A 115,343-nucleotide genomic window follows, 5' to 3' on the forward strand; every position below is an offset into this window, starting at 1 on the left:
TAGGTAACCTAGATAGGTCAACCTCCTTTTGAATAACTTTTTGGCAAGGTGGCTTCTCGCATTTCACGGGTTCAATAGGATTCTGAACAGCATCAAGCAAGAACTCCGCAATATAATGTTCTTTCGCTCCCAGGAGCATAGCACACCGTTTGCGTGTTCCAAATATCCCAACAAGTGCCGGTTTTTTCATAGGCATAACTTGTTCAAATAGTATCGGTACTCCCGGTCCGGTAGGGGAAGCGACAGGAACCCCACCTCCCTGGGCTGCGTAAATAGCTGCTAACTCATATCTGGCCTGCACAGGTAACGTAAAACGTTGGGGGCCTTCATCATTTGCATCCAAATATAAAAGGGCCGATTTCAGTGAATGGATCCCGTATTCAGTAATAAAGTCATCTGAGGCTCTCAAACTGCAGACTCGTCTGATTGTTGTCGACTATGTAAATACTCAAGCTGCATATCAGTTAGAACAGTAATAAGTGTCTGGTAAGTAGGAACTGCAATCTGTGGTTCAAGACCTATTTCTTCCGCAAGTTTAGCCACCTTATCCAGTACCTGTTGAACCCGATCACAAGAGCGAACGGACTCTTCATCCGTTTTTAATACCATAATTTTCTTTACGACTTGAGTTCTTTCAGCGAGCAGTGCCACAATCTGCCGATCAATACGATCTATTTCTTGACGATGAATCGTAAGATTCTCTTTAATCATTGAATATGCCCCCTATACAATTTGAGATTTAAATGATGAATGAACATACGTCGAAATAAAATTCTGAAAGATCTGAAATCCACCATCTGTATACACACTTTCAGGATGAAATTGTATGGATTCAATTGGAAATTCCTTGTGTCGCACTCCCATGATATAACCATCATCCATTGATTCCGCTGTGACTTCAAGACAATCGGGCAAACCAGCTTTGCTCACAATTAAAGAATGATACCGAGTAGCACGAAATGGATTATTGAGGCCTGCAAAACAACCTTTACTGTCATGAATAATCTCGCTTGTTTTACCATGCATAAGGTGGTCTGCACGTACAATACCACTTCCAAAGGCAAGTCCAATAGCCTGATGTCCCAAACAGACGCCAAGGATAGGAAGCTGTGCACCGTATTGATGGATCAGTTCAATATATCGAGCATCAGCTGGATGGCCCGGACCGGGACCGAGTACTACAAAATTTGGAGCAACCTGTTCCACCAAGCCGAGGTTCAAATGATCATTACGCACCACTTCTAACTCCACTCCAGCTTTCATAAGATACTGGCAAATAATATATACAAAACTATCATAAGCATCAATGACTAACGCTCTCATTCAGCACCTCCTTACCTGTTATTGCCCAGAACAAAGCGCCCATTTTATGAAATGTTTCACTCCATTCATTCTCCGGTATGGAATCAGCGACCACTCCTGCAGAAGCCCGAATGGAATAAAGATTTGGTTCGTGGTGAACCGCCGTTCGAATACAAAGGGCCATATTTACATATCCATTAAAATCAATAAATCCCACTGCTCCTGCATAAACACCACGGCGTGTTGTTTCAAGTTCTTCTATAATTTCCATGGCCCGAATCTTAGGCGCTCCCGTCATTGTTCCTGCCGGAAAAGTTGCAGCAATAATGTCGTACATGTCTTTGGAGACTTCTTGCTTCCCTCCTACATTTGATACTAAATGATTCACGTGCGAATACTTTTCTATAGCCATAAGTTCCTGCACTTCCAAAGACCCTTTACTACAGACTCGACCAATATCATTGCGGCATAAATCCACTAACATGATGTGTTCGGCTACTTCCTTTTCATCCAACTTTAGCTTTTCAATGAATCGCTCATCTTCTTCTTGGGTAGAGCCTCTGCGGCAAGTACCCGCAATGGGCCTCATGATAATGTATTGTCCCTGGATTTTAATATAGAGCTCCGGACTGGCACCTATTAGTGTCATCCCTCCAAAAGAGGCCAAATACATGTAAGGCGATGGATTACGTATTCGCAACCTCTGATAGACGTCAACAGGAGTAATGTTGCTTTCAATATTTATTTGATTCCCTAACTGCACTTGATAAATATCTCCGTTTGAGATATAAGAAAGGGCTTTTTTCACATTACTTTCATACAAATGACGATCTATAGTATATTCTACGGATGACGGCTCTATAATATCATCTGAAGTCTGGCTTTCTTGTAAAACGCCCTCGTGAAACACATTACAAATCTCCGCTTTTGATAGGTCATCCCATACTCCACTGGATTGGTTGAGAATTAACCTGGCAGTCTTGTCGATTAAATCATATTCAATTAATCCTTGGTAAATAGACAAGACAATATCCGGTACAGTTCCGTCATTTGGAATATGACTAGGTAGATTTTCAACAGACCACGCCGTATCATATCCTAAATATCCAAAAAATCCGAAATAGAATGCTTCTCCCCGGTTGGGGACTGAAACAGAGAACTGAGACTGAACGAATCGAAAAAAATCCCACAATCCCTTACGGTCATTTAGATGCAAAGCATGATCCTGTGTAATTAGTAAACCTGCCTTCAAAGCACCCTTCATCACTCGTTCAACAATTGACTTTACACCATTCAGTTGTACCTCAGTCCCCAACGCAGTAATTGTAAAAATAGGTTTAAACCCTACTAAAGTACTCTGTGCATTCTTGGAAGGTCCGGATAATGTTTCAAGTAAGTAGACTTCCTGCTGCCCTAGATGTTCCAGTAAAGCCAAATATGTCTGAAAAGAATCATGAAACTCTATTTCATGTACTTCAGTGTTTACTTGAATTGGATGCAAGATCGTTCACACTCCAATCTAATTTTATTCTATTCCATTTCATCGATGACAAACACTAAAGTAGGGCTGCCTTCCATTCCCTGTGACCGATGAGGATCTCCGTCAGGAATCACGAATCCCATGCCGGGTCTACAAGACACCTTTCTGTCTTCGTAATGTATCGTAAATTCTCCTTGCAAAACATAACCAACATGCCCTTTTAGACACCAGTGCTCTTCATTGAATCCTGGTGGAAGTTCCAACAAACGAATTCGCTTATTTCCTATATAACTAATTTTAACGCGTCCGTTAGCCCCAGGCTTTTCCCACCCACTCCACTCCATATTAGGAAAATCAATACCTTCAAGAGCTTCCAGTTCATTATTCGTCATAGCCATCAACCTCCATTTTTATTATATGGATAACCCAATATGTTGGGTTAATCTCTTAAACTAGTGGTTCTTTTAGACGAAAAAGCTCGTTCTCACATATTTTTCGCTCATTATCTTCCTCACACTGTAAGAAAGAGTTATTAGTAATTTGAGAATAATGCTTCATTGCAGATATCATATCGATCATCCGATTGACCATTCTCCGAACAGAATCCATACCTTCCAGATCACTAAATGCCTCCCTTGTTTGTCCAGCATGCAATAGAGCCGGGAAACCACTTCCTACCATAATCATTCGATTCAATAGAATATTGTTTACGATCTGGGAATGTACATGTTGATGATTATAGCGCCGGCCTGTAACAATAACTCCCCCGATTTTGTTAGTAAGAGGTCTTTCAAACCGAAGATAACATACACCTGATCGCTCTATAAAAATCTGCATTTGATGACCCATGCCAAATCCATGAACAGGAACTGCGTAAATAATACCCTCAGCCTTGCGCATCATTTGTATAATATACGGCATATCATCAGTCAACTCACAAGGGTTCTCCCGATTGTTACAATCCCCACAAGTACTGCAAGCAGAGATGTTGAAGTCTCGTAAATTTAATACAGAAAGATTAGCTCCTCTTTGGATGGCTACTTCATTACTATACTGTAGGATTTGATCTGTATTCCCTCCGACACGGGTTGATCCACATATAGCTAGTAATTCTACTGGCACAATATCCATAGTTTCATAATCCTCCCACTATATTTCCAATCTCAAATTGTTGCTGTATCCGAAAAGTACGGCTTACTGGGGGAAGCCAAGGCGCTAACCGTTGCCGGAGACGGCACACCGGTCGTCACTTCTGCCTATCCCGCAGTAAACTGCGTGTGATTGTCATGCCCGCGGTATAGCGAAATGCCGCCACCCTCGCCTGTACTCTCAACCCGATTGCAACTCGGGATGGGGACAGTGCGCGGGAGAGATACTTCAGTGGATACCACCTGTACATGCTGACCGCCGCGAACAGTCCGAATGATCTGCCGCTGTATCCCAGGCTCCAGCCCGCCTCGCGTCACGACGCGGTGAGTTTGGTCATCAGTACCGTGGAATTTTCGCAACGCTTCACGTTGGGCATGATAGATAAGATGCTACTTGATGCTGCTCACGATGCCGGTGCCATTTATGATCTGATTGCCCACCAGAATATTCAATCTTTTATTGACCTGAACATACGGAAAAAGAAGAATCTTGAGACGGACAGTGACATTCTTATTTCGCCCAAAGGTATTCCTATTTCCCCGGCTGGCTCCTTAGCTACCTGCTCCCTTTTTTCTAAATTTGGCTCTCTCAGGCATCTTTGGCATGTCATTTTATGAAAGAGGATTTGATATCCATTTTCCCCTGTCTATTTTTAACTCTAGTGGTTCATTTTAGCTCTGAACGCCTCCTTTATTCCGAGAACCTATACTAATCATAGAATTTTAACAATAACAGCTACGGTAACAGATGCAATAATTACCCCAAATAGAGGTACTTTCTTTACAAATACGAGTAACACAGCGACTAAACCCGCTGCAATCCCTACCATCGGTGTCTCTTCATCCACTTGAAATATACCGGGAATGGTTAATGCACTAAGTACGGCCAATGGAAGATTCTCCAGAAACCAGTTTTTTCTCTCTTCAACCTCTGCCTTCCGAATAAGTAACAACGGTGTAAATCGAAATAAGAAGGTAGTAATGCCCATTCCTAGGATCAATAGTATAGTCATGTTACTTCACTCCTGATCTTATCCTCTTTTGCAGGGAATCTACCGCCTACGCATGCCCCGATTATCATGGCTACCACCACAGTAGCCGTTCCTAAGAATGGCTGTAACAACCAAGAGGAGGCAGCGGCTGAGATACTGATCGCCAAGTTTCTTTTGCTTCCCCGTAACTGAGGGATAACCAGTGCAATAAGCATGGCGTATAATGAAGTATTAAGTGCAGGCAGGATATTAGTTGGAATATAACCCGCGAGCATTATTCCTGCATATGTTGAGATTAAAGTCACGGCGTAAGGTGGGAACTCTAACCCCAGCAAATAGGGAAGAGAATGATTTCCTGCTTCCCCGCGATTTTTTTCTGACATCATGCTTACCGCATAGACTTCTTCCGTTAGCCCGAATCCAATGAGTCCTTTGAAGAACGAGCGAGAATCACGATTCAGCCTTGGAGAGAATGACATACTGATAAAAAAGTATCTTAAATTTATTATCAAGGTAAGAAGTAGAATAATCGGTGCAGCGGTTCCCACTGCTAACAATTTGGCAGCTATAAACTGACTTGCTCCAGCGTAAACTAATGCTGATAAAAGAAATACTTCCCAGTTCCCTAAGGAGAGAGCTTTACCGACGAGGCCGAAGGTGACACATGCTGGGATATATCCAATAACGATGGGAACCGAATCAATGATTCCTTTCTTTACTTGCCCCATTGTATTCGTCACGATCTGTAAGAACCTCCCCACTATGTAATTGAAATGTATGTACAGGAGAATCCCTATGAATAAAAGCCCATTCACATGTTCCCACTCCGGTAAAAGGCTGTAGCAATTCATTTAGAAGAAACGTAGTTGCCTCTACAAGTACTTTAGCTTCTTTATGAACAGCTTCGATCGTAAACAGCATTTGTGAAGATTCGGATGTGGTTTTAATGTTATCACTCTGTCTCCAATTCCAACGCCGGGAGTGGGCTTTCCCTGAATGATCCGCATAAATAATCTCACCGGGTGAAGGAGACTCATATTCATCTACCTTTCCAATCGGCAAGAATCGTTCATTCCCCGCTGCTCTTCTAATGACCAGTTCTTGTACGTCAGAGATGTCACATGAAGCAATTGGTGTGCGACACTTCAAAGATATTGCATTGCATAAATTCACCAACGTATTAATTCGAGCTAATGAGCCTTGTTCGATCACTCGCCTGATCAGAGATTCTGCAGCGCAAGGGTACCTTGCGGGCTTGACACCAAATTGACTATAAATCTTTCGCCAAGCTGCAATTGTAGGTAGTTCACTAACCGAATCTTTTTGCAGTCCTGAGTTCATTATTTCTTGCTCCATATGTGTGAGTAACGCATCAACCTCAGTATCTTTGTCTAAGTTTGTAACATAAGAACTGGCGATCAGCCCAACATGTAAGTGTGGTGCAATGGTAAAGACGTCCTCTGAAAATTCGACCTTAAACTCTCTACTGCTCCCAGCTTGCTTATTACGCAGTTGCTTCATACTGAGTCCTCCTTCACTCCGCTATATAGCATATTATGCCTTATATGTTTTTTTTTATAAAATACCAATTTAGAACCAATGCACCATACCAATTTCAATTGACATGCCCAAGACAGCTATCTGCTTCGGGAGTATTACAAGGCTACATGAACAATAGCAAAAAAAGCTGCCGGCAAATTCGGCCGTTTTGGGTAATCTTCTTTCCGTGGAACAATTTAAATAATCGGCCTCTGTCCGCATCCGTTGCGACAGGGCCGATTTTTGTTTTTAGCCGGTGATGTACACTATTATGGTATAGGGCTAGAGATGTGATTTAATAGATAGGAATAATATCCAGAAGTCCAAACGGGAATAAACAGGCTACTCCTGCTCCCTTCCGCAAAGACCATAGAAGAAAAGATGGACAATTTCCTCCAGAAAGGCATCGGGGTTGTCCTGATTCCGGGCCGCCTCCAGCATTTCTCCGGAGCTTTGGACATACATTCTCATAAGCATTAGAACAGCGCTCACAGAGACCTTCTCAGAGATTTCTCCACGCTTTCTCCCATCCTCTACCATCCTCGCAATTAGCGGAATGACCTGGCTCTCATAATGCTCCTGTATATAACGGAACATCTCCGGATCATCTATCATCAGTTCCTTCACAATGGCGGGCGGTATTGCGGAATAAGATTCTTTTTCTTTAATAAGTGTATATTCAATAATCTCCTTCAAGGAGCGCTTCTCGCTGATGTATTCCTCAAATTCCCGGATAGACCTCTGAATGTAATCCTTAAAGGTTTCCTTCAACAGCGCTTCCTTACTGCCAAAATAATTGTAGATGGTGACCTGCGAGACGCCTGCGGTTTTGGCGATATCCGCGATCCGCATCCGTTTGGGTTCCCAGGTATTCAGCATCTCCAGGGTAGTCTTCATGATTTTTTCCTTGATCAGAGCCGCTCTTTTCTCGAAGCCGTTCATTTAATTCACCCTATCTTGACAGTTTAGTGTATAGTTTCGAAATTAATGAAATATTTTATACAAATAATTTCATAACTCTGTTGACTTCGCTCTTGCTCGGGTCTATTATAACATATGAAATATCAAGTTAATAATATTTCATTATTTTCGTTGGGGGTGCAGTGCAGCATGCTGAAAGTAGAAGGCTTGACGAAACTATTTTCGAATGGCAAAGGAATTAATGATGTCTCGTTCACTGTCAATAAGGGAGAGGTGTTCGGATTTCTGGGGCCGAATGGCGCAGGCAAATCAACGACAATCAGGCATATCATGGGATTCATGAAACCGGATAAGGGATCAGCGACAATTAACGGACTTGATGTCTGGAAAGCGCAGGGGACGGTTCAGAAGCATATTGGGTATCTGCCCGGGGAGATTGCCTTCATTGACGAAATGACGGGCAAATCCTTCCTTGACTTCATGTCAGGGATGCAGGGTGTAAAAGATACGGCAAGACGCAACCGGCTGATCGAGCGCCTGCAGTTCGACGTTGAAACGCCGATCCGGAAAATGTCGAAGGGAATGAAGCAGAAAGTTGGAATTGTTGCCGCATTTATGCATAAGCCCGACGTAATTATCCTGGATGAGCCAACATCGGGACTGGACCCGCTCATGCAGAGGGTATTTATTGATTTGGTGCTGGAAGAAAAGGCAGCCGGAACAACATTCCTGATGTCGTCTCACAGCTTTCAGGAAATTGAACGAACCTGTGACCGCGCAGCGATTATTAAAGACGGCAGCCTCATCACCGTAAAAAACATTCATGAGCTGCAATCCATGCAGCGGAAGCTGTTTGAGGTTATTTTCGAAGAAAAAATGGATGCCGAACATTTTGCCGCCTCCGGTTTGCAGGTTGAGGCCCGTGAAGGGAACATGGTAAGGATAGCTGTTCAGGGAAATTACAACCAGTTCATTCTGGAGACGGGAAAATACAACATCCGCAGCATCGATGTGTTCACCCAGAACCTGGAGGATATTTTCATGAACTATTATGACCGTGAGGGGGCTTCGAAATGAATCTGACACTTTATAAGGAAATGCTGAGAGTGAATATGAAGGGAATTATGAATTACGCCTGCGGTTCTGCCTTCTATATCCTTTTTATGATTTGGCTGTATCCTGGCTTGGCGAACAATACGAAGGCAATTGATGACCTGGTCAGCGCCATGCCGGAGGGTGTTGGAAATGCGTTTGGTCTAAACAGCGGATTTGCCAGTGCTGAAGCTTTTATATCCGGGGAGTATTACGGGTTAATTCTGGTGCTCATTCTATCCATTGTTTGTGTTCAAATGTCAACACAGCTTATGGCCCGGCTGGTCGACCGCGGCTCGATGGCCTATCTGCTTGCTACGCCGACGACGCGGAGAAAAGTGGCTTTTACGCAAGCCCTCGTCCTAACGACAGCCTTGTTTGTGATTATGGCTACAACTACGTTGGCGGGATTTATTGGCGATGCCTGGTTTCTCGGTGGGGAGTATGAATTCAACAGCAGCCGATTTGTCCAGCTGAATGGAGTCGCCTTTCTGCTTTTCTTTGCCATAGGGGCGCTCTCCTTCCTGGTCTCCTCCATATCCAATGATGAGAAAAAGGCGTTCGGTATTTCCGGTGCTATCACGTTTGGATTTTTCACTTTGGATATACTGGGCAAAATAAGCGAAAAAATGGAAGTGCTGCGATACCTGACTCTCTTCACCCTGTATCAGCCCGGCAAGATCGTTAACGGAACCGTAGAGGTGGCTCTGGTCTCCCTCGCCCTGCTGCTGGTCGGAGTATTCGCGTTCGCCCTGGGCATAGAACTGTTCAGACGACGTGATCTGCCGTTATAATTGCAACCTGAAATTTTTGCAACATTTTTATCGCGAATACGTTAATAGTGTTACAAAACCCGTTTGAGATCTTTCACATAGGGTAAAGAATCTTATACTGTGCTTTTTCATTTGCCAAGGGGGAAATTAGTGATGACTAAGAAAAAATCCGTATATGTATTTCCTATTGCAGTTCTGCTGTTCCTTTCCCTAATTACTACGGCAAGCACAGTTGGGACACAGGTCGTTGCGGAGAGCAGCGGCAAGAGTCAGACCCTCACTGTGTATATCCATTCCTTATCATCCGTGAACGGCAATGGCACTATTGCAACCGATGAGATAGACTGGTATCAGGGAGCCGATGCCACGCAAATCTTCACAGAGAGAGAACCGGAGGCTGCTGCAGAAATTGGCGGGCCGCCGGACGATTACTATATTGTGAACGACAGTGACACACTGACAACCTATTCGCTGGCGGATAACGCTGCAGTAATCATGCAGATTTACGACCATACCGGCAACCTGGAGGATCTGGACATTCAATGGAATGAAAAGATTACCCTGCAGCAATTTATAGATGAATTTAACAAAACAGACATATTGGATCTGAGCCAATTACCATACCATATCACGATTCAGGATGGTGTAGTTACTTCTATCGTGCAGCAATACATCCCGTAAACTTATTGCAAAAGAGACCCTGTCAACAGCAACAAAAAGGCAGCCCTTGGAATTTACCAAGGGCTGCCTTTTTGCATTCTAAGTCAATTCGGAATAGCTCTTCCTTTTCCGGCCCCTATGTATAATTTCCTACCCAAAGGTAAACGTTATTGGGTAATCAAGGAAAGGGGGATGATACTCGTGCCATTCAAGTGGATTAAAGATGTTTTTACGCCAGCAAGCCCCAGTAAGCTAGATAGCGTAAAGTTAAAACAAAAGGCGAATGACAAACCTCTTAATCCTTCGTTGTCCCAAACATTAGCCTGGCTCCAATCCAAGCTCGGGAGTAGTCCTGACTTTATCGTTCGTGATTTCAACGAGAATCCGGCTCATGACAGCCTAGTCGTATGCTATATCGAAGGTCTAATTGAGCAAAGTCTGCTAACCGATTTAATAGAAGCCTTGATTACAGAGATGGGATCGGAAGCATCACTTGCGCCTGACGTTCAAGCTGCTGCTGCTTCATTAAAGAAAAAACTCCCTTTGGGAAATATCCAGATCATCCATACCGAAATGAAGCTGGTTCAGGCAATCCTTGCCGGAAGCGCAGCTATTGTTATAGACGGTGTTTCATATGCCCTTGCTGCCTCTATCTCGGGCGGGAGCAGGCGGTCTGTGGAGGAACCCACTTCCCAAACCGTAATAAGGGGACCTAAAGAAGGATTCACTGAAGATATCTCCCTCAATCTAACCCTCCTCAGACGAAAACTGCCGACACCTGAGCTTAAGCTCGAGAGTCACACTATAGGGAATTATACGCAAACCAAAGTTGTATTGGCCTATCTTGAAGGGATTGCCCGGCAGGACGTGATTATGGAAGTGAATAAGCGCCTCCAGGCTATTGATACGGACAGCATTCTTGAAAGTGGTTATATTGAAGAATTTATCCAGGATAAACCGATTACCCCATTTCCGACCATGTTAAATACGGAGCGCCCGGACACCATCGCCGGAAGCCTTTTGGACGGACAGGTAGCCATTTTTGTGGATGGAACCCCCTTTGTTCTGATTGCACCGGTTACCTTTTTTAATTTCTTCCAGTCGAGCGAGGATTATTACCAGCGGTACGATATTTCAACTTTTCTCCGCTTTATCCGCTTGACGTCATTTTTGGTCGCCATGCTGCTTCCGTCCCTGTATATTGCCATAACAACCTTTCAACAGGAAATGCTGCCTACTACCCTTTTAATTTCTCTGTCCGCACAACGTGAAGGAATACCTTTGCCTGCTTTAATGGAGGCGCTGATGATGGAGTTAATGTTCGAGGTGATACGCGAGGCCGGGGTTAGGATGCCCCGGGTCATCGGACCGGCCATATCGATCGTAGGAGCCCTGGTTATCGGTCAAGCAGCGGTGCAAGCCGGTCTGGTCTCGGGTGCAATGGTTATCGTAGTATCCTTTACAGCCATAGCCAATTTTGTAATTCCATACTTTAATATGGCGTCGGCAGTCCGGCTGATCCGCTTTGCGCTCATGCTCCTGGCGGGTACGCTTGGTTTATTCGGGATTCTGGCCGGAGTTATCCCCCTTTTGAATCATCTCGTCTCGCTTAAGTCTTTCGGGGTTAACTATTTGATACCCTATGCTCCTTTCGATAAATCTAATATGAAGGATTTAATCATCAGAGCGCCGTGGTGGGCGATGAAGACCAGACCGAGCGAAATATCAGGACGAAACAAGTACAGACAGGCACCTCACCAATTTCCCGAACATTCAGATTTTAAAGGGAGTAAAGATAAGCCCGATACTCAGGAATAAGGAGAGATAACAGTGCGCAGATTAGGGGTTATTTCCGTTCTACTTCTTATAGGGTTATGGCTCTCAGGATGCGGTAACCAAACCGAATTGAACGAGCTGGGGATCATATCGGCAACCGGAGTGGATGGAACAGAAGGAAATTGGACTGTTACATATCAGATTATCATCCCTTCGGCGATGTCCTCCGGTGCTGGCGGGTCCGGTGGAGGAGGCGGTTCCCAATCGGCCGTGCACACATTCTCTACAGAAGGAAAAACTATAAGAGAGGCCATAGATGTAAGTAATCTGGAAAATCCGCGCAAGCTGTATTTTGCCCATAACAACGTGCTCCTCATAGGAAAAGAGACCGCAAATGCAGGAATTAATGAAATTGTGGATTCCTATTTACGTAATTTCGATTCGAGGGAAACCGTAAAAGTAATGGTTGCCGATCAGGAAGCCCGTGATCTCTTGAAGCAGCTCGTGCCGCCGGAAAGACTTCCAGGCGTAGCTCTGGCGAAAATTCTGAAAAAGGATAGCCAAATGGGATCATTTTTCCCGACAATAACCATGTACGAAATAGCCCAGAGAATCAGTTCCGAGACCGGTGCAGTCGGCATTCCGGAGGTGTCCATGGTTGGCTCTGGAGATGAAAAACTGGATTCCATCGAGGTTTTCCAAAAAACATCTTCCAAGGTTAAGCTGAAGTTATCGGGATTAAGTGTGTTTAAAGGATCGAAGAGGATCGCTACACTGAATCGAATGGAGAGTCAGGGCATTTCCTGGCTAGACAACAAGATGAATAGCAGCACCCTGTCCTTTGAAGATCCGAATACAAAGGATGGTGTAAAATCATTCACCGCTTTTCAGGTCCATATTGCTAAAGTTAAAACTACGCCGGTAAAGGGTCCCCTGCATTACACCTTAAACGTGAAGGTTAGAGTGAATGGGGAGATCGTGGAATCCGCCTCACAGGAAGATATTTCAAAAACAGAGGGGATCAATAAAATGCAGCAGCTGGTGAATAAACAGATAGAGGCGCAAATTCAGGACAGCTGGAAAACCATTCAGAAGCTCAACGTTGACCTTTTAGGCATCGCAAATAAAGTTCATCGTAAATACCCCAAGGATTGGAACAAGATCAAAGGGTCATGGTCTGATGAGCTGGCAAGAATGGATATTAAAATAGATGTACAAACCATAATCAGCCGGCCTGGATTATTTCAAAAGTCGTTTACAAAGCAGGTCGAGCCTGAAACGGATAATTGATTAAATTAAGGGACATTATGCGAAAGGGGATGTATATAATCACATGAGCCAAACTAAACTCCGGGTTTCCGAGCTGGTCGTCGTACTTTCAATATTTGAAGTTGGAAGCACCACCTTATTTTTAATGGGGGCAGAAGCCAAGCAGGATGCATGGATAGCCATGCTGATAGGGGCTGCAATCGGACTTCTCCTTCTTCTCCTTCAGCTGGCCATTCACCGACGGGACCCCGAACTGGATCTCTTCCGATTGTTCCGCCGTTACATGGGCAAATATCTGGGTACATTCATGAATCTTTTATTTGTTGGCTACTTCACTTATGAAGCTTCCCGGAATTTACGCGATTTCGGTGAACTCACAGTAATGTCCTTGCTGAATCGGACACCCTTGTGGATTATTATCTTGATCACGATCCTGTTCATATCAAATATGGTCCGGTATGAGCCTCGAGTATTCTTCCTAACCATTATGGTTCTATTCCCCATTATCGCGGTAGGCTATGCGGTAATCATTGTTCTAATTCCGGCTACAGGTCTCTTTCATTTCGAATACATGCTTCCAGTGTTGGAGTATGGAATCGTACCGATTATAACATCGGCGGTTCCCGAGATCGTCTCCTTTCCGTTCGGACAGACGGTGTTATTTCTTGTTTTTTACCCGCTGGCCGTTAAAGGGCGGAATCTCCCTAGAGCGGTTATCATTACTTATATTATATCTGCGCTTTTTTTGACTATTTTTAATCAGTTGAATATATTTGTTCTCGGAACTGAGCTGGCGGCTAACATGACTTTGCCTCTTCTTGAAACTGTACAATTAATTCAATTGATAGAGGTGTTTGAACGGACAGATGCACTCTTCACCCTGATTCTCTTTTTAGGCCTGGGAACCAAGATGACTGCCTTTTACATTGGTGCGGTAATAGGACTCGAAAGAATGACCGGAGTTAGTTATAAAAGATGGGTTCTTCCTCTCGGTGCTCTACTTTATGGGCTCGCCTTTCTATCTCCCAACTACACCCATCACATTGAGATTGGCCGCGGCATCGCGGTTAATAAATGGTGGCCCATTTTTCAGATTTATCTGCCCATTTTTCTCTTTGTGGTTATGTTAATTCGAAAACAGAAACGAAAAAAAGCATAACTTATACCTTTAATGCACGCTCAATTGCAAAAAAAGACCGTATCGGCAAAAACGCCATTGTACTGTCTTCTGTGTGTTTGATACTTTTGCCACATCCTCGGTGGGTGCGCTCTATTCTTCTACCCGCTCATCCCAAAAAATAACAATTTTAGTTTAGATTTATTTAAATTAAATCTAAAACGATATAATTTAAGAAATCTGAAAACAACAGCGGACGAAAGTCCAAACATTCCCCATTACGGCCGACTCCTTGAAGGTGAAATCTTCAGTTCATTCTTAAGTATCTTTTCATTAGTCAGCTTTTTATTATAATTATGCTGGGAGGTACGCGCAAAACGTGCCTTCCGGCTATTTTTACGAGGAAAAACAAGGGAATAAAAAAGCGACCCTGCCCCTTTACCGGGCTTGGACCGCTTAACTCTCCCACTTCATTTTACAGCAACATAAAAGAGCCGCTGAGCTTTACCGTCCGCCTCAATCCACTTGAAATCGGCATAGGTTTTGACATCCGTAAAACCAGCCTTTAACAGCTCTTCAGTCAGCCATTCGGGCTCATAAGCACGCTGCACATGGGTCTCTTCAAAACGCCGGTACAGATCACTCCGGCCTTCTTCACGTGCAAATATCGAAAGGTGGTGCTCGATCTCGCGGCGCGGAACGTCCAGCTCACAGGTCCAGATATAGGATACGGAATCCTCGTCCAAAATAAACGGCTGCTCTTCCTCATATCGAATCAGTGTGTTGGGATGATGCACATCAAACAGAAAGGTGCCTCCAGGCTTAAGCCCTTCATAGGTACGGGCGAAAACGGCCTGAATCTCTCGCTCTTCCAGCAAATAATTAAGGCAATCACAGAATGAAATCACGGAGTCCACCGGCTCCGGAAGCTCCCATTCCTTCATATTCTGCCTGATCCACCGGACACTGCCCTCCCGCAAAAATCGGCGTCCCTGAGGATGCTCCTCCATTTTTCGCATAGCTACAGAAAGCATATCTGAGGATAAATCTATCCCGCTCATGTGATATCCTGCACCCGCCAGAGGGATCGTAATACTGCCTGTTCCGCACCCAAGCTCAGCCACAGTTACCGGTTTGCCGTGTTTCTTCCAGGCGGTCTCAGCAAAGGCAATCCAGTCAGGATAAGGCATATCCGCCATGAGCTCATCGTAAACATAAGCAAATTTCCCATAGGAAGACACCATGATTCACCGCGCTTTCTAGTAAAAATGATTAAACTCACTTATTGGGAATCCTCTTTACCTTCTACCGGTACATCCTCTTCCTCGCGGGCCAGATAGGTCCAGTTCTCCTTCTGGGTAACGATTCCTTCTTTCATCAGCTTGCCAAGCGCTCTCTTAAAGGCTGACTTGCTGATGCCAAAGCGCTGCTTGATAATATCAGCCGGTGTAGCATCCGAATAAGGCATGGCTCCGCCTGGGCGGGCGTTCAGAAATTCCAAAAGATTAGCGGAGTCAATATCCCTTCCCACTTCTTTGCGATGGGTCATCGAGAGGTTGACCCGTCCATCTTCACGAATATGCGAGACACGCGCTTCAAACTGCTCACCCAGACGGAGCAGACGGCTGCGTTCCGAGGAGTGGACCATACCAATGACTCCAAAACCAAGAACCCCGGCCTCCACAAGCACAAAAGTCCCCATTTGCAGCGGCTTGTACACTCTTGCGGTTACGGTTTGTCCCATCCAGGAGGATGGCGCAGCGATTGCTTGCTCGGCAAGCTCGTACTCTCCAGCCAATTTGGCACGAAGGCGGCCCTGCTTATCATGCTCCATCATTACATACACATAATCACCGACCTGCGGATGCAGTTCCTTAAGCTCGGGGAGCTCGCGGATGGGCAGCAGCAGCTGCCGCCCCAGTCCCATTTCCAGGAAGCAGCCCAGACGCGGATGAATATCCGCCACTTCCAGCAGCGCCATTTCTCCCAGTGTAAGGAACGGTTTCTTCATCGTAGCCGCGAAGCGGTCCTCCGTATCGAAGAACAGGAAAACTTCTACCGAATCACCCGGCTTGATTTTATCCGTCAGCTCCGTATAATGCAGCATTACATCCTGATCGCCCGCACTCAGAAAGTAACCGTAAGGTGAAACTTCCCGCGCTACTTTCAGGGTAACTATCGTTCCAGCGATCAAGCTCATATAGTCGTCACAACCTTGGCATCCGACCACAAACGCTCAATATTGTAATATTCACGTTCATCGCGGTGGAAAATGTGCACAACGACATCTCCCAGATCCATAAGCACCCAGCGTGCTGAATCAACACCCTCAATACCGCGAATATTTCCGCCGGCTTCATGAACTACCTTGCGTACTTCCGTTGCAATGGCTTGCACCTGAGTGTCTGAATTACCATGGCAAATCACAAAGTAATCACTGATAGGCGAAACCGTACGCAGATCCAGCACAACAACGTTGAGCGCTTTCTTATCTTCAACAGCCTCAACCGTTAACTGTAATAATTTTTCTGAATGTAATTTCATCCTTTTTCCTCCAATACTCTAACTAAATCATTTCGTGCCAGTACGGTCAGCGGAAACACAATTCGCCGCTTCTCCAGCAGCAGCCGGATTGTAGAGTCAAATCCCGCTATAAGCCCTTCCTCAAGGCTGGCCTTGGCCAGCTTCCGGATCTGATCCACACCGGGGAAATCCCGGCCGGGCTCAATATAATCGGCAAGACATACAATCTTCTCAAGGAGACCCATGCCCTCCCGTCCCGAGGTGTGGTATCGTATGGCATCCAGCACCTCACGGTCGACGATCCCGTACTCCCTCTCAGCAACAAAAGCGCCTACCTCCGCATGCCACAGCTGTTTATCATGAAGCAGCAATTCCTGCGATAGACCGTTGTCTTCGATAATCTTCCGCATCCTGTCCACGGCCCAATATTTGGCCAAATCATGCAGAATAGCAGCCGTCTCTGCCCGCTGCGGGTCCGCGCCATAGCGGTCTGCCAGCTTGACTGATGACTCCATCACGCCGAGTGTATGCTTCCAGCGCTTGTCGGGCATTTGCGCAGAGACCGCTTCAATCAGCGCTTCGCGGCTGTACTCCATACAATCCACTCCTATGAACATAATTAAAAACAGCCTCAGGCACCATATAACGAATCGATTTCCCTTCGGCGGCCCGTTCTCTGAGCATGGTGGAAGAGATATCGACCAGCGGCATATCTGCAAGCACAACCTTATCGGCGATCTCCGAAGGCAGTTCTTCAAGATCAAGCGGCGTTCCGGGACGCCCTACACCGATAAAGGTAAGCCGCTGCACAATCTCCTCAATCCCTTGCCATTTCGGAAGGTACTGAACCATATCCGCCCCGATAATGAAATAAAGGTCTATGTCCGGATAATGTTCCTGCAGCATTCTTACCGTCTCTATGGTGTAGGATACACCCCCGCGGTTCACTTCCCAGTCCAAGGTTCGAAAACATTCATGACCCTTAACCGTTTCCTTCACCATGGCCAGTCTGTCCTCACTTGAAACCCCTGCCGCATGCTTGTGCGGAGGGATATGCGAGGGCATGAACCATACTTCATCCAGTTCATAGCTGTCTCTGGCAGCTTCCGCTGCCAGCATATGGCCGATATGAAGAGGATCGAAGGTACCTCCCATGATTCCGACTTTCAAGAGGACACCTCCCTAAAGTTTTCGTGCATGAAAGAGATCATTTTAACGGGGCAGCTCGATGGTCTTGTTATCGCGGGATTCTTTGTACAGGATAATCGTCTTACCGATTACCTGAACGAGTTCGGAGCCTGATTGTTCGGCCAGCACGCTGCCGATTTCCTTGGGGTCCTCGATATTATTGTTCAGCACACTGATCTTCATAAGCTCGCGCTTCTCAATAGCTTCCTCAATGTGACGGACAAGATGCTCGTTCACGCCGCCCTTGCCGACCTGAAATACCGGATCGAGATGATGAGCCATAGAACGAAGATAGCGTTTTTGTTTTCCTGTTAACATAAATGAACAAAACTCCTTAATTAACATATATTATTACCCGAATTCCCTGAAACCATATCCTATGCACTACCGCCCAGGCAATCCAGAATGGTCTGCCGCATGATTTCAGTTGGAGCAGGCTGTCCCGTCCAGTACTCCAGTGCATAGGCACCCTGATACACGAACATGCCAAGGCCTCCATGAATCCGGCAGCCGCGTTCCTGACTCTCCTGAAGCAGGCGGGTCTGCAGCGGGTTGTAGATCAGATCGCTGATGATCATTCCCTCGTGAAAAAGAGAAACATCTACCGGTGTCTCATCCATATGAGGATACATGCCAACAGAGGTAGTATTGATAATCACGTCTATTCCATCCAGCATACCCTCTGCTTGATCCAGACTGATTCCCGTAATGTTTCCCTTCCTGCTCCATTCCGCTGCCAGCTCCTGTGCTTTGCCGGCTGTGCGGTTGGCTACAATAATGGAAGAAGGTTCTTCCTGAAGCAGTGCAGCTGTAATGCCCCGGGCTGCGCCACCGGCCCCGATAACCATAATCCTTGCGCCGGACAGGTCTGGAATGACCTCCGTCTTGAGTGAACGCACATAACCGATACCATCCGTATTATATCCGGTCAACAATCCGTTGGTATTTACGATGGTATTCACTGCGCCTATATCTATCGCGCTTTCATCCAGCACATCCAGATAGGCCATTACCGCCACTTTATGCGGTATCGTCACATTGACGCCGCGGAAGCCGAGTGTCCGGATGGCCTGCACGGCTTCACCCAATTTATCAGGAGTCACATGCAGCGGTACGTATGCCCCGGGAATACCCATAGCCCTCAGAGCAGCAGTGTGCATGATTGGAGATCTGGATTGCGCAATAGGATCTCCCATAACGCCCAGCAGAATGTCCCCGCTGCCGGGGGACCAGGTTGCAGTTGCCATAGACACGCCGTAAACCTCCTCGTTAGATCAGCGAAGGCCGGGTAAGCACCTTGACCCCGCGCGGGACGTGTACAGCCACGACCGCCCCTTCCGTTCCGTTCACCTTAATCCAGCCAAGGCCGGATATGAATATATCGCTGTGGCTGCCCCGGGTAATGCGGACCTCATGCCGTTGCCATTGCGGTAACTTGTCCATGACGTCCGTTCCTGGCGGAGACAGCAGTTCCCCGCGATGCTCTTGATACAAGGAATCTGCCCGCTCCAGCTTCGTCCGGTGAATGTTGAGCGTGCCGCTTATGAAGCAGGTAAAGGATTGACGATCCCCCTGGATAAAATCAAATCTGCCTAAACCGCCGAAAAAGAGACTTTGGCCCGCATTCAGCTGATACACCGCAGGCTTCAATGGCTGTGCCGGCATAACCGCATCCAGATCCTGACGTTCTACCAGCTCACTGTATCGCCAAGGATACACAATACCGGGAGTATCAATAATAAAGTGGCCGTCATCGAGCGGAATTTTGACAGTATCCAGAGTAGTTCCCGGATAACGCGAGGTCGTAAGCTCCTGCTCCAGATCACTGTAGTCCGAAATCAGACGGTTTATCAGCGTTGACTTGCCCACATTGGTTGCCCCTACTACGTATACATCACGCTGCCCGCGCAGTGCAGTCACTGATTCCAGCAGACGGTCGAAGCCCTGATTACGCTTGGCACTGCAAAGTACGATTTCCTCCGTCTTCATTCCATGCTCTTTACACCGCTGCTGTACCCAGTTCCGCAGCTTGTTCCAGTTCGTTACCTTGGGCAGCAAATCACATTTGTTGACCGCAAGAATAACGGGATTATTGCCTACGAAACGCTGCAGGCCGGAAATCAGGCTTCCTTCAAAATCGAAAAGATCGACGATATGAATAACGAGCGCGTTCTTCTCGCCGATGCCTCCGAGCAGACGGAGGAACTCGTCCTGATTTACCGATACGGATGAAGCTTCATTGTAATTTTTAATCCGGAAACAGCGCTGACAAATAACAGGCTCCCGTTCAAAGGCGACCTGGGGAATATACCCCGGAACGTCCTTTTGCTCGGACTGCAGCTTAATCCCGCAGCCGCTGCATTTTACGGGAAGCTGTGTTTCATGCTCTTGACTCATTAAGATTTTTCCTCCTCGTGCTCTAGCCACAATCCTTGTTTGCGCAGCCGGGTCAGAGCAATCTGCTCTACCCTGCGGTTAATTCTCGTGCCAATGCCTTCATCATGTACGGAAATAGGCAGCACCAGCACGGTATGAAGACCCAGCCGGTTTCCTCCATAGACATCCGTCAGCATCTGGTCACCGACTACAATGGTTTGCTCCGGGGGCAGCTCCATCCGCTTCATTGCCTTACGGAAAGGCGCATTACTCGGCTTGCGTGCCTGATGAACAAATTCAATATTAAGCGGGGTGGCAAAACGCGACACCCGTTCCATGTTATTATTTGATACAATGATCAGCTTGAAGCCGAACTGTTTCACTTTCTCAAACCACAACAGCAATTCAGGAGTAGCCAAAGGCGCCTTGGCCCCGACCAGCGTGTTATCCAGATCGGTAATAATGCCGCGATAACCTTTGATATATAGCTCCTCCAGCGGAATATCAAATACAGTATTCACGCGAAGCTTGGGAACCAACATTTCAAACAATACGTTCACCTCGATTTCATACAAAAAACTATATCATACTCTCTGCACTTCGCAAATGACTGAGGGTGGTGCTATTGTTACCGCCGGAAGCCTCAATGGCCGGACCTCAAGCTTTTCCGCAGCCGCAAAGCTTCAGTATACACGCTGTGCCAATCTTTGTCTTCTATAACATCCGGACTATATTGCGATTTTTCGAATATTCCCAGCAAAATAGAGAGATTGCCCGAAACGGACGGGCGCTTGCGGCTCCAATGCTCCACCGATTCGCGAAGCGTCTCATGTTCTTCCTTGGTAAAGCCTTTTCGCCTCAAGTACCTCACCCACCGCCCGGTTTCCGCTGCTACCTTTTGGGCCGGTGTTAAAGGGCGCCCGTTCCGCAGCTGCTGAATCAGAAAACGAAGTCTTAAGCGCCGGTGCCAGAGCTGATACCCCGCCCATGCCAGCAATACTGCGCCTGAAGCCAGTACAGCCCAGGTACCTAATGGAAAGCCATCCTGTGCAGCGCCCGCGTTCCCCGTTTTCTCTTCCGGCTGTGGAATTGTATCTTCTTGATCCAGTGGGTTTGCCGCGGAGTCGGTCTCCTCCTTGGTCAGTAGAGGAACATTAAAGCCCGGGGTCGCTTCAACCGGAACCCAGCCATACTCCCCGAAGTATACCTCAGCCCAGGAATGGGCATCCGCGTTTGTAATTGTATAGTTATTATTAACCGTCCTGCCCTGCTGTATTGCAATATTGTCAGGCAGCGTTGCCTGTTCGCCGGGTGCATAGCCTTTGACCCACCGGGCTGGAATATCAAGGGACCGGGCCATGGTCACCACCGCAGTGGAATAATAATCGCAGTAGCCCTCTTTGATCTCGAACAGAAAGCTGTCTACAAAATCAGAACTTCTGCCGCGCGACACGTCCGGCGTATTGGTGTAGGGAAAGGTTTGTTGTAAGTATTGTTGCAAAAGCGCCGTTTTTTCATACGGAGTTTGTGCTCCGGCAGTAATCTCCCGGGCCAGCTCCCTTACCCGTTCCGGAAAATCAGCGGGAAGCTGGAGAAATTGCTCTTCCCAATCATTCCCGTCATACAACTCTTCGAAGGTTTTTGCACTCAGCTCTTGAACCGGAATAATAGGAACCTCTGAGGTTAGCACATAGTTCTGCGGATACTTGCGGCCTCTTTCATCGGTATCCCACAGCAGCTCACTGTCCCGGCTTCTCCAGAATAAACCGCTGCTATTCACCTCGCCGTTAATCGTATCTACCCTGGAAACAGAATAAGCCCCGAAAAGCACCGGATAGTCGTTATTCCCCAGCATCTTAACCGTTTGCTGAAGAGTCTGGGTCTTAACCTTGGAAGTGTAGCCGTTCTCCAGAAGCTGGGCCACCTCCGCCCCGGCAATAGGTCCCCGGGTGAAGCGGTCATCATCCGTCCAGCCGCTCCCGGAATAGTTACTGCGGGTTTCTCCCCTCATATACGAGCGTAAATCCGAGGTTACAGTCATGACGGGTGTGTAGTCAAAAGCAAAGCCCCCGCCAAGATTCCCGTCATTCAGGCTGTACCCTGACGTGGTACCTCCTGCCGACGCCGTACCTGCACCTGTTCCTGATACGGTTCGGGCAGTACCGGTGCCAGACGAAACTCCGGTCCCCCGCAATTCCATCCATGCCGTATACGGATCGGTCAAGCTTGGCTTCACTTCAGGCATATTAACGCCGGTAATAATGATAAGAGAAAAAATGATAGCGATGTTAACGGCTACTTTGAAAGGATAATCCAATAAGTAAGACCAGCCACGCGGATATCGCTCCTGGAAGCTCCGTAAATGCTGAGTGACCAGCCAGCCCATACCGGCGAATACTGTCCAAGCGACTTCCTCCCATAATCTAGAGGAGGTAAAAGAATCCAGTGCGGCGAACGCTGCAATGTTCATACCCAAGAACATTAGAATACGTGCCTTATTGGATATCAGCCAGGATGACAGCAGCAGCAGAACCCAAGCCCCAAGCGCAAACCATAAATAGGGCAGCATCTGAACCGCTAGACCTGGAAGCCTTTCGCGCAGTGTCAACAAGGGGTCAGGAATATAATGCCCGTAATGTTTAATTGTCCAGTATACAATATAGATGACTGCCGCAGCTTCTACAATCATGCGGTACAGGAAACGGGCAGGAAATATAATCTCAATTAAAACGGCGGCTGCAAGCACCATCAATACAGCTGCAGTCGTCTCCCGGAACCAGAGCGGCTCCGTATAGGAGAGCCACTGCAGCGCGATAATCATAATCCACAGCAGCCTTAAAGAACGGTGCCAGGACGATTTCAGTAAAGTCCACCAGTTTTCCATATCAATTCTCTCCTCCCAGTACAGCTGGAAGCTCTTGAAGGGAACTTACGCCGTAGCCTGTTACACCTCGGGATGTCAGCACATTCTTCCAATCATCACTGCGGCGTACTCCTGCCGGATTAAGCACATGGATATGAGAGGGGGTCATTCCCCGGTTCTCGGCCCAGCGGAGTGTGTCCAGCACAGGTTGGCCGCTCTGGGGACTGATCAGCACAAAATAGGAACCTTTCGGGAACATTCGGTGCACCTTTTCCAGTCTGGAGACCAGGGTACCTCTGCCTTCCCCATTAATATCTATTAAGTATTGAATCATCTTTTGTCGTTCCGCACCGCTTTCTGCAGGAGAGAACAGCTTCGTGTTCTTGTCGAGACAGCAAAGGCCGATACCGATCCTCTCACGGATACCGTAGCCAAGCAAGGATGCAGCCGTAGAAACGGCCAGTTCAAAGGTATTTGAGGAAGTGTAGGCCTGTGTACTCCCGTCCAGCACAATCATCGTTTTGGGTATGGATTCATGCTCAAATTCCTTCGACTTCCAGGAGCCGGTCTTCGCCGTTGCATTCCAATGAATGCGTGTTAGGCGGTCGCCGTATACATAATCCCGCACACCATTGATTTGCGTAGTTTCACGCCGCGACTGAACCCGTGAGACCTGCGGCCCGGCGAGCCTCGAATTACGTTCATAAAGCTGCCAGCGCGGGATGAATACGGCACGGGGCAACACCCGGAACTGCCCTTGCGCCAGAAATCTGCCTTTATGCTGGGTCAGACCAAAGATATCCTCACAAATGATATCCGTCTCTGCAAAGGTATAGCTGCCGCGTTCCAAAGCCGGTGTCTGGAACCGCAGCTCTCCCTGTCCCCGAAAACTCGGTACGAGACTCTCCTCAAAAATCCATGATTCCCCATTATGCCGTTTTAATATTTCCCGCACGACCACATAAGGCAGCGGCAAAAAACCGGGAATCGAAATGTTAAGCTGCACCCGAAGATTTCCCCCCGCATAGAGCAAATCGGGTCTATCCTGTTCAGCATAAAGATTACGGATGCCTTTCGAACGGCGTACACCACCCAATCCTCCGACGATTAAATAAATAATAAGCAATGACACCATAATAAAGAGCATGAAAGAGGTTTTTCCGCCTTGAAATAGCACATACAGCAAAGTGATACCCCACACCGCGAGTATACCCGCCAGCTTGGCCGGCTGTATGGCAGCTGCCGCCGCAGATAAATGGCGTCTCATCTTATTGCCTCATCGTTACAGGAACATGAATGCTCTGCAGGAGCTTTTGCAGCAAAGAATCAATACTAACATTGTCCAGACGCGACTCCGGACGCAGCAGAATACGGTGGCTAAGCGCATAGGGGGTCAGGATCTTCACATCATCAGGAAGGACATAATCCCGTCCCTGTAAAAAAGCATAAGCTTTGCACGCCATCATGAAGGATAACGATGCCCTCGGGCTTGCCCCAAGCAAAACCAGCGGATGCTCTCTGGTCAGACGTACGATTTCCAGCAGGTAATTCAACACAGGGTCACTTATATAAACCTCGCGAATTTCCTTCTGAATACCTGCGATTTGCTCCATATCCGTAATCGGCTGGAGCCTGTCCACCGGCTGCCCATCTTGATGGTTCAGGAGCAGGTTCTTCTCCGTAATTGCATCCGGATAACCAAGGGTGATCCGCAGCATGAAGCGGTCAAGCTGTGCTTCAGGCAGTGTGTAGGTCCCTTCGAAATCAATGGGATTCTGTGTAGCACACAGCATGAACGGGTGCGGCAGTGTATAGGTCTCGCCGTCAACGGTGACATTCCGTTCCTCCATGACTTCCAGGAGAGCGGACTGCGTCTTGGTTGTTGCTCTGTTAATCTCATCGGCCAGCAAAATATTAGTCATCACCGGGCCCGGACGAAAGTGAAACATCTCATCGCGTGGATGATAGACGGAAACCCCGGTAATATCGCTCGGCAGAATATCAGGATTACACTGAATTCGCCGGTATTCCCCTGACATGGATCTTGATAGTGCGCGAATGAGTTGGGTTTTGCCGGTCCCCGGCACATCCTCAATCAGGACATGCCCGCCAGCTAGCAGCGCTGTTAGAAGCAATTGAATTTCGAAAGATTTTCCGAGGATGCAGGATTCCAGATTGCTGCGCACAGCATGGATTATTTGCATTGATTCTTGACGTACGGGCATTATATAGTCAACCTCCTATGTCAGAATTAGCAGTATAATGTTTATTTTACATGATTGAGGGACCCAAAGTACATTAGCCGGGCTGCTGAAAGTGAAAATAGGCCTGAGTAGGATGTAGGTTGATGTTCTGGGCGGACGCTCCGCGGGAATCGTTTCTACAATACGTACCGCTCATAACCGGCTGGAACAGGCCGTTACAGATCAAAAACAAAAACTAGCCAGTCTCCAATAACCCGAGAACTGGCTAGTCTTTTGCCGTTTTATATCATCCTTATCCCTTGGGCCGAACCATCAGCGCTGCAAGGAATGAAAAAACGATGGCTGATGAAATCCCGGCGCTGGTGATGTCAAAAATTCCGGTTACGACACCGATCCAGCCATCCCGTTCCAGCTCAGTCAGTGCACCGTGCACAAGAGAATTACCAAAGCTCGTGATCGGCACCGAAGCACCGGCCCCGGCGAATTTGACCAGGGGGTCGTACACTCCGATGGCATCCGCAACCGCACCTAACACAACTAAAGTACTCATGGTATGGGCAGGCGTCATTTTTACCACATCAAACATCAATTGACCGATTACACAAATGGCTCCCCCGATTAGAAAGGCCCATAAATAAATCATGCTCCCTCACCTCCGCTCTCCAGAGCAACTGCATGCGCAACACACGGTATACTTTCTCCCTGCTGATAAGACAGCGGCGAGAGCAGCGCTCCGGTGGCCACGATAAGCACACGCTTTAATTCACCCTTCTTCATTCGTTTCAGAATATGGCCGTACGTTACAACCGCTGAACAACCGCAGCCGCTTCCTCCGGCGATTACATACTTCTGCTGGTCCAGATTGTAAATAAGAAGTCCGCAGTCATCAAACCTTGTCTCCTCCATCGGAATTCCCTCATCGGCCAACAATGTTTTGACTATGGGGAAGCCTACTGAAGCAAGGTCGCCGGTCACAATCAAATCATAATACCCTGGAGAAAGACCCGTATCCCGAAAATGCGCCGCTATGGTGTCCGCTGCCGCCGGTGCCATGGCTTGTCCCATATTGAAAGGATCTGAAAGCCCGAGATCGACAATGCGCCCGATGGTGGCATAGACTACTTGCGGACCTTTTCCGGAACCGTCATTTTGACCGACAATGGCGCAGCCTGAGCCTGAGACCGTATATTGCGCCGTTGGCGGCTTTTGGGAGCCGTATTCTGTAGGATAGCGAAATTGTTTCTCAACCGTGCAGTTGTGGCTGGATGTTCCTGCGAGTGCGTATTTGCTTCCGCCGGAATCTACAATCATCGATGCAATCGCCAGGCTTTCCATTGAAGTGGAGCAGGCGCCGAACACCCCCAAATAAGGGACTCCAAGCTTTCTGGCGGCAAAAGAACTGCTAATAATCTGATTCATCAGATCGCCGCCCACGAAAAACTCCAATTGCTCCTGCACGATCCCTGCGTTTTCCAAAGCCAGAACGGAAGCCTTCGTAAAAAGGGCTCTTTCCGCCTTTTCCCATGTCTTCTCGCCCATCTCGAGAGAATCATATATGAAATCAAAATCAGACGCTAAAGGTCCTTCTCCCTCTTCCGGTCCCACTACAGCGGATGAGCCAAGAATGACGGGACGGTTCTCATACTGCCAGGTCTGGCTGCCAAGCTGCTTCATATTTTAGTTAACCTCCCCAGCCCAAAAGAGCATAGACTATGCCGACCAAAAAGGCAGCCACCGTACCAAAGACAATGACTGAACCGGCCAGCTTGAACATGTTGCCGCCAACACCGAGTACAAGACCTTCAGAGCGGTGTTCCAGAGCGGCAGAGCACATACTGTTGGCAAATCCGGTAACGGGAACCGCTGAACCTGCTCCGGCCCATTGAGATAATTTGTCGTATACGCCAAAACTGGTCAATATAACAGAAATCAGAATCAGCAAGGCAACTGTGGGGCTGGCGGCTTCTTTGGAGGTCATTCCGAAGATGGCCATAAATGCTTCCTGAATGCCTTGTCCAATCACACAGATCAGTCCACCCGACAGAAAAGCCCGGATACAGTTTTTCATCACTGGCCTGGAAGGTACATGAGGCTTGGATAATTTTTCATAATCCTCCTTAGTCATAGAGTCAAGCCGCTGCTTAACCCCGGGACTTTTCGTTTTCGCCGACAAAGAGCCCACCTCCTGGGTTTTAGCGAAGGGAGCCCGCCTTTTTTTAATGTACTGCTGGCAAAGGCTCCTGCAACTCTCTTCGCTTTAAGGTTTTTCCTTATTGTTTGCTGGCAGCCGCCCCGTTATGTCACACCCGCTCAGGTAAAATAAAGCAGCACAATGATCAACAGCATAAACAGCACCAGTATTAGAATAGTGTCCCTATCCCTCCTGCAGCGATATTCAGACTTATTGAAATTTCTTCTGACGGTTACGAATTTTGACGATCCTGGTCCCCTTGCTCTATGGACAGCTTTTGTATGACTCATCCTCTCAGCTTCCTTTCCCGGCCCCTGCGTGAAGAGCCCCTCCAGCAATATATTCAGGCTCAGTCCGCCCGGTGTACGGATGTCTTCTGCAGGAAATGGACAAGAGGGATAACAATGTTCATACTAGACCGTAGTAAAGGAGCGATTAACCTATGAATCAGGAAACCATGGATTTGTTCAAAACGCTGACCGAATTCCCATCAGCTCCCGGATTCGAGCGCGAACTGCGAGCCTATGTGAAAGAAGCAATGACACCGTATACAGATGAATTCGTGCAGGATCGTCTCGGAAGTTTGTTCGGCGTACTGCATGGGGAAGTGAACGGCCCGAGGATTATGGTTGCGGGACATTTTGATGAGGTTGGCTTTATGGTTACCGGCATTACCGATAACGGGATGATCCGATTCCAGCCGCTGGGCGGATGGCTTGCTTCAGCCGTTGCTTCACAGCGGCTTCAGATCATTACACCGGGCGGAGTCTTGATGGGTGTTGTCGGAAGCACTCCAATACATCTGGTCAGTGTTGAAGAACGGGGAAAGACAGGCGATGTCAACAAAATGTACATCGATATCGGCGCAGACAGCCGCGAAGAAGCACAAAGCTTTGGTGTGGCTCCGGGACAGCAGATTGTGCCGATCTGTCCATTCACACCGCTTGCCAATCCCAAGAAAATTATGGCTAAAGCCTGGGACAATCGGTATGGTGTAGGTCTTGCCATTGAGCTGGTAAAGGCCTTGCATGGAAAAAAACTGCCGAATACAGTCTATGCGGGAGCCACTGTGCAGGAGGAAGTCGGCCTGCGGGGAGCCCGTACAGCGGCTAATCTGCTGTCACCCGATATTTTCTTCGGCCTGGATGCCAGTGCTGCTGCGGATATGACCGGAGACCGGCAAGCTTTTGGACAGCTGGGTCAAGGTGCTCTGCTGCGTATCTACGATCCGACTATGATCACCCACCGCGGCTTGATCGAATATGTACAGGATACAGCGGATACGCACCGTATCAAGTATCAGTACTTTGTTGCCCAGGGCGGAACAGATGCGGGACAGGTACATATCAGCGGAATCGGTGTTCCGTCAGCGGTAATCGGAATCTGCTCACGTTATATCCATACGGCCTCGTCTGTGATCCATAGCGATGACTATGCAGCCGCCAAAGAACTGCTGATCAAGCTCGTAGAAGGCTTGGACGCTACAACGCTCCGCACCATTATTGAGCGCAGCTAAACACTGCTAAGCGAGCTAACCTTAGCAGACTATGGGTGAGTGGGTTGGTGGGTGGGTGGGTGGATGGATGGATGGATGGATGGGTGGATGGATGAATGGCCATTTCCAAGTTTTTCTGTGAGGTTTACTGCCTCGCCTGAGAGCTTTAGCAGGAAAAAATCCATATATTTTCCTGAAATTAACTGTTTTTGCTGGAATTATAGGGAAAATATACCTCTAATCCAGTAAAACCACAAAAATACGTCAGATTAGATGGAGAAACTCCCGTTAATTCATCTCAGTAGGCCGTTTGCTATCCATTAGGAGGAGAAACTCCCTTTAATTCATCTCAATAGGCCCTTTGCTGATCCATTAGGAGGAGAAACTCCCTTTAATTCATCTCAGTAGGCCCTTTGCTGATCCATTAGGAGGAGAAATTCCCGTTAATTCTTCTCAGTAGGCCGTTTGCTATCCATTAGGAGGAGAAACTCCCTTTAATTCATCTCAATAGGCCCTTTGCTGATCCATTAGAAGGAGAAAATCCCGTTAATTCTTCTCAGTAGGCCGTTTGCTGATCCATTAGCAGGAGAAATTCCTGTTATTTTATACCCTTAGGGTATGGGGGAATATTCGCTAGAATATCGTTACTAACTTGTGTTCTCAATGCAATTAGTATCCATATTTATACAAAAAGCCGCAGGGGCATCTTACGCCCTGCGGATTTTTCATATCATTGACCATCCTCGGAAGAAGAAGGTAATTATTTAAGCTTGTTATACTCAACCATTACAGACTTATGCACCTCATGGTCTGCTGCAAGGCCAGTGTACTTTGTAACGGTTGCCTCTACACCGATGTCGGCAATGGACGCTTGAAGCTCTACCGCTTCAGGATCATCCTGCACATTGAACAGCAGCGCAGCGGCCATTGAACGTGTCAAGGCGCTATAGCTGAGGCCTAGGTCATACGCCTGAAGCGCCGGCGATACCAGACGGTCATTTGGAGAGAGCTTGCGAATCGGCGAACGGCCCACACGGGACACTTCATCTGTCAGGGACGGATTGCGGAAACGCTCCAGGTTCTTTTCGATATACTTGGTGTGCTCGGCTTGATCAAAGCCGTGCTTGCTCACTAGAACGGCACCGGTTTCCATCAGCACTTCTCTTACCAGAGAGGTTAGTTCTTCATCGGCCATGGCCTGCTGAATGGTTTCATATCCGCGCAGAAATCCAAGGTAAGCGGCTGAACAATGTCCAGTATTCACTGTGAATAGTTTACGCTCAATATAAGGCTCCAGATTATCCACGTAATGTACGCCTTCAATGGGTGTATAACCCGGGATCATCTGGGAAGAATCCACAACCCACTCATAGAATGGCTCTACTACAACCTTAAGGACATCCTCATGCTGCTGCAACGGCACAATCCGGTCTACGGCTGCATTCGGGAACGCTACGGAAGCCTCTGCCTTGCTCCGGGTTTCTTCATCCAGCTGAGCATACACCAGCTCTTTAAGCTGTGCGCTTCCGCCAATCGCGTTCTCACAAGCGATCACATGCAGCGGGTCGGAAGAAACAGCCAGGCGCTTGCTGATGCCCTGGGCAATGGCACCGGCAATATGCTTCAAGATGGATACGCCGACAGCGGTTGTTACGATGTCTGCTTCCGCAATGGCAGCAATCACCTCTTCAGCTTGGGTTGCGCTGCTAAGGGCCGTCACATTGGTTACGGTAACGGTTTCCTGACCTTCGCTGGCCAGTGTGACCGGATACTCGCCTCTCAGCTTCAACTGTGATACAAAGGCCTCATTGACATCCACAAAGCACACTTCATAACCTGCCTGTGACAAAAGCAGGCCGATAAAGCCTCTTCCAATATTGCCTGCACCAAAATGTACTGCCTTCATTACTCGACGCCTCCTTCAAAGATCTCAATAATAGCAGCCGGGGTAGGTGCGTTCAATACGCGTTCAATGGCATCATCCTCGGTGAAGATCATCGCCACATTCGTCAGGATTTCCATATGGGAGTCACCCGCAGCAGCAATCCCGATAACAACAAATGCTGGCTCGTCTCCGCCGAAATCAACTCCACCCGGGAAGCGGACAACGGATAAACCCGTGGAATTGATGAATTGTTTTCCCTCTTTTGTACCGTGGGGAATAGCAAGACCTCCGCCCATATAGGTAGATACGACTTCTTCCCGCTCCAGCATTTTAGGAACGTATTCCTCGGACACATGTCCTGCTTCAACAAGCAGTTTCCCGGCAATAGTAATCGCTTCATATTTATCTTTGGCGTCGGCATTCATTATAATCTTTTTCTCTGACAGTATACTCATATGGTTTCTCTCGCTTTCAAATTTTATTTTCAAAAAAACGCAGAAGCTCGGAGGACAAATATCGCCTGATTTCCGCTTCTGTCCTCTCCTCCAGCAGTCTTACCAATTCGGAATTGATCAGCAGGGCGCTAATTTCACTTAAAACCTCCAGGCTTTCCTTGGACAGCTTGCGCGGGGCCAGCATCAGCAGGATCACTCTGACTTCTGTATTCCCATCCAGTTGAACCGGCTGGCGGAGACGATATAAGGTCAAGGACGACATATGGATATGACTGCTCCGCGTATGAAAAAGCGCCAAACTTGTATCCGGAATAACCTGACTCGCCATTCTTTCACGCTCTATCAGGCGCTCCAGCAGAATATCGGGATCACCAATCACACCGCTGCCGTTAAGCCTATCCAGCATTTCGGAAAGCGTAGCAGGCAGGTTCATCCCCCCGTTATCCAAAGGGTAAAACCGGAAGCGTTCAATCAGACTGACCATCTCATCCAAAATGCCTTTATAGCTTTTCATTCTGTCCAAAGCCGCTTCTTCCCGCACAACTTTCTCGGGCTCATTAAAAGAAGATGGGCTGCGCTCCTTTAAAGTCGTGTTCTGGATATAATTAAGCAGCTTATCGATCTCATCCCCTGGAAGCAGGGGGCTGATTTTGATATACCGGTCCTTTGCCAGCGGAAGATCAATGGTAGAAATAATCAGATCATAATCTTCTTCAGGCATACGGGCGGCTTCATACCAGGAGATGTTGCCGAGTACCTCGATTTGCGGCATTTCCTTCATAAGTCTTGTAGCCAACAGCCGTGAAGAACTGAGCCCGCTGGCACAGACAAGAATGGCCCGAACATTGCGCCTGAGCTGATTCAGCCTTTCTACCGCTGCTCCGAAATGCATAACCAGAAATCCGATCTCCTCATCCGGAATTTCCAGATCCATTTCCATATCTTCTACAGCCGAGCGTACAATGTGAAATAAGTATTCATAGTCTTTCCGAATAGGTCCCAGCAGAGGATTTCGTATACGGGTTCCTTCACGGATGCGCTTCAGCGCCGGATCAATATGCTCAAGCAAGCCCTCCCGCAGAGAACGGTCGCTCTGAAACGGAATTCCTGTCCGCTTGACTACATTTTCTGTTAACTTGTATACGATTTCCATTAAACCTATGTCACCATAGGCAACACCTGAGGAAGAAAATGACTCCTGAACCCGGTCAAACAAGCCGGCAATGTACAATATTTCCATCCGTGAAAATTCTAATCCCAAACTCTCTCCCAGTTTTTGCACGAATTGCTCGGAGCCGGGAATATTCCGGTGATCGGAAACTAACGTGTATCCAGCCTCTTCAACGCTGGCAATTCCTCTTCCGATCTCTACCCGTCTTGTTGTGACCGCGAGACCCAGCAGCAGCTCCATGTAGACAATTTCCGGCAGCTCTCCTGTCCACATCCACTCCATGTCCCACAAGGTATTCTCAACATGCAGCAGATTGTTCTTACCAACCATAGCAAGGAGCATATGGAATACCGGATTGCCCTCGGTCTGCTGCGAGTGTCCTACCAGATCCGACTGATCCAGATGTTCGGCAGCCAAACGGCTGATGGCTCTGCGCTTATCGATCTCCCCACCGGTAATTTCAACGCCATAACCTCTTCTGCGTACCAGCTGCAATCCGAACTTCTGCACCCACGGCTCCAGCTCATCCAGATCATAGCTGATTGTAGCCACGGTTACCTTCAAGGAATGAGCCAGCGAGAATAGCTTGACCGGCTCTTCCGCCTCGAGCAGCAAGCACAGCTCGTATACTTTACGGTCTTCGCCGGAATATTCCGCCGGCTTTTCTTCCTGCAAAAAAAGCCGCAGCTCCCCAAGACCGGTCTCCAGACCGCTCAATTGAATGCCTTTTCCTGATTTCCGGTTCAGATTTACACCAAAATCCTCCAGTATACGTTCAATGTCTTCCATCTCCCGGTGAACGGTTCTTACGCTGACTCCGGTGCCTGCGGCAATTTCGGCGGCCGTGATCCCTTCACTTACTCCCAGGAGAAGCAATATCATCTGGCGCTGTCTGGCGGTAATTTTCCTCATATCAGGATACCTCGCCTTACATGGAGACAAACGCTGGCTTTATGGGCCAGCGTCTCCTTTTATTTGCATTTGTTGTAATTATAAGTTTAATTCAAGCCTTATTTCAAACGTTCCACAAGCTCGTCGTATTTCGGACTCTTAAGGAAGTTATCGATTGAAATGTGTTCCGCATTCGGATTGCTGGCAATCGCACGATCAGTCAAAGTCTTCTGCGTAACGACGATGTCGGCATCTGCCGGAATTTCGCTGACAGCGGAGTTAACAACCGTAATGTTCACGCCTGCTGTTTGCAGTTTCTTTCTCAGCACGGAAGCACCCATTGCACTGGAGCCCATTCCAGCATCGCAAGCGAAGACAATTTTGTTAACATCAGCTTTGTTGCGAACATTAGCGGCTACGTTAGCTGTAGCAGCTGTTTGCGCTGCTGTACCTGCACTCTTCATATCTCTTACTTTTGCTGCTGCTTCTTCCAGATCCATTTCCTCTTCGTCATTCTTTTTAACAGTCTTAAGCAGGACAGAAGCGATCAGGAAGGATACGACGGTTGCTGCGATTACACCCGCAAGCATCGGAAGGTATCCGCCTTTAGGAGTCATTGCGAAGTAGGCAAAGATACTACCTGGCGACGGGGAAGCTACCAGACCTGCGCCAAACAGTTGGAACGTAAAGGTACCTGTAACACCACCACCAATAGCAGCCAGAATCAGACGAGGATTCATCAGGATGTAAGGGAAGTAAATTTCGTGAATACCGCCCAGGAAGTGAATGATAATCGCGCCCGGTGCGGAAGATTTAGCAGAACCGCGGCCTACCAGCCAGTAAGCAAGCAGGATACCAAGACCTGGACCAGGGTTCGATTCAAGCATAAACAGAATGGATTTGCCGACTCTAGTCGATTCTTCCAGTGCGATTGGACCCAGAACACCATGGTTGATCGCATTGTTCAGGAACAGTACCTTCGCTGGCTCAATAATGATATTTACGAGCGGCAGCAATTGGTTATCAACAAGGAATTCTACACCGCTCGAAAGTACATTGGTAAGACCTTGGATAACCGGGCCGATACCTTTGTAAGCTCCCAGAGTCAAAATGGTACCGATAATTCCAAGCGAGAAATTGTTTACAAGCATTTCGAAACCGGCTTTGATTTTACCTTCAACCGCACGGTCGAAAAGTCTCAGTACCCAACCCGCCAGTGGACCAACAATCATCGCCCCGAGGAACATTGGAATTGTGGAACCGACAATAACGCCCATCGTTACTACTGCCCCGATAACACCACCGCGTTTACCGTGAACCATTTGACCGCCGGTGTAACCGATTAAGAGCGGTAGCAGGTACGTGATCATTGGACCTACCAGAGCGGAAAGGCTTTCATTTGGCAACCAGCCAGTTGGAATGAATAATGCCGTAATTAAACCCCAAGCAATAAAAGCGCCGATATTCGGCATAACCATACCGCTCAGCATACGGCCGAATTGTTGGACTTTCACCCGTGCACCACCAGATGAATTTTGTTTTGTTGCCGTTGTGGCCATTTTAAAATGCCCCCTTAATTATTGAATGGGATGCCTCCGCTTCAAGCTTGTTTGAAGTCATCCTCTATGTACACATCGTAAATCAAAGCGCTTTCTTTGTCATCATATTGATAACACGGTTTCGTCATGAACGTTGTTGACAACATTTAAGAGTTCCCGCCAAAGCTAAACGGAAGCCTGCTTTTTACTTCAAGACTTCCGTTTTTCTTCGTCCACTATGATTAACTTCCCCAATTCCCTGTATGAAAATGTGCGATATCTATATAAAGATACACTTAATCCAGCAATAACAAAAAAACCGCTATTTCAGCGGGTTTTCAGTCCTTCATAGGAAACGAGAACTACTAAATCATATCGAGCGGAACCTTCCAGGAAGGCATTGGAAAAGCATCATCCAGCCTCCAGAGCTCCTCATTGGTCAATTGGATTAAGCCCGCCGACGCATTTTCAATGACATGATCGGGGGAGGAGGCTTTGGGGATTGCCACGACATCATTCTCACGGATCGTCCAGGCAAGCATAATCTGCAGCGGCGAAACCTCATGCTTACGAGCAATCTCCTGAACGGTCGCGTTCTCTACCAGCCCTTTGCGCAAGGAACCGGCCTGTGCCAGGGGCGAATAAGCCATAACAGGCATTCTATGGCCTTTCTGCCAGGGCAGCAGGTCGTACTCAATGCCGCGTGAGCCCAGATGGTAGAGCACCTGATTGGTCACACAATGGGTTCCCTCCGCGATGCGCAGCAGTTCCTTCATATCGCCCGTATCCAGATTGGACACGCCCCATCTTGCTATTTTACCCTGCTCCACCAATCGTTCCATACCTTCAACGGTTTCCTCAAGCGGGATATTCCCCCGCCAGTGAAGCAGATAAAGATCCAGGTGATCGGTACCCAGCCGGTTCAGGCTTTCTTCACAGCTGCGGGCCAAGCGCATGTTCCCGGCATTATGCGGATACACCTTAGATACCAGAAAAACCTCATCCCGTATACCTTTGATAGCCTCCCCTACCAGCCTCTCCGATCGGCCGTCCCCATACATCTCGGCAGTGTCTATCATATCCATGCCCAGCTCCACGCCCAATCTCAGAGCCGCTACTTCTTCTTCCCGGCGGGATTCGTTCTCACCGATAAACCAGGTGCCCTGCCCGATTCTGGGTACGGAAGCTCCATCCGCCAGCTTAATCCGCTTAGAACGGTTCACTTTTGCAATCTCAGCCAAATCTCCCCTTATTCGATTATTCATTATTGAACTCCCCCTGCCAAAATGATTGTATATCTACTATACTTACCACGTTGGCCCTTTCGAAACATCGTACAATTGTCCAAATGTTTAACAATTATGCGGCTAAAATATTTTTGCGTAGGATGTACGTGGGCACTTGGGTGGACGCTCCGCGAACGGAACGTTGTTACAATCGCTGTTGTATCCGGATTTATTGAATTAACCCTTAGCAGGGTAAATCCGGATACAAAGGCGAACGCTGCCGCTTTTCCACAATCGTTCCGTCCTCTCCGCTGCTTTAAGCGGAAAAAGTTTCTACAACCCTCTTAAAAATCACATAATGAAATGTACACTTGATTAACAACTTAAAGCAGCGATTCTCCAATTACGGGAGGATCGCTGCTTCAATGTCTTTTTGCGGTTTTATAATGGATCAACACCAGAATATGTGTTTGACAAAATGTTGCATGCGTGGGATGCGCGGATTCGAGCCGTCTGGCGGACTGCAGAGCCCTTATTCTCTTGCTGATGTACTAAAAAGAACAGAACCGGACAGAGGTGACGCTAATTGTGGATTCCACTTCTTCAACTTGATAGCGTCCCCTGTGTCCGCCAAAACGGTCTTGTGGAAATTAATTCATCCTACACCTACGGCTGCTGGATTGGTCCCTCATTCGTAGAAAAAACTGCTGAATGCGTTTATTTTTTCTCCACCAGAATCAATACTCCCCACGGCTCGAGGGCCAGCTTCTCATCCTTGACCACTTCACGCCCGGACAATAGCTCGGTTCCCGCACCATGTGTATTCGTAATGGAAACCGCAGCATCCGAGTAGTTGAAGTAATAACGTACGGCGTTCTGCTGCTGATTGGCCCCTTTTTTAACGATAACCGGAAAAGCCAGCTCCTGATCGCTGCCCCATAATCCAGCCTCTTTTACAGCGGCTTTCAGTACACTTCCCGCCATGGCCGGGCTGGTCATACACCCGATATAGGTTGCTGTTCCCTTACCGTAACGGTTGCGGGTAACCGCTGCGTATTCGCCCCATGCCGGATGATCGTAACGAAGCAGCACCTCCGCAGTTGTCGGGGTAATCAGTTCCATCCATGTTGCCACACGGTTGTCTTCAGCTCCGATATCCGCGCTCTCACTCATCAGGCGTACCTCATGCGGCGTAACGAACAGGCTGTACCCTATACCGCAGGCCTCGCTGATGATTCCTGGCTGCTGGACGGTGCGGACTTTAACGGTCTCGTCGGCGAAGCCGCTTTTGAAGGAATAGACGACATGTCCTCCCTCGCGCACATACGTATTCAACTTCTCCAGATGTTCGTCAAGGGCGGCGTACAGTGCCGGAACAACGATCAGGCTGTATTGCGAAAGCTCAGTGAAGGACGGCTGAATGAAGTCGCATTCGATGTTCATCCGGTACAGCTCATCATAGAGCCAGCGGACAACATCATTATAATTTTTGCCGTCCGGCAGCTTGAACCACTCCATTGCTGTTAAGGCTTCATTGCTGACCATAACCGCCACTTTGTTATCCTTGCGCAGACCCGCAAGCTGTTCACTCAAAGCCTGAAAATCCCTGCCGATGGTCTTCGCCTCATTGTAAACGGGATTTGGCTTGAAGTCGTGACTCAGCAGTCCTTTCCAATACGTTTCGAAAGAATTATGAATGGAGTGCCAATGCCAGTAGGCTACCATATCTGCGCCGGAGGCGAGATGGCTGAAGGCTTGAAGTCTTAATTGACCCGGATACGGCGTCCACTGGGGAAAGGCTTGTGCCTGCGTTTCCAGTACCAGATAGTTGCTCCGCTTCAGCGACCGCGCCATATCTCCCCCGAATGAAATTTCCGTCCCTGTCAGCTCGTGCTGGGAAGGATGGTAAATGTCAACACCGGCAATATCGAACGGCTCTGCTGCGGCAAAATGGTCCACCGACGGCTGCACGCCATACGAATAGCCCCGCCATTCAAAGTCAAAATTTTGTGTCACGAACTGTCCCGGCTGCTTGTACTCATTGACCAACGACACCTGCCAGGCCAGGAATTTCGTGACCAGCCCGCGCTGGAACCGGGCAAACTCGGCTCCAAGACTGCCGTTAATGGTGCCTACTACCGAAGGGAAGTCCTCCCAGCTGTTAATCCGGTTGCTCCAGTAGTCGAGACCGAACCGGGCATTGATGACATCCAGACTGCCGTACTTTTCGCGCATATATTTGACGAACAGCAGCTGCACATTATCCCCTGCCGTCTCATAATGCTTCGTCTCGTTATCCGTCTGGTAGCCAATGACCGCAGGATGCTTGCTGACCCGGCTGATCAGCTTACGGATGATCCTCTCCGCATGGAATAAATAAACCGGGTTCGTGATGTCCATGATCTGCCGGGCCCCATAACGTCCGGGTCCCTTGGCGGTAACCGCCAGCACATCCGGATGCTCTTTCACCAGCCAGGTAGGGACTGCGTAAGTAGGGGTTCCGACAATGACCTCGATTCCGGCGGCATGCATAGCGTCCAACACTCTGTCCACCGAGGAGAAATCGAACACGCCGTTTTGCGGCTCATGGGTACTCCAGGTCGATTCGGCAATGCGGACTACATTAATGCCCGCTTCCTTTAACATAGCGATATCTTCATCCAGCCTCTCGCAAGGCATATATTCGTCGTAGTAGGCCACGCCATACCGTAATTTGCTCATGATTTAGAATCCTTTCTCCTTAGCCTTTGATTGCGCCTTCCGCGATACCCTGCATGATGAATTTTTGAAAGAATGAATAAATAACGATGACTGGAAGCGCAGTCAGGACCAGCGCAGCTAGAATGAGCGACCATTCCTTGTTATACTCGCCGAACAATGTGTTCGTTGACAGAATCAACGTATATTTATTCGAATCGGTAAGCATCAGGAGCGGCAGCAGGAAGTCATTCCAGATCCATAAGAAGTCAAGAATCGCGATGGTTACTGTGATCGGCAGCAGCAGCGGGAAAATAATGCGGAAGAAGGTCTGAAACTCGCCGCAGCCGTCTATTCGTGCCGCTTCCTCAAGCTCCCGGGGAATGGATTTCACAAATCCATGATAGAGGAAGATCGCCATGTTCACGCCAAGGCCGATATAGATGATCGCAAGTCCGTAGGTGCTGCCGCTGACATACAGGTTTTTGGCCATTCGGGTCAGCGGAATCATGATGGAATGAAAAGGCACCAGCATGGAAGCGATAAACAGGAAGAAGATCAGGCCACTCAGACGGCCGCCCGTCCGGGACAGCTTGTATCCGGCCAAGGCAGCGCAAAAGACGATACCGCCAATACCAATCAGCGAGACAATAACGGAATTCAACGTGCTGTTTAATAGATTGATTTTATCAAAGGCTTGGGTGTAGTTCTCAAAATGCAGCTTCGTAGGCAGTGCCATAAAGGAGGAGAACATTTCTCCCTGGGTCTTCACCGAATTGATAAGGGCCAGATAGATCGGAAAAAAGGAGATTACAGCCCCGACGCACAGAAACAAAGTAATGAATAGGGATGATGATTTTCTCAGCCTCATGCTTCCACCTCTTTCCGCTTCATGATACTGATCTGAATGAAGGTGAACATTAAGATAATCACGAACAGAATGACCGATTTGGCACTGGCATACCCGTAACGGAAGTTATTGGAGAATGCTTCTTCATAAATATTCATGGTAATAACCTGTGTGCTGCGTCCCGGACCACCGCCGGTGAGACCGTAGACCACCTCGAATACTTTGAAGGCACCATTGAGTGTAAGGAAGAAACAGATCGTAACCGCATGCGTAATCATCGGCATGGTCACATTGCGAAACGTCTGGAACGGGGTAGCACCATCAATAACCGCCGCTTCCTTCAAGCTTTGCGGCACGCCCTGCAGGGCGGCCAAATATATAATCATCATATAGCCGACGCCATTCCACAGCGATACGATAATAATCGAATAAAAGGAAACCTGCGGATCTCCGATCCACAACTGGTCGAGGAAGGTAAACGCCGTTTTCTCGGCAATTTGCGGCAGCACCTGGGAGAACACAAAAGTCCACATAAAGGCACTGATAATGGTACTGATCATATTCGGCATGAAAAAGATCGTCCGGAAAAATCCCTTGGTTCTTGTTTTGGATTCAATGAATACTGCCAGCACTAACGCGAAAACATTTTGCAAAACAACCATAAACAATACATATTTCAACGTAAAGAGCAGAGAATTCACGAAATCAGGGTCTTCACGCAGCGCCTCGATGAAATTACCCAGGCCGATAAAAGAATAGTTTGGATTAAGCCCGTTCCAGTCTGTAAAGCTGTAAAACATGCCGCCCACGGTAGGAATCAGCAAAAATAAGGTATAAAAAATAAATGCGGGCGCGACGAAAGCAAGCAGCGAAGCAACCTTTTTGTAGCTCTTGTCCGGCACAGTATTCGCCCCTCTCCTGTATGTGTATGAAGGAACCGGGATGAAAGGAAGGAGGTTAAGTCCCTCACCTTCATCTTCCATCCCGGAGATCTTGCGTCTTACTTATTCACTTTATTAAAGGATTTCCATGATTTGTCCAGCGCCTTAAGCACATCATCCTGTGACATTTGTCCCGCATAGTAAGCCTGCAGCCCTTTGCCTACCTCATCTTTGACAGCTTGCGGAATGGCAGGGTCCTGTACGGATTTGCCTTCTTTGACGTAGGTCATAGCATCATTGATCCAAGGGTAGCTTTCGAACGTGTGTATTGTTGCCACCGGATTGAACTTCAAGGCCTGGAAGAACGCGTTGGAGGCTTGATCATCCAGCACGTAGTTCATGAAATCCAGCGCTACCTCTTTGTTTTTGCTGGTTGGGGATACTGCCAGAGAGGTTGAAGCGCTAAGATTGATCAAGGTAGCGTTCGGATCATCGTTAATCGGCAGCGGTGCTACTCCGAAATCCAGATCCGGATTCGATTTGAGGATCGTTTCGGCATACCATGGGCCTTGCAGCCACATAGCTCCTTTGCTTGCGGCAAAAGCTGCTGCGCCATCATCGCCGCCGACCTCGGTTGCTTTTTCCGTACCGTTGGCATTAATAAGATCAAACACATCGAAGATGGCCGATTTCATTTCGGTGAAGGACCCTTCATCCTTGTTCATTTTAGCCACAAATTCAGCATCCTTGGTTTTTACCATTCCGCCAATAGCCAGCGGGAGTACAAGCTGAGGAATCCATGACTCTTTATACGACAGTACGAACGGAGTAATGTTGTTCGCTTTCAGTTTCTCTACAACCGCCTTCATTTCCGTCAGTGTCGTTGGAGGTGTCAGCCCCAGATCCGTAAATATTTTTTTGTTGTAAAGGTAGCCCCACGACAGGGTTTCCAGCGGAAGCGCTACAATCTTGCCGTCAGTTGTTGTAACGGAAGGCTTTACGCTATCGAGCAGCTTGCCGGCGAAAGGCTGATCAGACAAGTCTTCCAGATAGCCCGCTTTATAATAGGACGGGATTTCGTTAACCGCATGGATGGCAAAAATATCAGGCGCATCATTGGAAGCGAGCCGTGTCTTCAGAATTTGCGAAGCGTTATCTGCTGTAGGCATTTCAAGCTGAACAGACACATCGATATTTTTATCCGCTTTTTCCTTTGCCACAAAATCCGCTATATATTTGTCATAATGCTCTTTGAAACGCGGCTGAGCGATAAACATTTTGAGGGTTACACTTTTAGCTGTGCCGCTATCGGCGCTGTTGCCTGCTGCTGAACCGGCATCTCCCGTATTACCTCCGTTATTGCCGTTGCCGTTGCCGCCGCATCCTGCAAGAAGTGTGGCTGCGAGAAGGCTGCAAAGTACACCTTTTGTCATCCTTTTCATATCATAAGACCTCCCAATGTCTGTGTTTTGTTTACGCTTTCATTATATTGTCATTATGTAAGCGTTTAATTGGACGCAATTGCCCTCCTCGATTGGACATTTTTAAACCTGGCCGTGTTTCCTCATTTCACCGGGTGCAATGCCGTAATGCTTCTTGAATACTCTATAGAAATAGGCAACATCCTCGTATCCGGTAAGTTCAGCTACAGTTTTGATAGGAATGCTCTCATCGGCCAGCCATTCCTTCGCTTTTTCCATGCGCAAATGGAGAATATACTCCGTAACGTTGCGTCCATACTCCAGCTTAAAGACCTTGCTCAAATATTCTTTGCTCACAAAAAAAGCTCTGGCCAATGCCTCCAAAGTGACGGCTTCCGCAAAATGACTATCCATATATTGCCTTACCTCTTCGAGATTCAGCTTATTCTTGAATTTGCGCTGCCCGATAAGCTGCTCCAGGCTTTCACAGTAAAGAGTAGTTAAAAAGCGGGTTGTACTCTCAATCGAAGCCAGAACTTCAGGACCCATCTGGGCTTTGAGGGCACCCTCTTCCAGCCCATTGGATTTCATGAGCTCCTTAAGCAGCAGCATCATCTCCTGGACCACTTGCCGGAGCATTCCGGGGTTATGGATTCCACCCTTCTCCAGTTCCTTTCTCATCCCCTGCAAAATGGTTATCACACCCTCCAGATGCAATTCATTGAAATGAACCCGCAGCAGCTGCTTATAGGATGACAAGAAGAAGGAAACATCAATATCAAGAGCAAGCGCACCGTGTTCACGGGATACCGTCTCCAGCTCTTTCTTGCATTTTTGCAGAACCCCGTTCAATTCCTTTGGGTCAATCGGCTTCAGCAAATAATCCACGGCCCCGAATCTTAGGGCGTTCTGCGCATATTTGAAATCGTCGTACCCGCTTACGACAATGACCTTAACCTCAGGAAAACGTTCATGCAGATGATTCATCAGCATCACCCCGTCCACACCCGGCATTCGCATATCCGTAATGACGATTTGTGGAGATAACTCTTCGGTCATACGCAGCGCTTCTTCCCCGTCCTCCGCTTCCCCGGCGATCTCCATCCCGAGCTCCTCCCATGCGCCGAACGTTCTTACCATGTCACGATTCCAGTTTTCGTCATCCACCAGCAGCACTTTAATCATTCATCTCACCGTTCCTCTCCAGAGGGATTTTCATGATAACCATAGTTCCCTGCCCGGGCCGGCTCTCAACTCTGACCCCATACCCGTCGCCAAAATGCATATAAATCCGTGAAGCTACATTATGAAGCCCGATCCGGTCTCCGAGTGTCCCTAAACCCCCCGCCTGGGGATTAAGCCGTCCGAGTATTTCCGTCAGCTTGCTCTCCTCTATTCCAATTCCATTGTCACGGATGCGGATGATGGCGTCGTTATCCTCTCGGGCAATAGAAACCTCCAGCTCCCACGGACCTGATTTCAGCTCCAGGCCATGGAAAAAAGCATTTTCGACGATGGGCTGAAGACTAAGCTTCGGAATCACGCTTTTCAGTGCTGTCTCGTCAATCCGGGTAGTGTAGGACAGCCGTGACGAGAAACGCTGCTTCTGAATGAGCATGTAATTGTTCAGGTGATTCAGCTCCGCCTTTAACGGCGCAAGGTCGTCCGGCTCCCGAATAATGTAGCGGAACATGTCGCTGAGCGATCTAATCACCTCGTAGCTTTCCGCCGGATTGCTCTTGAACAGCATGCTGCCGATCATTTGCAGCGTATTTTGCAGAAAGTGCGGGTTAATCTGCGCCTGCAGCGCTTTTAGCTCGGCACTCTTTTTCTCCAGGCTAATCATATATTCCGTCTTGATATGTTCTCTGATCCGATGGGACATCTGGTACAGCTTCAACTCCAGAAAGCCGATTTCATCCACACGGCTGCTGGGCTGAACCTCGCGGTCCTTCATGAGTCCAAAGCCTTGAATGGAGCGGGCCAAACTTACGATGGGTGTCGCCAGCCGCCAGGCCAGCATAACCGCTACCAGAATCGCTACAATCACAGAAACTGCGCCTACCATCAGACCGAAATTCATCGTAGCAAGTGCACTCTGATTAATAAAGCTGTTCGGAATAATCGTAATCAGCTTCAGGCCTACCGGATCGATCGTGTTGTAGAACACATAGGAATGATCGCTGCGAAAATAGCCCTGCACCTCGCCGGTGGCAGAAATCTGCTCCAGTATTTGCGGTGAGGGAGGTTGTCCCCAGGGCTGATACAGAAGTTCTCCACCAGGGCCGGCGATTAAGACTGTATGTTCGTTCCCGCGTCCCAACAGGTTCAAGGTCTGGTCCAGCACGCCCCAGCGGATTTCCAGAGAGATGCCGCCAAGCTTCTCCTGGTTCTCAAAGCGATTGATGCTCCGGACGAGCTGGAACTTACTCTCGTTACTGCTGTCCGCGCGGATCATGAAATCCTTATCTTGGTCAAAAAGTATCTTATATGGAGCGGGGACACTGGGCGGTGATTCAATATCACTTTGTGAGGCATTTATCGTGAACAGCTTGTTATAATCTTTTAAATACAGCTCTACGCCCACTACATGATTGCCCGCGGAATAAAACAGGTTCATCAGCGTATCTATAATATTTTTCTGCGCGGCAAACTGGCTGGACAGGCTGGCTTCCTCCGCATTTGCCAGGTAGTCGCTTAAATGAGGGCTAATCAAAACGGTATAGATCAGGTTATTCAACTGGGCGAATTGGTCACCCAAATAAATTCCGGTCCACTTCATATTGGAGAGATTGGTGCTGATCACTTCAGCTTCCATGGATCTGCGGTTATTCTCAGCCGCAAGCGCCGTTATCGTAACAATTGGAGCGACCGCCAGAATAATCATGGTAAGAATGAGTTTATTACGGATACTTCGCCGAAAAGGCTCGGTGAACTTGTCCATCCATTTGCCAAACATCGCTGCTTGAACCCCCTCTTTCACTTCTGTAGTTTATCTAATGGATGAACAGATCAATAGTAGCAAAAAACTAACGCCCTATGAAATCGGACGTTAGCTTTAGATTGTACCATTAATTCAGGATGATGGTATGAAAGGACTCCGGAGCAAGCTCCAGGGAATATGTGGAAGAACCACTATTCAAATTCAGCACCCTGTTCTCGTCGAAGGGATTGGCGATAACGAGCGTTACGGTACCATCCGGCGCTTTAAAAGCAATGGCGTTGCCGCTCCATGGGCCCTTGAGTCCAACTCTTACCGAGCCTGGGCTTGAGAACCGGGAGAAGTGCTTCATCACATAGTACTCCGGATTAAGAGCAGCTTTTTTCAAGGCAGGATCTATAGTCAGCATGGAGTTTTGCTCCCAGCCCCAGGTGCTCCGGCCCTTCGGCTCCAGCAGCATATTCCAGTAAATATAAGCATTCACGCCATTCATGAAATAATGCTGATAAAGGTTAAAAACATATTTGGCATAGAACCAGGTGTTCTCGCCATCGCCGCATTCATTCTCTGTCTGCATATACCGCAGCTCCGGGTAGCTCTGCACAGTACGCTGTATGGCATGCTTGCCGGCCCATTGATAGCCGACGCCCTTAACGTATTTATACGCCTCGGGATCACTCAGCACTACACCGGCGTAGGCATCGAAATCCGTGGCCTTTTTCTTCAGCCATTCATCCCACGCCTCCGGCGCATTGATCGTACCCAGCCAGATTTCCGTGTCCAGCCCATAGCGTTCAAACGCCGGCCCCAGGTAATCACGGATAAAAATCCGCAGCTGTTCTCCGGTCCACACACAGGAAGGAAACTTCTGATCCGCGACAACCTCGTTCTGCACATGCACCTGATGAATCGTGATCCCCTCTGCACGGTACGCCTCCACGAACTTGACGAAGTACAGAGCGTAAGCCTTCAGTATTTCCGGCTCCCAGCGGAGCGTGCCGTAGTTATACGCCTTCGGAAATTTCATCCACGTTGGAGGACTCCAGGGCGAAGCGAACAGCTTCAGCTCCGGATTCAGCGCCAATGCTTCTTTGATATAAGGAATCAACATTTGCCGGTCACGTTCAATAGAGAAGTGCTCCATCGCGTAATCGCCGTCGTTCTCGTTCAGACTGTACCAATCCACGGCGTAATCGCTTGCGCCAATCGGAAGACGACAAATGCTGAAGCGCTGCTCTCCTTCAGGATGGAACAAAGCGTGCATAACCTTTGCCCTCTCCTCATCCGGCAAATGGCCAAGCGCCACAAACCCCAGCTCATTGAAGCAGCCTCCGAAGCCCTCCAGAGTTTGAAATGTGTCGGCAGTGATTGTGAGGTTGGCAGCTCCTGGTGCTATTGGTGCTGGTGCTCCAGTTACTCCAACTACTCCTGCTGCTCCAGTTGCTCCTGCCCCCTTACTCGTCGCCTTAAGCTCACCCTTTTTCTCCACCCATGGCGAACGCTCCGTGCTGGAGAACCATTGAAGCTCATTTTTATGCATAACTGTGACCTCCGAATAGACATTTGTAATAGATTGATCTACTTGTATGGCTTTCTAAATATTCATTGTTTGATATACTTGTGGAAGCAATCGTGCCACTTAGTGCATAACAACACCATTTTAGCAATGTTGTTTGCGCTTTCATTATATCGCAGCGCCGGTTCCGTTCAATTGGACAGAATTGTGCTTAGCGGTTGGACTTTTTTAACCTATCAGCTCGTAAGCAGACAAGATAGCTCCTTCTACTGCCCCTCCTTGTACCGTATTGCCTCTCCTTATAAAATAACTGCACTCCGTACATCTATTCCGCACATTTCACCTGCTAAATAGGTTTTAATTGCACTTCTTACAGCTAAATGCTTGAAGTAATGGGTATTTAGACAAATACACACTATATAAATGCAGAAACTACAACTAAAAGAATTAAGAGCCAGGATAGGTGGGTTTTAACTGTACAGAGTACAATTACTCCCCCGTGGCCTCTACCTCTACCTCTACCTCTACCTCTACCTCTACCTCTACCTCCACTTGCATATTAGAAAAGACAGCAGCCCGCAATGCAGGACTGCTGCACGAAGGCTGCCAAAAGTCATCTGCCGGCTGCCAATTACCCCTCTGCAACCAGCGCATTCAACTCCCGCAAATCAGCGGCCAAGTCCTCTTCGGTGTATTTGCCCTGACCGAATGCGATCATGGCCCGCAGCGGCATATATTTCATCATGGCGAGAAACATTTCCGGGTTATCCTCCATGGCCTCTTCGAAGCCGAAGACACTGCTGTACTTCTTCGCTATCTCTGCGGTCAGCGGGTTCTCCAGCAGATCGCCGACTGTGGTGTTGCGGTGGTAACGGACTGCAATCGGGGTTGTTGATTCTATTTCCACAGACCCCGACAAACGGATATCCCGAGAAGAGGAGCCGACACTTATCTGGAAGGTTCCGCTCTCCACATGCCAATCGGCAATGCTGACATTGTAATAAGCAAAGGAATGTTTATTCAGCTCGAAGGTAACCTCTTTCTGTTCTCCAGGCTGAAGCTCCACCTTCTGGAATCCCTTCAGCTCCTGCAGCGGACGGATCACACTGCTTTCGATGTCGCTGACATACAGCTGGACAATTTCTTTGCCGGGGCGGTTTCCGGTATTTTGGACGGTGACGCTAACCTGCAGGGTCTCCGTATCCTTAATGCGGCTGCTCGAAACTCTTAAGTCGCCGTACTGGAACTGCGTATAGCTGAGTCCGAACCCGAACGGGAACAAGGGCTCCATTTCTTTTTTATCATAATAACGGTAGCCGACGAAAATACCTTCTTTATACTCCACCTTATCCCCTTCCCCGGGGAAATTCAGAAAAGACGGATTATCGCTCAGCTTGGCCGGGAACGTCTCTGCCAGCTTGCCGCTTGGACTGACCACGCCAAACAGCAGATCTGCAATCGCGCCGCCAAAGGCCTGTCCGCCGAGATAGCCCTCCAGAATCCCCTTTGTTTGATGTATCCAGGGCATCTCTACCGGAGATCCATTGCTGAGCACGACGACAATATTACTTTGAACTTCGGAAACCGCTGCAATTAACGCCTTATGGCTCTCCGGGAGCGACAGGTGGCTGCGATCATAACCCTCTGATTCATAGCTATCCGGAAGTCCGAGGAACAGCACGGCAGTGTCTGCTTTTGCCGCCGCTTCCCGCGCCTCTTGGAGCAACGCTGCATTGATATCATCACGATCTAGCTCATAGCCTTGCGCGTACAGAAGCTCTGCATCAGCACCGGCAATGGCCTTCATCTCGGTAAAAGCATCATCCAGCTTCGTCGGATTCACATGCGAGCTGCCTCCGCCCTGATAACGCGGCTTCTTGGCAAATTCGCCAATGATGGCAATCGTACCTTCCTTGGCCAGCGGCAGAATATGGTCTTCATTTCTGAGCAGCACCATACTCTCCCGTGCCACTTCACGCGCCAGGCGATGGTGATCCTCCATATTAAAGGAAGCATTCTCCTTACGATTCTCTACCGTCTTGAAAATAAACGTAAGCAGCCGCTCCACCGCAAGGTTTAACGTTTCCTCGGACAGTTCCCCGCTGTTCACTGCTGCTACGATTTTGGCGTCCCCGATGCCCCCGCTTGACGGCATTTCCAGCTCAAGTCCGGCTTGCAATGCTTTTACCCGTTCATTGACTGCACCCCAGTCGGAGACCACGAAGCCTTCAAAACCCCATTCGTCTCTAAGAATCCGCGTCAGCAGATATTCACTCTCGGAAGCGTATTCACCATTCACCCGGTTATAGGAGCACATTACGCTCCAGGGCTGGCTGTTCTTCACCGCGCCTTCAAAGCTGGCCAGATAAATCTCACGCAGCGTCCGCTCATCGATAACAGCATCCGTGGACATTCTGCGGTGTTCCTGATTATTGGCCGCAAAATGCTTGAGCGAAGTGCCGACGCCCTGGCTTTGCACGCCCTTGATATGGTTGCCGCCCATTTCCGAGGAAAGATAGGGGTCCTCCGAAAAATATTCAAAGTTCCGACCGTTCAGCGGAGAGCGCTTGATATTCGTTCCCGGACCGAGCAGGACGGCAACATTCTCTGCCTGACACTCCGCCCCGAGCGCTTCGCCTACCTTGCCGATTAACTCCCGGTTCCAGGAGGAAGCCATCCCGGCTGCAGAGGGAAAACAAGTCGCCGGCACACTGTTATGGAGTCCCAGATGATCGGCGCTTTCTTTTTGCTTCCGTAAGCCATGGGGTCCATCCGTCACCATTAACGCGGGGATTCCCAGGCGCTCAATGCCTTTGGTATTCCAGAAATCACGCCCCGAGCACAGCCCGGCCTTCTCTTCCAGTGTCATTTGTGCGATGAGTTCTTGAATTTTTGTTGTCATGGATAGCCTCCTCAGAATTGCTTTGCTATCCCTATACTAATATACTTCATTCGGATTTTATGGCATTATGATTGTATAATTGGTATTTTCATTGGATGGGGGGAGGACTCAGGAATGCTGGATAACATGGAGAACAACGAAGGAATTCAGTATATCTGCAAGCTGATGTATGAAGCGTATCGTATTCCGGTGTTTGTTCTGGACTCCAGCCGGGGAATCACGACTCAACTGCCGTTATCCTTTGAAGGCCGACCTTTCGTGAACGAAGCAAGTACGATGCTTGCCGAAATTCTGGGGGATGCTGAAGATGTGAACAGTGATGAGCACGCAACCGCGTTACCGCTCATTCGCACCACAAACTTTCTGGAGAATTTCATCCTTCTCCGTCTCCCTTTGGAGTACGGGGATACCGGAACAATCGTAGTAGGGCCCTCTCTTTACGCCCCCCTTACAGAGGGCAGCGCGGCAAGCCTTATGCGCGACAATAACATTCGGCTCCAGCATCAGGAGGAATGGCTGCACTATTACGGCAGTCTGACCGTCCTGAACCGGATGCGATTGTACCATGCCGCCATGCTGCTGTATTCGCTGATTACAGGCAAAGCCCTCTCCATTACCGAGCTGCTGCTGGACACCCGCACCCTTGAGCCCATGCAGGATACTGACACCGGTCTGGATTTAAACGTCTCTTACCGCCGCGAGAATACGTGGCTGCACCACGAGCCTATGCTGGAGAGAGATTTGTTCCAGCATATCCGAAACGGAAATAAAGCCGAGCTGCTGAGAACCCAGGCTTCCTTTTCCGAAGAGAAATTCGGGACGCTGTCGAAGAAAAGCCATCTGCGCAGCAAAAAAAATCTGGCGATCTCCTCCATTACTCTGGCGACACGGGCAGCTATTGACGGAGGGCTGTTCTGGGAAATTGCGTATACGCTCAGCGACTTTCATATCCAGCATATCGAAGAACTGAAGGATATTCCTGCGGTGGATAACGCCCAGCTCGCTGCCCTTTGCGATTTCGCCGACCATGTCAGGGATAACCGCCGAGCCAGGCTCTCACGCACCGCAGCCCTCTGCCAAAACTATATTTTCAACCACCTGTATGAGGAGCTTTCGCTAGACAAGCTAGCGGAGGTGGCAGGACTGAACGGGAGCTATCTGTCGCAGCTGTTCAAGAAGGAGACTGGAATTGCAGTCAGCGATTATATTCAGCGTGAACGGATTGAGGAAGCCAAACGGCTGATGGAAATACCCGGCACTACCCTATCCGACATCGCCACCCGGCTCCATTTCAACGACCAGAGCTATTTTACAAAAGTGTTCAAAAAATACACCGGCAGCACCCCCAGACAGTTCAGAAACAGCCGGGGGATCACACTTTAAAACATCAATCCTTAAATCTGCCCATAATAATGGTGTTATAGTATAAACCGTCAGAAAGTTTTTTGTCCTTTTTTAATAACCCTTCGATTTCAAAACCGAGTTTTTTATAAAGTTTAATGGCTTTATCATTGGATTCTAAAACATGCAAAGTGATTTTTTTAATATTATTGGAATCAGCCCAAGAAATAGACTCTTTCAAAAGATTGTTCCCAATACCATATCCCCAAAACTCTTTTAATACGCATATTCCGAATTCTATTTTATGAGATAATCTATTTAAATCATTTCCTTCGCATCGCGAAAACCCGACTATCCGATCTTGGACTGCCGCCACTAAAAATAGGTTCCTGCTATTTTCTGTATCTGTTTCGATCATTTGTTCAAAACCGGGCCCATCTATGAACGCCTCTCCTTGTTCTCTGTCTAAATTTTCAGTCTCTCCATCAATCTGGACTCTCAATTCAGACAAATCCTGTGCATCCTTACCGATTGCCGATCTAACCGTATAATTTATCCCATTCACATAAAACTCTTTATTATTAATTTTCATGACATACTCCATTCATATTAAGTAGGGAAGGAATGAGAAATGTTTGTTTGACCTGTCAGCTTATTGATCGAGTGTGACAACACATCATCCGTCCCGAAGCTGCCAGCCTTCGTTACGGCATAGATTTCTTTCCGTCCAATCAGGCAGCCGATCGGAACTCCGGCTTCCACTTCATTAATGAGCTCAAATTCAGCATATCCGAGCTTGTCGCATACTTGCTTCGCCGTATCCCCCCCAGTGAGAACCAGGCCTCTAATATCAAAATCGGTCATCAACCGTGCAGCAATTGTACCCAGAACAGAGGATAGCAGATTGCTGACACTCGTGGAGTCAAGACCGAAACACCGACCGGCTTCGTTGGCCTTCCGGATATCCTCCGGTTCTCCAGACGAATATATTACCACATGATGATGTTGGCTCAAAGCTTCGAACGCTATCCTCTGCACTCTTTTTATTTCTTGAACACGGACATGATCATCACCCAATACAAGATCGGCTTTCATCTCAATACCTGCTACATCAGAGCGGGTTAAAAGAATGTTCAACTGTAGGCGGGATGTACGGCTTACGCTTCCTACTACAAGAAGTATCGGCGTAGTTATGACAGGAACAACTACACCGTTGTTGTCATTTGCATGGTATGCGCTTCCAAGAAGATAATTCACAAGACCGGCGGAACCCGCCCAAACAACCGAATATACCGTTTCATTGATAGCGTTTGCAATCATTTGCAGATCTTGTTCGGACATCGCGTCAAAAACCACATAAGGCACCTGCCGCTCTTTGAACAACGCCAATTTGTCAAAGATCGCCTTTGGTCCCCCTGCGTAGTCGCTACAGGTGATCAGGCCGACCAGCCTTGCCGACTGCCGCATGAGAAGATCGGGAATAAACGATTCCGTCACAGGTGTTTTAGGATCTCTCCCAACCTCGGTTTCGTGAACCGGGTTTCCATTTACATAAAGAAATCCATCCTTGATAAGTCGCCCATTCTTCGGAAACGCGGGAGAGATGATTACAAAATCAGGTTGAAACGCTTCATACACAGCGTCAATTTCTGCACCCAGATTCCCCCGAAGAGTCGAATCCATTTTTTTATAGATGAGGTCAAAATCCTTATTCTTTAATGACTCCGCGATTCCCCGGACTTTTCTGTAAGCTTCCTCCATGGGCAGCGAACGGCTGTCCGTATCGAATACGACTACATCAGAATTCCGTTTCTCGAGGGCTGAGAAGTTAGACGAAAGAATAACTGATGTTTTAAGACCTTGTTTAGCCAGTTGCACACCCGAATCATTCGCACCGGTAAAGTCGTCAGCGATTATTGCTATTTTCAACACAACACCTCATTTTTTCCTTATTGGTTTATTAATCACTCTAAACTTAATACGAAATGATGTAATTATCAACAGTGAATTATTAAATTTATATAATGCGTTGCATAATAAAACAAGGTAAGGAAAATTACTCCTCACCTTGTTTTATTTTTCTCCATAATGTGGATCGATTGATCCCCAAACGTTTGGCGGCCCTGGTCTGATTCATTTGTTCTTCTTCCAGCACGGTTCGGATAATATCCCGTTCGATTTCATCCAAAGTTTGGTTTAGATTAATTTTATTGCCCTCCGCATTTTCCACTCCACTTTTTGGGTTTGGGAGTTTTTTCATAGGAATCGGCAGAACATCTTCCTCTATGTATTCCCCATCCGTATCCTTGACAAATTGTCTGATCGTTTCCTGCAGCTCCAGGAGATTCCCGGTCCAGTTATGGGACGAAAGGGCGGAGAGCACTTCCGGTCTCACGCCGACAATTTGTTTCCCGAATCTTACATTGTATTGAATGATAAAGGATCGGACCAATCCTTCCAAATCTTGAAGCCTTTCCCGAAGAGGGGGACTGAAAACCGTATTATTCTTAAGCTTATCATACAGCTGGCGTTCAAGAGCGCCAGAATCCGCCAGCGTTCTCGGCTCTTTCTCGAAGGCGAACATCACTTTAACCGGACACTCCAAGAGCACCTTGTACAAAGCCTTTTGAAACGAAAGTTCGGCATTTTCGATTCCGTGAATATAGATGATCGTATGGTCTGCCAAATTATTTAATAATCCTCTTATGGCGTCAAAAGACGAATCGGAAACACTCGAAATATTCAGCTCTATCAGCTGCCCGCTATTTCCTCTTCGCACAGCTCCCGCAAAAAGCCTTGTTCCCGAACCTTTCTCACCGAATAACGTAAGCGGAAACTCGAAGCCGCCGAGTCCCGGATTAACCACTTTCCCGTCGGCATCCCGGGCTTCCGCAAGGAGCGGAGGATATGAATCGAAATGATCGTCCCAATAAATTACTGTTAGTTCACTGTCGTTGCTCCGGGCTTCGGAAACTTTGATATAGTAATGCTCCTTATTGTGGCTATAGTTAATTTTTCCACCCACAATTGAGAATTTCATCCCGGGATCCATCAACGTTACACGATCGTCATATACCATGCCGTGATTCATATCTTCGACCATGCGTTTGAAAAATGGAAAAGTGTCGAACAAAGACCGATCTTTGGGTTCTGGCGGGGGCAGCTTAAACATCTTAAGGAACGCGCTGTTGGCGAATTGAAACATGCCTTTGTTGTCAATAACAGCAATGCCTTCGTCCAGAAAATCAATCAAGCTCTCATACGTTTCGTTAATCGCATAGTAAGACTGTGCAAGTTGATGAATATGTTTGGCCTGCGCGAAAGCCTCCAGCACCGATTCTTTGCCAGACGTAATCAATATGCCCTGAATGCCGTATTGCGCTGCTTTTCCTACCGTTGAATTATCTCCCAATACAACCTTCACGCCGTTGTCCCTGGCTCTTACAAGCGCATCGTTCACTTCATTCTCGTTCTGCGTAACCGAAAAGGGAATATTGATATTCATAATACTGGAGACGGATACAAATCCGTCGATAATATTCGGGAATCCGATAAGTTCCATTTTCACTTTATAGTCTTTCACCAAGACCAGCATGCGCAAAATGTCGTAACCGGATACGGGAATTTCAACGATGGGCAGGGAGGAATGCTTCCGCAGCAGCTTGGCTGTTCCCCCGCGGCTGATCATCAAGTCGTAGCCCTCTTTCTCCCAATACCCGATCATCGGAAGGACTTCCGACAGATCCGATTGCAACACTGTAATATCAAAATCCCCAAGATCTTCCTTTAGACTCGTCGTCAGCTCCACCAGGCCTGTATAGGGTGCAATAACCAGTACTTTTATTTTCATCCTCATGTTCATAACTCCGTTGCATTTTGATACATTCTAGTATATCCCATATTAATATTAAAGAAAAGCGCACAAACAGGCCGGGCTATGACCCGACCTTTCAATCAAATTTTAACTATCTTATCTCTATTCCTTTAGTAACTTCTTACGGTTTGGGCGCCAGTTCTATAGCTTGACGCAAAGCTTCCTTGATGCTTAACTCGTCCGCAATTCCTTTTCCCGCAATATCGAATGCCGTCCCGTGGTCGACACTGGTGCGGATAATAGGAAGCCCAACAGTGATATTCACTCCGGATTCGAGTCCGAGTACTTTAATCGGACCATGCCCCTGGTCATGATACATAGCCACCACAATATCAAAATCGCCTCTTACGGCCCGGTAAAATAAAGTATCCGCAGGCAACGGACCGACAGCATGAATTCCTTCTTTTTGCGCACGTTCCACCGCTGGAATGACCTTCTCCTCTTCTTCACCGTACCCGAACAGCCCGTTCTCCCCGGCATGCGGATTAATACCGCACACTGCGATGCGCGGCTTGTCATAACCGGCCTTCCGCAACGTTTCATGAGCTAGACTTATTACTTTGTAAACCCGGGCAACGTCGATCCTGTGGACGGCGTCGATAATTCCCAGATGCGTTGTAACATGAATGACCTTTAGCTTTGGTGAAGACAGCATCATGGAATAGTCGGAGGTATGGGTCAATTCGGCTAATATTTCCGTATGTCCGGGGTAAATATGTCCGCCTTTTTGGAGTGCCTCTTTATTTAACGGGGCTGTACATATAGCGTCGATCCGGCCTTCATTTGCAAGCTCAATCGCTTTTTTCAAATACATAAAAGCCGCATGTCCCGCCTCGGCGCTAATTTGGCCGAAAGGAAGATTTGCAGGCAGCAAGTTTAAATCCAAACAATCCGCAATTCCGTGTTGGAATGCCGCTTCTTCCAAAGAAGTGATCGTTCTTACTTGAAGACTGCTTTTAACAATTTGCCCGGCTCTCTCCAAAATTTTAGAATCGCCTATAATAAAAGGCCGGCAGTTTTCATAGAAGGAACCGTCCTGTAATGCCTTCATTATTATTTCCGGGCCGACCCCTGCGCCATCGCCCATTGTAATCGCAATAATCGGTTTATGCATGGATGTTCTCTCCTTATCAAGTCCGCTTTTATGATTGCTTTTTTATCCTGTTGGCAAGTAGTCCCAACCCTTCAATCTCGACGGTGACCCGATCGCCGTCTTGCAGCCATACTTGCTTTTCCTGCGGATAACCCATTACAACGCCTTCCGGAGTTCCAGTCAATATAAGATCCCCCGGCATTAAGGTCATATGGTCGGAAAGATAGCTGATGATTTCGGCGCAGTTGAAAATCATATCCGACGTATTGGAATCTTGCCGGATTTCTCCGTTCACTTTGCACACGATGCTCAAACGATTGGGGTCCTGCACTTCATCCGCTGTCACCAGGTAAGGGCCAACCGGGCAAAATCCGTCAGCGCTTTTGCCGAGCAGCCACTGAGAATTCCGGAACTGCCATTCCCTGACGGACAGGTCGTTTGCATTGCAATATCCGAAGACATAGTCCAGCGCCTCAAAGGGAGGCACATGTTTGGCTTGTTTTCCAATCACAATCCCGAGCTCCGCTTCGTAATCATTTTGAACGGAGTCACGCGGGAGCATGACCGTGTCATCGTGCCCCGACAACGTGTTTGAAAACTTGCTGAATATAACCGGCGCCGTGGGAACAGGCATATTGGATTCGATCGCATGCTTGCGGTAATTCAGCCCGACGCATACGATTTTACTCGGCTGAACGACACAAGGCCCTTTCACAAGTTCCGTCTCATTTAGAAAACAATCATCATCCGCTTCAGCGATCTGTGTATCGATCCAATCGCATAATGCGCTCCTCTGTTCCACCAAGGTTTGAATGAAGTCCATCGTATGGATCGGCTGGATTGAAAAACGTTGCCCGGGAATCGTGAGTACGCCCCGTTCCGTGGAAACGCCCCATTTTACTGTGTTTTCTGAACGATAGGTCAGTATTTTCATCTATATTCCGCCGCCTCTTTCTCATACAGGTTCGGCTCTCGCTGCAAGTGTCAAAACAACCTTAATCCGGCGTGAACCGGAGTAAGGTTGGATGATTGTTATATTACTGCGGTCAAGCCGTTACTACGTTTGGTGCATCGGTATAAGCCTTCATGTAAATGGCAATGACGTCTTCCTTCGTGACCTCTTTCGGATTGGCGCCCGTGCAGGCGTCATTTATCGCTTGTTCCGCCAATTTCTCCACATCTTCCGGCTTGAAAGCCGACTCCCGGAGCGGAGGAATTCCCACTTCCGTTGCCAGCCTGCGGACAGCTTCCACAGCCTTTTGCGCCGCTTCCTGAACAGACACCGTACTAACATCCTCGCCCAGAGCTCTGGCAATATCGGCGAATTTTTGCGGACAAGCGTCCATATTGAACTCCATTACATAAGGAAGCAGCATTGCATTCGCAACTCCATGCGGCAAATCGTACTCTCCGCCCAATTGGTGAGCCATACTGTGCACGATCCCAAGTCCGGCGTTGGAGTATGAAAGACCCGCGATATAAGATCCCCAACCCATACCCGAACGCGCTTCCAAATTAGAACCGTTTCTGACGGCATTCACCAAGTGCTTGCCGATAAGCTCCATTGATTTGTACGCGATGGCATCCGACAATTCGAACGCCCCCTTTGCCGTATATCCCTCGATGGCATGGGTTAGGGCGTCCAAACCGGTTGCTGCGGTAAGGGAAGCGGGCTTTTTAAGCATCAGCTCCGGATCATTGACTGCAATGGAAGGAAGCGCGTTAGGATCGATCATAATCATTTTAAGCTTGCGATCTTCATCCGTAATGACGTAGTTAATGGTAACTTCAGCAGCGGTTCCCGCTGTTGTACTTACGGCGACAATCGGCGCAGATTTGTTTTTCGATTTCCCTATGCCCTCGTAATCCACGACATTACCGCCGTTAGTGGAAAGGATTCCAATGGCTGAACCCGCATCTTGCGGCGAACCTCCGCCGACTGTAATAATAAACTCGCACCCTTCATTTTGGAAAACGACTAATCCGTCGTGCACGTTTTTTGTAGTCGGATTTGGTTTCACATCATCAAAAATAGTATAGGATACTCCGCTGTTGTCAAGCACATCAGTAATTTGTTTCACGATCCCGTTTTGGATCAACACCTTGTCGGTGACAAGCAGAGCCTTGTTTAGTCCAAGCTTATTAATCTCTTCGCCAATCAGCTTCACGCTGCCCGGACCGATCAGATTGACAGCCGGCCAGTAAATACGTCTTGCAGTCAACAATACAATCACTCTCCTGGTACAAATTTATTGGTTATAACGATTCGGAGCGGCCTTCCGGGGCTGGATCACTGGCGTCATACACCGGTAAAGTCGTCACGTTCGCCGCTTCAGCCAACACAGCTTTTTTCCTTAAATTACGTTTGTAGACTAATGTCGTAAGAATAGGAGTTAAAATGGCGGTCACGATTACTGAAGCAGCCACTTGCAGAGTAGCCATCGGTGCGATAGCTGCGTAAGCCGGATCTGCCATTGCAATCGCTTTCGGTGTAGCGGCTGCATTGCCTGCGGTTGTAGAGGCGGCAGCGCCGGCAAGTCCGGTTCCACCGGTTAATCTGTCGGCAAGCATACATACCAAGCCCGTAATCACGCAAGTTGCAATACCGAGAATAATACCCGACCATCCTGCGTCAATAACAGATTTCAAGTTAATGTTGTTACCCAGGGCGAAGGCGAAAAACGGAACCAAAATTTCACCTTTCTCGCAAAACTTACGGATGTTACTATCCAAATTGCCTAATAAAGCTCCCAAAAAAATCGGGACGATAACCGAAACCATAGCCAGGTATGGAATGGCAGCCAGTCCGGCACCGGACAGAACCAGCATCGTCAGAAACGGTCCTGTTTCGATACTTTGCACCACATAGGAACCGGAGTCGTTTTGGTCACCCATACTGCTTGTTAAGGCAATAAACATTCCGCCATTGGTGTCATTCATGGCCGCCAGAATAGCTAATGTAGTAAGTCCCCAAAGGTCGCCGTCAAAAAATTTGGCCACAGCGAGCGCTATTAATGTTGCGATACCGACTTTTGCGAACAGGATGGCAAACCCTCTTTTGAGCATGACCGGAGCGGCCTTCAAGCTCATTCTGGTTCCTACACAAAACAGGTAGGCGGCGCATAGAGTCGGAAAACCCTTGGAACCCAAAGCTTCAGTAAACCCTCCAATTTGGATTAGCCCGGGAGCAAATGTATTAAGAATGGCTCCAAGGAACAGCGGAACAACCATCAAACCGCCGGGTATCTTCTGAACACGGTTGAAAATATTCATCTTATCCTCCTTTTTATTAGTAAGCGATTTCAAATGTTATAATTCCATTCGATTAAAGCTTACACGTAATTGCAAATCCTGCTGATGGCGATATCGCTCATTCCCCAGAATTCAGCTTTGGGTTGTGTGCCGTTTGCCACCTCGACTACGCAGTTCAACAACTCTTCGCCCATCTGTTCCACCGATTTTTCTCCGCGGATGACAGGGCTCGCATCAAAATCCATATTGTCTTCCATCTTGTCATAGGTTTGTTTATTGGCCGTTATTTTAATTACAGGCATAATCGGGTTTCCGGTTGCCGACCCCCGGCCCGTTGTAAACACCATCACTTGTGCACCGCCGGCAGCAACACCGGTAACGGAAGCAATGTCATAGCCCGGCGTATCCATAATGACCAAGCCTTTCTTGGTCGGAGACTGCGCATAGTCGAAAACCTCGACAATCGGACGGTGGCCCCCTTTATGAATACAACCGAGCGACTTCTCCTCAAGGGTAGTAATCCCCCCCGCTTTGTTCCCGGGTGAAGGATTCCCGTTACGCAAGGATTCTCCGACATTTGTCAAATGATCCTCGTAACGTTTGATAATGGTATAAATTTGATCAGCGATTTCAGGCGTAGCAGCCTGCTTAGCCAAAATATGCTCGGCTCCGATAAACTCTGTTGTCTCGCAAAGGATCGACGTTGACCCCAAGTCTACCAAACGGTCGCTCATATTGCCTACCACCGGATTGGACGCAAGGCCGGATGTCGGATCGGACCCCCCGCAGTTGGTTCCCACAATGAGTTCCGAAATGTCAAACTCCTCACGTTCGAGCTTCGACGCCTCTTCCACCATTTGGCGGGCAACCTCACTAGCCTTTTGGGTAGTCTTTGCCGTTCCCCCTTCTTCTTGAATGATGAACGTTTTGAGCGGTTTATTCGTTTTTGCCCGAATGATTTTTTCCATGTCGGCTGCCTGGTTATTTTCACAGCCTAAAGCGATCAGGATAATTCCATACACATTGGGATTGGCGGCAAGACCGGCGAGCACATCCTGCGTAATTTTGAGATCGCTTTCAACTTGAGCGCAACCGTTCTGGTTAATGATGTTTACGGTTCCCTTAACTTCACGGGCAACAAATCGGCAAGTATCACTCCCGCAAGCACTGGCCGGCAAAAGCAGCACAAGATTTCGAATCCCTACTTTTCCGTCCGGTCGTTTATAACCCAGAAATTTCATAATATTCTCCTCCTCCCCTAGTTTTGGATGGTTTCCCGAATGCTCACAACGTTATGGGTATGCACATGTTCCCCTGCCCGAATGTCCCCAGTAGCGCGGCCGATCGTTTCCCCGTATTTGTACACCTCATCCCCCTTTTTGATTTCCACAACGGCAAACTTGTGATAGATCGGAACGTTCACCACAATTTGCGTTGTTCTTGCTTCTCCATTGATTTTATAAACGGCCGTGTCCCCTTCTTGCAGAGGTTCAACCGCAACGGCTACCGAGTCCTTGGATTCAATAATGAGCGCATTCACTGTCAGTTCCATATTTTCTCTCCCTTATTCAATATTTGCTTGCCGGAAAAGCGCCTTTATCTGATTAATCTGGGAATCATCCAGCATACCGGCCGGCTTCTTGGCATAAGGCGAAATAGCCAGCCCCCTGAGCTTAACCGCTTGCTTAATCGCTGGCACAAAGGGTTGGGATACGTTGTAAATATTCATTAAAATACCGATTCTGCGTTGCTCGGTTTGCACGCGTTCGAAATCGCCGCTCCGGTACGACGCCATGATTTGAGTGAAAATCTCCGGAACAATGTTCGTTAATCCGCAAAGAACACCGTCTCCGCCCGCCAGCAGGTTCGGCACCAGATACTCATCGAATCCAGCCAAAACGCTGAAATCGGGGCATTCCGATTTGACGACTTCAATCAGCCTTCTCGTATGACTGATGGAATCCACTGTGTCTTTGATTCCTATAATGTTGCTGAAATCCTTGGCCAATTTGAGCACCAGTTCGGGACTCAGGTTTACGTTTGTACGGTCCGGGAAATTGTAAAGCATGACCGGTAGGCTGGTCGATTCGGCAATAGCCGCGAAATAACGGTACAAACTGTCTTCATCCAGCTTGAAGTAGTAGGGGGAAATGACGACTACCCCATCGGCTCCTTCCTGCTCGGCCAGCTGGGTCAGCTCCATCGCTTCCTCAATGACAGTACCGCCCGTACCGATTAGGACGGGGGTCCGTTTGTTGACGGTTCGGACAGCAAACCGGATAAACTCTTTCTTTTCTTCATGGGTAAAAGCAAAAAATTCGCCCATCGTTCCAAAAAACAGGAGTCCGTCAAGACCCTTATTAACTAAATAATGAATCAAAATTTCGTTGCCTGAACAATCGATCTTCCCTTGCTCGTCTACAACCGTGATGACCGGAGAAAGTACTCCTTTAAACATGTTTCGCCTCCTCGTTTAAAACCGAAATAAATACAACTCGTTAATTGATGCAAATTAGTTCTAATTGACAACACTTTCACGTGTAAGCGTTTGCTGATATTTGTATTCTATCTATAATTGATTTATTTTGCAATAATAAAAGTTCGAGTCCACATAATATTCAAAAATAATCACTTAGTATGTTTTATTTTGCAACATATTATTTCAGTGGGATTATCGGTTAGTGAATAAACCCTTGATGAATAAGAGTTTTCCGCCACAATAGGGTCATTGCACCCTCTTGAAATTTTCAAGTACGAACGAACGAGATTGCGCTAATTATCATAGCGGACTCTGTATTTTTCGCGAAGAGCGGGAAAACACAAAAAAAAGAGAAGGCTGCGAGGCCAATGTCATTAAGATAAGCTCAAAGATAAGACTGGGAATAAAAATGGAATCCGAAACGGCATGGGAAAAAGCCCTGTGCCGTTTGTTTTTTTGGTGCAAGCAAGAAAAAAGCGCACAGCAAACAAGCGGACGGAATATCCGCTTAAAAAAATGTTCATACGAAACGAATTATGCTACTCTGTAGACGAAGCTAACGACTGATTTCCAGCGGATTTTGCGCGTATTCTTCTGCCCTGGGCGAATGGGTCGAATCGGCAAAATGTTCTTACGAATCAGTGCTTCTACATCGGGCGGGGGTTCATCGTCCCGTGAGCGCAGGAAATGTCTACAAACGTGAACGGCAACCGTGAAGTTGACTTGGTAGGGGTGCCGTTTATCCATTTGGGAAATGACGACGTGCGAGGTCATCATTTCAGCGAAATTGTACAGGATCATTCTTGCAAAAATCTCTTGGGTGATGGACTCTTGTCTCTTTGCGTGAAAATTCGTCAGGCCGACGGTGTATTTCAATGCCCGGAAAGAGGTTTCAATGCCCCATCGCATGTTATAAATGGACTTGATTTCATCGGGTGGGAAATCAGCGGCAGAAAGATTCGTAATGACGGTTTCATAAGCGCCACCCGGCAGGACGAAACGGACAACCCGAAAGGAAATCGGGTAAAACAAGTTCTCGTGCAAATCTAAAAAATCAAAGGTAGACGTGGAAGGGACGAACTTGTACATCTCAGGATGAGCCTTGACCTCTTTGGTTTGTTTTTTGGTGAGTGTCAGATGAACGTCCATATCAAACGCTCCGCCAGAGGGCAGATGCAAGCCCGAAAGAATGCCATTCGAATTCAAATCCTTAACCCGTATGACATAGCTCCACCCTTTGCGTTCCATATGCGCGAAATTGTTGTAACTTTCATAACCCCTATCGGCAGTAACAATGGTTTTGCCTTGAATGGGGGAACGGTCAACCATGGCAGCCAGCGCCCTTCCCTCGTTGCACAACCTCCGTGGCTGAATAATGGCATCCACGTAAAGTCTGTTGCATAAGTCATAGGCTGCATTCAAATGCAGAAGGTTGTAGCCTTTCGTGTTCGGTTGACTTTGGAAATAGGTATCCGTGTCCGCCCGGTCGGTTGCGATATGCAAATCCGACCCGTCAATGGCAAGTAACCGATACCCCCGGTAGTCCTTGATGTCCGTATACGATTGCGTAAATTCGTGAAACAAGAATTCCACAGCAGACGGCAGGATTTTATTCCTCTGTTGGACAAAAGCAGAAGTGGTTGCGGTGTTTACGTCATAGCCCTGCGATTCCAAGAGTTCCTTGTAAAGGCTGTTTCCTCCCATGGAAATCAGGAGTTGCATGACCGTTTCAAAGGGCAGCTTTTTCTTTCGGGTAAAATCTTTTTCAGGGTTTTTGACAAAAGGAGCGGGTGCGGCTGACATTTCTCGTATGAGGGATGTCAGCGTTTTTTTTAGCGAGATCGCGTACTCATCCATTGGCGTAACCTCCTCGTTTTTTCAAGGGGCTTCGCCACACATTTCCATCTGCTTGTCAAGTTCTTTTTTTAGTGCAAAAAAAAGAGCGGGCTATCTTTTCGATAACCTGCTCTTTTTCTTGATTTTTGGCCTTGCGCCTTAACTTAATGACATTGCCCATAAGGTGGATCTTTTTACGAAAAAGGCAGCCTTTCTTACTTCAAAGCTGTAAAAAAGCTAAAAACACAGCACGTCTCCGGGTTATTGGAGACGTGCTGTGTTCATTTTTCAGTCGATGGCGGCTAGCATAAGCAGATTAGGGGCAAGGGAAAGCCACCGACTACGAGGGTTACTTTTGGCATGCCCCGAAGCAGAAATCGCCGGAATCCCCGGATGTCTTTCAGTTGTCCAAACACACTTTCCGGCTCGAAGCGGTCGCCCAAAAGCTATCCGAAGGAAAGCTCTCTTCGAAAGCATATGCTGTCTCCGGATTTTTACCGTTAAGGGAAATAAATAAAATTCTTACGACCACAGCGACTTACGCAACGGTCCGTTCGCAGAGCGTTCATCTAAACCCCCACTTAAATCCTACTCGACAAAGTGAAGGGTGTTCCAAGGGGTACTCTTCATACCCTGCTATATTAATTCAATGATAGTCGTGACGCCATGGCCGCCGCCGATGCACAGGGTTGCCAGGCCGGTACGGGCGTTCTGGTGCTGCAGCGCATGGAGCAGAGTAACGAGAATCCGCGCACCGCTGGCTCCGATCGGATGACCCAGCGCAATGGCGCCGCCGTTCACATTGACCTTCTCTTCGGCAAAGCCGAGCTCCTGGCCTACTGCCAGCATCTGCGCCGCAAAGGCTTCGTTCGCTTCAATCAGATCGATATCCTCTATCGTTAAGCCGCTTCGCTGCAAGGCTTTTTGCGTGGCCGGTACAGGTCCCATCCCCATGATGGACGGATCTACGCCGCCGGAGGCATACGCTACGATGCGGGCAAGCGGTGTTACACCCAGCTCGCTTGCTTTCTCCGCTGACATAATGACTAAAGCTGCTGCCCCGTCATTGATTCCGGATGCGTTCCCTGCGGTCACACAGCCGTCTTTTTTGAAGGCCGGCTTTAATCCGGAAAGCTTCTCGAAGCTTGTTCCCTTTCTTGGAAATTCATCCGTATCGAAGATAACGGGATCTCCCTTTTTCTGCGGTATGGTTACCGGTACAATTTCATCCTTGAAGCTTCCTTCTTCAATCGCACGGATGGCCTTCTCCTGGCTCGAAGCAGCCAGCCGGTCCTGCATCTCACGGCTAATCTCATATTGTCCGGCCACATTCTCCGCCGTTATGCCCATATGGTATTGATTAAAAGCACAGGTCAACCCGTCCTGCACAAGCGTATCTGTGATGGTACCATTGCCCATCCGGTAACCAAAGCGTGCTTGGTCCAGCAGATACGGCGCTCTTGACATATTTTCCATGCCGCCGGCTACAACAACGTCCGCATCACCGGCCAAAATACTTTGAGCCGCCAAATGAACCGCCTTCATTCCTGATCCGCAAACTTTATTGATCGTCAGGCTTGATGCCTCCACAGGAATTCCCGCCTTAACCGCCGCCTGGCGAGCCGGATTCTGCCCCAGTCCTGCCTGGAGTACATTACCCATAATAACCTCATCCACCAGCTCCGGCTTTACGCCTGCCCGCTGCAATGCTTCTTTAATAACCAGCGCTCCCAGGTCAACCGCCGGTACGCCTGCGAGACTGCCGCCAAAAGTACCGAGCGCCGTTCGAACCGCACTAACGATAACTATTTCTTTTGCTCCGTTCATAACAACACCTCATCCGACACGATATTTTTCATTGTTGTTAAATTGGGCGACACTATAAAAGGTGCTGCCGTATGTGATGTAACCGTTTCCAAATCTACGTCTGGAGCAAGCTCTTCCAATACTAATCCGCCATCTGTAACTTTAAACACTGCCAGTTCCGTTATGATCAGGGATACCACTCCGCGAGCCGTCAAAGGCAAAGAGCACTGACTTACTATTTTTGAAGAGCCATTCTTCGCTCTATGCTCCATAGCTACGATCACTTTCTTCGCACCGGTGACCAAATCCATGGCTCCGCCCATGCCGGGAACCATCTTTCCGGGAACCATCCAGTTCGCAAGATTTCCTTGTCCATCCACCTCAAGGCCGCCTAAGATCGTGACATCCACATGACCGCCGCGAATGAGCGCGAAGGAGGTTGCACTATCAAAGAATGCACCGCCGGGAACAATACTTGCGGGCTTACCGCCTGCGTTCACCAAATCGGGAATAATCTCATCCTGAACCGGGCCCAACCCAATGTAACCGTTTTCGGATTGCAATATAATGTTGACGCCAGAAGGCAAAAAGTTGGGAATTAGTGTGGGCAAGCCGATACCGAGATTAACCACGTTTCCATCCTGCAATTCCATAGCCGCTCTTCTTGCGATAAGTTCTTTGGTCTCCATGATTATTCGCTCTCCCCGCAACAGATGATTTTATCAACCAGTACACCCGGTGTCATTACATGATTCGGATCGATTTCCCCGACTTCCACAATTTCATCGACTTGTACGATTACGAGATCGGCAGCGAGCGCCATTAAAGGATTGAAGTTCCGTGCCGAATTTCGATAGATCAGATTCCCCGACTTATCCGCTTTATGCGCTTTCAACAAGGCAATGTCTGCTCTTAGGGGCAGCTCCACCAAATATTCCCTGCCTTCAATAGTCAACGTGTGCTTTTTTTCCGCAACCATGGTTCCCGTTCCAGTAGGGGTCAAAATACCGCCCAAACCCGCTCCTCCCGCCCGGACTCTCTCAGCCAGCGTACCTTGAGGAACTAATTCTACGTCCAATTCGCCTGCCAGCATCTGTTTGCCCGTTTCGGGATTGGTGCCGATATGAGAAGCGATTACTTTTTTCAGCCGTCTGTTCATAACAAGCGGTCCGACTCCCGTGTCCACCTGAGCGGTATCACTGGAGATTAAAGTTATATCTTGAATATTCTTATCCAGCAGAGCCTGCACCAAAGCTTCAGGTGCTCCCACGCCCATGAAACCGCCTACCATAATCGTCATGCCGTCACGGAAAACATGACTTATCTCTTCGATTGTTGTTACTTTACTCACAGCAAACGCCTCCTATATTTTTCTGGAGCACTTTAACAAATTCAACACCATTGCCTTTATATTTATAGTGTACACTGAGGTAATAAGGGGGTAAAATTCAGACATCGCATGCAAGCCATGTAAAAAAATTATAGATTGGAGGCCCTTTTTATGGATTTGCGGAACTTAAAATATGTACTGGAAGTTGCCAAATTGCATAACATTACTAAAGCCGCGGAGAAGCTGCATCTTACGCAGCCGACATTGAGTAAAATGGTCAAAAACCTGGAGGACGAGCTGGGTGTGACTTTATTTGATAGATCAGGCAAATATGTTAAATTAACCGATTCGGGCATGGCAGCAATGGAGCAGATCAAGCTAATTATTGATGCGGTCAATGGCCTTCATATAACACTGGATGATATCTCGAACCTCAAGACGGGGACGATCAAAATTGGCTTGCCCCCTGTTATCAGCTCTGTTTTCGTTCCCCGGGTGGTCACCCCATTCCAGAAAAAATACCCGAATATTGCCTTTGAGCTCATAGAGGAGGGCTCCAAAAATATAGAAAACATGGTGCTGGAAGGAAGCATTGATCTGGGTGCCGTACTCCTTCCTGTAAGGGAGGGCAGCTTCGGAATTGAGCCCTTTGTGAGAGAAAATCTGGCGCTTGTTGTTCATAAGTCCCATCCCCTGTCTTTGAAAGAGGAAATTTCGTTGTCCGACTTGCGGGATGAACCGCTCATTTTGTTTGCCAAGGGATTTGCCATGCGGCAGCATATTATTGATGCCTGCTACAGCGCAGGCTTTGAAGCCAATATCGCTTATGAAAGCGCTCAATGGGATTTATTGGTAGAATTAGTTTCTGCTAATTTGGGGATCGCGTTCCTTCCAGAGCCTCTTTGCGTGAAGGTTATGAATCCAAATGTGCGTATCATGCCACTCAGAAACCCTTCGATTCCTTGGAATGTGGTACTAATCTGGAATAAAGAGCGCTATATAACCAAATGTATGAGGGAATTCATTCGCTTTCTTGGGGAACATTCAGAGGTTGAGTAGGGGGATTCTGGCTCAAAACAAAAATCAGAGGTTGACCGTTCGTCCATCAAGCCACTACGGGTAAGGAGGGTTCTTCCGATCGCTGTTAAAGCCCGATTTCTTGGTTGTAAGGTGATTACAGGTTGAAATCGGGCTTTAAAGGCGAACACTATCGTTTCCCTCTGATTTTTAGATAGAGCCTTAATTCTTTAGTTTATTTTATATAGATCTCTAACTTTCCACATTATCCGTTACCGGGTTCTCTGTATCCGTGCTTTCTGTATCCGGGCTTTCGTTTACGGGTGCACTTTGCCCGTCATTTTCCACCGGCTGCTCCTGTACCGGCGAATCCTCCTTACTGTCGCCACTTATCTGCGGTGCAGGAATAGCAATTCCAGGGGCACTGCTTCCGTTCTCTCCAACAGGCTGGCCCTGGTTGTCGTAATAGTACATCGGCACATCCCCGACGACCATCAAATAAGATACCGGAATCTCCGTATCTACAACCTGCGGTTCCATATCAAACGGAATGACTACGGCTACCTCGGTCACAATATGAATGAACACCTCTACCAGGATCATATTGATTCCGGCATTTTGCTGGCGGGTGTTCAGCTCTACCTTCACCGCACCCTGCGGTTCAATCTTGATCGGAACGTCAGGGCCAAAGGATGCAATGAGCGGGCTGCCGAGTGCTTGACCGAGCGGAATATGCTCTGTCTGATTGCGAAGCTGCTGAAGGGTGGATTGAATAACTTCAGCCGCCTGGGAAGTAATGCGCATATGCTCACCGTAATTAAGCATGAAACCGGATATTTTGCCATTCTTATCGGTCTTCCAATCAATCAGCTGTTCAGCTTTCCCGCCGTTGGCTACTTGCGAGGTGATTGCCTTGTTAATCGACTCGGTAGCAATCTGCTTCACGCGGATTTGGGCCAAATGCACGATGGGGGGCTTTAAATGGCTCTCCACATATCGAATTCCCTGCAGGACAGCTAGGATTAACAGCAGAGATAAGACCAGCCAGAACCTGCGGCGGCTGCGCGGCCTGCGCTGGCGGGCCCCCGAAGCAGCAACCTTCACCTCCACGCCGCCTCCCCAAAGCTTACGCTTACTTTTTTTGGCAGCAAACTTCGTCCCATAGAACTTTCCCCCAACCGAACTGCGGCGCGTCTTGAATGAAGATCTTCTTCCTGCGCTCCCGGGTATCCCGTCCCAGCTAAAGCGGGGTAACCGCAACCGTCCCATAGCAGGCAATCTCAGCCTCCGGCTCCCCCATTTCTTTCTTCTGCCCATTGATTCTGTCCCTCCCGCCATACCCGCGGTCAAGCCGCCTTTATTGGTATAAGGTATTCAGCAGGTGAACAAAAAAGAAGAACACTCCCATAGGCATCTTGCCCCTTGGGAACATTCTTCCGGATCACGGTTATATGTACGGTCATTCCGCAGTTCTGCTGCGTTTGTCCTCTTGCAGATGACTCCAATGCCTGCGGATAAAAACGCCAATCAGAATGACGCAGAACACGCCATACCAGGTAAGGTAGGCACCCCATTCTTCTCTGGGCACGATCAAGGTCGAGCTGATGGTTCCGAAGAGCCAAATATACGACAGGTTGCCGAGCACCGTTCCCCACACAAAGGAGGAGGTCGGAAGCGGCGATACCGCCGACATAAAATTAATCACATTGTTAGGGATAACCGGAATCGTGCGAATCAGTACCAGCGTCCATATTCCATAGCGGTCCAAATAACGCTGCCATTTATCATAACGCTTCAGACGTGATCCCCATTTGCGGTCGAACCAATTGAACAAGTAACGCCGGAAAAAAAAGTAAACCAGCACCCCGCCCAAACTGCAGGCAACCCAGCTGATCAGCAACCCTCCGATTACGTTAAAAACAGATACATGCAGTACGATTAATATCGCAAAAGGGAAAAATCCGAACAGGCTCTGCAGCAATGCCAGCGGGATCGTAACAAATAAAATGGACGGCCCAGTGAGACCTAAGGTCCGCAGCAGCCAATCAATCCATGCATTTATGGTCTCTGTCACGGAGCTCTCTCCTCTCTTTACTCCTTGCAGCAGCTGCCTTTTCATTTACTCAAAGCATAAGTTCTTGATTTTCAAGAAAAACACCCCTTACGGGGTGTTCATTGAATGATCTTACGTTATGGAATATTTGTTAAGAACAGTGGTTAGCGTACAAGTTACAATTTTGTAGCCTCATGTGTTCTTTAATCATAGCACATTTCTTGAACTATTCAATACCGGCTAACCACTCGTTAACCTTGTCAGGATTGCTCTCCACCCATGCTTTAGCCGCTTCTTCCAGGGTCTGCCCGCCTTGAATCGAGACCATTACCTGATCCATATCTTCCGGTGTCCACTGAAATTGATCAAAGTTTTCGCAAACTCGTGACTTCAGTCGTGAGTTAGAAAACTTCGGATAGGGCGTGGCATAAGCCACGTTAACTATCCGACTGCTTCTTTGAATAATTCACAAGAACTGTTATTCCAACAGACGAATTCGCTCGTCTCTAGCGAGATTAGAGGCCAGATTTTTTTTTGAGCCACGACAATTGAGTGGTGAGTTTGCCCACCTCGGCGTAGAGTTCTTCGATCTGTTGTTCGTATTCTTTTTTCATTTTGGTGACGCCTTTTCGGTCATCTACAAACAATTGGGAGAGGTTGTGAATCGCTTCATTTTTCCAACGGTTCAGGACATTGGCATGAATGCCTGCTTCCGAGGCCAATTGCGATATGGATTTTTCTTCTTTCAAGATCTCCAGCACAATACGAGCTTTTTCTTCCGGTGTAAACGTTCTTCTCGATGTTGGCACAACTAAGAATCTCCTTTTTTGCTGTCTAGTTTCTATGTAGCATTATAGAGCTGAGCAAAACGATGGGGATGAGCAAGACCTCCATGAGCACCGGGGTGCGGACACTGCTGGATTTGAAAATGATCGATAAAGTATGGGGAAAAGGCACACGTAAGGACCTGTTCGAGGTGGTGCCGGATTGGCATCAGAACTTCAGTGATTATTTCTCTATTAAATGGAGAAAAGCGGTGGAGGGAAATATGACCGCGCTGTCGAGATCACTCAAAGAAATCCATACCATGAAGGCAGATTATGCCGGGGATGAGGGAATCTCCGCTCTTCTGAGCACTGATGAGTCAAAGATTGAAGAAGCGATTAAATATTACCGCTGGCTGCTGAAGCTGATTGAGGCTTTGGAGAACGGCAAGATTTTTGAGCTGATTCCTAAGGAAGAGTAAGGGCTAATATCCCTGCACCGTACAGCTTTAGTCAAATGTAAAAAAGGGGGTGTCCCAAAAGCCATTTCATGGCTTTTGGGACACCCCCTGGTTTTTTGCGCAGGATGTACGCGGGCTCTTGGGTGAGACGCTCCGAGAACGGACCGTTGTTACAATCGCTGTTGTGTCCAGATTTTTCTAGTTCCCCTTAGCGGTGAAAATCCGGACACAAAGGCGAACGCTCCCGCTTTTCCACAATCGGTCCGTTCTCTCCGCTGCTTTAAGCGGAAAAAGTTTCTACACTCCTCTTTAAAACCACAAAAGAAGACGACCTTCCAAAAAACCACCTAGTTCGTATCATCCATGCCGCGTCTATACCTTCGAAGGGCGGCTTTCACTTGCCCATAATCTCCTAAATCAAGCTGCCCTTAACTAAGTAGCACGGCCAATCACAATCTCCGGTGTATTTTGCTTAGGGGGCGATCTGAAACCACTGTATTTGCGCAATCAACCCTTCCGCGCACAGCACAATACGGTGCTGTCCCGCGCTGACAGCGAAGGGTATCGGAAGCAGGACAAGCTGCCAGTTGTCATCCTGTGCTGCGGCATATCCTACGAAAGTATCGTCGAGGGAGACACTGATCGCTCCCCCTGGCTTGGTCCGGATATAGATCTCTATCGAGTAAGCGGGAGGGGCTGAAACTACAGGAATCGTGAACGTATAGGCAGCCCAATCCTTCGGTGCAAGCTGAACATACATCCATTCGTCCGCCTTCCACTTTTCACCCTTCATATGCTCAAAGTTAGGCTTATCCCTTACATCTTCCACAAACCGGATATCCATTCCATCCCCCACGCGGAAACCGATGTTATGATCAGCTTGTTTGCCTATCCCGAAGCTCTCACCAGCACCCTTATAGCCATAAAATATTGCAGGAATCCGGGCAGGAGGCCTGCGGAACAAAGCATTTACGACCTCTGGCCGGTAAGTACATCGTTCAAGAGTCAAATTTTCTAAGTACGACCATAAAATTCGTTCCGCCAAATGGTGATCGGGCTTGCTGCCGCCCTTTAAATAGTTGATCAGAAGCTGCCAGTCCTCTGGCTGATTGACGGAGCATGGGGAATTGGTGCAATCAAGCTTCTTCCACGTCCAGAAATTCCAGGAGATGTCATGATCTTCATACAGCTGAAACGCACCCGCAAACCAGTCGCTGTTATTCTCTCCCCCTTCTCCCATGTAGATCGGAACCTGCCATTTGTCTCTTTGGTCCAAAAAGGGCTGAATGCTCTCCGTATCCGGATGGTTCCAGTATTTGTGGAATTGCAGCATGAGATTATTATCCGGTTTCTTATCAAAAATCGACCAGTCTGTCGCCCAATGCACCCCTTCCAATATGATCATATGACGTTGATCCACTTCGCGAATCGCCTTGATAATCTCTTCATAAAGCGGCATAACCTGATCGTTATATTCCGCAAACCAGTTTGGCAGCGGCTCGTTGAGCAAATCATACCCCGCCACAATCCATTCGTCCTTATAACGCTCCGCCAGCATTCTCCACAGTGCAATGGTCAGCCGCCGGTTCGCCGGGTTCGTGAACAGTTCAGGCTTGTTATTCTCCGAATCATCGATATTGGTACCCGTCTGTCCACCAGGCGCTCCATGCAAATCCAGAATCACATAAAGCGAATGTTGACGACACCAGTCTATAACCCGGTCTATGAGTTTCAATCGTTCGTTCTTCACCCGTAAAGGCTCTCCGTCCTCAATTAACAATCTGGCGTTTATGGGGACACGAACGGAATTAAAGCCTTCTGCAGCTATTCGCTGAATATCCGCTTTCGCTGTGTAACGGTCGTAATAAAGGTTCCAGAATTCGGCGGCCTTCTCCTCACCTACCAGTTCAGCAATCATTTTCTCGATTCGCCTCGGACGATCACCTTCATCGGGAAAATGCCACATATAGCCTTCAGGGAGCAGCCAGCTGCCAAAACCGACACCGCGCAGCAATATTTCCTGGCCGCTGCCGTTGACAAGCTTTTTGCCTGCGGCTTTTACAAAGCCCTGTACTTCATGTTGCGATCCCATTCCCATATTATTGTCCATATTCAAATCAGAACGTCCTCTCCGGTTCAACCTTTAATAGCACCATCTGCAATTCCGCTGAGAATGTACTTTTGCAGCAATAAATATACGATGATTATCGGAAGCATGGTCAGCACCAGAGAAGCCAATATGGCCGACCAATCGTTGTTATACTCACCGAACAGCATATTTGTAGAAATCAGCAGCGTGTAATAGTCAGAATCCGTCAGCATCAGCAGCGGCAGCAAAAAATCATTCCACATCCATAACGCATTCAATATTGCGACCGTTGCGGTGATCGGCAGCAGTAATGGAAATATAATGCCAAAGAACAACCGGAGCTCTCCGCACCCATCCATCACCGCGGCTTCATCCAAGTCCCGGGGGATCGATTTGACGAAGCCATGATATAGAAAAACAGCCAATGCAACGCCTAGCCCGATATAGATCAGTCCAAGACCATAAGTACTGCCCTGAACATGCAATTCCTTCGAAATCTTCACCAAAGTAATCATTATCGAGTGAAAAGGAATCAGGGAAGACAGAACAAATAATCCGAAGAAAAATTGGCTCAGCTTTCCGGGCGTACGCGACATTTTGTACCCGGCCATGGATGCGAGCAGGATAATACCCGCTACTCCGATTAAAGTTACGGCAATCGTATTCCAAAAGCTTCTAAGGAAATCGATTTTTCGATAGGCATCCGCATAATTGACGAAAGTTAAGCTGCCGGGAAGCGCAAGAATATGATTCAGCATTTCCCCATCCGATTTTAAGGAATTCAGAACTGCCATATAAATTGGAAATAAAGTGATAAATGCGGCTATCATCAAGATCAACAGAACGATAACATCTCCAGCCCCGCGTCTTCTTTGGGAAGAGTAAGCTTTCCGCATAACGATCATGCCTCCACCTCTCTTCGCTTCATGATCCATAATTGAATCATCGTGATCAGCAAAACAATGAGAAACAAAATGATTGCCTTGGCGCTCGCATAACCATACCTTTGATTAAATCGGAATGCTTCATCTACGATATTGATCGCTATCACCTGAGTGGATCGCCCGGGGCCGCCGCCAGTTAACGCAAACACCGCATCGAACACTTTAAAAGAAGTGCTGAGCGTCAGAAAAATACCAATAGTCAGCGCAGGATAGATCATCGGAAGCGTCACATGCCGGAGGCTCTGTACACTGTTTGCGCCATCGATCGCCGCAGCTTCCTTTAACTGCTCTGGAACACCTTGCAGCGCCGCTATATAGATAACCATTTGATAGCCCACCCCTCCCCATAAGGAGAGGATGATAATGGAGTAGAACGAAATGGACGGGTCGCCAATCCACGATTGATCCAGCAATAGCCAACCCGTTTTCTCCGCAATGACAGGCAATACTTTTGTGAAAATGAATACCCACATGAAGCCTCCGATAATGAGGCTCAGCATGTTTGGCATAAAGAAGATCGTGCGGAACAACACTTTGCTTTTGCGGCGGGATTCCACAAATACGGCCAGCAGCAGCGCAATTGCATTTTGTATTATCACCATAATCAAGACATATTTCAACGTAAATACAATCGAATGAATGAAATAAGGATCATTCCCCAGCGCTTCTCTATAATTGGAGAACCCCACCATTTTGTAGGTGGGATTCAAGCCATTCCAATTCGTTAAGCTGTACCATACGCCCCCGAAAGCAGGGGCGATGGTAAACACAGCGTAAAATAATAAGGCTGGCAATACGAAGGCTAGAAGAATGATGGATTGCTTCTTTTTTTTCGATACGCTCATCTCTTCTCACTCCCTACGATCTACTGCCGGGTTATTGCGTGTTTTCAATTGCCGTTTTCCAGGCGTTATCCATTCTGCTGATGAACTGCTCCTTTGTCACCTCTTTGGCGTAGTAGCTTTGCAGCAATTTCGCTTGCTCGTCTGTTACACCGTTCGGGAGCTTAAGATCCTGATACGCCTTGCCTTGCTCCACATATTTAGAGGCTTCGTTAACCCAAGGGAATACCTCGTACTTGTGCACGGTAGATATCGGATTAAACTTCAGCTCTTCAAAAAGAACGGAGGAATCCTTGGCATCATAGAAATAATTAAGTAAGTCAAGCGCCACTTCCTTGTTCTTGCTGGATTTCGATACCGCCAGTGTTGTCGAAACCGACAGATTAATCATTGTTCCCGCCGGATTATTACTAACCGGAAGCGGAGCTACTCCGAATTCAATCTCAGGGTTAACCTTAAGAATCGTTTCCGCATTCCATGGACCCTGTACCCACATTGCAGCTTTGCCATTGGCAAAGTCAGCTGATCCTGCTTCGTTGCCAACCTCAAAAGGCTTAGCCGTTCCATTCGCCATGATCAGATCAATAATATTGAAAATATCCTTTACATCAGAATAAGATGCTTCACCTTTATTCATCTTCTCAATCCAGTCCGGATGTTCGGAGGAGACAACCCCGCCTAATGACAACGCTGTCATTAACTGCGGAACCCAAGACTCCTGAAAGGCCAGCATGAATGGTTTTATATTATTTTCTTTCAGCTTCTCTACAGCCGCTTTCATTTCATCAAGGGTCTGGGGAGGCGTAATACTTAGGTCGCTGAATATTTTTTTGTTATATAGATAGCCCCACGACGAGCTTTCCAGCGGCAGTGCAACCACCTGGCCTTCATGCGTAACTGTGCTTTTTACACTGTCATACAGGATATCAATGGCTGGTTGGCCGGTTAGGTCCTCCAAATATCCTGCATTGAAATACGTTTGCAGATCGTTGGCATGAACATCGAAAATATCAGGCGCATCGTTTGAAGCGAGTCTTGCTTGAAGCACCTGCTTCGCCTGATCCGGATTCGGCATTTCCAGGTCGATGGTCACTTCAATATTCTTCTCGGCAAGCTCCTTCGCCTTGAATTGCTCGAAATACTTCTCGAACTGCTCCTTAAACCGCGGAGAACCGATTTGAATTTTCAGTTCTACCTTCTGGGCCTCCGCCTTTGGCGCCACTGTAGCCGTAGCCTCTGCCGCAGCTTCTCCGCCGTTACTCGCTGCGGGTTCCGGGTTGTTATTGGAACTGCAAGCAGCCAGCGAAAATACCATCAGTACACTCACCAGACAGATCTGAAGCGCTTTCTTCATTGTTGGCATCCCCCTTGTTTTTTCTTTTGGTGCCTCTTCAGTATAGGGCCGACAGGCAGGAGGAAGCATTAGCGCCGATTAGCAGCTTTTATTGCACAATATTGATACGTTATCTTATTTCTTCCCGCTCCGCATCTCTCCGGGCGTCCTGCCGAAATGCTTCTTGAATACACGGTGGAAATAGGCGAGCTCCGTATAGCCGGTCATAAGAGCCGCCTCTTTAATCGAAATATGAGGCTGGAGCAGCAGCTCCCTCGCTCGCTCCATCCGCTTGCGGATGATATATTCGGTCAGGTTCTCGCCTGCCGCCGTTTTGAAAGCCCGGCTCAAGTGCTCCTTGCTTATATAAAACTTATTGGCAACCGTCTCCAGCGTAATGGGTTCCAGAAAATGCTTGTCCATATAGTCCTTCACTTCGGAAATTACGAGACGGGACTTTGTCTTGCGAAGCGCTTCGATCTTGTCGATGGCCTCTGCATAATTCGCCTGAATGGCAGCGATGGTATCGGGAACATTCGTCCATAGTTGTCCATGGTCTTCAGCTGAAGCAGGATGAAATTTGAAGCCCGCTTCGTTTTCCAACATGAATTCCTCCAGAATGCGTAAGAAATCATCACCAATCTTGCGTATCAGGGCCGGCTCCAGCCCCTCCGGGAAGGTAGTCCTAAGGAATTCCTCCAGTTTGCTCAGTGCCTGCAGGATAGCCGGCTTGCTCAGTTCGAACAGAGCGGCGAATACACGCTGCCGCAGCGCGACATAACGATTCATCGACGGCGTATCCGGGAATACCAGCGGTGAATCCCAAGCTGTATTCACTGTTTGCTTTTGAGTTTGCAGTTCGAAAATGCATTTCTCAAGCGCCGCATTCAGCTCATCCGGATCAACAGGCTTAAGCAAATACTCGACCGCGCGCGAACGAATGGCCTGTTTTAAATACATAAAATCATCGTAGCCGCTCATTACAATAATTTTCAGGAGAGGAAACTGGCTATTGATCTGCTTCAACAGCTCTACGCCATCAACGCCGGGCATTCTCATATCCGTAAGTACAATATGAGGCCCCAGCTCTCTTATCAGCCGAAGTCCTTCTTTGCCATCCTCCGCTTCACCGGCAATAACAAGATCCAGCCGGGTCCAATCTCCAAGCGACTTCACTACCTGCCTCGCCCAAGGCTCATCATCGATAATTAGCACCTTATTCATCCTGTTCCCTCCCTTTCCAGTGGCAGCTTTAAGACCAGTATCGTTCCCGTTTCAGGCTTGCTGAATATCCGCATCCCTGCTTCACCGCCAAAATGCAGCTTCAGTCTTGAGGCTACGTTTTGCATGCCTATTCCTTTGCGCATCTTCGGCTTTGCATTATCCAGATCCAGATTCGGACGTTCTGGCTTTAAAGCAGCGCCCTCGATCAGCTCCGATCGGAGCGCCCCCAGACGCTCTTTGGGAATGCCGGCTCCATTATCCAGGATCATAATAACGAGGTGATGTCCAATTTTTTTCACACGAATTTCAATGGTCCAGTTCCCTTCCTTTGACTGGAGCCCATGCTCAAATGCATTTTCGACAAGCGGCTGAAGTGTGAACCTCGGCAGGCTTAAACTGTTCACTTGTCCGTCTGATTCAACTACAACCCTACATCTCCCCTGAAATCTTTGTTCCTGGATAAACAAATAATTGCGCACATGCTTAAGCTCGTCCTCAAGCGTTGCTGTGTCATCGCCAGAGCTAATCGAATATCGCAGCAAATCGCCGATCACCTTGGTAATTTTATAAATCTCAGGCGCACCTTTGACAAGTGCCATGCCACCGATTAAATTCAGTGTGTTATTAAGAAAATGAGGATTAATTTGCGCTTGCAGAGCCATAAGCTGAGCATTCTTCACCTCTATCTCCTTTTGGTACCCATTTTCAACCAGTTCCTTCATACGCTGCATCATTGAGTTATAGCCACGCTCCAATAAGCCAATCTCGTCATAGCTTTGAATAGAGGTTCCCTCAAATTGATGAAGCGGCGTAGTTCTCATAGTCCTGGCAAGGCCAACAATCGGCCTCGTAATCCGCAGCGATACCGCAATGGACAGCAGGATCGAGACGAATGCGAACAGTGAACCGGTGATTAGCCCTGCTTTCACGGTTCTGTTAGCGCTTTCTGAAATTGTCGAAATCGGCAGGGCTTTTATTAAGGTCAGCTCTCCGTCATCCACACGCTTTATAAATATATAGTAGCTTTCCGTTTTAATAATTTCAGGCTCTCCCGGCGGGATATGGTCATTGCCCAATTGGTCAAATACCTGTTCGAAGCTTTGATCCCGAGTTGAGCCGGACAGCCGCTCTCCCTCGTCATTGATCAGGAAAACCAGGCTTTCGTCCTCTGATTTCAGAATATTGCTGACCTCCTTCCATACTTCCTTGTTGATGCGTATGGATAAACCGCCGAGCAATCTTTTGTCTTTGAAGTTATTAATGCTATGAAAGGCATAAATATCGTTACCGGTTTCCTTGAAATACATGTTAACGGGTTGTCGCAGCAGTCGGCTCCAGTTGCCCTTTTCGATATCCAGCGAGTAGTTAAGACCGCTATTCCCATAATTAATCGAGTAGGCCTTCCGGTTCTGGTGCGTGTAAAGCGCCAGTTCGTCGATCTTTTTGGAATTGGCATAAAAAGCCTTGGTCAGCGTCTCTTGAATATACTTTTGAGTACGAAATTGCATACCAATGCTTTCATTCTCTCTCATATTTAAACCGTCCATCAGCTGCTGGTCGACCTGCAGGGAATAAAATAATACATCGATTTGCCGAAACAATTCGTTCAAATACTGATTAGCCCACATCATGCGGGAATGGTTAGCTTCCAAAATTTCCTTCTCCACGGACTCGCGTGTATTGTCCGTCGCAATCCACGTCATCGTCAATACAGGCAGGGTGGTCAGGCAGATCATCATAAGCATTAGTCGATAGCGTATGCTTGTTCTTCTCATGGTTGCACTCTCTCCTCTCTGCGCAGACTGATTCGTCATCGCTCGTTGTCGAAACCAATTCGTCAGACGGGAATGCTACTCCTGCTCAGGGATAATTAAATTTAAATCAAAAAACGGCAGTGGCTCCTGTAAAAAGGAACGCCACCACCGGTATTCTTTTCCTGCCTATCTAAACTTCCAGATACTTGGTGTAATCTCCGCCCTTCTTCTCCACAACAACGGATATTTTTCGGTCTACGGTCGAACGCGCTTCAAAAGTCACCTTATACATCTTCCCTGCAACCAGGTTTAGATTGGCGTAATCCACCTGCGCACTATAGGTCTGTGTCCCCATTCCAGTTAAGGCTATGGCCATTTCACCATTCGTCACCGAAGCAGCACCCGTACCGTCAAAATAACTGCTCCAGCCTGTGTCCCCATTATCAAAAGTTCCGTTATCCAGTCTTCCGCTGGGCGTTGTAATCGGCGCTCCTCCTGTAACCTCTTTTACCGAAATATCATCAAAAGAAATCGTATGAGGCACACCGTTTGCAGAAGTATCCGTCCCGAGCGTTTTTCCGATCAAATAGTTCAACTTCAACGAGCTGCTGTTAGCGACTGTAAATTGTGCGCTGTAGGTTGCCCAGGTCGCTGTAATATCAAACTTCGCTTGCGCTGAAGCTGCTGACGTTCCCGAGTATTCCACGATGATCTGCCGCGGGACCGTAGATTTGGCTTTGAAGCTGAGTTCATAGGTTTTGCCGCCTTCTAGCGGGATGCCCTCTTGGAAAAACTGTGTATGCCATGTTTGTGTTCCGGCAGCTGTTATTAAGATATCAGCAACGCCATTGTTAACAGTAAACTGGGAAGCACCGCCTTCACCGGACCATGTGCTCCAGCTCTCCTTGCCATTTCCAAAAGAACCGTTGAGGACAAGATTATTGTCATTGCCCAGAATGGTCTGTACTACCGCTGCGCTGACATACCGTTCTGCTTCAATGGTTATGGTGTAATTTCCTTCCGTTGGAAATACCGATGAGTCGATAGTGATCTTACCCGGTATTAGGGTATATTTCCCTGCCTCCAGTGCAGTACCATTAACTTTCACCGTCTGAATAGCACTCCGCCAATTCTCGTTATCAGTAAAAGTAAGCTCAATGGGCTGCGAAATCCGATTATTGCTGCTGTCGCTTAACAATTCCTGCGGCTTTGCCGGAGCATTCTTGACTTCAAACTTTACGTTGTCGATAACAATATCATGCAATCCGTCAACACTTAGGCCACCCACTTTACCCAGCAGAAATTTAAGGGATAGAGTGTCATTACTTCCCTGACGAAACTCGAAGGAGTAATGGACAGTTTCCGGGTTCAAATCTATAGTCTTCGTAAAAGAGGGTTGATAGGACGCATTTTCGGCATTCACTTGGATTTTCCGGGCTAGGCTTGAGCTGGCATCAAATTGAATGACATAATCCACACCGCTTGACGCCTTCAGATTATTCTGGAACAGCATAACCGAGTAGGCCTGATTACCGGTATTGGCAATACTGAACTTGGCCTTTCCGTCCGTAGCCGATGCTGTGCTCTGACCCCCTTGCTCCGTTAAAAGCCGCTCCCATGCATTAAAGCCGAAATTAAAATCACCGTTTAGGAGCGGGTAGTATACCAGTGACGGATCATAATAGAAGCTGGTGCGGATCAGCTTAAAATTATCCAGATGAACCGTTCCTATTGCCTTTCCGAGTTCCAGTACAAATTGGCCTTCATGATCCGTTGGGCCTGCCAGATTATCGAAGTTTACTTTGATTTCTTTGGTTTTCGACGTCAGATTGACAGCTTGCTGTGCATATACACTTCCGTCTTTGCCCAGCAGCTTTACAATAGCTGTGCGGACTGGAGTCGCAGACCCATCAAAGGTAAGCTCATAATCCTGCCCCTGAATCAGGAAGATGCCTTTCTGCAGCAGCTTCACATCACCTGTTCCACTGCTTTGCAGCTTTAATCTGCCTTCATCATCAACAACCGGCTCGACTGATGCACCATTAGAAGCTTCCGTATGCCAGTAGCTCATCCGGTTCGGTTCCCCGAGATCAAAGGTGCCGTTGTACAAATGGTTCCCGTCACCTAAAGGAGTTTTTGCGGTGTCATGCTCGAAGGGAATACTTTCGATTTCCTCCAAGCGTACGTTCCCGAACCAGACTGGTAAAGCATTGGTACCAAGGTTAAATTCAATTCGGGCAGCAGTATCAGAATCCTCCTTCATCTGGAACTTCATCTCGTAATGCCCCATTTGTGATATTAATTCTGCTTTGAGCCCTGGTGAATAGGCACCATAGCCGCGAGATGCCCCTCCGGTCAGCCGAACGTTAATGTTACGTGAGGTGTTGGTCTTCGCGTCAAAACTCAGCTTATAGAAGCGGCCTTTAGCTAGTGACAAGATGGCCTGCGGTTGAATCGAATAGGAATTCCCTCCAGCATTACTAATATTAACTTTGACAAAATTCTTCTCACCTATAGGTTCCAAAGAGACCGCTGCTTCTGCCCCCGGTTCTTTAAATAATGACCAATATGCAGTGTTAGGTATGCCCATTCCCGTATCACCTTCCACCTGCTCCGTAAAATTATTATTATAGACCAGGTTGCCGTCAGGAAGGGCTGTTCTGGAACCAGCCAAATAAGGCTCCTTAACCAAGGTTACCGGTACCGGTTCACGGTATTTCCGGCCTGTTAATTTATACACTCTGACATAATCAATCTCCATGGATTTCGGGAACACCGTCTCACTTGTCGGATTCCCATCAAAGTTACCGCCTACCGCAAGATTCATCAGCAGATGAAATTCCTGATTGAATGGTGCGGGATAGGCATTGTTGGCCGGCTGTCCATTGCTTAAGCTGTACCAGTCATTTTTAGTGGAGTAGAGCACGCCGTCTACATACCAACGGATTTCGCCAGACTCCCACTCCATAGAGTACGTGTCAATGACTCCCGACTAAAGTCGCGAGCTTGTAACGACCCAATAGTCCAAGCGGCGGTAGACGCCTCCTATCTTTTTTCGCTTGGTGCACGCGTGGTGTTACATTTGTAAGCCAAGGCTTACGCGGGAAGATTGACAGCTCCCCAGCGGCGAAAGCGCTGCTTACGCCGTTTCTTCAGCGATGTACTGGATTCCAAGGCGCTGAAGATTCATGCCGCCAATGCGGTCATCGTTCGATTGATAACGGCAATTTTGGCAGCAAAACACATGTTTCTTTTTATTGCGATTTTCTTTGGCCGTATGCCCGCACATCGGACACATTTGCGAGGTGTACTTAGGATCGACGGCAATCACTTTAGCCCCCCGCAACTGGGCTTTGTACGTGATCATCTGGCGAAGCTGATAAAAGGCCCACGATACCGTTTGATAGCGCTGGTGGATATGCACACGCTCAGTCGCCTGGCGGACGCCTGTTAACTCTTCAAGCACAAACAGCGTATCTTTACCGTAAGAATCGACGAGTGCCTTTGATACCGAATGATTAACATCCGACATCCAACGGTTTTCTCGTTGGCCAATTTGTTTGAGGCGTCGGCGCGCAGAAGGCGTTTGTTTTTGCTGAAGCTGTTTACGCAGCGCTTTGAAATGAGCACGTTTGTGCTTGGCTTTGCGGCCGTTAAAAAATAATGTTTTTCTTTTCGAATCAAACGTTGTGGCTAAAAAATTCACTCCTAAATCGACACCGACGACTTCGCGAATGGCGGAAAGTTCCGCTTCCTGAGCCTCTTTAGTCATTGGAATATGTAAAAAGAATTTGCCGTGTTTGTAAACGAGCTTCGCGGTGCCAAATGACCATTTCCCGCGAAAGTAGTGTTCCATACCCTTCGTTTCAAACGGCACTTTGATCCGTCCTTCCAACGTATTGACGGAAAATAACCCTTTCACCAGCGAATAATCGCGGTTCCAAACCAGGTCATACTCAGGACGTTTAAACTTGACACGTGTCCAAGGATGCCCGTTGCTTTGATTGGTTTTGTAGCGGGCGATGACGGTTTTCATCACCGATTGGGCCATTTGCGATTTAAGTCCCCAATCTTCACGCAGCACTTCGTAGGTCAGGCGGTGCAGCACAGGCTGCTGAAGCAGATGCGTCAAAAAGACCGTTTCTGACACCGCATTACATCCTGCGCGGTATGCCGAAAAGGTTCGCAACAACTTCTGTTGTTGCTCTTCGGTGGGATTGATTTTAAGTTTTGCAGTTACTGTGAGCTGCATGATTTTCCTCCTTTCTTTACTAAGAATAGTATACTCTTATTTTTCAGTTAAAAAATAAGAGCCTAAGAAAAAAATAGCGATCTCCTCCCATGACTAAAGTCACGGGTCTCCGATCGCTTAAGATGAAACTGCTCTATGGTAGACCCACCAGGGAACACATACTCCTTACCCGAATACACATTGTCGGGCCACCCAGCCCCATAATGAATAGTACCGGCAACAGTATTGGGACGGCTGCCCCAGCCCTCCATAATATCTAACTCCCCGGAGGATGCCCATTCACCATAAACACTGTTCTCCGGCAGCATCCAAATGGCCGGCCACAAGCCTTTTCCCGAAGGAGCTTTGGCCCGAATTTCGAATTTCCCATATTTCTTGCTGAACAGCCCCTTGGTCTTAATCCGCGAGGAAGTATAATCTTTGCCTCCTTGTGCCTCCTTGCGGGCGGTAATGATCAGCTTGCCATCCTCTTCTTTTACATTTTCCTCCTCGTTCGTATACCATTGCAGTTCATTATTGCCCCAGCCCGGATTACCCACTGCAGTGCCGTCTCCAAGATCGTAGGTCCACTTGGCTGGATCAATGGTTCTGTCATTAAATTCGTCATTCCATACCAGAGTCCACGGATCAGCACCTGATGCCGCGTTCGCCGTTGGCGACGGATTTACCGTCACATAATTTGCGGTACCTTTCGGCAATGTTGAGCCACCAAGATTTACACCCTCAGCATTGTTCTCCAGAACTTCAATGTTTCCGTTTCCTTGAATCACGCTGCTTTTTGAATTCGGAGTCATTTTCAATGAAGCAAGTTGCGCTTTTTCAGCAAGCACAATACGGCTCGGACTATTAAGCGTAAGCTTGCCGACCGTACCCGAGATATTCAGCGTCAAGCCGGTTTCAACGGAATCCGTCGTAGTTATGACTTCAAAGTTCCCTTTAAATTCGACGGTTCTTTTACCCGCATTAACCTGGACATTTGTAAAGCCAGCTCCTGTCAGGCTGTTCTCCTCCAGGATAGCCCCGGACTGAACATAGAGGGTTTCGAATGCGGTAGTACCGCTGGCATAAACACGTACTATGCCTTTAGGCTTGGCAATCCGCATCTCGCCGATTGTGGAGTCTTTGAAACCCACACTGTGCTCGCCTCCCCCGGCAATAAAGGTTGTACCGGTTACCTTCACCCGTTCAAGCGTCGCATTTCCCTCTCCAATACCTGGGGACAGATAGAGGTTGCCTTCAATAGTCGTATCCTTCAATGTAACATCAGCCCGATTGATAACAACATTTCCTTTTACCGTTCCAAGGGAAGTCTCTCCGGCTGTGTCCACAAGTTCTCTAACCATTCGGTCAGACATTGCAGTAAGCTCCGCACGAGTAATAACCCCTTCCGGTTTAAACAGTCCGCCCGGGTAACCCTGAATATATCCCCCGGCTGCAAGTGCTGAGATGGCAGCCGAGGTTTCCGCACTTACACCCTTTAAATCTTTAAAGCTGACTGCCGGTTCGCCGCTTAAACGAAATACTTTTTGCAGCGCAAGTGCAGCTTCCCCGCGTGTAAACGGGCGTGTTGGGTGAATCCTTTTGTCTCCGTCTACGGTTATATAGCCTGCGGCAATCCCTTTGGCAATATCACTCTTGAACCAAGCTGCTTCCAGCACATCTACAGGATGTTGAGCAGCCTGCTCCTGATAGTTAAAAATACGATTGATTATGGCGGAAAACTCCGCCTTAGTCACCAATTTTGCCGGACGGAATGATCCATCCTCATATCCCTTTATGATTCCATTCCCGCTCCAGCGTTGCAAGGGGAGCAAAGCCCAATGGTCCGGGCCCACATTAGTAAACGTTTTCATTTTACCTGCCGATATAGCTGTTCCTGTTGACGAATAGGATTGGGCCGCCTGAACGGTCTGAATGGCTTCAGCCGCAGAAGCTGCAACCCCTCCGATCGGTGATAGCAGACCGGTAACAAGCACCATTGCCGCTAAGGTTGCTGTAACATTCCTCTTCATTCTAGACTTCTCCTCCTCTAATTTCGTAAATTAAGGGATTTAGCAAATAAAACCGAAATCGGTTTCGATAATGCTATTGTTGCCTAGAATGCTAGTTTTGTAAAGATGTTATTAAAAAAATTCCCCATTCCCGTATTCTTCTTATTAGCAGCTGCAGGAATAACCGTTTGACTTGTTTCGCCAATAAGCATAAACTTAAATCAAACTGTATTTTATGTCGATTATTATAATAATTCATTGGAAATTAAGCCGGAAGGTGGCTTTACATTGCAGTTAAATATCAAAATGATCGCCGAGATGGCTGGCGTTTCCGTTTCAACCGTTTCGAAAATTATGAATAATTACAGTGACGTTTCCGAAAAAACGAAACAGCGAGTGCTGGAGATTATCGAACAGACCGGATATTCACCTTCCAACTCTGCCAAGACGCTCGCTACGAAGAAATCCAGCTTGATCGGTGTTATTTTTGCCGGTGAGCTTAATGTTGATTTCACGCATCCGTTTTTCGTAGAGGTGCTTAATTCCTTCAAGAAACAAATGGGCGTACTCGGATATGATCTCATTTTCTTCTCGAACGAAAAATTTATTAGTGGGGGAGATTATTTCTCCCGCTGTCTCCATTTCAATGTGGATGGCTGCGTGATCATCTCCGGACAGAATATGGAGTCGGCTATCCGTGACCTTGATATGAGCAATATTCCTTGTATTGGCGTTGACCTTGAGCTAAAAGGCAAAAAGTCCGGCTTTGTGATGTCGGATAATTTCCAGATTTCCTCCAAGGTCGTAGAGCATTTCTATTTACTTGGTTATAGAGAGCTTGGATTTATCGGAAGCACTGCAGATTCCGACATTTCCAACTTGCGGGAAGCAGGCTACACCAAGGCGATTGAAGGCTTCGGGCTTCGACTTAATGAGAATTGGATCATTCACGGAGTTGATTTCTTCGAGTCCAGCGGGTATGACGCTATGCAGAAACTGATTCATGCAGGTCCTTTGCCAAGAGCCATCTTCGCGGCCTCCGATTTACTGGCGCTCGGCGCCATTCGGGCCTTGAGAGAGCATGGGCTAAGTGTTCCTGAAGATGTTGCTATTGTCGGCTGCGACGATATTGAGGCTAGTAAATATACCAGCCCAAGGCTTACCACGGTCCGTCAAAACAAACAGCGCCTCGGAGTTCTTGCCGCACATATGCTCTTCGATCTTATTAATAATCAGGCCGAGGGCAGCTCTTTCGTTGTAGAACCTTTACTTATCGTTCGCGAGTCTTGCGGAAGCACCATGAACCATTAACAAAAACAGCGCTGTCTGCGGAAATCCGTGACAGCGCTGTTTTTATTAGAAAGCCTTATTCCATCGTATATGTGTATTGCGGAGAATCATATTGCGGACCGGATTTCTCATAGGTGAACCAATACTTCAGAACCTGGCCGGTACTGATTCCGCTCACTGTATACTCCCACGTTGAACCGTTCAATGTCATACGTAAATTAAGCTGCAGCCCATCATTAACCGTGTAGTGTACATCTACATACTGGGCGCTTGTTGTGGGTGTGAAGGAGATTTTAGCTGTAGTCGTCCCTGTCTTCGTGACCTGTGCAGTGTAATCCGGCGTTGTAATAACACTTCCGCCGCTGCTGGACGTTGTTACCGTAACCGCATTGCTGGCAACAGATACATTGCCCGCCGCATCGTTTGCTTTTACCGTAAAGGTATAAGCCGTGCTTGGGGACAATCCGCTTACGGTTGCTGTTGTTCCCGTCACCGATAGCGAGCCGCCGCCATAATAAACGGTATATCCTGTCACGCCTACATTATCGGTTGAAGCTGACCAGGACAAGGATACGCTGGTTGATGTTTTACTGGTAGAAACTAGATTCGCCGGAGCTGTAGGAGCCGTTGTATCGCCGCCCCCACCGCCGCTTCCGGTGTTGAAGCTGTTGGCCGGAACCGAAACATTCGTGCCGTCAGAGAAGGCAACGGTTTTCACGGCATTGGTATAGTTGTAGGCAATGTAGGTTTTCACTCCGCTTTTGTTGAACACAGCCGCTGTCGGAGAATTGGCCGTAATCGTTGGATCAGCATTGCCCATCGAATCGAGATTGTAAATCCAGTGGTACGTATTGGCCTTCGAGTTGCCGCCCTCCGTTCCACCCGATCCTTCTGGTGCTCCGGTAACCATCGAGCCTATTCCTGAACTGAACTGGGCTTTGGCATCCGCCGGATCGGATATGGCCCGGTACATCCAGATCAGATCCCGCCACATATCCCAGGTGCTGCCGCCATTCTCTGCAAGCATGGCATTGTAATTTTTGTTCGTATAGCTTGGGTAGTGGGTCAAATACAGCGATCCGCCGGTAATCGGCAGCCAGTTAATGCCGTGTACCTGCTCCGGATTCGCGGTAAACCACGTGCCGTTAGCTCCCTTGCCGCCCCAAATCATCGTCACCACCGAAGGGGTGTAAGACGCAGGATGAGTGTTGTCCTGAACGTCGAACCAGTAATCATTAATCGCGTTCATTTCCGTTGTGTAGAGATAGATACCCAGGTCGCGAATGGTTGTATTTCCTGTGGCTTCACCCCATAGAATCAATCCCGTCCAGGCGTTCATGGCCTCAGAGGAGGATTCATTATTATTGCCGTCATCAAATTTGGCATGGCCCGCAGCCCAGGAATGCCCGGCATACGGATCAAAATTGCGCAGGAAAGGGAACATGGTGTCGCTACGGTCCCAATTCGCAATGTCACGGATTAACAGATTCACCATCGGCCCATAGTTGGTCGCCCACGTCTTGTCGGTACGCGCCACCTCTGCCGCTGCTTTGATGAAATAGCCGTAATGGAAATGGTGGTCATTCAGCTCATCCGCACTGCCGAAGCTGGCCGGATAGCCGATCACTGTACCCCAGTTGTTGTTGTAATAAAAAAGATTGCTGCTCTTCAGATTGCCGCTGCTGTCGCTCGCCTTGAGCCAATCCTGCAGCCGGGTTTTGATTTCTCCCCGGAACTGATTGGCTGCCGCCGAATCTCCGACCTGATCCGCAATCGGTGCCAGTACCGCCAGCTTGCCCAGCCGTTTACCTAGGAAATAAGTGTCATTGCCGCCGGTGTAGGCCAAGGATTCTTCTTCGTTCACATATCCGCCTAACGTTGTTTTGTTGTAGCTTCCTTTATCGGGAAGGGACGGCAGCACGCCGGTGAACTTCATTTTAGTCGTAAAAGAGGTTCCTTCCCCCGTCTTCATCGTGCCGCGTACCGAGTTATAGGTGTAGGACAATAGAGGGGTTGCCGTATTTTTCCATTGGTGTGGATAGAGGGCGAAAATAGTACCGTTTTGGGTGCCTTCCTTGGCTGTTGTGGTATAAGTGAGAGTAGTGGATACCTCGCTGTTAGCCGCATTGTAGGAGTAGTTGATTTTGGAGTCTGTCACATGCGAATAGGCATATTGCTTGAATTTGTTCAGTGTGGCTGTCGTGTTATCGGGAAGAACTGCTATCGAAAAATAGTTCTTACCGTTCAGGTTGTTCGTCAGGGTTGTCGTCCCGATTCCGGACCAGGTGCTTCCTGTCGGCCCAAACAGCGCGTAATGCGCCCCTTCCATCGTAATCCCGAGCACCGGGCTGCTGGATGTTCCGGACCATATGGTTGGCGGGGTATAGAACTTCAGGACAGGGTTTCCGCCGCCGTAAGTGTAATAGATATAAGGGGAACCGTGCCCGTACGTAGCCGTCATGGAGTTCGTGCCATTTTGATAAAGCGCTTTCACAAACCAGTCGTTAAAACCGTCCACCTTGGCATCAGGGAAGGTCGCAGAAGCCGAATGCCCCACGGTAAAATCATGAATATCGTTCATCCAGCCGGCAATGGCGGCGCTGTTCGCCGTAATCCGGTTGCCAGGATAATAAATCCGCATCCCGTCGCTCTGATTCTTGAGCGCCAGCGGGTGGGGAAACTGCGCATTGGAATACTGCGTCCAGGCGAGACTGCTCCACCAGTCGTTCGTCGGCATTTTTCCGGTTACGTTGCTCGTCTTGTAGATTTGGGATTGCACATCCGTAGCACCAGGAGGGAGCACAGTAGAATAACTGCCGGAACCCAGAGGAACCTCGCCGGAGAATGCGGAGCCTATGCCCGGCAGCATGTTAAGCAGAAGAAGGAAAACCAGTCCAAACCGAAACCCGTGTTTCATTTGAAAGCCTCCTTATAAAATGGTTTTAAAGTCGTTTTCGTTGAATTTCACCCCTGAATTCCCCGTTTTACCGAAAACGCTTTCGAAGCTATTATGTCCCATTTCATTTAACATTTCAAGTAGTGTTTTTCTGTTTTTGGATATTTGAGTATATAGTCTCATTAGCCTGATCCAAATACCCTACAGCGGTGTAGGTTCTCCTGTCTGTTCATCCAGATTCAACTGGATCAACTGTCCTGTGCCCCACTTCCGTCACTTCCCATATTGTAGCCAAGGAATCCTGTAGACAGCTCGTCACTCTCGACCAATACAGCACCGGCGCCATCGCCAAATAAGATGCATGTACTTCGGTCTGTGTAATCTGTAATTTTGGAGATGGCGTCCGCGCCGATAACCAGCACCTTACGGTGAAGTCCCGAGGCCACATAGCTGTGTGCAGTATGCAATCCATATACAAAACCTGCGCAGGCTGCGCTCAAATCCATAGCCCCGGCGGTCAGCGGAATATTCAAGCGATCCTGAATCAGGGATGCAACCGTCGGAAACGTGAAGTCAGGTGTACTGGTAGCCACTATGACCATATCAACATCCTGAACGCTTTTTCCGTATCGTTTCATTAAATCCTGTACGGCAACGACACATAAATCACTGGTAAACTCATCTTGGCGGCTGATTCTGCGTTCCCGGATTCCGGTCATCCGGACGATCCATTCATCACTGGTCTCAACCATATGCTCGAGGTCGGCATTAGTCAGTCTTTGGGCCGGCACATAAGATCCGATGGCTGTAATTTTGGCACCTTTCATTGACTTCACCCCTAAATTAGCATCAAGTATTAGTACTTGGTGCTAATTATAGCAAAAAAGAAAACTGCAGAGCAACTGTAGCCAGAAATTCTCAGAGAATAGGCGAACCCAGCTTACAAAAGCCAGGAGCTAAAAGAATCTTCTTCTTCTTCTCCTTCTTCTTACAAAATAAACGACAACGCCCCCCAAAACGATGATTCCACTACCTGCAGCAATGGCAATATTCCTGATCTTAGGTACGTAAATGACCATGCGGATCGGCTCGGGATCAGCCAGATTGATATGCCAGGTTAAGGTTCTCCCATCCTGCTCCGCCGCATTATTGGCACCAAACAGATTGACCGGCAATGTCAGCTTAAAGTCAAAAGTGAAGCTCTGCATGAGCAGCCGGACAAGCGGCTTGGGTACGTTGAGGTTCTCTATACTTTGAACTATTTTGTCGGAGTATTTGCTTAAATTAAGCTGTGTCTCCACGTTATATTTACTGTAAAACCATGTTTCCGCTGTCTTTACGTTCGAGTCGATGAACTCACTGTCAGTATGGGGCACCATGGATTTAATTTCCTGAGAAGTATAGGATTTCAGATATTGATATTCCGTAAATTTGCTGTCCTGTCTTTTCTCGATCTGAATTCCTACAGCTTGGAGCTTGTTTATTAACGACTCCTCCATTGTCCCGTTTATTAAAGATTGTGTGCGGGAATCCAGCCGGAGTATGACTGCGATATCAACATTACCGTTCATTTGAACATTAACATGGGCAGTTCCTTTTGCGCAGCCCGTTAACAGAAATAGCAAAATAACCAATCCCAAGATGGATACTTTTTTCCATTTCAGCAGCAAAGGGTCCACCTCTCGATTTTAAAAGTACTTGAAATGTTCTGCGAGCAAAAACAAAGGGGAGAACTCCATCTCACAGGCTCTTTCCCTTGCACGGCGAGGTGTTGTACCGGAAACCAGACGCATGTTAATGTGGGCATAGGAAGGGAGGTAACCGTGCGCGGTTTTCGGCTGGAAAGCATGAACTGATTTTGAGATAGAGCCTTATTACGATTATAAAAAAATCCCGGCTCTCTGTCCTTCCCATCATACAGGTTCAGAGGCCGGGCTTCTAAGTTTTAAACTTTTTTATACATCTTTATTACACTTAAATGCATGCCTTCATGGAACAAGTCAAAACTGAGAAACTGCTCCGGTGTTTCCATCGTCATTCCACCCGAGGTGGTGTACGGCGGCACCTTAACTTGCATTTGATGTCCCAATCCATTCCTGATCCGCTCTTGCTGTTCTTGCAGCAGGAATGCCAGCTCTTGCAGGCTTGGAAGTGGAATGGAAGTAGGAGCAGTCAACGGTGAAGTGCCATTCTCAAACAGCTCCTTATATCCTTCCGGCAGGTGAAGGGGCATCCCTATGTATTGAAATGCGAAACGCTCACACACGACGTAAATATGTCCCAACTGCCAGCGAATGGAGTTTCGGTACCCTTGCGGAATTTGATCAGCAAGCTCTTCGGTAACTCCCTTCATCACTTTTGAGATTTGAGCCCGTACGAAAGCTAACTGGTCGAACAAATAATGTTGCATTGCACTGCTCCTTCACTATTGGTTTTTTTCAAAAAATCGAACTCATTAATGCCCCTGCGGAAAACATAGCAATCATGTTAAAATAAAGACTCGCGTTACCCTTGGCGGATGCTAAAGAACCCTATGCTCCAAGGCTTTAAATTAATAATAAAGGAGAGACCTATATTGGGACGGATCTTTGTATTCTACGGCCCTTCTGCTTCCGGCAAAACCGAAGTCCAAAAGCATCTGACGAATGCTCAATTCCCCAGAATCATTACAGCGACCACACGTGCGCCGAGAGAAAATGAAGCGGACGGCATTCATTATTTGTTTATAGACAAACAGCGGTTCATTGAGCTAATAGAAAAGAAAGAACTTGTCGAGTATACGAACTACAACGGTGAATATTATGGAACGCTGCGTTCCAGTATCGAGGAAATTCTCGCGGGTTCAGGAAAAGCGAATATTATTATGGACCTTTCGGGTGTTCTTGCTCTGAAAAAAATGTACGGAGATCATATTACTGCCATTTATATCGGCGCTAGTCTTGAGAGTCTCGAAAGAAGGCTTACCGCAAGGGGCAGCGATGCCGATGAAATAGCTGGCAGACTTCGCAAAGCGCAGGTCGAAGAGCTCACGGACAGATACCTGGAAGCTGCGGATGCCGTGGTGTGGAATAACGACGGAACGGACTTTGGCGTCACGTTAAGCAAGGTAAGGGCGTATATTTTGTGAAGATGGACTTACCCTATTTCAGTCCTGCAGAAGAAACCTGTAGCCTATCCCGGGTTCAGTTACGATGAACTTTGGCCGCGTAGGTTCTTCCTCTAATTTCTTGCGCAAATGTCCAATATAGATGCGGAGGTAATGACTATCCGATTCATAATGATGCCCGCCCCATACTTCTTGAAGCAACTGGCGCTGCGTGATCACCTTGCCGGCATTGGAAGCCAATATTTTCAAAAGATCGTATTCCGTCGGGGTCAGCTTCACCCGATTTCCGTCAAGTTCTACGGACCGCTGTGCCAAATCAATCATAAGGTTTCCAAATTGAAGAATAGGTTCATTAGCGGATTTTGCTACATGCCTAAGCGCTACCCGTATTCTGGCGACAAGCTCCCCCATCCCGAACGGTTTGGTTACATAATCATCAGCTCCGCTATCCAGCGCCACAATTTTATCCTCTTCCCGGTCTTTCGCCGTAAGGACGATAATGGGTACCCGGGACCACTCCCGTATTCGGCGCAAAACTTCCATGCCGGAAATATCAGGCAAACCCAAATCGAGTACAATCAGATCCGGATGAGCTATGCTCGCTTGATACGCACCGTCTTCTCCCGTTGATGATTCATTGATTTCAAAATGATGAGCTTTTAAGGTCAGCTTCAGAAGCTTCCGGATCTGGGGCTCGTCGTCAATAATTAAAATACGTGCTCCATTAGTTGTTGTCATAATAGTAATCCCCTTCAGGAGTCATTTGGCCCGGAAAACTCTGTTCTCCTATGGGAAGAGTAATATGAATTATAGTACCCTTTTTTAGATTCGGCTCTGCGGTGATAGTGCCTCCATGCGCCTCTATAATCCCTTTGCAAATGGCAAGGCCCAATCCGGTTCCGGGTACATGTCTTGTCGTGTCGGCACGAAAAAACTTGTCGAAAATCCGTTCCCGGTCAGCGCTTCTGATCCCTATCCCGGAATCCGCTACAGAGATAACCACATTTCTTTCCTGCTGTTTAACTGAAATAATGATTTGACTATGATCAGCAGAATATTTGATGGAGTTGCTTACTACGTTAACCAGTACCTGCTCAAGCAACACGTCATCGCCTGATATGAAGGGAATATGATCCGGCAAGACGACCCTGATGTCGCGTTGCTGCTGAAAATCCTTCACTTGAGACAGAACTACACCAAGTATATCTTCGACATCACACCACTTATTGCGCAAACGGAGCATTCCGCTTTCCAATTTCACCATGCCGAGCAGATTGGTGACCAGTCGGTTCATACGCAAGGCGCCATCTCTGATGGTCGATAGCAAATCAAGCCGATCTTCCGAAGAGAAAATCCGATCCCCTTCAATTAATCCAGTTGCAGAGCCAATAATCGTCGCCAAAGGTGTTCGCAATTCGTGAGAGACCGAATCCAGCAACGCCGTTCTCAGCCTCTCTGATTCAGCTGTTAAATGCGCAAGCTTGGCCTCTTCACCCAATTTCACACGGGCGATAGCAATAGCCGCAAGACCAGCAAAAGCTTCCAGCAAGCGCAGGTTTTCCGCTGAAACAGCGGCATCCCGATTCTGAAGATTCACTGCCAATACTCCGTACATTCGGTCCTCCGTACGTAACGGAACATATATCCCTGGAGATTCTCTTAGTGTGTTTGATCCCCTTCCTGCCATTTCACGGTGTTCATAGACCCATTTCGCGATTGCCATTTCCGATTCCCCTTTTCCCCAGCTTGAATTAAGGGAGGAATAGGTTGTTAAATTCAGCTCATCCTTCTCGTCAGGCAAGAAAATGATGACTTCCGTGTTGATCGTTTCAGAAACTTGGCGAGAGATGTTTTCAAGCAGAGAATTGAAATCCGTAATGGCCGTCATTTGACGGCTTAGGGCATAAAGAGAGGCCGTACTTGCTTCTCTTTGCTTTGCGAAATTGAGCTGTCTCCGTAATCTGGCCGCTAAACTCACAGTTAATACGGCTACCGCAAGATAAACCGCAAAGGAAACGATATAACGCAAATCGGATACTTTAAAGGTAAAGATAGGCGGTACAAAGAAGAAATCAAAAGCAAGCACACCTGCGCCCGCCGCATAAAGCGAAGGTCCGATTCCCCAGTATACGGCGCTAAAAAGCACCGGAAACAAATACATCAGTGCAATGTTGACCAGGTCGTACGATAATCCGAACGTGTGTAAAATAGCCGTTTGCAATATCATAAAGAGCGTTACCCAAACGTACGGCTTCCATGAAAAGGAATGGGACGAACGGGCTGCGCTTTCTTCTTCCGAGAATGCCTTGGCTTTGCCCGGGATGACGTGAATGCTGATGCCATGGCTGTTCCGGATGACTTGCTCCACCACGGAGCTGCGGAACCATTCTACGATACGGGATCGCGTCGGTTTACCGATGATAACCTGCTTAATGTTACGGCTCCGCGCCAACGACAATAGCTCGTCTGCGATATGATTCCCGGTAACGGAAACCACTTCAGCACCCAGTTCTTCTGCAAGCTGTAAATTGCGGGCCAACTGACGCTGTTTTCCCTCGCTCCTTGGGAGTCCCTGAGGACTCTGGACATATACGACCATCCAATCCGATTTAAGACTGGCGGCCATTTGACGTCCCATACGAATCAGTTGCGTCGAGAAAGGGCTGGCGCTAACGCATACCATGACCTTCTCGGCCACAGGCCATGGGCCTGCGATTTCCTTAGCTTGCATGTACTGTTCAAGCTGGCTGTCGACACGCTGGGCGGCGTAACGAAATGTCATTTCACGCAGGGCATTAATATTGCCGATTCGAAAAAAACGCTGCATTTCTTCCTTTTTGTGCTCATCATGAACGGTATCTTTGAATCTTTGGATCAGTTGATCTGTTGGTATATCAACCAGTTGGATTTGGTCCACCTGCTCCAAAAAAGTATCCGGCACCGTCTCAGCTATTTTCAAACCGGTAATTTTGGTTACGATGTCGTTTAGACTTTCTACATGTTGAATGTTAAGTGTAGTATAGACGTCTATCCCCTGCGAAAGTATAGCGTCCACATCAAAATAGCGTTTCGTTTTCAATGATCCTGGCGAATTCAAATGTTCAAGATTATCGATCAGAACAAGCCCCGGACGTCTTCTTATAATTTCTTCCGTATCCATTTCATAATACTTATTGCCTCGATATGAAATGGTACAAGGCGACACGGACGAAAACTTCAGCTCCGCGGTCAATTTCTGTGTATCCGGGTGATTTTCAGCCTGCACCCATCCAAGCAAAATATCTATACCTTTATCTCTTTGTTGCCCTGCAGCCATAAACATCGCATAGGTCTTGCCAACACCAGCAGCTGCGCCAAGAAACAGTGTACATTTCCCTCTCTCCATACGCTCCGAATCCATTGTAATCACATCCTGAACAGTTTAACTACATTCCATTATATAACGATGTTCGGATCATAATCAGCAACAATCAGAACGTCCATATGCCTGGAAAGGTGAATTAACGGGTTTACGACAGATCCCTTCCATAACTGTTCCCGGAAAGATTGCCTAGATTGACCAATAACCAGCTGTGTAGTTCCGGCTTTATCCGCTTTTGAAGCTAATACATAGGGAATTTGTTTGCGGTTTTTACTTTCATGAACTATAAATTTACCGCCCAAATTAACCGTCAGTCTCTCCAAGGCGTCAAGTCTTCGCTTTAATTCGTCAGAAATACTGTTGCCTACACATACATAATTAACATACCAAGCGGCTTTCAACCGGAAAGCAATTCGGAATCCTCGGCGAATTAACCGCTCGGCATGAGGTGTAATATTTACACAAATAAAAATGACTTCTTTTCTTCTCCATGGACCGCGCAGTGAACTTTTTCGTTCCACCGACTCCAGCCTCTCATCTACATCATCGGCAATTTCACGAAGTGCAAGCTCACGCAAGGCGATGAGGTTCCCTGTCTTGAAAAAATTGCTGAGCGCTTCCTCTACTTTGGGTCTGGCATAAATTTTGCCTTCCCGCATCCGGTTTTGCAGAGCCTCCGGGGAGACGTCGATAAGTTGTACTTCATCCGCCAAGCGAAGGATGCTGTCCGGTACCGTCTCTCTAACCCGTATGCCTGTTATTTGCTCTACCGCATCATTCAAGCTTTCCAAATGCTGCACGTTTACCGTTGTAATAACCGATATTCCCGCATCCAATATTTCCAGCACATCTTCATATCTTTTTTTGTTTTTGCTTCTAGGAACGTTCGTATGAGCAAGCTCATCTATCAGCACAACCTCGGGACTGCTACGAATGATAGCCTTCGTATCCATTTCTTCGAAAGTAACGCTTTGATACGCAAGCTTTTGACGCGGGATGATCTTTAGATTACCGATTTGGTCGGATGTTTCTTTACGTCCATGGGTTTCGAGCAGCCCGATTTGGACATCGATATTTTTTTTGAGCAGATCGTTACCCTCTCGAAGCATCGTATAGGTTTTACCGACGCCCGGAGCTGCCCCGATATAAATTTTAAAGTTGCCGCGTTTAATCTTATCGATTTTTTCTGCTACTTCTTGTTCACTCAAACGACGGTATTTCTGCTTCTCCTTGGGAGATTTAATTTGGGCAGGGAGGATCCGCTCGCCCTCATATTCAGCCCGGTCGGCGACTAGAAATACATCGATATTTTTCACGATTTTCAATAAACCGTTAACGATCGATCCCTGCCAAATTTCTTGCCGCCTCGTATGCTTGGAATGCCCCATCACAATTCGTGTAACATTATGCTCGATCGCATATTGGACTAATATCTTCGGGATGCACCGCCGGTTGGAGAGGACCAGTTCTTCAAATTCACCGCCCACTTTTTCCACAAGCTTAATTATACTCCTGCGGAAGGTTGTCGCTTCTTTGGATAATGGTTTCCTGAAATTACGGAAGGTGATCACCGCAAGGTCCCCATTGAGCCGCTTGGCAATCTGTTGACCTCTTCGAACATATATCGAACCGTTCCAGTGGTATTGCGTAGACACAAGGACACGCTCGGCCGCTCCGGACGGGCCTTTAAAGCCCATTTCTTCCCGATGCTCCTCCAGAGAATGGTTCACATCCTCGGCAACAAGCCGTAGAGCCAGTTCCCGCAGCACGCCCAAATTACCGCGCTTAAATACCGCAATATCTTTGTTAACCTTCAAGTTCCCCTCTGCAAGGCGATTCAATATCGTTTCCGGAGTCACATCGATGAGTCTTACCTCATCGGCCAGCTCCAGCGTATAGGAAGGAACCGTATGCTCGACTTCGATCCCGGTCATTTTTTGAGCGATTTCCGTATAGCCTTCAAGCTCGTACACATTAACCGTGGTGATTACGCTAATATCGTGAGACAGCAAAAATTTGATATCCTCCAGCCGCGTTGGGAAGCGTGCATCCGGGCGATTTCTATGGGCTAATCCGTCAACGAGCACGACTTCAGGATTTCTCTCCACTAGGGCATCAAGGTTCAAATCCTTCCGTTCAACGCCGTCTTTAGACCAATGAATGCTGGGGACCCTCTCCAAATCTCCTAATTGCTGCACCGTCTCGGGCCTTTGCAGCGTTGAAACCGCACAGATAACCACATCGATACCCTGTTGCCTCAAGGTGTGCCCTTCACGCAGCATATGATAGGTTTTTCCTGAACCGCTCACCGGACCGATATACACCTTTAATGTGCCGCGGTGGAGCTTGGAGATGGAGTACAAAATTTCCTCGGGTGTTTTTCTTTTAAAGCTTACCATACCAGTTTCTCCTTTTCCCAAAGAGATTACGAAAACTTAGAAAGCCACCCCCGGATCGCGGGAGCGGCTGTTTACTTATAGCTTCACTTGCTTCAACAACTCGATGTTTAGTTCCGTTACATTCACTCGCGGCTCCCCGAAAATCCCAAGCTGCCGGCTTTTCGTATGGGAGTCAATGATTTGATTTAATTGCTGCTCACCAATTCCCGTTTCCCGGCTGATTCGCGGAACTTGAGCTTTGGCCGCTTCCGGAGTCAGATCCGGGTCGAAACCGGAGCCGGACCCTGTCACCAAATCAGCGGGGATGTCTTTGATATTCGGATTGTTCTTTTTCAAGACGTCTACTTGATCGGCAATTCCTTTAACATAGCCTTCGGAAGCTACGGCCATATTGGAGCCCATTGAGGTGGTAGGATCATATTTCGCCGCTGACGACCTCGGATGGAACAGCTTCGGCGATTGAACATTTTGAGCCAATAATTCAGACCCGACAACGGCGCCGCTTGACTGAATCAAGCTTCCGTCAGCCTGTTTGGGAAAAATGGTTTGTGCGATACCGGTTGTAACCAATGGATAGATAAGCCCGCAGATCAGCATAAGCACCACGGATACCCGAATCGCAGTCAATGTCATTCTCATATCGATATCTCCTAACTTCCTGTATTAGACGATATTCAGTCCATGAAGGATCATGTCAATCCCCTTAATCCCTATAAAAGGCACAATCACACCGCCTAGTCCGTAGATCAAAACGTTTCGCGCAAGCAGTTTATCGGCGCTCGTTGAGCGGTACTTGACCCCTTTCATGGCAATCGGGATGAGCAGCGGAATAATAATGGCGTTGAAGATCAGTGCGGACAAGATCGCCGACTTCGGCGAAGACAAATTCATGATGTTCAGCGCCTCAAGCTGCGGCATCGCCAGAATAAACAGTGCGGGAATAATCGCGAAATATTTGGCAATATCGTTCGCGATGGAGAACGTTGTTAATGCGCCGCGCGTAATTAATAGCTGTTTGCCGATGGAAACAACAGACAACAGCTTTGTCGGGTCGGAATCCAAATCGATCATATTGGCCGCTTCTTTGGCTGCCATCGTTCCCGAATTCATCGCCAGCCCGACATCGGCTTGAGCCAGTGCCGGCGCGTCATTCGTACCATCGCCGGTCATCGCAACGAGCTTCCCTTCCTGCTGCTCCTTTTTAATTGCGTTAATCTTATCTTCCGGCTTTGCCTCGGCAATAAAATCATCCACACCGGCTTCGAGCGCAATGGTAGCTGCGGTTAGGGGATTGTCGCCTGTACACATGATCGTCTTGATTCCCATTGCCCTCAGCTCGGCGAAACGTTCTTTGAGTCCCGGCTTCACAGTGTCCTTCAGGTAAATCACACCAAATATGCGATCGTCGACGGCTACTGCAAGTGGAGTTCCTCCTGCTTTGGCTATCCGGTTTGTGATTTCCTCCAAATCGTTCGGAATCCTTCCGCCTTTGGCTGATACATGCTTCCTGATGGCATCGACCGCACCTTTGCGGATTTGTGTGCCGTTCTGTAAATTCAGTCCGGACATTCGGGTATCCGCCGTAAATTCTACGACTTCAGCGCCTTCATATTCGTTTTCAGCCCACGACTCATCCAGCTTGCCTGCAAGCTCAACTATTGATCGTCCCTCCGGGGTTTCATCCATTACGGATGCTTGCAGGGCCGTGAGCGTCATATCCTTCGAGGATACGCCTGTTACCGGAATGAATTCGGACGCCATCCGGTTTCCGTAAGTGATCGTTCCTGTTTTATCGAGAATCAACGTATCGATGTCGCCTGCCGCCTCCACCGCTTTGCCGGACATGGCGAGCACGTTAAACCGGGTAACCCGGTCCATCCCCGCGATTCCGATGGCGGACAGCAGCCCACCTATTGTGGTAGGGATGAGGCATACCAACAAGGCGATCAAAGTAGCTATATCCAGCTGTACATTGAGGTATTGAGCCATTGGAACCATCGTGATGATGACAATAAGGAAAATTAGCGTTAAAACGGCAAGTAACGTAGTTAAGGCAATTTCGTTCGGTGTTTTTTGCCGTTTGGCGCCTTCCACGAGCGAAATCATGCGATCCAGGAACGATTCACCCGGGTCGGTCATGACTTTCACAACAATGTAATCGGAAGCCACTCTCGTCCCACCGGTTACAGAGGAAAAGTCTCCGCCCGCTTCTTTAATGACAGGCGCGGATTCTCCTGTGATGGCCGATTCGTCGATAGAGGCGAGTCCTTCAATAATTTCGCCGTCCGTAGGAATAACTTCGCCTGCATCCACACGGACGATATCTCCCTTTTTTAACCGGGTGGAAGAGACTTGCCCGTAGGACCCGTCTTTTTGCAAAATCTTGGCCATCGTTTCGGATTTCGTTTTCCTTAGTGTGTCCGCCTGGGCTTTGCCGCGGCCTTCCGCGAGCGCTTCGGCAAAATTACCGAAGAGAACAGTAAGAAGCAGGATGGAAAACACAGCGATATTATAACCCCCGCCTACCGTCGTGGCGCCGAAGAGATCTGGGGCCAATGATAATAGTAAAGTAATGGCCGTTCCTACTTCAACGATGAACATAACGGGGTTTTTGATCATCACCGCAGGGTTCAGCTTCTTAAAGGCATCAATGATTGCCTGTGATACGATTTCCTTCGTTAACGTTTTATTACGGACAGTAGCCATATAAATCCTCCCTCTGCTAATTAACGCCGACCTTAATGCGGCATTGCCAAATGTTCAGCTATTGGTCCCAATGCAAGAGCAGGGAAAAACGTAAGCGCCCCGATCACGAGAATGACCATGATCAAAATCCCTGTGAACAGGGGAGTATTCGTCCGCAAAGTCCCTGTCGTTACCGGAACTATGCGCTTGGTAGCGAGAGATCCGGCGATGGCAAGCATCGCGATGATGGATATATATCGGCCAAACAACATGACTATTCCGATGCCTACATTATAAAAATTCGTATTGGCATTCAAACCGGCAAACGCGGAACCGTTATTGGATGAACCGGATGTAAAGGCATAGAGCACTTCCGTGAACCCATGCATGCCGGGATTTGCGATCGACGAAAGGGCTTCCGGACGCGCGAAAGCCAGTGCGGTTGGCGCCAGTATGAGAACCGGATGAACCAAGAGGGCGATCGATGCCAGCTTCACTTCTTTTGCTTCAATTTTCTTGCCCAGAAATTCCGGTGTACGGCCGACCATGAGGCCGCAAATGAATATAGATAATATAAGATACAACAAACCGTTTAGCAGCCCAACGCCTTTTCCCCCAAATACGTTATTTAACATCATTTCGGCAAGAGGAACAAAACCGCCCATCGGAGTTAACGACTCATGCATATTGTTCACACTTCCCGTTGTTGCCGCAGTTGTTGCCGCTGTAAACAATGCGGACCCGGACAGGCCAAAGCGGACCTCTTTGCCCTCCATATTGCCGTGCACGCCCATCGCGTCAAGAGCGGGAACTCCCCGATACTCCGACATGAATACGGTCGCCAGCATGACCATAAAAATAAGTCCCATAGCCGTAAATACGGCCCAGCCCTGCTTTTTGTTCTTAATCATCAGCCCAAAAGCATAAACAAGCGAGGTCGGCAGCAGCATCATGCTTAGAATATAAACCAGGTTCGTCAAAGGCGTGGGATTCTCAAACGGATGTGCCGCGTTTGTGCCAAACCATCCCCCGCCGTTCGTTCCGATATGCTTAATCGATTCAAGCGATGCCACCATACCCCGAGTTATTGTCTGCTTCGCCCCTTCCAAAGTGGTGGCATCCGCTGCCCCCAACAGAGTCTGCGGAACACCTTGAAACACCAGGAACAGGGCAATTATAAAGCTAAGCGGTAAGAATACACGGGTAATTGAACGAACCATATCCACAAAAAAATTCCCCAGGTTATCTTGCCGGCCGATCAACCCGCGAATGAATGCAATCGCAACCGCGAAACCGGTAGCTGCAGATGTAAACATAGGGAAGGTGACCGAAAGCAGTTGAGATAAATACGACAAAGCGTTTTCCCCACTGTAGGACTGCCAGTTCGTATTTGTAATAAAGGATACAGCCGTATTAAATGCTTGCGCAGATGGCATATTGCCGATCCCGTCCGGATTTAGCGGCAGAAACTTTTGAAGCCGAAGGACCAGATACATAAAGAGCAGCATGATGAAATTGGTCAGTAACATTGCGCTCAAATACCGCTTCCACCCCATGGCCTCGCTGTCGCGAACCCCCATCATCCGGTAAATTATTCGCTCAAACGGACCGAAAATGCGGTCCAGGCTCGTTTTTTCATAATCAAATACTTTTACCAGATAGCTGCCCATCGGCTTCACCAGCAACAAAATGATGACCAGCGTAATGGCTATCTGTACAATTCCCATACCCATGACAGGAAATCCCCCTTATCTTAATTCGAAAAATTTCTTGGGTCTTTAGAACTTTTCCGGTTTGACCAAAACAAATCCGAGATACAAAATCAGCGCAAAGGCAATAATTCCAACAATAATCATGCAGCTACCTCCTAAGCTTTTTCACAAAACTTCAGAAACCCCCAAAACACTAAAAATGCGACGATGAACATTAAAACCATAATTAAATCGTTGTACATCCCAGACAACCTCCTTATACGCCTTAGCAGTAAGCTTCCCTTTAGGGATAAAATGTATGCTAGTTGATTACTAATGCCACGTATACTGTCCCTGTCCATGGGCATTACCTGTAATGTATTCCCCTCCTCGGTATGTTGAAATCTTAAGCCCTTTCGGTGTAAAAAGGGGGTAAATTAAACCCTTGAAAGGTGTAAAAAAAATATAAAAAAAGCATCCCACCGGGATGCTTTTAAGAATTGACATAACACGCCAGTCATTTTATTTATCTGCAAACTCTTCACTTCGATCAAATCTTATTTATTGTAATATAAAGATATGGTATAATAACCATCTAAAATGGAAATACATTACTTTTTTTCTTGTAAAGATTAGTTGTTATTATTAGGAGGTCCTTGTTGTGCTCTCTCCGCTAAATGAATATGTCAACAAACCTGTGTTTCATAGGCAGCTTCCCCTAATTATCGTCAAGCAGCTACGGCCTAAACAGTGGACCAAAAACTTGCTCGTGTTTGCCGCTCCCCTGTTTTCTTTCGAGACGGTAAGCCCCATAGCCCTGTACAACAGTCTAGCCGGCTTCTTGAGCCTATGCTTCGTATCTGGATGCGTATATATCGTTAATGACTACATAGACAGGGAAGTAGACCGGAACCACCCCGTGAAACGTTACCGTCCGATGGCTTCCGGAGAACTTCATCCGCAATTGGCTTTTGCCTTCGGCGCGCTGATTATGATGGCTTCTCTCTCACTGTCTTACTTATTGAATCCTTTGTTTACGCTTCTGCTCGCTTTTTACTTTGGCATAAATGTTGCTTATTCCATTCGTCTTAAGCATGTCGTTATCATTGATATCATGATCATTGCAGCAGGCTTTGTATTACGCGCCATTGCAGGCGGGCTAGTCATACACGTTCCGTTTACCCCTTGGTTTCTGTTGTGTACGATGCTCCTCTCCCTTTTCCTCGCAATCGGAAAAAGACGGCATGAGCTTTTTTTGCTGGAAAATATCAAGGGAGCTCACCGTAAGGTTTTGGAGCAATATTCCTACGAACTACTGGATCAGTTAAGCGGTATTGTGACAACGGCCACGATAATCAGCTACTCTCTGTTTACATTTACGTCCGGACGCACCATTCATCTCATGTGGACGATTCCGCTGGTGATTTACGGCATGTTCCGCTATTTATATCTGATACATATAGAGAAAAAAGGGGGAGCCCCCGACAAAGTATTGTTTGAGGACCGCCACATTCTGATCACGGTCATTCTCTATGTTGTCAGCGTAGTCGCTATTCTAGCTTACTTTGAATAATATGACTAAAAAGAGGTAGACACCATGTCTCAAAAGCTCGCTCTATTTGATGTCGACAAAACGATCATCTTTAATGATTCCATGTTTTCTTTCCTGTTGTATGGATTAAAGAAAAAACCCGCTTCGCTCCATTGGGTGTTTCTTGCCGGGCTATATTCCGTGTTGTACAAGCTGAACCTGATGAGTGCTGAGCACGCGAAAAGTGCTTTTTTCGGTTTTATCAAATATTTGGACGAAAAAGATCTCAAACAATTTTTTGACACGAAGCTTAAACCGCGGATTTATTCGCAGGCCCTCAAGGAGATGAGGTACAGAAAACAAGAAGGCTATCACATCCTTTTGGTTACCGCATCACCCGCCGCGTACATGAAGTATTTCAATGAATTGAATGAGGTGGATAGCGTAATCGGAACAGAACTTACTATAAAAGAGGGGCGCTACACGGGTACGATCAAAGGAAACAACTGCAAAGGTGAAGAAAAGGTTGTGCGTATCAAGCATTACCTGGCAGAGAAAAAAATTACACCAGATTACAATAATTCCTGCGCTTATTCCGATTCCTTATCCGACATGCCCATGCTAACCTTGGTGAAACACAGTTATTTAATTAACCGTAAAGATACGGCAGGTTGCGAGGGATTGATATGGAGCTTCTGAAAACGGGAAATTCCCGGCATATCGGCAAATGGTTCATGGTCGTTTCCGCATTTTTAACAGCTACCGGGCAACTGTTTTGGAAGTGGGGGCACAGCGACATATTGTACATGGCTATCGGTTTTGTTTGTTATGGGCTAGGTGCGATTTTCATGATTAAATCGTTGGCGCTGGTAAAGCTGTCTGTGGCCTATCCACTTATGTGCATAAGCTATATTGTCGCGTTAATTTACGGGGATATGTTTCTGGGCGAACCCATTACATTGAAAAAGATGGCCGCCGTCGTGCTTCTCGGGATTGGAGTGACTCTAACCTCCTATGAAAAATGAACCGCTGCTGTTATATCTGCTCCTCATAATGATGACGTTGTTTGGTTCTCTTGGCAGTGTTTTTTTCAAAGGATTCACTTCCAAGAAACGATATTCCCTTTTACTCATTGGCTTTGCTTCATACGGAATTGGCGCACTGCTGAATATCTACCTGCTGAAAAAACTTCCGTATACCCTTGTAATGCCGGCAAACGCTCTTACATTTCTTTGGGCGCTTCTATTTGCAAAGATCTTTTTCAAAGAAACAATTGATATCATAAAAATTTCCGGCCTCGTTTTTATTATTTCCGGCCTGCTTCTCCTCCTGTGGTAAAAATAAAACACGTTAAGATTGGTGGTTGAATATGTCGTTTTACAGCTATTATTTTCGAGATAAGAAGGATAACTACATAGCCGCAGCCCTATGGCTCGTTTTTTTTGTTGGGTATGTACTTGTTAATATGCCATACGTTCAGTACATAAAAGAAAACGCTGATATACTGAGTGCTGCCAATCCATTTTACAACGCTCCCTTTTCTCTGAACTTATTTAACTTCGACCCTTCTATGGAATACGGCAGCTTCACGGCATCCGTCATTCACCCTTTATATAATTTCCTAACGGCTCCGCTTACTTATTTGTCAGCCCATTCGCTCGGCAATTCGCTTTACCTCCTGCTACAGTCGGCTGTTAACGCACTGACCACAGTTATTCTTTTTTTTATAATGCGCAGAAGCGGATCAAATCCACGGATTTCAATTCTGTTTTCTGTTTTTTTTGGCGTAAGCTCCTATAGCCTCTTTTCCTCATTCATTCCAGATTCTTATCCCTACGCTCAGCTGGTTATAGTTTTGTCTGCTGGCTATTTGCAGAAAAGCCGTGACTTAGCTTCATTTTCGGTTATTACCGGAGCATTTCTGGCGTTGCTGAACTTTGGGGTTACTTCCACAAACCTTATTACCTTCACCGGTGCGCTGTTTATTAGTATATTTGATCCCGGCCAAAGGAAAAAAACATTGACGCGGTTTGCGGTTATTATGATCGGTTCCCTGCTGCTGCTCATTGCTTTCACAGGACTGCAATATGCTATGTTTTCAGGCAGAACATGGATTTCCAATCTAGAGGGAGGCATGTCGAACGGTGCATTACGTTATGTCTCGCCTTTTTCATTCGCTCAGCACTCCAGCTTATTTAACATGCTGACTGTCAATCCGGTGCTAACACCGAATGTCATATTAATTGATCCCGGAATCGTTGCCTTTGTTACGGACTTAAATAAGCCTTATCCGCTATATGTCCCTATTGTAGGCTTCGGGCTGATCTTCATGGCCTTGCTCGGATTTATAAAAGGGGTACGCACGCGAGAAGCGTGGTCAATGGCCATTTATGTTCTTTTTGCATTTCTGCTGCATGTAGTCGTTGGCTTTGGCCTGGCAGCCTACAAGTATGACATGTATTTGTATGCCGGTCATTATCTATTCGCGTTCTTTCCTCTTGCAGCCGGGTTTGTAAGAGATGTAGTGAACCGTACTGTACAAAAAATACTGGTCGTTCTTCTCAGCCTATTGGTTCTTACAACACTAGCTAACAATATAGTAAAGCATTATTCAACTTTAGATTACATCAAATCGGCTTATACGGAGGTTATAAACTTTTCTGATAAGTAAAAAAGTCCCGATATATCAAGAAAGTTGTTTTCTAGGACTAAATATGTTGTTTCTTAGCAAAATACACACCGCACTCAATATCAACGATAGTAATCCCCCTACTCCGATGTATTGTGTACCGATTGCTGATATAAATAATCCACCTACAGCTGTACCCATTGTTGTTCCTATATTAGCGGATGATAAAAATAATCCATTAGCGAAATCAGGAGCTTTGGGAGCTGCGGACGTGATCCAATATTGAGCGATATTCCCTCCAATACCGGCTAATATTCCCCAAACCAAAGTAATGATAGCCATAGGTACAGTGAACTGTCCAAATGAGAATAATACGATGTAAACTGCTCCTAATGCGAAAGGAAAAGACGCTACAGTTTTGATGGCATTTTTAATAAGTAACTTCCCTGCCACAATGTTTCCAATAACATTTGCCCCACCGTATACAACTAACATTAAACTAATCGTCTTTCCAGAAATATTAGTAATGGTTTCAAGATACTCAGCAAGGTAACTATAAACCCCAAATATTGCTGAATTTATAAAAATAACAGCGGCAATGGAAAGCCAAGTAATTGAATTTTTTAATACGCTTAATTGTGATCCGTAAGAAAGTCTTTCCTTAACAGGCATAGATGGTACAAATAGTAATGTAGCAATGAATGTTAAAGCATTAATGATAGCAAAGAATAACATGGCCATTTCAAACGAAGTTTCACTAGCAATAAAACTAGTGATTGGCACACCAAGTACCATACCTGCAGATACTCCCAACATTATTTTAGAAACAGCTTTTGGAGCTTCATCATTGCTTACTGAGTTAGCAGCTACTGTAAATGCCATGGAACAATAAATTGGATGAAAAATAGCTGGAATCACACGAGCTATTAATGCAATTGTAAAGTTTGATGCAAATATCGAGACAATGTTACCCAGAACGAAAACACCGAGTACAAGTAACATTGCCTTCTTGCGATTCATACCCGAAAACAATAGCGGCATACTTGGAGCAGATATTGCAACAGCAAGTGCAAAGAGACTCACAAACAACCCTGCTTTTGATACACTGACATCATAGTAATCAGCAATTAAAGGTAATATACCAATAACACCCATTTCAGTATTTAAAATACCGAAAACTCCTACCGTCAATATAAATATAAGCAAATTACTTCGTTTAGCCATAAAAATTCATCTCCAACCTTCCTTCCTTACTTCTTCTTTTTTTTAATACAAAGCAACAATAACCCTTAAAGTCGACTTTAAGTCAAGAAACATTCTTAAATGCCCGGAAGAAGATGAAAACGCGATGTTGCATTAAAGTACACTTTAAGGTCTATAATAAAACCTAATAGATTTATGAAGGATGGATACAATGGAAATTCATATAAAAGAAGCAGCAGAAAAGATAGGTTTGCCTACACATACACTCCGATATTATGAACAAGAGGGTCTTCTACCTTTTATAAAAAGAGATGAAAATGGAAATCGTATTTTTAACGAAGCAGATTTATTATGGTTAGAGCTTATTGTATGTTTACGGAAAACTGACATACCTCTTTCAGAGTTACGTGCGATCGTGGAATTAACAAAAGAAGGAGACAGTACAGCCTCGCAACGCAAACAGATATTTGAAAAACATAAAGAGAAAATGATGGAGAAACAAAGAGACTTGGATAACGCTTTTAGAAAAATTGAATCGAAAATAGAATACTACGATGATTTAGAAAAGAAGTACCACAAAGAAAAGCTTAATTAATTATTAACATTTTCAAAAAAACCTTTGCCTTAAAGTCAACATTTATAACAATAGATATTAAGTTTAGTGGCATTTGCCACTCTGATATTCACAGTGCATTCGGTGCTCATGCTATGGGTGCTGAAGTAACAATATTGAGTCGCTCTAATAATAAGAAAGAGGAAGCATTGAAATTTGGTGCAGATCATTACTTTACGACAAGTGATCCCGCTACATTTACCGAATTAGCAGGTCGTTTTGATCTGATCTTAAACACCGTGTCTGCGAATCTGGATGTTGATGCCTATTTATCCCTGCTTCGTATTGATGGAACACTTGTAAATGTTGGTGCACCAGTTGAACCAGATAAGTATCATGTATTTTCATTAATTATGGGTCGTCGCAGCATTGCAGGTTCACTCGTTGGTGGAATTCGTGAAACCCAAGAAATGCTCGATTTCGCAGCTGAACACGGCATTGCCCCTATGATTGAAGTGATCAGTGCAGACCAAGTCGAAGAATCGTATGAGCGTGTCCTCAAAAGTGATGTGCGGTATCGATTCGTTATTGACATCTCTACTTTATAACTTTCATTAGGAACGAGTAAACTTGGAGGGGATATTTTTTATGGCCAAAAAAAGGGCAAGTATTTCAACAATATACGGAAGATTTCAAGATGGCGGCGGTGAGGGAGTTTCTTAAGGGATCAGCCAGGTAAGGAAGCACTGAGATGGAGAAGCATTCGATACCCGTAAGGGCTCATCCAGTCCCATAAAGGGACGCCCACGCACATCATTTTCCAGTATTGAGGAAGAACGGGATTACTTGAAAGCACAGAATTTGAGACCAGGGGACAATTACCAAACTATCGAGGCGCTACGTGACCTACACGGCGTTACACGCGTATTAGCCATTGCGGGACTGCCTAAAGTTGTACCTTTATCAGTAGCTCAAACAACGCGCGCCGATTGAGTATCGACACGCGCTGGCTGCTTAGCTTTTTTCATCTGTCTACTTGACAGGGGTATGACCAAATGATCATTGACAGAAGTCTTTTTTTCAAATTATCGATAGGAGTCTTAGCAAGGCTTTCCTCAGATTACTTCGCCGGATAAAATCCCTTCAACAAATCACGCATTTCTTGCTTGATATTAATATCCGGACGTTTTTCTTTGGCTAAACCTTCAGCCTCTTCCACCGTGGACACCAAACCCAGCTCAAGCAATAATCCTGTGGCCACGGTTCCTGTGCGGTTCCGTCCTCCGGAGCAATGAAAATATACAGACTTGCCGCTGTCTACCGCTTCTTTAACAGCTTGAATGGCTGCTTTCACGGAAGCTTCCTGGCCGGACTTATCTTCCACGATCGGATAATGATGGCGGGTTACTTTAGCTGGAAAGCCTTCAACCTCGCTTCCTTTATCTCTCAAATCAAACACATCTGTAATGTCTTGCTCCCGCAGAGCTTCGGTCAAGTCATTTTCCCCGCCAATATAGACTTTATTCTGAATAAGCTCATGATAATTTGCCATTTTACTTCTCTCCCATGTGTTTAGCAGCAGTTACTTCCGCCACTTATAGTTAGTCCTGCACCTTGTTCATCCTGAACCAAATCAAGTGTAATTCCGTTGATCTGCTCAGCAACCCGTGAATCCACTGCAACCTCGACCTCATTGACTCGAGTGACAGTATCATTCTCTTGTGGTTTCTCAAGCGACAACTGGTAGCTGGGTCCACAACATCCTGCTCCAGCATAGCCAAACCGTAAGGTGGAAACTCCTGCTTCCTTCATCATGTGCTCGATAAACGATTTAGCTTCATCGGTAATGACCATTCATCTCACTCCTTCTATTTCGAAATATTTCCAGCCAGACCTTTAAGCTGTGTGTACCCCGTGACTTCATTCGGTTGCCAAGGGATGAGTGCTGCATAACCCTCAGATATTTGAAGCACCTGCTCAATCCATTCTTGTTCGGCATGAGCTCGGCCGCTAAGCACAGGATCTATCGTTCCTGCAGCAGCAAAGCTTTGATTGATCGCCCACCATTTTGTAGGAATGCCGGCGCGTTTCAGATCTTTCTCCAGACGCGAGGCTTCATAGACAGGTGTAGCCTCCGCTAAAGTGACGATCACGACACTAGTTTCCTTGGGATCACGAAGCCTTGGCAGCAAATGTTGAACCGAATCCGGAATCAACCCCGAGGAACGGGCAATCTCCTTATGATATTCCTGAGTCGCATCCAGCAATAACAAGGTGTGGCCTGTCGGTGCCGTATCAATAACTACGATCTCTTCTTCGGAACGTTCGACCAAATCGGCAAAAGCTCGAAATACAGCGATTTCCTCCGTACATGGGGAACTTAAATCCTCTTGGAGAAAGGCAAGCCCTTCCTCATCGAGCGAATCTGCATTTTGGTTCATGACTTCATTCCGGTATCTTTCCAGTTCAACCTTGGGATCGACACGGCTAAGGGTTATTCGATTAGGAGCTTCTCCAAGAACATATTGCAGGTGGGCTGCCGGATCAGTGGTGCTCAGATGAACACGATGTCCACGTTCGGCAAGCCCAACCGCAATGGCAGAAGCAACCGTTGATTTCCCAACGCCTCCTTTGCCCATCGTAAAGATCACCCGGATACCAGCGGCGTCCAGATCATTAATCAGGGTTCCAAGAGGCGGAATTGAAATGTTCTTATCCTCGGCTTCTATGAGTTCAGTCCTTTTAGGAGTCGAGGTGAAAAATTCACGTAAATTTAGTATCCCGTTCACGTTAAATGGAGCTAATGGAATACGATAACTCGGCATCGATTGAAGTTCATCCGGCATTTGCTCCAAGTCGCGTATCTGCCTGTTATAAAATCCTTCAGCTACAGGATCTTCCTCGGTGTAAGAAGACAATACCCCATTAATAATTAGCAGCTGATTTTCCATACCGGTTCCCTTCAGTTCGGAAGACGCGCGGGCCGCTTCCAGCAAGGGCGAATGTTCTGGACGGGTGACCAGAATAAGTGTGGTCTGATCTCGATCCGATAAGGTTCGCACCGCCTCGTTATACAGTGTTTTCTTAGACTCCAATCCTGCCAGAGGGCCCAGGCAAGAGGCACCATGCGTACTTTCATCCAGGAATCCACTCCACGCAGATGGCAGCTGCAATAAACGCAGCGTGTGACCTGTAGGTGCGGTATCAAACAAAATATGATCAAATTCAGTTTTCAACTGGTCATTGGTCAAGAGCGTCGTAAACTCATCAAAAGCTGCAATTTCCACGGTGCAAGCCCCTGATAATTGTTCTTCCATGGTAGCGATCACCGTATCTGGCAAAACTCCCCGGTAGGGAGCAACCACTTTAGTTTTGTATTCTTCCGCAGCCGTTTCCGGGTCTAAATTCGCAGCAAACAGCCGAGGAACTCCCTCAATCGGGGCCGGATGATTAGAGAGCTCCATTCCAAAAACATCCTGCAGATTGGAGGCGGGATCGGTGCTTACGAGCAGAACGCGTTTACCCGAGTCCGCAAGTGCGACTGCTGCTGCACAGGCTGTTGAGGTTTTACCTACGCCTCCTTTGCCTGTAAAGAACAGATATGGCGTGCGCAGTATCGTAAGTGGATCAAACCCGATAGACATGTCGCCCCTTCTTTCCCTTATTGTGATTTCACTTTAAGCTCTAAACGCACTTTTGGCTTCGTCGTAAGCTCTGAGGCGGGAATCCCCGTCCATGCTTCCAGTTCTTCATTCGAAGGATACCCCTGTTTTTTTGCCACTTGGCCGTCTACAAGAATCACAGGTAATACGTCTGGTCCTTCGTCGGTCAATAACTGTTTGACGACCTCATTTCTCACAAAAGCATCCGGCTCACTGGACAAGTTATATCTGGACACGCTAACATCTTTTTTCTTCAAATTGTGAACGACCGCAGACATGCGGATTAATTCCGGATCAACGCCTGGACCACAGACTCCTGTAGAGCAGCACATCGCTGGATCATAAATTTCAATGGATTTCATGAACATAATCTCCTTTCTTCAGAAAAGCAGCCGGATGATCCCGGCTGGTTTATTCATTATTCGCCGGTTTCAGCAAATTGTTTAATGCGTGCTCCGACCTGGTCACGTACACGTTGGAATACAGCCCATTTTTCTTCTTCATTACCTTGTGCTTTGGCCGGGTCATCAAACCCCCAGTGTTCACGTTTCACCTTCGGCGGTGTAATAGGGCATTTATCTGCGGCATCCCCACATAAAGTGACGACCAAATCCGCGTTATTAAGTAGATTTGAATCAATGATATCGGATGTTTGTCCCGAGATATCAATACCCACTTCATTCATGGCTTGGACGGCTTTCGGATTCAGACCGTGTGCTTCAATACCGGCACTGTAAACGTTCCAGCTGTCCCCCAAATATTGTTTAGCCCAGCCTTCCGCCATCTGGCTCCGGCATGAGTTCCCTGTGCATAAAAAGTAAAGTGTTTTCTTGTCCATGTGTGATGATCTCCTTTTAAATTAGAATAAGGTTAATCTTAAATATAGGCCCAGCAGCGTAATAAACAGCGTGGGAATCGTCAAAATAATTCCTGTTTTAAAGTACGTTCCCCATGATATCTTCACACCTTTGGTGGATAGCACATGCAGCCAGAGCAGAGTAGCCAGTGAACCGATCGGCGTAATCTTTGGCCCTAAATCGGAACCGATGACATTCGCATAAATCAAAGCTTCTTTAATGACTCCGGTTGTGTTGGTAGCATCGATGGCCAGTGCGTCAATCATGACAGTTGGCATATTATTCATCACAGATGAGATGATTGCGGCAATAAAGCCCATGCCCATCGTTGCTGCGAATAGCCCTTGATTGGCCACGAGCTGAATCACATCGGCGAGTACATCCGTAAGTCCAGCATTGCGCAGTCCATAAACAACGACATACATGCCAACGGAAAAGAATACGACCGCCCAAGGCGCTCCCTTGACCACTTCCATGGTCGGTACGGAAGGGCTTCTTCTTGCCATGAGCAAGAAAAAGATTGCGATAATCCCGGCAACCACAGATACCGGAATGTTCAGGAATTCACTGACAAAGTATCCAACCAGCAGAATCGCAAGAACCACCCAGGATAGCTTGAACATCTTCTTGTCTTTGATGGCCTCTGCCGGATTTTTGAGCTGCGAGCTGTCAAATTGCCGCGGGATGCTTTTTCGAAAGAAAAGGAACAGAACCAGAATACTCGCCCCTAAAGAAAATAGGGTAGGTATAATCATATGTCCTGCGTAATCCATAAAAGTAACTCCAAAAAAATCCGCAGATACGATATTAACCAGGTTGCTGACGACGAGCGGCAATGAAGTGGTGTCCGCAATAAACCCACTGGCGATGATGAATGGAAATACTTTTTTCTCATCAAAATTCAGGGCGCGCACCATGGCAAGTACGATGGGAGTAAGGATCAGCGCTGCCCCATCATTGGCAAAAAACGCAGCCACAACCGCTCCAAGGATGGTGACATAAATAAACATCCGAATGCCATTCCCACGGGCAGCTCTGGCCATATGTAGAGCAGCCCATTCGAAAAAGCCGATTTTATCGAGGATTAATGAAATTAGTATGATCGCTACAAAAGCCAGCGTAGCATTCCACACAATCAAGGTGACATCGAGAACATCGGTAAAACTGACTACACCCACAAGCAAAGCTAATATTGCACCGCCGCAGGCAGACCATCCAATCGATAGATTTCGGGGCTGCCAAATCACAAAAATTAACGTAACTACAAAAATGATACTCGCTAATAGTACCGAAACCAATCCACTAACCTCCATTTAGTCACATGAAATTCTGAGACCTTTTTTATCAAGCTCTTCCAATTCATGATCTTGTGAAGGAACGAAAGCGATCAATTTTTGGATTAATTCATTCTGAGTGCTGTTCGTATTGACCGAATAAAAAATCCATTGGCCTTTCCGGTTCTCTTTAACCAGACCAGCGTCTTTAAGTTTCCGCAAATGTTGGCTGACTGACGGCTGACTCGTCTTGAAAATTTCAACAAGCTCGCATACACAGCACTCTTGCTTCTCAAGAAGCTTCATCATCGTTAATCTTGTCTTATCTCCTAAAAGCTTCAATGTCTGTGAAACTTCGTCCAAATCATCCAAGGCAAAGCTCATGTTGTCTTCCCCCTTTTGCCTCATTATTATATAACTATACACTTATATAATCAAGTGCTAATGTGTCTGGATTCTGAGATTAGCCTTTAATCACAAGCCGCTTCAGTATAATTCTGTTGTAACAAGAAAAGTAAGGTTTGGGTGTCCGGCAATTCATCAAGGATAACCCGAATATAGGGTTTATCATCCACATTCAATGAGTAGTATACCCACTGCCCACGTCTTGTCTCATTCACAACACCCTGTGATTTTAACTTTCTCAAGTGTTGGCTTACGCCGGGCTGGGACATATTTAAGATCTCCACTAAATCACATACACACCATTCTTTATCCTTAAGCAGTCCCAGTATCGTTAGTCTGGTTTTGTCACCCAGCAATTTCAGTTTTTCCGCCATTTCCATATTAAACATATGCACAGTCCTCTCAAGAGTACAAACAAGATGATACATAAATATATAATAATATATTAAAGTTCAAATCGTTTAAAATCAAGAAAGGTTGAAGTCGCTACTAAAAGATGCTATCAAGTTTTAAACGGTCCGTCTTCGATAATCTTTCAATAAACCACTTCATTTTGATATTAATTAAATCTCTGACTTCACGAAATGTACCCATTATTTCCTCTTCAGAACCTGTTGCTTTTGCAGGGTCTTCAAATCCCCAATGCACTTTTTTCACTCTTGGAGGAAGTGCCGGACAATGCTCATCAGCATGTCCGCACAATGTAATAATGATGTCGGATCGAGCGATGAGAGAAAGAGAAACATTATCCGATGTATGAGACATAATGCTTACACCAGCTTC

General features: G+C 47.4%; 102 protein-coding genes and 5 pseudogenes (2 of these 107 only partly in view). 20 read left to right on the forward strand and 87 right to left on the reverse strand.

What is annotated here, in order from left to right; translation table 11 throughout:
• From PaeBR_RS19715 to PaeBR_RS19740, 6 genes are all read right to left on the reverse strand, one after another.
• A protein-coding gene (locus tag PaeBR_RS19715) for a UbiD family decarboxylase (protein WP_410512206.1) crosses the window boundary here: on the reverse strand, positions 1-343 show its beginning. The gene continues 1,031 nt to the left of window position 1, outside the view; the window shows 343 of its 1,374 coding nt (coding positions 1-343); it begins with the start codon at positions 341-343; its stop codon lies off the left edge, out of view.
• A gap of 62 nt (positions 344-405) precedes the next feature.
• The gene (locus tag PaeBR_RS19720) at positions 406-711 is read right to left on the reverse strand and encodes a chorismate mutase (protein ID WP_410512207.1); all 306 of its coding nucleotides are present in this window, start codon (positions 709-711) and stop codon (positions 406-408) included.
• A 12-nt stretch (positions 712-723) separates the two neighbouring features.
• Complete coding sequence (locus PaeBR_RS19725) at positions 724-1,323, reverse strand: anthranilate synthase component II (RefSeq protein WP_410512208.1); 600 nt, start codon at positions 1,321-1,323, stop codon at positions 724-726.
• Entirely contained in the window at positions 1,304-2,803 is a 1,500-nt protein-coding gene (locus tag PaeBR_RS19730) for an anthranilate synthase component I family protein (protein ID WP_410512209.1), read from the reverse strand. The genes PaeBR_RS19725 and PaeBR_RS19730 overlap by 20 nt, the downstream gene beginning before the upstream one ends.
• A 29-nt stretch (positions 2,804-2,832) precedes the next feature.
• Positions 2,833-3,174 (reverse strand): cupin domain-containing protein, encoded by a 342-nt coding sequence (locus PaeBR_RS19735; RefSeq protein WP_410512210.1) that lies wholly within the window; start codon positions 3,172-3,174, stop codon positions 2,833-2,835.
• Positions 3,175-3,229: 55 nt separating this feature from the next.
• Positions 3,230-3,913 (reverse strand): flavodoxin family protein, encoded by a 684-nt coding sequence (locus PaeBR_RS19740; protein WP_410512211.1) that lies wholly within the window; start codon positions 3,911-3,913, stop codon positions 3,230-3,232.
• Positions 3,914-4,179: 266 nt separating this feature from the next.
• On the opposite strand from PaeBR_RS19740, the gene PaeBR_RS19745 reads away from it, so the two are divergent.
• Complete coding sequence (locus PaeBR_RS19745; RefSeq protein WP_410512212.1) at positions 4,180-4,548, forward strand: hypothetical protein; 369 nt, start codon at positions 4,180-4,182, stop codon at positions 4,546-4,548.
• 95 nt (positions 4,549-4,643) lie between these two features.
• On the opposite strand, the gene PaeBR_RS19750 is transcribed toward PaeBR_RS19745, so the two are convergent.
• The 4 genes from PaeBR_RS19750 to PaeBR_RS19765 all read right to left on the reverse strand — a co-directional run bounded on the left by PaeBR_RS19750 (position 4,644) and on the right by PaeBR_RS19765 (position 7,403).
• The gene (locus tag PaeBR_RS19750) at positions 4,644-4,943 is read right to left on the reverse strand and encodes an AzlD domain-containing protein (RefSeq protein ID WP_410512213.1); all 300 of its coding nucleotides are present in this window, start codon (positions 4,941-4,943) and stop codon (positions 4,644-4,646) included.
• Complete coding sequence (locus tag PaeBR_RS19755; protein WP_410512214.1) at positions 4,940-5,662, reverse strand: AzlC family ABC transporter permease; 723 nt, start codon at positions 5,660-5,662, stop codon at positions 4,940-4,942. Before PaeBR_RS19755 ends, PaeBR_RS19750 begins: the two co-directional genes overlap by 4 nt.
• Positions 5,622-6,443, reverse strand: coding sequence for a B3/4 domain-containing protein (locus PaeBR_RS19760; protein ID WP_410512215.1), 822 nt, complete (start codon positions 6,441-6,443; stop codon positions 5,622-5,624). Before PaeBR_RS19760 ends, PaeBR_RS19755 begins: the two co-directional genes overlap by 41 nt.
• A gap of 360 nt (positions 6,444-6,803) precedes the next feature.
• Positions 6,804-7,403, reverse strand: a complete 600-nt coding sequence (locus PaeBR_RS19765; protein WP_410512216.1) for a TetR/AcrR family transcriptional regulator — start codon at positions 7,401-7,403, stop codon at positions 6,804-6,806.
• 168 nt (positions 7,404-7,571) lie between these two features.
• On the opposite strand from PaeBR_RS19765, the gene PaeBR_RS19770 reads away from it, so the two are divergent.
• The 6 genes from PaeBR_RS19770 to PaeBR_RS19795 all read left to right on the forward strand — a co-directional run bounded on the left by PaeBR_RS19770 (position 7,572) and on the right by PaeBR_RS19795 (position 14,111).
• Positions 7,572-8,459, forward strand: coding sequence for an ABC transporter ATP-binding protein (locus PaeBR_RS19770; protein ID WP_410512217.1), 888 nt, complete (start codon positions 7,572-7,574; stop codon positions 8,457-8,459).
• Positions 8,456-9,268 (forward strand): ABC transporter permease subunit, encoded by an 813-nt coding sequence (locus PaeBR_RS19775; RefSeq protein WP_410512218.1) that lies wholly within the window; start codon positions 8,456-8,458, stop codon positions 9,266-9,268. The genes PaeBR_RS19770 and PaeBR_RS19775 overlap by 4 nt, the downstream gene beginning before the upstream one ends.
• A gap of 132 nt (positions 9,269-9,400) precedes the next feature.
• Entirely contained in the window at positions 9,401-9,928 is a 528-nt protein-coding gene (locus PaeBR_RS19780) for a hypothetical protein (protein WP_410512219.1), read from the forward strand.
• 180 nt (positions 9,929-10,108) lie between these two features.
• Positions 10,109-11,725, forward strand: coding sequence for a spore germination protein (locus PaeBR_RS19785; RefSeq protein WP_410512220.1), 1,617 nt, complete (start codon positions 10,109-10,111; stop codon positions 11,723-11,725).
• A 12-nt stretch (positions 11,726-11,737) separates the two neighbouring features.
• Positions 11,738-12,973 carry a Ger(x)C family spore germination protein gene (locus tag PaeBR_RS19790; protein WP_410512221.1) on the forward strand — a complete coding sequence of 412 codons (1,236 nt, stop codon included), beginning with the start codon at positions 11,738-11,740 and terminating at the stop codon, positions 12,971-12,973.
• Positions 12,974-13,016: 43 nt separating this feature from the next.
• Positions 13,017-14,111: a GerAB/ArcD/ProY family transporter gene (locus PaeBR_RS19795; protein WP_410512222.1), complete on the forward strand. Its 1,095-nt coding sequence runs from the start codon at positions 13,017-13,019 to the stop codon at positions 14,109-14,111.
• Between the two features lie 428 nt (positions 14,112-14,539).
• Here PaeBR_RS19795 and PaeBR_RS19800 read toward each other — a convergent pair whose 3' ends face one another.
• The 15 genes from PaeBR_RS19800 to spoVAC all read right to left on the reverse strand — a co-directional run bounded on the left by PaeBR_RS19800 (position 14,540) and on the right by spoVAC (position 27,348).
• Complete coding sequence (locus PaeBR_RS19800; RefSeq protein ID WP_410515250.1) at positions 14,540-15,310, reverse strand: class I SAM-dependent DNA methyltransferase; 771 nt, start codon at positions 15,308-15,310, stop codon at positions 14,540-14,542.
• Positions 15,311-15,351: 41 nt separating this feature from the next.
• Positions 15,352-16,269 (reverse strand): S1 RNA-binding domain-containing protein, encoded by a 918-nt coding sequence (locus tag PaeBR_RS19805; protein ID WP_410512223.1) that lies wholly within the window; start codon positions 16,267-16,269, stop codon positions 15,352-15,354.
• A complete protein-coding gene (gene rsfS, locus PaeBR_RS19810) occupies positions 16,266-16,613 on the reverse strand; it encodes a ribosome silencing factor (RefSeq protein WP_410512224.1) in 348 nt (115 codons plus the stop codon). Before rsfS ends, PaeBR_RS19805 begins: the two co-directional genes overlap by 4 nt.
• Positions 16,610-17,188, reverse strand: coding sequence for a bis(5'-nucleosyl)-tetraphosphatase (symmetrical) YqeK (gene yqeK / locus PaeBR_RS19815; protein ID WP_410512225.1), 579 nt, complete (start codon positions 17,186-17,188; stop codon positions 16,610-16,612). Before yqeK ends, rsfS begins: the two co-directional genes overlap by 4 nt.
• Positions 17,160-17,762, reverse strand: coding sequence for a nicotinate-nucleotide adenylyltransferase (locus PaeBR_RS19820; RefSeq protein ID WP_410512226.1), 603 nt, complete (start codon positions 17,760-17,762; stop codon positions 17,160-17,162). Before PaeBR_RS19820 ends, yqeK begins: the two co-directional genes overlap by 29 nt.
• A 42-nt stretch (positions 17,763-17,804) precedes the next feature.
• Positions 17,805-18,098, reverse strand: coding sequence for a ribosome assembly RNA-binding protein YhbY (yhbY, locus tag PaeBR_RS19825; protein WP_410512227.1), 294 nt, complete (start codon positions 18,096-18,098; stop codon positions 17,805-17,807).
• 59 nt (positions 18,099-18,157) lie between these two features.
• Entirely contained in the window at positions 18,158-19,027 is an 870-nt protein-coding gene (aroE, locus tag PaeBR_RS19830) for a shikimate dehydrogenase (protein WP_410515251.1), read from the reverse strand.
• A gap of 22 nt (positions 19,028-19,049) precedes the next feature.
• Complete coding sequence (gene yqeH / locus PaeBR_RS19835) at positions 19,050-20,177, reverse strand: ribosome biogenesis GTPase YqeH (protein ID WP_410512228.1); 1,128 nt, start codon at positions 20,175-20,177, stop codon at positions 19,050-19,052.
• Entirely contained in the window at positions 20,177-20,707 is a 531-nt protein-coding gene (locus PaeBR_RS19840; RefSeq protein WP_410515252.1) for a YqeG family HAD IIIA-type phosphatase, read from the reverse strand. Before PaeBR_RS19840 ends, yqeH begins: the two co-directional genes overlap by 1 nt.
• A gap of 92 nt (positions 20,708-20,799) precedes the next feature.
• A complete protein-coding gene (locus tag PaeBR_RS19845; protein WP_410512229.1) occupies positions 20,800-23,040 on the reverse strand; it encodes a transglutaminase-like domain-containing protein in 2,241 nt (746 codons plus the stop codon).
• A gap of 1 nt (position 23,041) precedes the next feature.
• Positions 23,042-24,286, reverse strand: a complete 1,245-nt coding sequence (locus tag PaeBR_RS19850; RefSeq protein WP_410512230.1) for a DUF58 domain-containing protein — start codon at positions 24,284-24,286, stop codon at positions 23,042-23,044.
• Between the two features lies 1 nt (position 24,287).
• Entirely contained in the window at positions 24,288-25,244 is a 957-nt protein-coding gene (locus PaeBR_RS19855) for an AAA family ATPase (RefSeq protein WP_410512231.1), read from the reverse strand.
• Positions 25,245-25,515: 271 nt separating this feature from the next.
• Positions 25,516-25,866, reverse strand: a complete 351-nt coding sequence (gene spoVAE / locus PaeBR_RS19860; RefSeq protein ID WP_410512232.1) for a stage V sporulation protein AE — start codon at positions 25,864-25,866, stop codon at positions 25,516-25,518.
• Positions 25,863-26,897 (reverse strand): stage V sporulation protein AD, encoded by a 1,035-nt coding sequence (spoVAD, locus tag PaeBR_RS19865; protein ID WP_410512233.1) that lies wholly within the window; start codon positions 26,895-26,897, stop codon positions 25,863-25,865. The genes spoVAE and spoVAD overlap by 4 nt, the downstream gene beginning before the upstream one ends.
• Positions 26,898-26,904: 7 nt before the next feature.
• Entirely contained in the window at positions 26,905-27,348 is a 444-nt protein-coding gene (gene spoVAC, locus PaeBR_RS19870; RefSeq protein WP_410515253.1) for a stage V sporulation protein AC, read from the reverse strand.
• 508 nt (positions 27,349-27,856) lie between these two features.
• Between spoVAC and PaeBR_RS19875 the strand changes: the two genes are divergently transcribed.
• Positions 27,857-28,930 (forward strand): M42 family metallopeptidase, encoded by a 1,074-nt coding sequence (locus PaeBR_RS19875; protein WP_410512234.1) that lies wholly within the window; start codon positions 27,857-27,859, stop codon positions 28,928-28,930.
• A gap of 739 nt (positions 28,931-29,669) precedes the next feature.
• Here PaeBR_RS19875 and PaeBR_RS19880 read toward each other — a convergent pair.
• The 14 genes from PaeBR_RS19880 to PaeBR_RS19945 form a co-directional block, all read right to left on the reverse strand.
• Positions 29,670-30,815 carry a mannitol-1-phosphate 5-dehydrogenase gene (locus tag PaeBR_RS19880; protein ID WP_410512235.1) on the reverse strand — a complete coding sequence of 382 codons (1,146 nt, stop codon included), beginning with the start codon at positions 30,813-30,815 and terminating at the stop codon, positions 29,670-29,672.
• Complete coding sequence (locus PaeBR_RS19885; protein WP_410512236.1) at positions 30,815-31,249, reverse strand: PTS sugar transporter subunit IIA; 435 nt, start codon at positions 31,247-31,249, stop codon at positions 30,815-30,817. Before PaeBR_RS19885 ends, PaeBR_RS19880 begins: the two co-directional genes overlap by 1 nt.
• Before the next feature lie 16 nt (positions 31,250-31,265).
• Positions 31,266-33,332 carry a BglG family transcription antiterminator gene (locus PaeBR_RS19890; protein WP_410512237.1) on the reverse strand — a complete coding sequence of 689 codons (2,067 nt, stop codon included), beginning with the start codon at positions 33,330-33,332 and terminating at the stop codon, positions 31,266-31,268.
• Positions 33,333-33,430: 98 nt separating this feature from the next.
• Positions 33,431-34,870 (reverse strand): PTS mannitol transporter subunit IICB, encoded by a 1,440-nt coding sequence (locus PaeBR_RS19895; protein WP_410512238.1) that lies wholly within the window; start codon positions 34,868-34,870, stop codon positions 33,431-33,433.
• 344 nt (positions 34,871-35,214) lie between these two features.
• The gene (locus tag PaeBR_RS19900; RefSeq protein WP_410512239.1) at positions 35,215-36,114 is read right to left on the reverse strand and encodes an aldo/keto reductase; all 900 of its coding nucleotides are present in this window, start codon (positions 36,112-36,114) and stop codon (positions 35,215-35,217) included.
• A gap of 678 nt (positions 36,115-36,792) precedes the next feature.
• Positions 36,793-38,796 (reverse strand): beta-galactosidase, encoded by a 2,004-nt coding sequence (locus PaeBR_RS19905; RefSeq protein ID WP_410512240.1) that lies wholly within the window; start codon positions 38,794-38,796, stop codon positions 36,793-36,795.
• Between the two features lie 19 nt (positions 38,797-38,815).
• The gene (locus tag PaeBR_RS19910; protein WP_410512241.1) at positions 38,816-39,643 is read right to left on the reverse strand and encodes a carbohydrate ABC transporter permease; all 828 of its coding nucleotides are present in this window, start codon (positions 39,641-39,643) and stop codon (positions 38,816-38,818) included.
• A complete protein-coding gene (locus PaeBR_RS19915; protein WP_410512242.1) occupies positions 39,640-40,524 on the reverse strand; it encodes a carbohydrate ABC transporter permease in 885 nt (294 codons plus the stop codon). The genes PaeBR_RS19910 and PaeBR_RS19915 overlap by 4 nt, the downstream gene beginning before the upstream one ends.
• Before the next feature lie 98 nt (positions 40,525-40,622).
• Positions 40,623-41,945 carry an ABC transporter substrate-binding protein gene (locus PaeBR_RS19920; protein WP_410512243.1) on the reverse strand — a complete coding sequence of 441 codons (1,323 nt, stop codon included), beginning with the start codon at positions 41,943-41,945 and terminating at the stop codon, positions 40,623-40,625.
• 102 nt (positions 41,946-42,047) lie between these two features.
• A complete protein-coding gene (locus PaeBR_RS19925) occupies positions 42,048-43,109 on the reverse strand; it encodes a response regulator (protein WP_410512244.1) in 1,062 nt (353 codons plus the stop codon).
• A complete protein-coding gene (locus PaeBR_RS19930) occupies positions 43,102-44,883 on the reverse strand; it encodes a sensor histidine kinase (RefSeq protein WP_410512245.1) in 1,782 nt (593 codons plus the stop codon). The genes PaeBR_RS19925 and PaeBR_RS19930 overlap by 8 nt, the downstream gene beginning before the upstream one ends.
• Positions 44,884-44,995: 112 nt before the next feature.
• On the reverse strand, positions 44,996-46,405 hold the full coding sequence (locus tag PaeBR_RS19935; RefSeq protein WP_410512246.1) for a glycoside hydrolase family 30 protein: 1,410 nt from the start codon (positions 46,403-46,405) through the stop codon (positions 44,996-44,998).
• A gap of 465 nt (positions 46,406-46,870) precedes the next feature.
• A complete protein-coding gene (locus tag PaeBR_RS19940; RefSeq protein WP_410512247.1) occupies positions 46,871-47,026 on the reverse strand; it encodes a hypothetical protein in 156 nt (51 codons plus the stop codon).
• Positions 47,013-49,283, reverse strand: a complete 2,271-nt coding sequence (locus PaeBR_RS19945; protein ID WP_410512248.1) for a glycoside hydrolase family 3 C-terminal domain-containing protein — start codon at positions 49,281-49,283, stop codon at positions 47,013-47,015. The genes PaeBR_RS19940 and PaeBR_RS19945 overlap by 14 nt, the downstream gene beginning before the upstream one ends.
• A 114-nt stretch (positions 49,284-49,397) precedes the next feature.
• Here PaeBR_RS19945 and PaeBR_RS19950 point away from each other — a divergent pair, with 114 nt between their 5' ends.
• Positions 49,398-50,666: a helix-turn-helix domain-containing protein gene (locus PaeBR_RS19950; RefSeq protein ID WP_410512249.1), complete on the forward strand. Its 1,269-nt coding sequence runs from the start codon at positions 49,398-49,400 to the stop codon at positions 50,664-50,666.
• Between the two features lie 4 nt (positions 50,667-50,670).
• Here the strand turns inward: PaeBR_RS19950 and PaeBR_RS19955 are convergent, their stop codons facing one another.
• The 14 genes from PaeBR_RS19955 to atoD form a co-directional block, all read right to left on the reverse strand.
• Positions 50,671-51,216 (reverse strand): GNAT family N-acetyltransferase, encoded by a 546-nt coding sequence (locus PaeBR_RS19955; RefSeq protein ID WP_410512250.1) that lies wholly within the window; start codon positions 51,214-51,216, stop codon positions 50,671-50,673.
• A gap of 17 nt (positions 51,217-51,233) precedes the next feature.
• Positions 51,234-52,553 carry a four-carbon acid sugar kinase family protein gene (locus tag PaeBR_RS19960; RefSeq protein ID WP_410512251.1) on the reverse strand — a complete coding sequence of 440 codons (1,320 nt, stop codon included), beginning with the start codon at positions 52,551-52,553 and terminating at the stop codon, positions 51,234-51,236.
• Positions 52,554-52,680: 127 nt separating this feature from the next.
• Positions 52,681-54,480 carry a PrpR N-terminal domain-containing protein gene (locus tag PaeBR_RS19965; protein ID WP_410512252.1) on the reverse strand — a complete coding sequence of 600 codons (1,800 nt, stop codon included), beginning with the start codon at positions 54,478-54,480 and terminating at the stop codon, positions 52,681-52,683.
• 139 nt (positions 54,481-54,619) lie between these two features.
• Complete coding sequence (pdxA, locus tag PaeBR_RS19970) at positions 54,620-55,612, reverse strand: 4-hydroxythreonine-4-phosphate dehydrogenase PdxA (RefSeq protein WP_410512253.1); 993 nt, start codon at positions 55,610-55,612, stop codon at positions 54,620-54,622.
• A gap of 28 nt (positions 55,613-55,640) precedes the next feature.
• Positions 55,641-56,525: a fumarylacetoacetate hydrolase family protein gene (locus tag PaeBR_RS19975; protein ID WP_410512254.1), complete on the reverse strand. Its 885-nt coding sequence runs from the start codon at positions 56,523-56,525 to the stop codon at positions 55,641-55,643.
• Between the two features lie 112 nt (positions 56,526-56,637).
• Positions 56,638-57,813, reverse strand: a complete 1,176-nt coding sequence (locus tag PaeBR_RS19980) for an iron-containing alcohol dehydrogenase (protein WP_410515254.1) — start codon at positions 57,811-57,813, stop codon at positions 56,638-56,640.
• Positions 57,814-57,847: 34 nt separating this feature from the next.
• A complete protein-coding gene (locus PaeBR_RS19985) occupies positions 57,848-58,864 on the reverse strand; it encodes a 2-keto-3-deoxygluconate permease (protein WP_410512255.1) in 1,017 nt (338 codons plus the stop codon).
• Positions 58,865-58,923: 59 nt separating this feature from the next.
• Positions 58,924-60,084, reverse strand: coding sequence for a UxaA family hydrolase (locus PaeBR_RS19990; protein WP_410512256.1), 1,161 nt, complete (start codon positions 60,082-60,084; stop codon positions 58,924-58,926).
• A gap of 17 nt (positions 60,085-60,101) precedes the next feature.
• Entirely contained in the window at positions 60,102-60,395 is a 294-nt protein-coding gene (locus tag PaeBR_RS19995) for a UxaA family hydrolase (protein ID WP_410512257.1), read from the reverse strand.
• Between the two features lie 12 nt (positions 60,396-60,407).
• On the reverse strand, positions 60,408-61,301 hold the full coding sequence (gene dapA / locus PaeBR_RS20000; protein ID WP_410512258.1) for a 4-hydroxy-tetrahydrodipicolinate synthase: 894 nt from the start codon (positions 61,299-61,301) through the stop codon (positions 60,408-60,410).
• Positions 61,302-61,856: 555 nt separating this feature from the next.
• Entirely contained in the window at positions 61,857-63,179 is a 1,323-nt protein-coding gene (locus tag PaeBR_RS20005; protein ID WP_410512259.1) for an IS4 family transposase, read from the reverse strand.
• A gap of 615 nt (positions 63,180-63,794) precedes the next feature.
• Positions 63,795-64,985 carry an acetyl-CoA C-acetyltransferase gene (locus PaeBR_RS20010; RefSeq protein WP_410512260.1) on the reverse strand — a complete coding sequence of 397 codons (1,191 nt, stop codon included), beginning with the start codon at positions 64,983-64,985 and terminating at the stop codon, positions 63,795-63,797.
• The gene (locus PaeBR_RS20015; protein WP_410512261.1) at positions 64,982-65,653 is read right to left on the reverse strand and encodes a 3-oxoacid CoA-transferase subunit B; all 672 of its coding nucleotides are present in this window, start codon (positions 65,651-65,653) and stop codon (positions 64,982-64,984) included. Before PaeBR_RS20015 ends, PaeBR_RS20010 begins: the two co-directional genes overlap by 4 nt.
• 2 nt (positions 65,654-65,655) lie before the next feature.
• Positions 65,656-66,315, reverse strand: coding sequence for an acetate CoA-transferase subunit alpha (gene atoD / locus PaeBR_RS20020; protein WP_410512262.1), 660 nt, complete (start codon positions 66,313-66,315; stop codon positions 65,656-65,658).
• 150 nt (positions 66,316-66,465) lie between these two features.
• On the opposite strand from atoD, the gene PaeBR_RS20025 reads away from it, so the two are divergent.
• Positions 66,466-67,353: a LysR family transcriptional regulator gene (locus PaeBR_RS20025; RefSeq protein ID WP_410512263.1), complete on the forward strand. Its 888-nt coding sequence runs from the start codon at positions 66,466-66,468 to the stop codon at positions 67,351-67,353.
• 210 nt (positions 67,354-67,563) lie between these two features.
• Here PaeBR_RS20025 and yunB read toward each other — a convergent pair whose 3' ends face one another.
• The 4 genes and pseudogenes from yunB to PaeBR_RS20045 all read right to left on the reverse strand — a co-directional run.
• Positions 67,564-68,628: a sporulation protein YunB gene (gene yunB, locus PaeBR_RS20030; protein ID WP_410512264.1), complete on the reverse strand. Its 1,065-nt coding sequence runs from the start codon at positions 68,626-68,628 to the stop codon at positions 67,564-67,566.
• Positions 68,629-68,770: 142 nt separating this feature from the next.
• On the reverse strand, positions 68,771-69,385 hold the full coding sequence (locus PaeBR_RS20035; protein ID WP_410512265.1) for a TVP38/TMEM64 family protein: 615 nt from the start codon (positions 69,383-69,385) through the stop codon (positions 68,771-68,773).
• 460 nt (positions 69,386-69,845) lie between these two features.
• Positions 69,846-69,975, reverse strand: a pseudogene (locus tag PaeBR_RS20040) (IS3 family transposase); the annotation flags it as partial.
• Between the two features lie 45 nt (positions 69,976-70,020).
• Positions 70,021-70,173: pseudogene (locus PaeBR_RS20045) on the reverse strand (transposase); the annotation flags it as partial.
• Positions 70,174-70,220: 47 nt separating this feature from the next.
• Between PaeBR_RS20045 and PaeBR_RS20050 the strand changes: the two are divergent.
• Positions 70,221-70,610: pseudogene (locus tag PaeBR_RS20050) on the forward strand (GbsR/MarR family transcriptional regulator); the annotation flags it as partial.
• Between the two features lie 451 nt (positions 70,611-71,061).
• Here the strand turns inward: PaeBR_RS20050 and PaeBR_RS20055 are convergent.
• From PaeBR_RS20055 to PaeBR_RS20095, 9 genes are all read right to left on the reverse strand, one after another.
• On the reverse strand, positions 71,062-72,681 hold the full coding sequence (locus PaeBR_RS20055; RefSeq protein WP_410512266.1) for a cellulase family glycosylhydrolase: 1,620 nt from the start codon (positions 72,679-72,681) through the stop codon (positions 71,062-71,064).
• Positions 72,682-72,725: 44 nt separating this feature from the next.
• On the reverse strand, positions 72,726-73,574 hold the full coding sequence (locus tag PaeBR_RS20060) for a carbohydrate ABC transporter permease (RefSeq protein ID WP_410512267.1): 849 nt from the start codon (positions 73,572-73,574) through the stop codon (positions 72,726-72,728).
• Positions 73,575-73,579: 5 nt separating this feature from the next.
• On the reverse strand, positions 73,580-74,467 hold the full coding sequence (locus tag PaeBR_RS20065) for a carbohydrate ABC transporter permease (protein WP_410512268.1): 888 nt from the start codon (positions 74,465-74,467) through the stop codon (positions 73,580-73,582).
• Positions 74,468-74,498: 31 nt separating this feature from the next.
• Positions 74,499-75,827, reverse strand: coding sequence for an ABC transporter substrate-binding protein (locus tag PaeBR_RS20070; RefSeq protein ID WP_410512269.1), 1,329 nt, complete (start codon positions 75,825-75,827; stop codon positions 74,499-74,501).
• A gap of 105 nt (positions 75,828-75,932) precedes the next feature.
• Positions 75,933-77,021 carry a response regulator gene (locus PaeBR_RS20075; RefSeq protein ID WP_410512270.1) on the reverse strand — a complete coding sequence of 363 codons (1,089 nt, stop codon included), beginning with the start codon at positions 77,019-77,021 and terminating at the stop codon, positions 75,933-75,935.
• Positions 77,018-78,796, reverse strand: a complete 1,779-nt coding sequence (locus PaeBR_RS20080) for a sensor histidine kinase (RefSeq protein WP_410512271.1) — start codon at positions 78,794-78,796, stop codon at positions 77,018-77,020. The genes PaeBR_RS20075 and PaeBR_RS20080 overlap by 4 nt, the downstream gene beginning before the upstream one ends.
• 169 nt (positions 78,797-78,965) lie before the next feature.
• A complete protein-coding gene (locus PaeBR_RS20085; protein ID WP_410512272.1) occupies positions 78,966-81,743 on the reverse strand; it encodes a carbohydrate binding domain-containing protein in 2,778 nt (925 codons plus the stop codon).
• 171 nt (positions 81,744-81,914) lie between these two features.
• Complete coding sequence (locus tag PaeBR_RS20090) at positions 81,915-83,027, reverse strand: RNA-guided endonuclease TnpB family protein (RefSeq protein ID WP_410512273.1); 1,113 nt, start codon at positions 83,025-83,027, stop codon at positions 81,915-81,917.
• A gap of 62 nt (positions 83,028-83,089) precedes the next feature.
• The gene (locus PaeBR_RS20095; protein ID WP_410512274.1) at positions 83,090-85,039 is read right to left on the reverse strand and encodes an S-layer homology domain-containing protein; all 1,950 of its coding nucleotides are present in this window, start codon (positions 85,037-85,039) and stop codon (positions 83,090-83,092) included.
• Between the two features lie 285 nt (positions 85,040-85,324).
• Between PaeBR_RS20095 and PaeBR_RS20100 the strand changes: the two genes are divergently transcribed.
• Positions 85,325-86,329, forward strand: a complete 1,005-nt coding sequence (locus tag PaeBR_RS20100; RefSeq protein ID WP_410515255.1) for a LacI family DNA-binding transcriptional regulator — start codon at positions 85,325-85,327, stop codon at positions 86,327-86,329.
• 55 nt (positions 86,330-86,384) lie between these two features.
• On the opposite strand, the gene PaeBR_RS20105 is transcribed toward PaeBR_RS20100, so the two are convergent.
• From PaeBR_RS20105 to PaeBR_RS20120, 4 genes and pseudogenes are all read right to left on the reverse strand, one after another.
• Positions 86,385-89,225, reverse strand: a complete 2,841-nt coding sequence (locus PaeBR_RS20105; RefSeq protein ID WP_410512275.1) for a glycosyl hydrolase — start codon at positions 89,223-89,225, stop codon at positions 86,385-86,387.
• Positions 89,226-89,467: 242 nt separating this feature from the next.
• Positions 89,468-90,031, reverse strand: a pseudogene (locus PaeBR_RS20110) (ketoacyl-ACP synthase III); the annotation flags it as partial.
• 129 nt (positions 90,032-90,160) lie between these two features.
• Entirely contained in the window at positions 90,161-90,874 is a 714-nt protein-coding gene (locus PaeBR_RS20115) for a hypothetical protein (RefSeq protein WP_410512276.1), read from the reverse strand.
• A gap of 275 nt (positions 90,875-91,149) precedes the next feature.
• Positions 91,150-91,614, reverse strand: coding sequence for a DinB family protein (locus PaeBR_RS20120; protein ID WP_410512277.1), 465 nt, complete (start codon positions 91,612-91,614; stop codon positions 91,150-91,152).
• 165 nt (positions 91,615-91,779) lie between these two features.
• Here PaeBR_RS20120 and PaeBR_RS20125 point away from each other — a divergent pair, with 165 nt between their 5' ends.
• Positions 91,780-92,331, forward strand: a complete 552-nt coding sequence (locus tag PaeBR_RS20125; protein ID WP_410512278.1) for a guanylate kinase — start codon at positions 91,780-91,782, stop codon at positions 92,329-92,331.
• Positions 92,332-92,349: 18 nt separating this feature from the next.
• Here the strand turns inward: PaeBR_RS20125 and PaeBR_RS20130 are convergent, their stop codons facing one another.
• The 7 genes from PaeBR_RS20130 to PaeBR_RS20160 all read right to left on the reverse strand — a co-directional run bounded on the left by PaeBR_RS20130 (position 92,350) and on the right by PaeBR_RS20160 (position 102,611).
• Positions 92,350-93,048 carry a response regulator gene (locus PaeBR_RS20130; protein ID WP_410512279.1) on the reverse strand — a complete coding sequence of 233 codons (699 nt, stop codon included), beginning with the start codon at positions 93,046-93,048 and terminating at the stop codon, positions 92,350-92,352.
• On the reverse strand, positions 93,035-95,710 hold the full coding sequence (locus tag PaeBR_RS20135) for an ATP-binding protein (RefSeq protein ID WP_410512280.1): 2,676 nt from the start codon (positions 95,708-95,710) through the stop codon (positions 93,035-93,037). Before PaeBR_RS20135 ends, PaeBR_RS20130 begins: the two co-directional genes overlap by 14 nt.
• A gap of 35 nt (positions 95,711-95,745) precedes the next feature.
• Complete coding sequence (locus PaeBR_RS20140) at positions 95,746-98,070, reverse strand: histidine kinase (RefSeq protein ID WP_410512281.1); 2,325 nt, start codon at positions 98,068-98,070, stop codon at positions 95,746-95,748.
• 75 nt (positions 98,071-98,145) lie between these two features.
• Positions 98,146-98,709, reverse strand: a complete 564-nt coding sequence (gene kdpC, locus PaeBR_RS20145) for a potassium-transporting ATPase subunit KdpC (RefSeq protein WP_410512282.1) — start codon at positions 98,707-98,709, stop codon at positions 98,146-98,148.
• A gap of 24 nt (positions 98,710-98,733) precedes the next feature.
• Complete coding sequence (gene kdpB / locus PaeBR_RS20150) at positions 98,734-100,776, reverse strand: potassium-transporting ATPase subunit KdpB (protein ID WP_410512283.1); 2,043 nt, start codon at positions 100,774-100,776, stop codon at positions 98,734-98,736.
• A 32-nt stretch (positions 100,777-100,808) separates the two neighbouring features.
• Positions 100,809-102,482: a potassium-transporting ATPase subunit KdpA gene (kdpA, locus tag PaeBR_RS20155; protein WP_410515256.1), complete on the reverse strand. Its 1,674-nt coding sequence runs from the start codon at positions 102,480-102,482 to the stop codon at positions 100,809-100,811.
• A 51-nt stretch (positions 102,483-102,533) separates the two neighbouring features.
• Positions 102,534-102,611: a potassium-transporting ATPase subunit F gene (locus tag PaeBR_RS20160; protein WP_410515257.1), complete on the reverse strand. Its 78-nt coding sequence runs from the start codon at positions 102,609-102,611 to the stop codon at positions 102,534-102,536.
• A gap of 532 nt (positions 102,612-103,143) precedes the next feature.
• On the opposite strand from PaeBR_RS20160, the gene PaeBR_RS20165 reads away from it, so the two are divergent.
• The 5 genes from PaeBR_RS20165 to PaeBR_RS20185 all read left to right on the forward strand — a co-directional run bounded on the left by PaeBR_RS20165 (position 103,144) and on the right by PaeBR_RS20185 (position 106,648).
• Positions 103,144-104,019 carry a decaprenyl-phosphate phosphoribosyltransferase gene (locus PaeBR_RS20165; RefSeq protein WP_410515258.1) on the forward strand — a complete coding sequence of 292 codons (876 nt, stop codon included), beginning with the start codon at positions 103,144-103,146 and terminating at the stop codon, positions 104,017-104,019.
• A gap of 24 nt (positions 104,020-104,043) precedes the next feature.
• Positions 104,044-104,676: an HAD family hydrolase gene (locus PaeBR_RS20170; protein ID WP_410512284.1), complete on the forward strand. Its 633-nt coding sequence runs from the start codon at positions 104,044-104,046 to the stop codon at positions 104,674-104,676.
• Positions 104,664-105,002, forward strand: a complete 339-nt coding sequence (locus PaeBR_RS20175; RefSeq protein ID WP_410512285.1) for an EamA family transporter — start codon at positions 104,664-104,666, stop codon at positions 105,000-105,002. Before PaeBR_RS20170 ends, PaeBR_RS20175 begins: the two co-directional genes overlap by 13 nt.
• Complete coding sequence (locus PaeBR_RS20180) at positions 104,992-105,315, forward strand: EamA family transporter (RefSeq protein WP_410512286.1); 324 nt, start codon at positions 104,992-104,994, stop codon at positions 105,313-105,315. The genes PaeBR_RS20175 and PaeBR_RS20180 overlap by 11 nt, the downstream gene beginning before the upstream one ends.
• 517 nt (positions 105,316-105,832) lie before the next feature.
• Complete coding sequence (locus tag PaeBR_RS20185; protein ID WP_410512287.1) at positions 105,833-106,648, forward strand: DUF6080 domain-containing protein; 816 nt, start codon at positions 105,833-105,835, stop codon at positions 106,646-106,648.
• 15 nt (positions 106,649-106,663) lie between these two features.
• Here PaeBR_RS20185 and PaeBR_RS20190 read toward each other — a convergent pair whose 3' ends face one another.
• Positions 106,664-107,830, reverse strand: coding sequence for an MFS transporter (locus tag PaeBR_RS20190; RefSeq protein ID WP_410512288.1), 1,167 nt, complete (start codon positions 107,828-107,830; stop codon positions 106,664-106,666).
• Positions 107,831-108,020: 190 nt separating this feature from the next.
• Between PaeBR_RS20190 and PaeBR_RS20195 the strand changes: the two genes are divergently transcribed.
• Together PaeBR_RS20195 and PaeBR_RS20200 are read left to right on the forward strand one after the other, a co-directional pair.
• Complete coding sequence (locus tag PaeBR_RS20195; protein WP_410512289.1) at positions 108,021-108,404, forward strand: MerR family transcriptional regulator; 384 nt, start codon at positions 108,021-108,023, stop codon at positions 108,402-108,404.
• Positions 108,405-108,508: 104 nt separating this feature from the next.
• Positions 108,509-108,970: pseudogene (locus PaeBR_RS20200) on the forward strand (zinc-binding dehydrogenase); the annotation flags it as partial.
• A gap of 512 nt (positions 108,971-109,482) precedes the next feature.
• Here PaeBR_RS20200 and PaeBR_RS20205 read toward each other — a convergent pair.
• The 9 genes from PaeBR_RS20205 to arsC (PaeBR_RS20245) all read right to left on the reverse strand — a co-directional run.
• Complete coding sequence (locus PaeBR_RS20205; protein WP_410512290.1) at positions 109,483-109,914, reverse strand: tyrosine-protein phosphatase; 432 nt, start codon at positions 109,912-109,914, stop codon at positions 109,483-109,485.
• 20 nt (positions 109,915-109,934) lie between these two features.
• On the reverse strand, positions 109,935-110,216 hold the full coding sequence (locus PaeBR_RS20210) for a HesB/IscA family protein (RefSeq protein ID WP_410512291.1): 282 nt from the start codon (positions 110,214-110,216) through the stop codon (positions 109,935-109,937).
• 14 nt (positions 110,217-110,230) lie between these two features.
• Positions 110,231-112,006 (reverse strand): arsenical pump-driving ATPase, encoded by a 1,776-nt coding sequence (gene arsA / locus PaeBR_RS20215; RefSeq protein ID WP_410512292.1) that lies wholly within the window; start codon positions 112,004-112,006, stop codon positions 110,231-110,233.
• A 17-nt stretch (positions 112,007-112,023) separates the two neighbouring features.
• Entirely contained in the window at positions 112,024-112,386 is a 363-nt protein-coding gene (gene arsD, locus PaeBR_RS20220; RefSeq protein ID WP_410512293.1) for an arsenite efflux transporter metallochaperone ArsD, read from the reverse strand.
• 56 nt (positions 112,387-112,442) lie between these two features.
• Positions 112,443-112,862, reverse strand: coding sequence for an arsenate reductase (thioredoxin) (gene arsC / locus PaeBR_RS20225; protein ID WP_410512294.1), 420 nt, complete (start codon positions 112,860-112,862; stop codon positions 112,443-112,445).
• 21 nt (positions 112,863-112,883) lie between these two features.
• On the reverse strand, positions 112,884-114,179 hold the full coding sequence (locus PaeBR_RS20230) for an arsenic transporter (RefSeq protein ID WP_410512295.1): 1,296 nt from the start codon (positions 114,177-114,179) through the stop codon (positions 112,884-112,886).
• Positions 114,180-114,194: 15 nt separating this feature from the next.
• On the reverse strand, positions 114,195-114,539 hold the full coding sequence (locus PaeBR_RS20235; RefSeq protein ID WP_410512296.1) for an ArsR/SmtB family transcription factor: 345 nt from the start codon (positions 114,537-114,539) through the stop codon (positions 114,195-114,197).
• Between the two features lie 86 nt (positions 114,540-114,625).
• Entirely contained in the window at positions 114,626-114,940 is a 315-nt protein-coding gene (locus PaeBR_RS20240) for an ArsR/SmtB family transcription factor (protein ID WP_410512297.1), read from the reverse strand.
• A 109-nt stretch (positions 114,941-115,049) separates the two neighbouring features.
• Positions 115,050-115,343 carry the 3' portion of an arsenate reductase (thioredoxin) gene (gene arsC, locus PaeBR_RS20245; RefSeq protein WP_410512298.1) on the reverse strand. 171 nt of this gene lie beyond the right edge of the window, so only the last 294 of its 465 coding nucleotides appear in the window; its start codon lies off the right edge, out of view; it ends in the stop codon at positions 115,050-115,052.

Source organism: Paenibacillus sp. BR2-3, from assembly GCF_046529485.1.
Taxonomy (GTDB): Bacteria; Bacillota; Bacilli; order Paenibacillales; family Paenibacillaceae; genus Paenibacillus_AQ.

What these genes read in the sequence shown, in the direction of transcription:
- PaeBR_RS19845 (WP_410512229.1), bottom strand. Translation starts at nt 23,040, where the DNA reads ATGGAAAACTGGTGGACTTTACTGAAATCGTCCTGGCACCGTTCTTTA.
- PaeBR_RS19905 (WP_410512240.1), bottom strand. Translation starts at nt 38,796, where the DNA reads ATGAGCAAATTACGGTATGGCGTGGCCTACTACGACGAATATATGCCT.
- PaeBR_RS19765 (WP_410512216.1), bottom strand. Translation starts at nt 7,403, where the DNA reads ATGAACGGCTTCGAGAAAAGAGCGGCTCTGATCAAGGAAAAAATCATG.
- PaeBR_RS19725 (WP_410512208.1), bottom strand. Translation starts at nt 1,323, where the DNA reads ATGAGAGCGTTAGTCATTGATGCTTATGATAGTTTTGTATATATTATT.
- PaeBR_RS19930 (WP_410512245.1), bottom strand. Translation starts at nt 44,883, where the DNA reads ATGTTTGGCAAATGGATGGACAAGTTCACCGAGCCTTTTCGGCGAAGT.
- PaeBR_RS19900 (WP_410512239.1), bottom strand. Translation starts at nt 36,114, where the DNA reads ATGAATAATCGAATAAGGGGAGATTTGGCTGAGATTGCAAAAGTGAAC.
- arsC (WP_410512294.1), bottom strand. Translation starts at nt 112,862, where the DNA reads ATGGACAAGAAAACACTTTACTTTTTATGCACAGGGAACTCATGCCGG.
- PaeBR_RS20180 (WP_410512286.1), top strand. Translation starts at nt 104,992, where the DNA reads ATGAAAAATGAACCGCTGCTGTTATATCTGCTCCTCATAATGATGACG.
- PaeBR_RS19910 (WP_410512241.1), bottom strand. Translation starts at nt 39,643, where the DNA reads ATGAGGCTGAGAAAATCATCATCCCTATTCATTACTTTGTTTCTGTGC.
- PaeBR_RS19945 (WP_410512248.1), bottom strand. Translation starts at nt 49,283, where the DNA reads ATGACAACAAAAATTCAAGAACTCATCGCACAAATGACACTGGAAGAG.
- PaeBR_RS19875 (WP_410512234.1), top strand. Translation starts at nt 27,857, where the DNA reads ATGAATCAGGAAACCATGGATTTGTTCAAAACGCTGACCGAATTCCCA.
- PaeBR_RS19965 (WP_410512252.1), bottom strand. Translation starts at nt 54,480, where the DNA reads ATGAGGATGAAAATAAAAGTACTGGTTATTGCACCCTATACAGGCCTG.
- PaeBR_RS19995 (WP_410512257.1), bottom strand. Translation starts at nt 60,395, where the DNA reads ATGGAACTGACAGTGAATGCGCTCATTATTGAATCCAAGGACTCGGTA.
- PaeBR_RS20120 (WP_410512277.1), bottom strand. Translation starts at nt 91,614, where the DNA reads ATGCAACATTATTTGTTCGACCAGTTAGCTTTCGTACGGGCTCAAATC.
- kdpB (WP_410512283.1), bottom strand. Translation starts at nt 100,776, where the DNA reads ATGGCTACTGTCCGTAATAAAACGTTAACGAAGGAAATCGTATCACAG.
- PaeBR_RS20210 (WP_410512291.1), bottom strand. Translation starts at nt 110,216, where the DNA reads ATGGTCATTACCGATGAAGCTAAATCGTTTATCGAGCACATGATGAAG.
- PaeBR_RS20080 (WP_410512271.1), bottom strand. Translation starts at nt 78,796, where the DNA reads ATGAGAAGAACAAGCATACGCTATCGACTAATGCTTATGATGATCTGC.
- PaeBR_RS20095 (WP_410512274.1), bottom strand. Translation starts at nt 85,039, where the DNA reads ATGAAGAGGAATGTTACAGCAACCTTAGCGGCAATGGTGCTTGTTACC.
- PaeBR_RS20075 (WP_410512270.1), bottom strand. Translation starts at nt 77,021, where the DNA reads ATGAATAAGGTGCTAATTATCGATGATGAGCCTTGGGCGAGGCAGGTA.
- PaeBR_RS19740 (WP_410512211.1), bottom strand. Translation starts at nt 3,913, where the DNA reads ATGGATATTGTGCCAGTAGAATTACTAGCTATATGTGGATCAACCCGT.
- PaeBR_RS19735 (WP_410512210.1), bottom strand. Translation starts at nt 3,174, where the DNA reads ATGACGAATAATGAACTGGAAGCTCTTGAAGGTATTGATTTTCCTAAT.
- PaeBR_RS20100 (WP_410515255.1), top strand. Translation starts at nt 85,325, where the DNA reads ATGATCGCCGAGATGGCTGGCGTTTCCGTTTCAACCGTTTCGAAAATT.
- yhbY (WP_410512227.1), bottom strand. Translation starts at nt 18,098, where the DNA reads ATGTTAACAGGAAAACAAAAACGCTATCTTCGTTCTATGGCTCATCAT.
- PaeBR_RS19780 (WP_410512219.1), top strand. Translation starts at nt 9,401, where the DNA reads ATGACTAAGAAAAAATCCGTATATGTATTTCCTATTGCAGTTCTGCTG.
- PaeBR_RS19720 (WP_410512207.1), bottom strand. Translation starts at nt 711, where the DNA reads ATGATTAAAGAGAATCTTACGATTCATCGTCAAGAAATAGATCGTATT.
- PaeBR_RS20205 (WP_410512290.1), bottom strand. Translation starts at nt 109,914, where the DNA reads ATGGCAAATTATCATGAGCTTATTCAGAATAAAGTCTATATTGGCGGG.
- PaeBR_RS20090 (WP_410512273.1), bottom strand. Translation starts at nt 83,027, where the DNA reads ATGCAGCTCACAGTAACTGCAAAACTTAAAATCAATCCCACCGAAGAG.
- PaeBR_RS19750 (WP_410512213.1), bottom strand. Translation starts at nt 4,943, where the DNA reads ATGACTATACTATTGATCCTAGGAATGGGCATTACTACCTTCTTATTT.
- PaeBR_RS19855 (WP_410512231.1), bottom strand. Translation starts at nt 25,244, where the DNA reads ATGCCCGTACGTCAAGAATCAATGCAAATAATCCATGCTGTGCGCAGC.
- yqeH (WP_410512228.1), bottom strand. Translation starts at nt 20,177, where the DNA reads ATGAGTCAAGAGCATGAAACACAGCTTCCCGTAAAATGCAGCGGCTGC.
- PaeBR_RS19920 (WP_410512243.1), bottom strand. Translation starts at nt 41,945, where the DNA reads ATGAAAAGGATGACAAAAGGTGTACTTTGCAGCCTTCTCGCAGCCACA.
- PaeBR_RS19950 (WP_410512249.1), top strand. Translation starts at nt 49,398, where the DNA reads ATGCTGGATAACATGGAGAACAACGAAGGAATTCAGTATATCTGCAAG.
- PaeBR_RS20170 (WP_410512284.1), top strand. Translation starts at nt 104,044, where the DNA reads ATGTCTCAAAAGCTCGCTCTATTTGATGTCGACAAAACGATCATCTTT.
- PaeBR_RS20015 (WP_410512261.1), bottom strand. Translation starts at nt 65,653, where the DNA reads ATGGAGACCAAAGAACTTATCGCAAGAAGAGCGGCTATGGAATTGCAG.
- PaeBR_RS20085 (WP_410512272.1), bottom strand. Translation starts at nt 81,743, where the DNA reads ATGGAGTGGGAGTCTGGCGAAATCCGTTGGTATGTAGACGGCGTGCTC.
- PaeBR_RS19770 (WP_410512217.1), top strand. Translation starts at nt 7,572, where the DNA reads ATGCTGAAAGTAGAAGGCTTGACGAAACTATTTTCGAATGGCAAAGGA.
- spoVAD (WP_410512233.1), bottom strand. Translation starts at nt 26,897, where the DNA reads ATGAAGCAGCTTGGCAGCCAGACCTGGCAGTATGAGAACCGTCCCGTC.
- PaeBR_RS20135 (WP_410512280.1), bottom strand. Translation starts at nt 95,710, where the DNA reads ATGGATTCGGAGCGTATGGAGAGAGGGAAATGTACACTGTTTCTTGGC.
- PaeBR_RS19795 (WP_410512222.1), top strand. Translation starts at nt 13,017, where the DNA reads ATGAGCCAAACTAAACTCCGGGTTTCCGAGCTGGTCGTCGTACTTTCA.
- PaeBR_RS19975 (WP_410512254.1), bottom strand. Translation starts at nt 56,525, where the DNA reads ATGAAAATACTGACCTATCGTTCAGAAAACACAGTAAAATGGGGCGTT.
- kdpA (WP_410515256.1), bottom strand. Translation starts at nt 102,482, where the DNA reads ATGGGAATTGTACAGATAGCCATTACGCTGGTCATCATTTTGTTGCTG.
- PaeBR_RS19890 (WP_410512237.1), bottom strand. Translation starts at nt 33,332, where the DNA reads ATGAGGAAAATTACCGCCAGACAGCGCCAGATGATATTGCTTCTCCTG.
- kdpC (WP_410512282.1), bottom strand. Translation starts at nt 98,709, where the DNA reads ATGAGAATGACATTGACTGCGATTCGGGTATCCGTGGTGCTTATGCTG.
- PaeBR_RS19850 (WP_410512230.1), bottom strand. Translation starts at nt 24,286, where the DNA reads ATGAGACGCCATTTATCTGCGGCGGCAGCTGCCATACAGCCGGCCAAG.
- PaeBR_RS19760 (WP_410512215.1), bottom strand. Translation starts at nt 6,443, where the DNA reads ATGAAGCAACTGCGTAATAAGCAAGCTGGGAGCAGTAGAGAGTTTAAG.
- PaeBR_RS19745 (WP_410512212.1), top strand. Translation starts at nt 4,180, where the DNA reads ATGCTGACCGCCGCGAACAGTCCGAATGATCTGCCGCTGTATCCCAGG.
- PaeBR_RS19935 (WP_410512246.1), bottom strand. Translation starts at nt 46,405, where the DNA reads ATGCATAAAAATGAGCTTCAATGGTTCTCCAGCACGGAGCGTTCGCCA.
- PaeBR_RS19880 (WP_410512235.1), bottom strand. Translation starts at nt 30,815, where the DNA reads ATGAAGGCAGTACATTTTGGTGCAGGCAATATTGGAAGAGGCTTTATC.
- PaeBR_RS20130 (WP_410512279.1), bottom strand. Translation starts at nt 93,048, where the DNA reads ATGACAACAACTAATGGAGCACGTATTTTAATTATTGACGACGAGCCC.
- PaeBR_RS19985 (WP_410512255.1), bottom strand. Translation starts at nt 58,864, where the DNA reads ATGAATATTTTCAACCGTGTTCAGAAGATACCCGGCGGTTTGATGGTT.
- PaeBR_RS20195 (WP_410512289.1), top strand. Translation starts at nt 108,021, where the DNA reads ATGGAAATTCATATAAAAGAAGCAGCAGAAAAGATAGGTTTGCCTACA.
- arsA (WP_410512292.1), bottom strand. Translation starts at nt 112,006, where the DNA reads ATGTCTATCGGGTTTGATCCACTTACGATACTGCGCACGCCATATCTG.
- PaeBR_RS19925 (WP_410512244.1), bottom strand. Translation starts at nt 43,109, where the DNA reads ATGATTAAAGTGCTGCTGGTGGATGACGAAAACTGGAATCGTGACATG.
- PaeBR_RS20140 (WP_410512281.1), bottom strand. Translation starts at nt 98,070, where the DNA reads ATGGTAAGCTTTAAAAGAAAAACACCCGAGGAAATTTTGTACTCCATC.
- yqeK (WP_410512225.1), bottom strand. Translation starts at nt 17,188, where the DNA reads ATGGAGTACAGCCGCGAAGCGCTGATTGAAGCGGTCTCTGCGCAAATG.
- PaeBR_RS20240 (WP_410512297.1), bottom strand. Translation starts at nt 114,940, where the DNA reads ATGGAAATGGCGGAAAAACTGAAATTGCTGGGTGACAAAACCAGACTA.
- spoVAE (WP_410512232.1), bottom strand. Translation starts at nt 25,866, where the DNA reads ATGATTTATTTATGGGCCTTTCTAATCGGGGGAGCCATTTGTGTAATC.
- yunB (WP_410512264.1), bottom strand. Translation starts at nt 68,628, where the DNA reads ATGGGCAGAAGAAAGAAATGGGGGAGCCGGAGGCTGAGATTGCCTGCT.
- PaeBR_RS20055 (WP_410512266.1), bottom strand. Translation starts at nt 72,681, where the DNA reads ATGGGATCGCAACATGAAGTACAGGGCTTTGTAAAAGCCGCAGGCAAA.
- spoVAC (WP_410515253.1), bottom strand. Translation starts at nt 27,348, where the DNA reads ATGACTAAGGAGGATTATGAAAAATTATCCAAGCCTCATGTACCTTCC.
- dapA (WP_410512258.1), bottom strand. Translation starts at nt 61,301, where the DNA reads ATGTTTAAAGGAGTACTTTCTCCGGTCATCACGGTTGTAGACGAGCAA.
- PaeBR_RS19895 (WP_410512238.1), bottom strand. Translation starts at nt 34,870, where the DNA reads ATGGCCACAACGGCAACAAAACAAAATTCATCTGGTGGTGCACGGGTG.
- PaeBR_RS19990 (WP_410512256.1), bottom strand. Translation starts at nt 60,084, where the DNA reads ATGAAATTTCTGGGTTATAAACGACCGGACGGAAAAGTAGGGATTCGA.
- PaeBR_RS19885 (WP_410512236.1), bottom strand. Translation starts at nt 31,249, where the DNA reads ATGAGTATACTGTCAGAGAAAAAGATTATAATGAATGCCGACGCCAAA.
- PaeBR_RS20070 (WP_410512269.1), bottom strand. Translation starts at nt 75,827, where the DNA reads ATGCCAACAATGAAGAAAGCGCTTCAGATCTGTCTGGTGAGTGTACTG.
- PaeBR_RS20105 (WP_410512275.1), bottom strand. Translation starts at nt 89,225, where the DNA reads ATGAAACACGGGTTTCGGTTTGGACTGGTTTTCCTTCTTCTGCTTAAC.
- PaeBR_RS19775 (WP_410512218.1), top strand. Translation starts at nt 8,456, where the DNA reads ATGAATCTGACACTTTATAAGGAAATGCTGAGAGTGAATATGAAGGGA.
- PaeBR_RS20160 (WP_410515257.1), bottom strand. Translation starts at nt 102,611, where the DNA reads ATGATTATTGTTGGAATTATTGCCTTTGCGCTGATTTTGTATCTCGGA.
- PaeBR_RS20025 (WP_410512263.1), top strand. Translation starts at nt 66,466, where the DNA reads ATGGATTTGCGGAACTTAAAATATGTACTGGAAGTTGCCAAATTGCAT.
- arsD (WP_410512293.1), bottom strand. Translation starts at nt 112,386, where the DNA reads ATGAAATCCATTGAAATTTATGATCCAGCGATGTGCTGCTCTACAGGA.
- PaeBR_RS20060 (WP_410512267.1), bottom strand. Translation starts at nt 73,574, where the DNA reads ATGCGGAAAGCTTACTCTTCCCAAAGAAGACGCGGGGCTGGAGATGTT.
- pdxA (WP_410512253.1), bottom strand. Translation starts at nt 55,612, where the DNA reads ATGCATAAACCGATTATTGCGATTACAATGGGCGATGGCGCAGGGGTC.
- PaeBR_RS20065 (WP_410512268.1), bottom strand. Translation starts at nt 74,467, where the DNA reads ATGAGCGTATCGAAAAAAAAGAAGCAATCCATCATTCTTCTAGCCTTC.
- PaeBR_RS20010 (WP_410512260.1), bottom strand. Translation starts at nt 64,985, where the DNA reads ATGAACGGAGCAAAAGAAATAGTTATCGTTAGTGCGGTTCGAACGGCG.
- PaeBR_RS20190 (WP_410512288.1), bottom strand. Translation starts at nt 107,830, where the DNA reads ATGGCTAAACGAAGTAATTTGCTTATATTTATATTGACGGTAGGAGTT.
- PaeBR_RS20175 (WP_410512285.1), top strand. Translation starts at nt 104,664, where the DNA reads ATGGAGCTTCTGAAAACGGGAAATTCCCGGCATATCGGCAAATGGTTC.
- PaeBR_RS19805 (WP_410512223.1), bottom strand. Translation starts at nt 16,269, where the DNA reads ATGAGCTTGATCGCTGGAACGATAGTTACCCTGAAAGTAGCGCGGGAA.
- PaeBR_RS20005 (WP_410512259.1), bottom strand. Translation starts at nt 63,179, where the DNA reads ATGGATGAGTACGCGATCTCGCTAAAAAAAACGCTGACATCCCTCATA.
- aroE (WP_410515251.1), bottom strand. Translation starts at nt 19,027, where the DNA reads ATGGCAACTGCAACCTGGTCCCCCGGCAGCGGGGACATTCTGCTGGGC.
- PaeBR_RS19955 (WP_410512250.1), bottom strand. Translation starts at nt 51,216, where the DNA reads ATGAAAATTAATAATAAAGAGTTTTATGTGAATGGGATAAATTATACG.
- rsfS (WP_410512224.1), bottom strand. Translation starts at nt 16,613, where the DNA reads ATGAAATTACATTCAGAAAAATTATTACAGTTAACGGTTGAGGCTGTT.
- PaeBR_RS20235 (WP_410512296.1), bottom strand. Translation starts at nt 114,539, where the DNA reads ATGAGCTTTGCCTTGGATGATTTGGACGAAGTTTCACAGACATTGAAG.